This is a genomic window from Nonomuraea sp. NPDC049758 (genome assembly GCF_040674635.1).
GTDB lineage: Bacteria > Actinomycetota > Actinomycetes > Streptosporangiales > Streptosporangiaceae > Nonomuraea.
Window position 1 is genome coordinate 56196 of sequence record NZ_JBFAMZ010000021.1, and the last position, 114200, is coordinate 170395.

General features: G+C 73.1%; 100 protein-coding genes (2 of these 100 cut by a window edge). 57 read left to right on the plus strand and 43 right to left on the minus strand.

Annotated features, from left to right (window positions below):
• The 3 genes in view from AB0J46_RS40485 to tkt are tightly spaced (at most 7 nt apart) and all read right to left on the minus strand, a layout consistent with a single transcriptional unit that may run on beyond the window.
• Window positions 1-1462 carry the 5' portion of a glucose-6-phosphate isomerase gene (locus tag AB0J46_RS40485; protein WP_364340057.1) on the minus strand. 155 nt of this gene lie to the left of the window's left edge, so only the first 1462 of its 1617 coding nucleotides appear in the window; its start codon is at window positions 1460-1462; the stop codon falls past the left edge of the window.
• On the minus strand, window positions 1459-2550 hold the full coding sequence (tal, locus tag AB0J46_RS40490; RefSeq protein WP_352364404.1) for a transaldolase: 1092 nt from the start codon (window positions 2548-2550) through the stop codon (window positions 1459-1461). The genes AB0J46_RS40485 and tal overlap by 4 nt, the downstream gene beginning before the upstream one ends.
• Before the next feature lie 7 nt (window positions 2551-2557).
• Window positions 2558-4666, minus strand: a complete 2109-nt coding sequence (gene tkt / locus AB0J46_RS40495; protein ID WP_364340059.1) for a transketolase — start codon at window positions 4664-4666, stop codon at window positions 2558-2560.
• Between the two features lie 257 nt (window positions 4667-4923).
• On the opposite strand from tkt, the gene AB0J46_RS40500 reads away from it, so the two are divergent.
• Window positions 4924-5868: a heme o synthase gene (locus AB0J46_RS40500; RefSeq protein WP_364340061.1), complete on the plus strand. Its 945-nt coding sequence runs from the start codon at window positions 4924-4926 to the stop codon at window positions 5866-5868.
• A gap of 125 nt (window positions 5869-5993) precedes the next feature.
• A complete protein-coding gene (locus tag AB0J46_RS40505; RefSeq protein ID WP_352364398.1) occupies window positions 5994-7184 on the plus strand; it encodes a PrsW family intramembrane metalloprotease in 1191 nt (396 codons plus the stop codon).
• Here the strand turns inward: AB0J46_RS40505 and AB0J46_RS40510 are convergent.
• Together AB0J46_RS40510 and AB0J46_RS40515 are read right to left on the minus strand one after the other, a co-directional pair.
• Window positions 7160-7867, minus strand: a complete 708-nt coding sequence (locus tag AB0J46_RS40510) for an ElyC/SanA/YdcF family protein (protein ID WP_364340063.1) — start codon at window positions 7865-7867, stop codon at window positions 7160-7162. The genes AB0J46_RS40505 and AB0J46_RS40510 overlap by 25 nt on opposite strands.
• A gap of 22 nt (window positions 7868-7889) precedes the next feature.
• Window positions 7890-8876 (minus strand): COX15/CtaA family protein, encoded by a 987-nt coding sequence (locus AB0J46_RS40515; protein WP_364340065.1) that lies wholly within the window; start codon window positions 8874-8876, stop codon window positions 7890-7892.
• A 116-nt stretch (window positions 8877-8992) separates the two neighbouring features.
• Here AB0J46_RS40515 and AB0J46_RS40520 point away from each other — a divergent pair, with 116 nt between their 5' ends.
• Genes AB0J46_RS40520 through AB0J46_RS40530 form a run of 3 tightly spaced genes read left to right on the plus strand, consistent with a single transcriptional unit; the run spans window position 8993 to window position 11790 of the window.
• Window positions 8993-10063: a proline racemase family protein gene (locus AB0J46_RS40520; protein ID WP_364340067.1), complete on the plus strand. Its 1071-nt coding sequence runs from the start codon at window positions 8993-8995 to the stop codon at window positions 10061-10063.
• Window positions 10060-11109, plus strand: coding sequence for an ornithine cyclodeaminase family protein (locus tag AB0J46_RS40525; protein WP_364340069.1), 1050 nt, complete (start codon window positions 10060-10062; stop codon window positions 11107-11109). Before AB0J46_RS40520 ends, AB0J46_RS40525 begins: the two co-directional genes overlap by 4 nt.
• Window positions 11110-11121: 12 nt before the next feature.
• Entirely contained in the window at window positions 11122-11790 is a 669-nt protein-coding gene (locus AB0J46_RS40530) for a GntR family transcriptional regulator (RefSeq protein ID WP_352364390.1), read from the plus strand.
• A gap of 284 nt (window positions 11791-12074) precedes the next feature.
• Here AB0J46_RS40530 and AB0J46_RS40535 read toward each other — a convergent pair whose 3' ends face one another.
• From AB0J46_RS40535 to AB0J46_RS40545, 3 genes are all read right to left on the minus strand, one after another.
• Window positions 12075-12992: an EamA family transporter gene (locus tag AB0J46_RS40535; protein ID WP_364340071.1), complete on the minus strand. Its 918-nt coding sequence runs from the start codon at window positions 12990-12992 to the stop codon at window positions 12075-12077.
• A 130-nt stretch (window positions 12993-13122) separates the two neighbouring features.
• Entirely contained in the window at window positions 13123-13893 is a 771-nt protein-coding gene (locus tag AB0J46_RS40540; protein ID WP_364340073.1) for an ABC transporter permease, read from the minus strand.
• On the minus strand, window positions 13890-14798 hold the full coding sequence (locus AB0J46_RS40545; protein ID WP_358300138.1) for an ABC transporter ATP-binding protein: 909 nt from the start codon (window positions 14796-14798) through the stop codon (window positions 13890-13892). The genes AB0J46_RS40540 and AB0J46_RS40545 overlap by 4 nt, the downstream gene beginning before the upstream one ends.
• A 156-nt stretch (window positions 14799-14954) precedes the next feature.
• On the opposite strand from AB0J46_RS40545, the gene AB0J46_RS40550 reads away from it, so the two are divergent.
• The 11 genes from AB0J46_RS40550 (at window position 14955) to AB0J46_RS40600 (ending at window position 25675) form a co-directional block, all read left to right on the plus strand.
• Entirely contained in the window at window positions 14955-15731 is a 777-nt protein-coding gene (locus AB0J46_RS40550) for a VOC family protein (RefSeq protein WP_364340075.1), read from the plus strand.
• A gap of 93 nt (window positions 15732-15824) precedes the next feature.
• Window positions 15825-17060, plus strand: coding sequence for a multidrug effflux MFS transporter (locus tag AB0J46_RS40555; RefSeq protein ID WP_364340077.1), 1236 nt, complete (start codon window positions 15825-15827; stop codon window positions 17058-17060).
• Window positions 17061-17151: 91 nt separating this feature from the next.
• A complete protein-coding gene (locus AB0J46_RS40560) occupies window positions 17152-17850 on the plus strand; it encodes a metalloregulator ArsR/SmtB family transcription factor (protein ID WP_364340079.1) in 699 nt (232 codons plus the stop codon).
• Complete coding sequence (sufB, locus tag AB0J46_RS40565; protein ID WP_357983315.1) at window positions 17847-19259, plus strand: Fe-S cluster assembly protein SufB; 1413 nt, start codon at window positions 17847-17849, stop codon at window positions 19257-19259. The genes AB0J46_RS40560 and sufB overlap by 4 nt, the downstream gene beginning before the upstream one ends.
• Entirely contained in the window at window positions 19259-20380 is a 1122-nt protein-coding gene (gene sufD, locus AB0J46_RS40570) for a Fe-S cluster assembly protein SufD (RefSeq protein ID WP_364340081.1), read from the plus strand. Before sufB ends, sufD begins: the two co-directional genes overlap by 1 nt.
• The gene (locus tag AB0J46_RS40575) at window positions 20377-20694 is read left to right on the plus strand and encodes a non-heme iron oxygenase ferredoxin subunit (RefSeq protein WP_352325535.1); all 318 of its coding nucleotides are present in this window, start codon (window positions 20377-20379) and stop codon (window positions 20692-20694) included. The genes sufD and AB0J46_RS40575 overlap by 4 nt, the downstream gene beginning before the upstream one ends.
• A 2-nt stretch (window positions 20695-20696) precedes the next feature.
• Window positions 20697-21443: a Fe-S cluster assembly ATPase SufC gene (gene sufC / locus AB0J46_RS40580; protein WP_352325533.1), complete on the plus strand. Its 747-nt coding sequence runs from the start codon at window positions 20697-20699 to the stop codon at window positions 21441-21443.
• Window positions 21440-22696, plus strand: a complete 1257-nt coding sequence (locus AB0J46_RS40585) for a cysteine desulfurase (protein ID WP_352364375.1) — start codon at window positions 21440-21442, stop codon at window positions 22694-22696. The genes sufC and AB0J46_RS40585 overlap by 4 nt, the downstream gene beginning before the upstream one ends.
• A gap of 2 nt (window positions 22697-22698) precedes the next feature.
• Window positions 22699-23136, plus strand: coding sequence for a Fe-S cluster assembly sulfur transfer protein SufU (gene sufU / locus AB0J46_RS40590; RefSeq protein ID WP_352325531.1), 438 nt, complete (start codon window positions 22699-22701; stop codon window positions 23134-23136).
• The gene (locus AB0J46_RS40595; protein ID WP_352325530.1) at window positions 23133-23492 is read left to right on the plus strand and encodes a metal-sulfur cluster assembly factor; all 360 of its coding nucleotides are present in this window, start codon (window positions 23133-23135) and stop codon (window positions 23490-23492) included. The genes sufU and AB0J46_RS40595 overlap by 4 nt, the downstream gene beginning before the upstream one ends.
• A gap of 308 nt (window positions 23493-23800) precedes the next feature.
• A complete protein-coding gene (locus AB0J46_RS40600) occupies window positions 23801-25675 on the plus strand; it encodes a DEAD/DEAH box helicase (RefSeq protein WP_364340084.1) in 1875 nt (624 codons plus the stop codon).
• Between the two features lie 99 nt (window positions 25676-25774).
• Here the strand turns inward: AB0J46_RS40600 and AB0J46_RS40605 are convergent, their stop codons facing one another.
• Window positions 25775-26797, minus strand: coding sequence for an aminotransferase class V-fold PLP-dependent enzyme (locus AB0J46_RS40605; protein WP_364340086.1), 1023 nt, complete (start codon window positions 26795-26797; stop codon window positions 25775-25777).
• 150 nt (window positions 26798-26947) lie between these two features.
• Here AB0J46_RS40605 and AB0J46_RS40610 point away from each other — a divergent pair, with 150 nt between their 5' ends.
• From AB0J46_RS40610 to AB0J46_RS40635, 6 genes are all read left to right on the plus strand, one after another.
• On the plus strand, window positions 26948-27211 hold the full coding sequence (locus tag AB0J46_RS40610; RefSeq protein ID WP_189652386.1) for a phosphoribosyl-ATP diphosphatase: 264 nt from the start codon (window positions 26948-26950) through the stop codon (window positions 27209-27211).
• 58 nt (window positions 27212-27269) lie between these two features.
• Complete coding sequence (hisG, locus tag AB0J46_RS40615; protein ID WP_352325534.1) at window positions 27270-28115, plus strand: ATP phosphoribosyltransferase; 846 nt, start codon at window positions 27270-27272, stop codon at window positions 28113-28115.
• Between the two features lie 70 nt (window positions 28116-28185).
• Window positions 28186-29070: an ABC transporter ATP-binding protein gene (locus AB0J46_RS40620; protein ID WP_364340087.1), complete on the plus strand. Its 885-nt coding sequence runs from the start codon at window positions 28186-28188 to the stop codon at window positions 29068-29070.
• A complete protein-coding gene (locus AB0J46_RS40625) occupies window positions 29070-29804 on the plus strand; it encodes an ABC transporter permease (protein WP_364340089.1) in 735 nt (244 codons plus the stop codon). Before AB0J46_RS40620 ends, AB0J46_RS40625 begins: the two co-directional genes overlap by 1 nt.
• Window positions 29801-30934 carry a sensor histidine kinase gene (locus AB0J46_RS40630; RefSeq protein ID WP_364340091.1) on the plus strand — a complete coding sequence of 378 codons (1134 nt, stop codon included), beginning with the start codon at window positions 29801-29803 and terminating at the stop codon, window positions 30932-30934. Before AB0J46_RS40625 ends, AB0J46_RS40630 begins: the two co-directional genes overlap by 4 nt.
• Entirely contained in the window at window positions 30931-31536 is a 606-nt protein-coding gene (locus tag AB0J46_RS40635; protein ID WP_358300103.1) for a response regulator transcription factor, read from the plus strand. Before AB0J46_RS40630 ends, AB0J46_RS40635 begins: the two co-directional genes overlap by 4 nt.
• A gap of 7 nt (window positions 31537-31543) precedes the next feature.
• On the opposite strand, the gene AB0J46_RS40640 is transcribed toward AB0J46_RS40635, so the two are convergent.
• Window positions 31544-32569, minus strand: coding sequence for an EAL domain-containing protein (locus AB0J46_RS40640; RefSeq protein ID WP_358300100.1), 1026 nt, complete (start codon window positions 32567-32569; stop codon window positions 31544-31546).
• 119 nt (window positions 32570-32688) lie between these two features.
• Here AB0J46_RS40640 and AB0J46_RS40645 point away from each other — a divergent pair, with 119 nt between their 5' ends.
• The gene (locus tag AB0J46_RS40645; protein ID WP_364340093.1) at window positions 32689-33342 is read left to right on the plus strand and encodes an acVLRF1 family peptidyl-tRNA hydrolase; all 654 of its coding nucleotides are present in this window, start codon (window positions 32689-32691) and stop codon (window positions 33340-33342) included.
• A 23-nt stretch (window positions 33343-33365) separates the two neighbouring features.
• On the opposite strand, the gene AB0J46_RS40650 is transcribed toward AB0J46_RS40645, so the two are convergent.
• A complete protein-coding gene (locus AB0J46_RS40650) occupies window positions 33366-34190 on the minus strand; it encodes an NAD(P)H-binding protein (protein ID WP_364340095.1) in 825 nt (274 codons plus the stop codon).
• Window positions 34191-34276: 86 nt separating this feature from the next.
• Between AB0J46_RS40650 and AB0J46_RS40655 the strand changes: the two genes are divergently transcribed.
• The 5 genes from AB0J46_RS40655 to AB0J46_RS40675 all read left to right on the plus strand — a co-directional run bounded on the left by AB0J46_RS40655 (window position 34277) and on the right by AB0J46_RS40675 (window position 39910).
• Window positions 34277-34855, plus strand: a complete 579-nt coding sequence (locus AB0J46_RS40655; protein WP_364340097.1) for a helix-turn-helix domain-containing protein — start codon at window positions 34277-34279, stop codon at window positions 34853-34855.
• A 157-nt stretch (window positions 34856-35012) separates the two neighbouring features.
• Window positions 35013-36611, plus strand: coding sequence for an ABC-F family ATP-binding cassette domain-containing protein (locus AB0J46_RS40660; protein ID WP_364340099.1), 1599 nt, complete (start codon window positions 35013-35015; stop codon window positions 36609-36611).
• A 113-nt stretch (window positions 36612-36724) separates the two neighbouring features.
• The gene (locus AB0J46_RS40665; RefSeq protein ID WP_352363545.1) at window positions 36725-36940 is read left to right on the plus strand and encodes a helix-turn-helix domain-containing protein; all 216 of its coding nucleotides are present in this window, start codon (window positions 36725-36727) and stop codon (window positions 36938-36940) included.
• 145 nt (window positions 36941-37085) lie between these two features.
• Complete coding sequence (locus tag AB0J46_RS40670) at window positions 37086-37913, plus strand: enoyl-CoA hydratase/isomerase family protein (RefSeq protein ID WP_352363543.1); 828 nt, start codon at window positions 37086-37088, stop codon at window positions 37911-37913.
• Window positions 37914-38020: 107 nt separating this feature from the next.
• Window positions 38021-39910, plus strand: coding sequence for an ABC transporter ATP-binding protein (locus AB0J46_RS40675; RefSeq protein ID WP_364340101.1), 1890 nt, complete (start codon window positions 38021-38023; stop codon window positions 39908-39910).
• On the opposite strand, the gene AB0J46_RS40680 is transcribed toward AB0J46_RS40675, so the two are convergent.
• The gene (locus AB0J46_RS40680; protein ID WP_364340103.1) at window positions 39882-40766 is read right to left on the minus strand and encodes a sulfotransferase; all 885 of its coding nucleotides are present in this window, start codon (window positions 40764-40766) and stop codon (window positions 39882-39884) included. The genes AB0J46_RS40675 and AB0J46_RS40680 overlap by 29 nt on opposite strands.
• Window positions 40767-40867: 101 nt before the next feature.
• Between AB0J46_RS40680 and AB0J46_RS40685 the strand changes: the two genes are divergently transcribed.
• Window positions 40868-41761, plus strand: coding sequence for an LD-carboxypeptidase (locus tag AB0J46_RS40685; protein WP_364340105.1), 894 nt, complete (start codon window positions 40868-40870; stop codon window positions 41759-41761).
• A gap of 41 nt (window positions 41762-41802) precedes the next feature.
• Window positions 41803-42678 carry a hypothetical protein gene (locus AB0J46_RS40690; RefSeq protein ID WP_364340107.1) on the plus strand — a complete coding sequence of 292 codons (876 nt, stop codon included), beginning with the start codon at window positions 41803-41805 and terminating at the stop codon, window positions 42676-42678.
• A gap of 69 nt (window positions 42679-42747) precedes the next feature.
• Here the strand turns inward: AB0J46_RS40690 and AB0J46_RS40695 are convergent, their stop codons facing one another.
• The 4 genes from AB0J46_RS40695 to AB0J46_RS40710 form a co-directional block, all read right to left on the minus strand.
• Window positions 42748-45057 carry an excinuclease ABC subunit UvrA gene (locus AB0J46_RS40695; RefSeq protein WP_364340109.1) on the minus strand — a complete coding sequence of 770 codons (2310 nt, stop codon included), beginning with the start codon at window positions 45055-45057 and terminating at the stop codon, window positions 42748-42750.
• 74 nt (window positions 45058-45131) lie between these two features.
• On the minus strand, window positions 45132-45503 hold the full coding sequence (locus AB0J46_RS40700) for a hypothetical protein (protein WP_364340111.1): 372 nt from the start codon (window positions 45501-45503) through the stop codon (window positions 45132-45134).
• 70 nt (window positions 45504-45573) lie between these two features.
• Window positions 45574-48558, minus strand: coding sequence for a BTAD domain-containing putative transcriptional regulator (locus AB0J46_RS40705; RefSeq protein ID WP_364340113.1), 2985 nt, complete (start codon window positions 48556-48558; stop codon window positions 45574-45576).
• 152 nt (window positions 48559-48710) lie between these two features.
• Complete coding sequence (locus AB0J46_RS40710; protein ID WP_364340115.1) at window positions 48711-54725, minus strand: phospholipase A2; 6015 nt, start codon at window positions 54723-54725, stop codon at window positions 48711-48713.
• 278 nt (window positions 54726-55003) lie between these two features.
• Between AB0J46_RS40710 and AB0J46_RS40715 the strand changes: the two genes are divergently transcribed.
• From AB0J46_RS40715 to AB0J46_RS40735, 5 genes are all read left to right on the plus strand, one after another.
• On the plus strand, window positions 55004-56773 hold the full coding sequence (locus tag AB0J46_RS40715) for an ABC transporter ATP-binding protein (RefSeq protein ID WP_364340117.1): 1770 nt from the start codon (window positions 55004-55006) through the stop codon (window positions 56771-56773).
• The gene (locus AB0J46_RS40720) at window positions 56770-58671 is read left to right on the plus strand and encodes an ABC transporter ATP-binding protein (protein WP_364340119.1); all 1902 of its coding nucleotides are present in this window, start codon (window positions 56770-56772) and stop codon (window positions 58669-58671) included. Before AB0J46_RS40715 ends, AB0J46_RS40720 begins: the two co-directional genes overlap by 4 nt.
• On the plus strand, window positions 58668-59048 hold the full coding sequence (locus AB0J46_RS40725; RefSeq protein WP_364340121.1) for a VOC family protein: 381 nt from the start codon (window positions 58668-58670) through the stop codon (window positions 59046-59048). Before AB0J46_RS40720 ends, AB0J46_RS40725 begins: the two co-directional genes overlap by 4 nt.
• 18 nt (window positions 59049-59066) lie before the next feature.
• Complete coding sequence (locus AB0J46_RS40730) at window positions 59067-59909, plus strand: NAD-dependent protein deacetylase (RefSeq protein ID WP_364340123.1); 843 nt, start codon at window positions 59067-59069, stop codon at window positions 59907-59909.
• Between the two features lie 229 nt (window positions 59910-60138).
• Window positions 60139-60426 (plus strand): YchJ family metal-binding protein, encoded by a 288-nt coding sequence (locus AB0J46_RS40735; RefSeq protein ID WP_352329658.1) that lies wholly within the window; start codon window positions 60139-60141, stop codon window positions 60424-60426.
• Here AB0J46_RS40735 and AB0J46_RS40740 read toward each other — a convergent pair.
• The 5 genes from AB0J46_RS40740 to AB0J46_RS40760 all read right to left on the minus strand — a co-directional run bounded on the left by AB0J46_RS40740 (window position 60396) and on the right by AB0J46_RS40760 (window position 66881).
• Window positions 60396-61460: a DUF917 domain-containing protein gene (locus tag AB0J46_RS40740; protein WP_364340125.1), complete on the minus strand. Its 1065-nt coding sequence runs from the start codon at window positions 61458-61460 to the stop codon at window positions 60396-60398. The genes AB0J46_RS40735 and AB0J46_RS40740 overlap by 31 nt on opposite strands.
• Window positions 61453-62970 (minus strand): hydantoinase/oxoprolinase family protein, encoded by a 1518-nt coding sequence (locus AB0J46_RS40745; RefSeq protein WP_364340128.1) that lies wholly within the window; start codon window positions 62968-62970, stop codon window positions 61453-61455. Before AB0J46_RS40745 ends, AB0J46_RS40740 begins: the two co-directional genes overlap by 8 nt.
• 75 nt (window positions 62971-63045) lie before the next feature.
• Entirely contained in the window at window positions 63046-64365 is a 1320-nt protein-coding gene (locus tag AB0J46_RS40750; protein WP_364340130.1) for a cytosine permease, read from the minus strand.
• Between the two features lie 108 nt (window positions 64366-64473).
• Window positions 64474-65790, minus strand: a complete 1317-nt coding sequence (locus AB0J46_RS40755) for a hydantoinase/oxoprolinase N-terminal domain-containing protein (protein ID WP_364340133.1) — start codon at window positions 65788-65790, stop codon at window positions 64474-64476.
• Window positions 65787-66881, minus strand: a complete 1095-nt coding sequence (locus AB0J46_RS40760; RefSeq protein WP_364340135.1) for a DUF917 domain-containing protein — start codon at window positions 66879-66881, stop codon at window positions 65787-65789. The genes AB0J46_RS40755 and AB0J46_RS40760 overlap by 4 nt, the downstream gene beginning before the upstream one ends.
• 90 nt (window positions 66882-66971) lie before the next feature.
• Here AB0J46_RS40760 and AB0J46_RS40765 point away from each other — a divergent pair, with 90 nt between their 5' ends.
• The 5 genes from AB0J46_RS40765 to AB0J46_RS40785 all read left to right on the plus strand — a co-directional run bounded on the left by AB0J46_RS40765 (window position 66972) and on the right by AB0J46_RS40785 (window position 76747).
• Window positions 66972-68387, plus strand: a complete 1416-nt coding sequence (locus tag AB0J46_RS40765; protein WP_364340137.1) for a helix-turn-helix domain-containing protein — start codon at window positions 66972-66974, stop codon at window positions 68385-68387.
• 87 nt (window positions 68388-68474) lie between these two features.
• Window positions 68475-69404 (plus strand): alpha/beta hydrolase, encoded by a 930-nt coding sequence (locus AB0J46_RS40770; RefSeq protein WP_364340139.1) that lies wholly within the window; start codon window positions 68475-68477, stop codon window positions 69402-69404.
• 69 nt (window positions 69405-69473) lie between these two features.
• Window positions 69474-71513 (plus strand): M14 family zinc carboxypeptidase, encoded by a 2040-nt coding sequence (locus AB0J46_RS40775; RefSeq protein ID WP_364340141.1) that lies wholly within the window; start codon window positions 69474-69476, stop codon window positions 71511-71513.
• 368 nt (window positions 71514-71881) lie between these two features.
• Window positions 71882-72439 (plus strand): hypothetical protein, encoded by a 558-nt coding sequence (locus AB0J46_RS40780; protein WP_364340143.1) that lies wholly within the window; start codon window positions 71882-71884, stop codon window positions 72437-72439.
• Window positions 72440-72577: 138 nt separating this feature from the next.
• A complete protein-coding gene (locus tag AB0J46_RS40785; protein ID WP_364340238.1) occupies window positions 72578-76747 on the plus strand; it encodes a serine protease in 4170 nt (1389 codons plus the stop codon).
• 3 nt (window positions 76748-76750) lie between these two features.
• Here the strand turns inward: AB0J46_RS40785 and AB0J46_RS40790 are convergent, their stop codons facing one another.
• Complete coding sequence (locus tag AB0J46_RS40790) at window positions 76751-77581, minus strand: SAM-dependent methyltransferase (protein WP_364340145.1); 831 nt, start codon at window positions 77579-77581, stop codon at window positions 76751-76753.
• A gap of 132 nt (window positions 77582-77713) precedes the next feature.
• Between AB0J46_RS40790 and AB0J46_RS40795 the strand changes: the two genes are divergently transcribed.
• From AB0J46_RS40795 to AB0J46_RS40810, 4 genes are all read left to right on the plus strand, one after another.
• Complete coding sequence (locus AB0J46_RS40795) at window positions 77714-78364, plus strand: nitroreductase family protein (protein WP_364340147.1); 651 nt, start codon at window positions 77714-77716, stop codon at window positions 78362-78364.
• Window positions 78365-78399: 35 nt separating this feature from the next.
• The gene (locus tag AB0J46_RS40800; protein WP_364340149.1) at window positions 78400-78861 is read left to right on the plus strand and encodes an Rrf2 family transcriptional regulator; all 462 of its coding nucleotides are present in this window, start codon (window positions 78400-78402) and stop codon (window positions 78859-78861) included.
• Between the two features lie 67 nt (window positions 78862-78928).
• The gene (locus AB0J46_RS40805) at window positions 78929-80077 is read left to right on the plus strand and encodes a globin domain-containing protein (RefSeq protein ID WP_364340151.1); all 1149 of its coding nucleotides are present in this window, start codon (window positions 78929-78931) and stop codon (window positions 80075-80077) included.
• A gap of 88 nt (window positions 80078-80165) precedes the next feature.
• Window positions 80166-80915 carry a GNAT family N-acetyltransferase gene (locus tag AB0J46_RS40810; protein ID WP_364340153.1) on the plus strand — a complete coding sequence of 250 codons (750 nt, stop codon included), beginning with the start codon at window positions 80166-80168 and terminating at the stop codon, window positions 80913-80915.
• Window positions 80916-80943: 28 nt separating this feature from the next.
• Here the strand turns inward: AB0J46_RS40810 and AB0J46_RS40815 are convergent, their stop codons facing one another.
• The 6 genes from AB0J46_RS40815 to AB0J46_RS40840 all read right to left on the minus strand — a co-directional run bounded on the left by AB0J46_RS40815 (window position 80944) and on the right by AB0J46_RS40840 (window position 86571).
• Entirely contained in the window at window positions 80944-81978 is a 1035-nt protein-coding gene (locus AB0J46_RS40815) for a DUF5685 family protein (RefSeq protein WP_364340155.1), read from the minus strand.
• 84 nt (window positions 81979-82062) lie between these two features.
• Entirely contained in the window at window positions 82063-82494 is a 432-nt protein-coding gene (locus AB0J46_RS40820) for a hypothetical protein (RefSeq protein WP_364340157.1), read from the minus strand.
• Window positions 82495-82497: 3 nt separating this feature from the next.
• A complete protein-coding gene (locus AB0J46_RS40825) occupies window positions 82498-83028 on the minus strand; it encodes a hypothetical protein (protein ID WP_364340159.1) in 531 nt (176 codons plus the stop codon).
• Between the two features lie 144 nt (window positions 83029-83172).
• The gene (locus tag AB0J46_RS40830) at window positions 83173-84528 is read right to left on the minus strand and encodes an erythromycin esterase family protein (protein ID WP_364340161.1); all 1356 of its coding nucleotides are present in this window, start codon (window positions 84526-84528) and stop codon (window positions 83173-83175) included.
• A 184-nt stretch (window positions 84529-84712) separates the two neighbouring features.
• The gene (locus tag AB0J46_RS40835; protein WP_364340163.1) at window positions 84713-85351 is read right to left on the minus strand and encodes a response regulator transcription factor; all 639 of its coding nucleotides are present in this window, start codon (window positions 85349-85351) and stop codon (window positions 84713-84715) included.
• On the minus strand, window positions 85339-86571 hold the full coding sequence (locus tag AB0J46_RS40840; protein WP_364340165.1) for a sensor domain-containing protein: 1233 nt from the start codon (window positions 86569-86571) through the stop codon (window positions 85339-85341). Before AB0J46_RS40840 ends, AB0J46_RS40835 begins: the two co-directional genes overlap by 13 nt.
• Before the next feature lie 108 nt (window positions 86572-86679).
• Between AB0J46_RS40840 and AB0J46_RS40845 the strand changes: the two genes are divergently transcribed.
• Together AB0J46_RS40845 and AB0J46_RS40850 are read left to right on the plus strand one after the other, a co-directional pair.
• Window positions 86680-86949 carry a hypothetical protein gene (locus AB0J46_RS40845; RefSeq protein ID WP_364340167.1) on the plus strand — a complete coding sequence of 90 codons (270 nt, stop codon included), beginning with the start codon at window positions 86680-86682 and terminating at the stop codon, window positions 86947-86949.
• A gap of 379 nt (window positions 86950-87328) precedes the next feature.
• Entirely contained in the window at window positions 87329-87886 is a 558-nt protein-coding gene (locus AB0J46_RS40850) for a hypothetical protein (protein ID WP_364340169.1), read from the plus strand.
• A 55-nt stretch (window positions 87887-87941) separates the two neighbouring features.
• Here the strand turns inward: AB0J46_RS40850 and AB0J46_RS40855 are convergent, their stop codons facing one another.
• The 3 genes from AB0J46_RS40855 to AB0J46_RS40865 form a co-directional block, all read right to left on the minus strand.
• Complete coding sequence (locus AB0J46_RS40855; RefSeq protein ID WP_364340171.1) at window positions 87942-88253, minus strand: EthD family reductase; 312 nt, start codon at window positions 88251-88253, stop codon at window positions 87942-87944.
• Window positions 88254-88330: 77 nt separating this feature from the next.
• The gene (gene rraA / locus AB0J46_RS40860; protein WP_358302365.1) at window positions 88331-88801 is read right to left on the minus strand and encodes a ribonuclease E activity regulator RraA; all 471 of its coding nucleotides are present in this window, start codon (window positions 88799-88801) and stop codon (window positions 88331-88333) included.
• A gap of 123 nt (window positions 88802-88924) precedes the next feature.
• Entirely contained in the window at window positions 88925-89893 is a 969-nt protein-coding gene (locus AB0J46_RS40865; protein WP_364340173.1) for an NAD(P)-dependent oxidoreductase, read from the minus strand.
• A 215-nt stretch (window positions 89894-90108) separates the two neighbouring features.
• On the opposite strand from AB0J46_RS40865, the gene AB0J46_RS40870 reads away from it, so the two are divergent.
• Entirely contained in the window at window positions 90109-91719 is a 1611-nt protein-coding gene (locus tag AB0J46_RS40870; protein WP_364340175.1) for a serine/threonine-protein kinase, read from the plus strand.
• 60 nt (window positions 91720-91779) lie between these two features.
• Here the strand turns inward: AB0J46_RS40870 and AB0J46_RS40875 are convergent, their stop codons facing one another.
• Complete coding sequence (locus AB0J46_RS40875; RefSeq protein WP_364340177.1) at window positions 91780-92283, minus strand: hypothetical protein; 504 nt, start codon at window positions 92281-92283, stop codon at window positions 91780-91782.
• Between the two features lie 344 nt (window positions 92284-92627).
• On the opposite strand from AB0J46_RS40875, the gene AB0J46_RS40880 reads away from it, so the two are divergent.
• A complete protein-coding gene (locus tag AB0J46_RS40880; RefSeq protein WP_364340179.1) occupies window positions 92628-94217 on the plus strand; it encodes a lectin in 1590 nt (529 codons plus the stop codon).
• A 17-nt stretch (window positions 94218-94234) separates the two neighbouring features.
• Here AB0J46_RS40880 and AB0J46_RS40885 read toward each other — a convergent pair whose 3' ends face one another.
• Window positions 94235-95197 carry an NADP-dependent oxidoreductase gene (locus AB0J46_RS40885; RefSeq protein ID WP_364340181.1) on the minus strand — a complete coding sequence of 321 codons (963 nt, stop codon included), beginning with the start codon at window positions 95195-95197 and terminating at the stop codon, window positions 94235-94237.
• 99 nt (window positions 95198-95296) lie between these two features.
• Here AB0J46_RS40885 and AB0J46_RS40890 point away from each other — a divergent pair, with 99 nt between their 5' ends.
• Complete coding sequence (locus tag AB0J46_RS40890) at window positions 95297-95908, plus strand: helix-turn-helix domain-containing protein (protein ID WP_364340183.1); 612 nt, start codon at window positions 95297-95299, stop codon at window positions 95906-95908.
• On the opposite strand, the gene AB0J46_RS40895 is transcribed toward AB0J46_RS40890, so the two are convergent.
• Genes AB0J46_RS40895 through AB0J46_RS40910 form a run of 4 tightly spaced genes read right to left on the minus strand, consistent with a single transcriptional unit; the run spans window position 95871 to window position 99294 of the window.
• The gene (locus AB0J46_RS40895) at window positions 95871-96584 is read right to left on the minus strand and encodes a hypothetical protein (protein WP_364340185.1); all 714 of its coding nucleotides are present in this window, start codon (window positions 96582-96584) and stop codon (window positions 95871-95873) included. The two genes, AB0J46_RS40890 and AB0J46_RS40895, sit on opposite strands and share 38 nt — an antisense overlap.
• A gap of 30 nt (window positions 96585-96614) precedes the next feature.
• Window positions 96615-97628: an NAD(P)/FAD-dependent oxidoreductase gene (locus AB0J46_RS40900; RefSeq protein WP_358302325.1), complete on the minus strand. Its 1014-nt coding sequence runs from the start codon at window positions 97626-97628 to the stop codon at window positions 96615-96617.
• A 45-nt stretch (window positions 97629-97673) separates the two neighbouring features.
• A complete protein-coding gene (locus AB0J46_RS40905) occupies window positions 97674-98195 on the minus strand; it encodes an isoprenylcysteine carboxylmethyltransferase family protein (protein ID WP_364340187.1) in 522 nt (173 codons plus the stop codon).
• 34 nt (window positions 98196-98229) lie between these two features.
• Window positions 98230-99294, minus strand: coding sequence for a type III polyketide synthase (locus AB0J46_RS40910; protein WP_364340189.1), 1065 nt, complete (start codon window positions 99292-99294; stop codon window positions 98230-98232).
• Between the two features lie 126 nt (window positions 99295-99420).
• On the opposite strand from AB0J46_RS40910, the gene AB0J46_RS40915 reads away from it, so the two are divergent.
• Window positions 99421-100293, plus strand: a complete 873-nt coding sequence (locus AB0J46_RS40915) for a UbiA family prenyltransferase (protein ID WP_364340191.1) — start codon at window positions 99421-99423, stop codon at window positions 100291-100293.
• Window positions 100294-100355: 62 nt separating this feature from the next.
• Here AB0J46_RS40915 and AB0J46_RS40920 read toward each other — a convergent pair whose 3' ends face one another.
• The 3 genes from AB0J46_RS40920 to AB0J46_RS40930 all read right to left on the minus strand — a co-directional run bounded on the left by AB0J46_RS40920 (window position 100356) and on the right by AB0J46_RS40930 (window position 104043).
• Window positions 100356-101513: an NAD(P)/FAD-dependent oxidoreductase gene (locus tag AB0J46_RS40920; protein WP_364340193.1), complete on the minus strand. Its 1158-nt coding sequence runs from the start codon at window positions 101511-101513 to the stop codon at window positions 100356-100358.
• 90 nt (window positions 101514-101603) lie between these two features.
• Window positions 101604-103364, minus strand: coding sequence for a glycoside hydrolase family 15 protein (locus tag AB0J46_RS40925; protein ID WP_364340195.1), 1761 nt, complete (start codon window positions 103362-103364; stop codon window positions 101604-101606).
• A gap of 76 nt (window positions 103365-103440) precedes the next feature.
• Window positions 103441-104043 (minus strand): hypothetical protein, encoded by a 603-nt coding sequence (locus AB0J46_RS40930; protein ID WP_358302308.1) that lies wholly within the window; start codon window positions 104041-104043, stop codon window positions 103441-103443.
• 63 nt (window positions 104044-104106) lie between these two features.
• Between AB0J46_RS40930 and AB0J46_RS40935 the strand changes: the two genes are divergently transcribed.
• Complete coding sequence (locus AB0J46_RS40935; RefSeq protein WP_364340197.1) at window positions 104107-105537, plus strand: PLP-dependent aminotransferase family protein; 1431 nt, start codon at window positions 104107-104109, stop codon at window positions 105535-105537.
• A gap of 4 nt (window positions 105538-105541) precedes the next feature.
• Here AB0J46_RS40935 and AB0J46_RS40940 read toward each other — a convergent pair whose 3' ends face one another.
• Together AB0J46_RS40940 and AB0J46_RS40945 are read right to left on the minus strand one after the other, a co-directional pair.
• The gene (locus AB0J46_RS40940) at window positions 105542-106156 is read right to left on the minus strand and encodes a trimeric intracellular cation channel family protein (protein WP_352363435.1); all 615 of its coding nucleotides are present in this window, start codon (window positions 106154-106156) and stop codon (window positions 105542-105544) included.
• 11 nt (window positions 106157-106167) lie between these two features.
• Window positions 106168-107658, minus strand: coding sequence for an oligopeptide:H+ symporter (locus tag AB0J46_RS40945; protein ID WP_364340199.1), 1491 nt, complete (start codon window positions 107656-107658; stop codon window positions 106168-106170).
• 148 nt (window positions 107659-107806) lie between these two features.
• Between AB0J46_RS40945 and AB0J46_RS40950 the strand changes: the two genes are divergently transcribed.
• The 3 genes from AB0J46_RS40950 (at window position 107807) to AB0J46_RS40960 (ending at window position 111505) form a co-directional block, all read left to right on the plus strand.
• On the plus strand, window positions 107807-109651 hold the full coding sequence (locus AB0J46_RS40950) for a long-chain fatty acid--CoA ligase (protein ID WP_364340200.1): 1845 nt from the start codon (window positions 107807-107809) through the stop codon (window positions 109649-109651).
• 81 nt (window positions 109652-109732) lie between these two features.
• Window positions 109733-110851, plus strand: coding sequence for a hypothetical protein (locus tag AB0J46_RS40955; RefSeq protein WP_364340202.1), 1119 nt, complete (start codon window positions 109733-109735; stop codon window positions 110849-110851).
• A 153-nt stretch (window positions 110852-111004) separates the two neighbouring features.
• The gene (locus AB0J46_RS40960) at window positions 111005-111505 is read left to right on the plus strand and encodes a hypothetical protein (RefSeq protein WP_364340204.1); all 501 of its coding nucleotides are present in this window, start codon (window positions 111005-111007) and stop codon (window positions 111503-111505) included.
• Between the two features lie 130 nt (window positions 111506-111635).
• On the opposite strand, the gene AB0J46_RS40965 is transcribed toward AB0J46_RS40960, so the two are convergent.
• Entirely contained in the window at window positions 111636-112289 is a 654-nt protein-coding gene (locus AB0J46_RS40965) for an NAD(P)H-binding protein (RefSeq protein WP_364340206.1), read from the minus strand.
• A 112-nt stretch (window positions 112290-112401) separates the two neighbouring features.
• On the opposite strand from AB0J46_RS40965, the gene AB0J46_RS40970 reads away from it, so the two are divergent.
• The 3 genes from AB0J46_RS40970 to AB0J46_RS40980 form a co-directional block, all read left to right on the plus strand.
• A complete protein-coding gene (locus tag AB0J46_RS40970) occupies window positions 112402-112767 on the plus strand; it encodes a helix-turn-helix domain-containing protein (RefSeq protein ID WP_364340207.1) in 366 nt (121 codons plus the stop codon).
• A 139-nt stretch (window positions 112768-112906) separates the two neighbouring features.
• Window positions 112907-113896 carry a GTP 3',8-cyclase MoaA gene (gene moaA, locus AB0J46_RS40975; protein ID WP_364340209.1) on the plus strand — a complete coding sequence of 330 codons (990 nt, stop codon included), beginning with the start codon at window positions 112907-112909 and terminating at the stop codon, window positions 113894-113896.
• A 2-nt stretch (window positions 113897-113898) separates the two neighbouring features.
• Window positions 113899-114200: the beginning of an NTP transferase domain-containing protein gene (locus AB0J46_RS40980; RefSeq protein ID WP_364340210.1), read on the plus strand. The gene runs 490 nt beyond the window's last position; the window shows 302 of its 792 coding nt (coding positions 1-302); its start codon is at window positions 113899-113901; its stop codon lies off the right edge, out of view.

A 114200-nucleotide genomic window follows, 5' to 3' on the forward strand; every position in this document is an offset into this window, starting at 1 on the left:
GGACGGCGACGTCGTCGGCCACCGCACCCGTGATCTGCAGGAACACGCCGTTCTGCGGCCCGCCCTTGTGATACTGGCCGGTCGAGTGCAGGAATCGCGGCCCCCACCCGAACGTCACCGGCCGGTTGGTGCGGATGGCGAGCAGAGCGCGCAGCGTGGCCGCGTCGGCCATCATCCACGCGTCGGTCATCTGCTCGAAGTCGGCCCCCTCGGGCACCGGCGCGTCGAAGGCGGCCAGCCGGTCGAGGTAGGCCATCACAGCCAGGTAGCCGTCGTGCGGAATGGCCTTCAGCAGCTCGGCCAGCACGCCGGGCAGGTCGTGGGAGCGGACCGCGCCGTAGACCTCGACGGGCCCGTCGACCAGCGCGGGCGCGCCCAGCGGCAGGTCGGGCAGGGCCAGCAGGGCCGCGGTGTTCTCCTTGGACTCGGCCACGTTCGGCTGGTCGAACGGGTCGATCTCCAGCAGCAGCCCGGCCACGGCGGTCGCGTACTCCCAGACCAGGAACTGGCCGCCGAGCGGCCCGTCGACGCGTACGGCGCCGTTGTCGGACTCGATCGCGACGATCAGCTCGTCGTGGGTGTGGTTGGGGTCGGCGTTGACGATCGGCAGGATGCCCCTGCCCTGCTTGCCGGTGGACTCGGCGACGAGCTGCTCGATCCAGTCGGGCAGTCCGTTGATGCCGGAGAGCTGGTCCTCCAGCACGAGCTTGTCGCGCCCGGCCAGCGCCGCGCCGCCGAGGGCCGCGCCCAGGTCGAGGCCGGGGTTGCCGGTGTCCAGGGACAGCAGCGGCAGCACCTCCTCGGCGTCGTCCAGCAGCCGCTCGACGTCGGCCCCGGCCAGCGCGCTCGGCACCAGCCCGAACGCCGACAGCGCCGAATAGCGGCCGCCCACGTCGGGGACGGCCAGCACCAGGTGGTAGCCGCCGTCGACGGCCCGCTGCTCCAGCGGCGAGCCGTGGTCGGTGACGACCACGATCCGGTCGGCGGGCGAGATGCCCGCCTCGGTGAAGATCTGTTCGTAGATGCGCAGGTGGCAGTCGGTCTCGACGGTCGAGCCGCTCTTGCTGGCCACCACCACGACCGTGGACTCCAGCAGGTCGGTCAGCGCCCGCCGGACCTGCGCGGGGTCGGTCGTGTCGAGCACGGTCAGCGGCACGTCGGCGGTCTGGCAGATCACCTCGGGAGCCAGCGACGAGCCGCCCATCCCGGCCAGCACCACGTTCGTCAGGCCCTCGGCGCGCGCCCGCTCCACGAGCTTGCCCAGCTCGGGAAGGAGCTCGCGGGAGGTGCGCGGCAGCGTCAGCCAGCCGAGCCGGACCGCCGCCACCGCCTCGGCGTCCTCACCCCACAGCGTGGGGTCGCCGCCGGCCAGCCGCGCGGGCACGCCGTCGGCGACGAGGCGCCCCGCGACGGAGGAGGCGGCCGCGGCCACCCCCTCCTCGCGGTAGGACACCTCGATCATGGCACCAGATTCTTGGTGACGCTCTCCAGCAGCTCGTTCCAGGACGCCTCGAACTTCTCGACGCCCTCCTCCTCCAGCACCCGCACGACGTCGTCGTAGTCGATGCCGGCGTCCTTGAGCGCGGCCATGGTGTTCCAGGCCTGCTCGTAGAAGGGACGCACGGTGTCGCCGGTGACCTGGGCGTGGTCGGCGGTGGCGTCGAGCGTCTTCTCCGGCATCGTGTTGACGGTGCCGGGGGCGACGAGCTGGTCGACGTACATGGTGTCGGAGTAGTCGGGGTTCTTCACCCCGGTCGAGGCCCACAACGGGCGCTGCGGACGGGCGCCCGCGGCGCGCAGGCGCTGCCAGCGCTCGGAGCTGACGACCTCCTCGTAGGCGGCGTAGGCCAGGCGCGCGTTGGCGATGCCGGCCTTGCCCTTCAGCTCCGGCTTGCCGAGCTTGTCGAGCCGCTTGTCGATCTCGGTGTCGACGCGGCTGACGAAGAACGAGGCCACCGACTCGATCGTGGCCAGGTCCAGGCCCTTGGCCTGCGCGGCCTCCAGGCCGGCCAGCCAGGCGTCCATGACCGCGCGGTAGCGCTCCAGGGAGAAGATCAGCGTGACGTTGACGCTGATGCCCTCAGACAGCGCCTGCGTGATCGCGGGCAGGCCCTCAAGGGTGGCCGGGATCTTGATGAACAGGTTGGGCCGGTCGACCATCCACCACAGCGCCCTGGCCTCGGCCACGGTCTTCTCGCTCTCGCGGGCCAGCCGCGGGTCGACCTCCAGCGAGACGCGGCCGTCCACGCCGCCGGTGGCGTCGTAGACCGGGCGCAGCACGTCGGCGGCCCAGCGGATGTCGTACGTGGTGATGGCGCGGACGGCCTCCTCCACGGTGACGCCGCGGACGGCCAGGTCGTGGAGCTGGGCGTTGTAGGCGTCGCCCTTGCTGAGCGCGCCAGCGAAGATCGTCGGGTTGGAGGTGACCCCGACGACGTTCTTCTCGCGGATCAGCTGGTCGAGGTTGCCCGTGCGCAGCCGCTCGCGGCTGATGTCGTCGAGCCAGATGGAAACGCCCTGGCCGGACAGCTTGTTGAGGTTCTCGCTCATCTTCTTCTCAGTTTCCCGTCGTCTCGCCCTTGTCCTGACCCAGCTTGGCGAGGCTCGCCTTGGCCGCGGCCGCCACGCGCTCGGCCGTGAGCCCGAACTGCTCGTACAGCGTCTTGTACGGCGCCGAGGCGCCGAAGTGCTCCAGGCTGACCACTTCGCCGCACTCGCCGACGAACTGGTGCCAGCCGAGCGCGACGCCGGCCTCGACCGCGACCCGAGCCCTGATCGAGCTCGGCAGGACGGTCTGCCGGTAAGCGGAGTCCTGCCCGTTGAACCATTCGACACACGGCATCGACACCACTCGTGCCGGGATGCCCTGCGCCTCCAGCAGCTCGCGGCCCTGCACGGCCACCTCGACCTCGCTGCCGGTGGCGATGATGATCACGTGCGGCTGGCCGTCGGACGCCTCGCGCAGCACGTAGCCGCCGCGGGCCACGCCGTCGGCGCTCGTGCCCTCGAAGACCGGCACGTTCTGTCTGGTCAGAGCCAGGGCGGCGGGACGGTCGGTGTGCTCCAGGATCGTCTTCCACGCGTGCGCGGTCTCGTTGGCGTCGGCCGGGCGGACGACGTCGAGGCCGGGGATGGCGCGCAGCGCCCACAGGTGCTCGATCGGCTGGTGGGTGGGGCCGTCCTCGCCCAGGCCGATGGAGTCGTGCGTCCAGACGTAGGTGACCGGCAGCTTCATCAGCGCGGCCAGGCGCACCGAGGGGCGCATGTAGTCGGAGAAGACCAGGAACGTGCCGCCGTAGGGGCGGGTGCCGCCGTGCAGGGCGATGCCGTTGAGAATCGCGCCCATGGCGTGCTCGCGGATGCCGAAGTGCAACGTGCGGCCGTAGCGGTTACCGGGGAAGTCCTTGGTCTGGTACTCCTCGGGGATGAAGGACGGCTCGCCCTTCATCGTGGTCAGGTTCGACTCGGCCAGGTCGGCCGAGCCGCCCCACAGCTCGGGCAGCACCGGCGCCAGCGCGCCCAGCACCTCGCCGCTGGCCTTGCGGGTGGCCATCGAGGAGCCGGTCTCGAACTCGGGCAGGGCCGTGGCCCAGCCGGCGGGCAGCTCGCGGTGGGAGATGCGGTCGAACTCCTTGGCCCGCTCGGGGTTGGCCAGGCGCCATTCGGCATAACCCTTGTCCCACTCGGCGCGCTCGGTACGGCCGCGGGCGACCACCTCGCGGGCGTGCTGCAGCACCTCGGCCGGCACGTCGAAGCTCTTGGCCGGGTCCATGCCCAGGATCTCCTTGGTCGCGGCGATCTCCGCCTCGCCCAGGGCCGCGCCATGGATCTTGCCGGTGTTCTTCTTGTTCGGCGCCGGCCAGCCGATGATCGTGCGCAGCCGGATGAAGGAGGGCCGGTCGGTCTCGGCCTTGGCCGCCTCCAGCGCCTCGTACAGCGCCTGGACGTCCTCCTCGTACTCGCCGCCGGCGGTCCAGTCGACGCTCTCGGTGTGCCAGCCGTAGGCCTCGTAGCGCTTGACGACGTCCTCGGACTTGGCGATGAGGGTGTCGTCCTCGATGGAGATGTGGTTGTCGTCGTACAGGACGACGAGGTTGCCGAGCTTCTGGTGGCCGGCCAGGGCGCTGGCCTCGTGGCTGATGCCCTCCTCGATGTCGCCGTCGCTGACGAAGCACCAGATGTGGTGGTCGAACGGCGAGGAGCCGCGCTCGGCCTCGGGGTCGAACAGGCCGCGCTCACGGCGGGCCGCCATCGCCATGCCGACCGCGTTGCCCAGGCCCTGGCCGAGCGGGCCGGTGGTGGTCTCCACGCCGGCGGTGTGGCCGTGCTCGGGGTGACCCGGGGTCAGGCTGTCCCACTGGCGCAGCCGCCGCAGGTCGTCGAGCGTCAGTCCGTAGCCCGACAGGTAGAGCTGGATGTAGAGCGTCAGGCTGGTGTGGCCGCACGACAACACGAACCGGTCGCGGCCCGCCCAGTTGGGGTCGCTGGGGTCGTGGCGCATCACGCGCTGGAACAGCAGGTATGCGGCGGGGGCCAGGCTCATGGCGGTGCCGGGGTGACCCGAGCCCGCCTTCTCCACTGCGTCCATCGCCAGGGCCCGGACGACGTCGACGGCCTTCTTGTCGAGGTCGGTCCATTCAAGGGCTGGCACGAGTTCGGTGCTCAAGTGCTCGATCTCCGGAATCTAGTTGTCATTTGGCAGTACCTGTTGGCTATCCCGCCCACACGGGACCCTAACCGAGTGGAGCTGGCGATCGATTCCCATTCCACCCTCGCGTGTCCATGAATGGCGCAAGCCCCCCATTGGCCGGACCGTCCGCCCCTGCGACTACAGTTTGTTTGTTCGCAGAGGCGCCACGGCGCCACTCATCGATCCGCTCTAATCAGAGGTTACGCGTTGACTCCGCACAGGCTGGAAGCGCCTTGACGGTGCTGACCAACAGGCAGGCCACGGCCCCCTCGACCGAGCCCGGGGCGCCGCGCACGTTCGGCATGGTCGTGAAGGCCTACGTCGCGCTCACCAAGCCGCGGATCATCGAGCTGCTGCTGATCACGACCCTTCCGGTGATGTTCCTGGCGGCCGGCGGGCTGCCGCCGCTGTGGAAGTCGATCGCCGTCATGGTCTTCGGCACCCTGTCGGCGGGCAGCGCCAACGCGCTCAACTGCTACGTCGACCGCGACATCGACCAGAAGATGCGGCGCACCCGCCGCCGGCCGCTGGCCCGGCACCAGGTGTCGCCGCGCGGCGCGCTGGTCTTCGGGATCGTCCTGGGGATTTTGTCCACTGTTGGCCTGTGGCTCACCACCAATTGGCTGGCCGCGGTGCTGTCCACCGGCGCGATCCTGTTCTACGTCATCGTCTACTCGATGCTGCTCAAGCGCCGCACGGCCCAGAACATCGTCTGGGGCGGCATCGCGGGCTGCATGCCGGTCATGATCGGCTGGGCGGGCATCACCGAGCGGCTCGACTGGGCGCCCCTGGTGCTGTTCGGCGTGGTGTTCTTCTGGACGCCGCCCCACACCTGGACCCTCGCCATGCGCTACAAGGAGGACTACGCGGCGGCCAAGGTGCCGATGCTGCCGGTGGTGGCCACCGAGCGGCGGGTGATCCTGGAGTCCGTGGCCTACACCTGGGCGACCGTGCTGTGCTCGCTGGCCCTGTGGCCGGTGGCCGGCACCACGCTGTTCTACCCGGTCGTCGCGGTCGTGCTCGGCGTGGTCTGCCTGTGGGAGGTCCACCGCCTGCTGGCCCGGCTCAACGCCGGCAAGAGCGGCGTCGACCTGCGCCCGATGCGCTTCTTCCACTGGTCCAACGCCTACCTCGCGCTGCTCTTCCTCGCCGTCGCGATCGACCCGCTGCTGGCCTGACCGCCGTGACCGTCCTGACCGCCGTGCGCGAGGCCCCAGCGGCGCGTGTCCGGACGGTGAGGAGTGGCTGTCCCGCGCGGGCGGTCGGCACGGACCCCGGCCCTTCGATCCGTTAAAGTCACGGTATGGCGACCCGTGATCCACGCTGGGTGTTGAAGGACCGCCCGTCGTTCGCGTTGATCACCGGGCTGGTCCTCACCGGCATCTGCGCCCTGGTCTCGTTCTCCTTCGACGTGATCAACGGTGAGCCGGTGCAGTTCTTCATCGCGCTCGGGCTCGCCCTGGCTCCGGTGCCGCTGCTGCTGGCCGCCGTGCTGGCGCTCGACCGCATGGAGCCGGAGCCGCGCAGCAACCTGATCTTCGCCTTCGCCTGGGGCGCGGGCATCGCCGTGCTGGTCGCCGGCGCGATCAACTCGCTCAACCTCCACTACTTCATCGACACCGCCAAGCTCTCGCCGACCAGCGCCCGCAACCTGGCGGCCACCTTCGGCGCGCCGGTGGTCGAGGAGACGATGAAGGGCCTGGTGCTGCTCGGCCTGCTGAAGTTCCGCCGGGCCGAGCTCGACGGCCCCACCGACGGCATCATCTACGCCAGCATGGTCGGCCTCGGCTTCGCCATGAGCGAGAACGTCAGCTACTACCTGTCGGCGCTCAACGGCAACGGCGTCAGCAGCCTGGCGGTCACCGTGGTGCTGCGCGGCATCCTGTCGCCGTTCGCCCATCCGCTGTTCAGCTCGATGATCGGGGTGGCCGTCGCCTACGCGGCCCAGCGCCAGGGGCCCGAGCGGGTCTTCCTGGTGCTGGCGGGCTGGTCGGGGGCGATGATCCTGCACGGCCTGTGGAACGGCCTGGCCTCCTACGGCGGCTTCCCCGGGCTCGTGGTGGCCTACCTGGCGCTGCTGGTGGTGCTCGTCGTGCTGATCGGCGTGGTGTTCAGGGACCGGCGGCGCATCGTCGCGCTCATCCAGACCTACCTGCCGCCGTACGAGCCGACCAGGCTGGTCGGGCCGGCCGACATCTACATGTTGTCCACGTTCGCCAGGCGCCGCCAGGCCAGGCAGTGGGCCAGGGCCTACGGCGGCAAGCGGGGGGTGCGCGCCATGCGCGACTACCAGCTCGCCGCCACCGAACTGGGCCTGCTGCACGAGCGGGCGGCCCGCCACATCGTCGACGAGCAGGCTTTCCACGAGGAGCAGCGGGCCCTGCTGGAGTGCATGAGCACCGCCCGCGCCGACTTCCCGGTGCCGCCGGTGCACGCCCGCCGGATGGCCAGGGGCACCCCGCCGCCCGGCTACGCGCCCGGCGCGCCCCGCTGAGCCAGGATCCGGGTCAGCGAGACCTCGCGCGGCCCGGGGTAGACCGGGTCGGAGTGCAGCAGCAGCGCGTCCACGACGGCCTTGCCGGTGGCCAGCAGCTCCCGGGTGGCGTAGGCGTACGTGGTGGCCGCCCACTGGCGGGTGGAGTCGTCGCCCACGCCGAACGTCTCCAGCCCGGCCGTCCGGCACAGCGCGACGGCCCTCGGCAGGTGGAAGACCTGGGTGACGACGGTGACCCGCTCGGCGCCGAACACCCGGCGGGCCCGTACGCACGAGTCCCAGGTGTCGAAGCCGGCGTAGTCGAGCACGATCACGTCGGTCGGCACGCCCTTGCGCAGCAGGTAGTCGCGCATGGCGGTGGGCTCGTCGTACTCCTTGCGGCTGTTGTCGCCCGACAGCAGCAGCGCCCGCACCTTGCCCGCCCGGTAGAGCTCGGCGGCCACGTCGAGCCGGCGGGCCAGCATCGGCGTGGGCTGCGTGCGCCACAACCCGGCGCCGAGCACCAGCGCGGCCTGCGCGGGCGGCACCCGGCCCAGCCAGCCGCCGCTGTCGGCCACCACGCGGTGCGGCGAGCTGTCGAGCCAGGCCCAGGTCATGGGCGCCAGCGCGAGCACGCTGACCAGCACCAGCCCCTGGTACGTACGACGCAGCAGCCGGCGCGAGAGCCTAGGGAGTCGCAGCACACCCCATACCATCGCACAACGGTCAGACCGGAGCGGGCGCTTCCGCGTGAGCGGCGGCGGCCGGGGCCTCCAGCGGGCCTCTGGTGCGCAGCGAGGTGACCACCCGCAGCGCGGCGATCCACACCAGCGAGGCGCCGAGCACGTGCAGCAGCACCAGCGCGGCGGGCACGGCCAGGAAGTACTGGGTGTAGCCGATCACGCCCTGGCCCAGCTCCACGACGAACAGCCCGAGCGCGGCCCGCCTGGCCGCCCGGGGCGCGCCGGTCACGCGCAGCGCGAACAGCAGCGCGAACGTCAGGCCGACGACGACGTAGACGATGTCGGCGTGCAGCCGGGCCACGGTCTCGATGTCGAAGCCGAACCGGGAGGCGATGACGTCGCCCGAGTGCGGGCCCGTGCCGCTGACCACCACGCCCGCCACCAGCAGCACCGCCGTGGCGGCGAGCAGCGCGTGGCCGAGCCGCCGGACGTCGCGGTGGGCCACCCCGGCGGCCGGGCCGTCGCCCTCGCCGGCGCGGGCGTAGAGCATCCAGCAGGCGGCGATCAGTGCCATGGAGATCAGGAAGTGCATGCCGACCGTGAACGGGCTGAGCGCGGTCCTGACCACCAGCCCGCCCCACAGGGCCTGGGCCAGCACGCCCGCCGGCTGCAGCAGCGCCAGGCGCACCAGCGCCCGCCTGCGCGGGACCAGGCGCAGCGCCGCGACGACGCACGCCGCGCCCACCGCCAGCACCAGGAACGTCAGCAGCCGGTTGCCGAACTCGATGAGCATCGTGAGCATCGACATCTCGGGATGGGCGACGGGCACGAAGCTGTCGGGCGTGCACCTCGGCCAGGTCGGGCAGCCGAGCCCGGAACCGGTCACCCGCACGCCCGCGCCGGTCACCGCGATGCCCGCGTTGGCCACCACGGACGCCAGCGCCCAGCCGCGCATCGAGCGCGCGGTCGGCGCCCAGAACGAGCGCAGGGCGCGGGCCAGGACGTTGGGGCGGACGGTGGATTCCTTCACGTCAACGATGGTACGGGCCAGGTGGGACGGTCCCGTCAGGGGCTTCTCCGGAACGTGACAATGTGACATGTTACTCCTGGCGACTTTCCCGACCCGGTCCCGGAGGGGTTCGAACTGTGATCACAACTGTCGACTACCACACGGGCGGTGAGCCGTTCCGGATCGTCACCGGAGGCGTCCCCGGCATCCCCGGGGCGGACGTGCTCACCCGGCGGGAGAACGCGCCCGCCCACGCCGACCACGTCAGGCGGCTGCTGTGCCACGAGCCGCGCGGGCACGCCGACATGTACGGCTGCTTCCTCGTCCCGCCCGACGACGCAGGGGCGCATCTGGGTGCGCTGTTCTGGCACAAGGACGGCTTCTCGACCGCGTGTGGGCACGGCACGATCGCCCTGGGGGCATACGCGGTGCAGGAAGGGCTGGTCGAGGCCGAGCCCGACGGGGAGACCGACGTGGTGGTGGACGTGCCGTCGGGGCGGGTCAGGGCGCGGGTGCGGTGCTCGGGCGGGCGGGTGGCGGGGGTGACGTTCGTGAGCGTCCCGTCGTACGTGATCGCGCGGGACGTGGCCGTCGCTGGAACCAAGGTTGATATTTCGTACGGTGGGGCGATTTATGCGTCTATTTCGGCTGGGGAGTTGGGGCTGTCCGTCGAGCCCCGCCACCTGACCGCCCTCGTCGGGCACGCCCGCCGCATCAAGGCCGCCCTGGCCGGCCACCCCGCCACCCACCACCCACACGACGACCGCCTGTCCGGCGTCTACGGCGTCATCTTCTACGACGACCTTCCGGCCGACGACCTTCCGGGCGACGGCGTGCCGGGGGGTGGGTCGGCGGGCGGCGGATTGGCGGGCGGCGAGCTGCCGAATGGCGGGTCGCCCGGCGTGGGGTCGGCGGGGGCTGATGGGAGTGTCCGGCAGCGTAACGTCACCGTCTTCGCCGACGGTGAGGTGGACCGGTCGCCGTGCGGGTCGGGCACCGCCGCCAGGATGGCGCTGCTGCACGACGCCGGCCTGCGCGGCACCCTGGTGCACGAGAGCGTCGTCGGGTCCGTCTTCCGGGCGCGGGTGGCCGGGGTGACGGCCGAGGGGATCGTGCCGGAGATCGAGGGCATGGCCTACCGCACCGGCCGGCACGTCTTCGAGCTCGATCCCGACGACCCGATCGGAACGGGGTTCACGCTGCGATGAGCGCTCTTCCCTACATCGACGGGCCCGTGCTGGAGCGGCTGGTGCCGGTCGGCCGCGCGGTGGCCGTCCTCGAACAGGCCCTGCGCGACGGGCTCGACCCCGAGCTGACGCCCCGGCGGCCGGCCGTGGACCTGCCGGCCGGGCAGCTCCTGCTCATGCCCGCCGCCGCCGGCCGCTACGCCGGGGTCAAGGCCGTCACCGTCACGCCCGCCAACCCCGGTCGCGGGCTGCCCCGCATCCAGGGGACGTACCTGCTGCTGGACGGCCCGACCCTGGCCCCGCTCGCCGCCCTGGACGGCATCGCGCTCACGTCCCTGCGCACGCCCGCCGTCTCCGCCCTGGCCGTCGCCCACCTGGCCGAGCCGGACGCGCGCCGCCTGGTGGTGTTCGGCAGCGGACCGCAGGCGTACGGGCACGTCCTGGCCCTGCGTGAGGTGCGGCCCGTCGAGCACGTCACGGTCGTGGGCCGCGACCCCGCCCGCGCCGCCGCCCTGGCCGCCCGCTGCCGCGCCCTGGGCCTGACCGCCGAATCCCTGACCGCCGAATCCCTGACCGCCGATTCCCCGACCGCCGATTCCCCGACCGCCGATTCCCCGACCGCCCAACCCCTGACGGCCGGACCCCTGACCGCCCGAACCCCCGCCGGTGCGGTGCCCGGCGCGGTGGCCGACGCGATCCGGGCCGCCGACCTCGTCGCCTGCTGCACCACGGCCGCGCAGCCGCTGTTCCCCGGTAAGCTCGCCCGGGACGGCGTCACCGTGGTCGCGGTCGGGTCGCACGAGCCCGGCGTCCGCGAGCTCGACGGCGACCTCGTCGCCCGCGCCACCGTGGTCGTCGAGGCCAGATCGGCCGCCCTGGAGGAAGCCGGCGACGTGATCATCCCGATCCGCCACGGTACGATCACCTCTGGTCATCTCGCCGGGAACCTCGCCGAGCTGATCGCCGGGAGGGTGGTGGCCGGTCCCGGCCCGCGGGTGTTCAAGAGCACGGGCATGGCGTGGCAGGACCTGGTGGTCGCCGCGGCCGCGTACGAGGCGTGGAAGTAGGAGGGAAGGCGGATGGCTGCCGAGGACCGGCTCGACCTGCCGATGGTGGGGGAGCGCCAGAGTCTGCGCGAGCAGGTCGCGCACGCGCTGCGGGCCGCGCTGATCACCGGTGAGATGCGGCCAGGGGTGGTCTACTCTGCGCCCGTGCTCGCCGCGCAGTTCGGCGTCTCGGCCACGCCGGTCCGCGAGGCCATGCTCGACCTGGCCAAGGAGGGCCTGGTCGAGGCCGTGCGCAACAAGGGCTTCCGGGTGACCGAGCTGTCCGACCGCGACCTCGACGAGCTGACCCAGATCCGTGAGCTGATCGAGGTGCCCACCGTCTCGCGGCTGGCCGACAGCGCCCGCGCCGAGGAGTTCGAACGGCTGCGCCCGATCGCCGAGGAGATCGTCTCGGCCGCCGACCGGGCCGACCTGCTCGCCTACATCGACGCCGACCTGCGCTTCCACCTGGAGCTGCTGGCCCTGGCGGGCAACGTCCACCTGGTGGAGGTGGTGCGCGACCTGCGCAACCGGGCCCGGCTCTACGGCCTGTCGCAGCTGGCCGAGCGCGGCTCGCTGACCGACTCCGCCAGGGAGCACCTGGCCATGCTCGACGCGCTCAAGAGCGGCGACGGCAAGGCGGTCGGCCACCTGATGGGCGAGCACATCGGCCACGTCCGGGGGATCTGGGCCGAGCACTGACGCCTGCCGCGTTTCTTTACCGTCCGAATTCAGAAGGTTTGTCCGTTTTGGGGTAATGTGTTGGTGAAAGCTTTCACGAACTGATCTTCCTGAGAGCCTCACAAGCCCGGTCACGCGGACGCCTGCATCCGCTGACCTTCACCGGGCTCGGCGACCCGCCCACCTCGAAGCCGAGCCCTCCGCCGCGCGCCCGAGAGATCCCCATCCCCGCGGGCGCGCGGCGGCACCTTCTCGGGTACTCGTTACCGCCCGGTCATCAGCGCCCGGTCATCAGCGCCCGGTCATCAGCGCCCGGTCATCCGGGTCGAGCCGAGGCTGGCGGCCACGACGCACACGATCGCCGCCCACTGCTGCACGTGCAGGACCTCGCCCAGCACCAGCACGCCCGCCAGCGCCGCCACGGCCGGCTCCAGGCTCATCAGAATGCCGAACACGTGCTTGGGCATGCGCCGCAGCGCGTGGAGCTCCAGCGAGTACGGGATCACCGACGACAGCAGCCCCACGCCCAGCCCGATCAGCAGCAGCGACGGCTGCAGCAGGTCGGTGCCGCCGGTCGTGACGCCCACCGGCGCGATCACCAGGGTCGAGACGATCATCGCGAACGACAGCCCGGTCGTGCCGGGGAAACGCCGCCCGGCCGCCGCCGACAGCAGGATGTAGGCCGCCCAGCACGCGCCCGCCACCAGGGCGAACCCGATGCCGAGCCACCAGGCCGCCGACGCCTGCTGCCCCCAGGGCGCCAGCAGCGCCACGCCGAGACCGGCCAGGCCGATCCAGGCCAGGTCGAGCCTGCGCCGGGAGGCGGCCACGGCCACGCCCAGCGGGCCGAGGAACTCGATCGCCACCGCGACGCCCATCGGCAGCCGCGACAGGGCCTCGTAGTACGACAGGTTCATCAGCGCGAGCGTCAGGCCGAAACCGGCCCCGACCGCCCAGTCGCGCCACCCCAGCCCGCGCAGCTTCGGCCTGGCCACCGCGGCCATGATCAGGCCGCCCGCCGCGATGCGCAGGAACACCACGGCGCTCGGCGGCAGGACGGCGAACAGGTTCTTGGCGAACGCGGCGCCGAGCTGCACCGAGACGATGGACAGCAGGACGAGCGACGAGGGCGGGATCGAGTCCGCGGCCTGGCGCAGCAGGCGGCCAGGCCGGGGCAGCGCCGGGCGGCGATCGAAGGGATCGTCGAGGGCGAAGTCGGTCACGGAACTCCTCGCGCGGAAGGTGGGGCGGTCGTCCAGAGCGTACTGACCTCGGACGACATCTCCGCACGCGGGGTGGCGCGCCCCCTCACTCCCAGCGAAACAGCCGCCTCACTCCCAGCGGAACAGCCCCTCACTCCCAGCGGAACAGCCGCGAGACCAGCGCCAGGGTCAGCGCGGCCCAGCCGGCCAGGACGAGCACCGGCCCCAGCGGCAGCGCCGCCCCCTGGGCGAGCACCGCGCGCAGGCCGCCGGTCAGCGCCGAGATCGGCAGCAGCTCCAGGACCGGCCGCGCGCCCTCGGGGAACTTCGACAGCGGGAAGATCACCCCGCCCGCCCCCAGCAGCACCAGGTAGACCAGGTTGGCCGCGGCCAGCGTCGCCTCGGCCCGCAGCGTGCCCGCCATGAGCAGGCCGAGGCCGCTGAAGGCCGCCGTGCCCAGCACGACCAGCACCGCGGCGGCCAGGAACGACCCGTGGGGCCGCCAGCCCAGCGCCAGCCCCACGGCCACGATCACGGCCGCCTGGATGACCTCCACGGCCACCACCGCGGCCGTCTTGGCCAGCATGAGCCCGGCCCTGGACAGCGGGGTCGCGCCCAGCCGCTTGAGCACGCCGTAGCGGCGCTCGAAGCCGGTGCCGATGGCCTGCCCGGTGAAGGCCGTGGACATGACGGCCAGGGCCAGCACGCCCGGCACGAGGAAGTCGACCCGCCGGCCGCCCCCGACGTCGACCAGCGGCGCCAGCGAGAAGCCGACCAGCAGCAGCACCGGGATGATCAGGGTGAGCAGGAGCTGCTCGCCGTTGCGCAGCATCGTGCGGACCTCCGAGCCGGCCTGCGCGAGCACCATGCGCGGGAACGGCGCGGCGCCCGGCGCGGGCGAGAGGTCGAGCACGGGGGTCATCGCAGCTCCCTGCCGGTCAGTTCGAGGAAGACGTCTTCGAGGGTACGGCGCTCGATGCGCAGGTCGTCGGCCGTGACGCCCTCCGCCGCGCACCAGGCCGTGACGGTGGCCAGCAGCTCGGGCCCCACCTGGCCCTCGATGATGTAGTGGCCGGCCGGCGACTCCTTGGCCGCGCTGCCCACCGGGAGCGCGTTGAGCAGCTCCTCCAGCGTGAGCCCCGGCCGGGCCCTGAACCTGAGCTGCCGCTCGGCCCCGGTCAGCGAGGCCGGGCTGCCCTCGGCCACCACGCGCCCCCTGTCGATGATCACGACGTGGTCGGCCAGCCGCTCGGCCTCCTCCATGTGGTGGGTGGTCAGCACCACCGACACCCCGGCGCCGCGCAGCTCGCCGACCAGGTCCCAGCAGGCGTGCCGGGCCTGCGGGTCGAGCCCGGCGGTCGGCTCGTCGAGGAACACCAGCTCCGGCCTGCCGATCACGGCCGCGGCCAGCGACAGCCGCTGCTGCTGCCCGCCCGACAGCCGCCGGTAGGGGGTGCGCGCGTGCTCGGCCAGCCCGAGCCGGGTCAGCAGCGCGCCGGGATCGTGCGGACGGGCGTAGAAGCGCGCGACCAGGCGCAGCCACTCGGCGCAGCGCATCGCCGGCGGCACCCCGCCGGCCTGGAGCATCACCCCGACGCGCGGGCGCAGCTCGGGCAGCGTGGGCGACAGGCCGAGCACCCGGACCGTGCCGGAGTCGGCCTTGCGGAACCCCTCGCAGATCTCGACCGTGGACGTCTTACCCGCGCCGTTGGGCCCGAGGACGGCGGTGACCGCGCCGCGGCCGGCCCGCAGGGTGAGGCCGTCGAGGGCGGTCCGGCCGCCGTAGCGTTTGACCAGGTCGACGATCTCGACGGCTGGGGAATCCATGGCCACGAGTTTAGGGACTGCGCCGGGCGGTCCGGCCCCCAGGTACGCGCCCGGCGAACGCCCGCCGGGTGGCCCTGTCCGGAAATGGACGGCCCTTGACCGGACCGTTCCCCGGAAAGGCGTGAGAACCGTGGGAAGTGCGGCGATGAGCTCCACATGTCGCGACGCAGTGAATACGACCCAGGAGTTCCGTGCTGGGTGGACCTGGCCAGCACCGACGTCCCCGGCTCGGCCCGGTTCTACGGGGATCTGTTCGGCTGGCGGGCCGACATGGTCGACGACCCGGCGGCCGGCGGCTACGGGATGTTCGTCCACGAGGGCAGCAAGGTCGCCGGGATCGGCCCCGTCCGCGACGGCGGCTCCACCTCGCTCTGGAACACCTACGTCGCCACCGACGACGCCGCCGCGCTGGCCGGCCGGGTCAGGGACGCCGGCGGCACGGTCGTGGCGGAGCCCATGGCGATCTTCGACGAGGGCACCATGGTCGCCCTGCGGGCCCCCGACGGCTCCTACGCCGCCGCCTGGCAGGCGGCCGCCCACGCGGGTGCGGAACTGGTCAACGAGCCCGGCTCGTTCTGCTGGAACGAGCTGTGCACCCGGGACGCGCCGGCCGCCGAGCGCTTCTACTCGGCGGTCTTCGGCTGGACGTCCCGCACGTCCGACCTGGGCGGCATGGCGTACACCGAGTGGGTGGCGGGGGAGGCGGCCGTCGCGGGGATGATCCCGATGCCCGACGAGGCCCCGGCGGAGCTGCCGTCGTTCTGGCTGACCTACTTCGCGGTCGCCGACCTCGACGCGGCCCTGCACGCCGCCGCCGACGCCGGCGCCGACGTGCTCACCGGCGTGACCGAGGCGCCGCCCGGCCGGTTCGCGCAGCTCATCGACCCGCAGGGCGCGGCGTTCGGGGTCATCCAGCTCAACGAATCGTCATGAAATATCTGATAACCGGGAATTAGGAGGACCGAATCCCGGTTTGATCCCTCGGCCCTCGTGGGTCATCGGCCTGCGAGGGGAAGGGGTTCACGCATGTCCGTGGCAGAAGCCGCGTCCGCCGCCATTGGGAGCAAGGGCGAGACCAAGGGCGGGAGGCGGGGGCTGCTGCTGGTCATCCTGGGCGCGCTGTCGGCGATCGGCCCGCTGTCCATCGACATGTACCTGCCCGCCCTGCCCGCCATCACCGAGGAGATGCTCAGCGCTCCCGCGCAGGTCCAGCTCACCCTCACCGCCTGCCTGATCGGCGTCTCCGTCGGTCAGGTCGTCGCCGGCCCGGTCAGCGACGTGCGCGGGCGGCGCGTCCCGCTGATCGTGGGCGTGTCGGGGTTCATGGTGGCCTCGCTGCTGTGCGCGTTCGCGCCGTCGGTGCCCGTGCTGATCGTCCTGCGGCTGCTGCAGGGCGTTCTGGGCGGGGCGGCGCTGGTCATCGTGCGCGCGGTCGTCCGCGACCTGTACGACGGCGCCGCCATCGCCCGCATCTTCGCCACGCTCATGCTGGTCAGCGGCCTGGCGCCGATCCTCGCCCCCATCGCAGGGGCCCAGCTGCTCGCCTTCACCTCCTGGCGCGGCGTGTTCGTGGCGCTCAGCGTCGCCGGGCTCGTGCTGCTGCTGGCCGTGCTGCCGGGGGTGCGCGAGACGCTGCCCGCCGACCGGCGCGAGAGCGGCGGGCTGGCGCACACCGTGCGCACCTTCTGGCAGCTCCTGCGCGACCGCGCGTTCATGGGCTGCGCGCTCACCGCCGGGCTGGCCTTCGCGGCGATGTTCGGCTACATCTCCGGCTCTCCGTTCGTGCTCCAGCAGGTGTACGGCGCCACCCCGCAGCAGTACTCGCTCATCTTCGGGCTCAACGCGCTCGGCCTGACCGCGATGGCCCAGCTCGGCGGCCGCCTGTCGGGCCGCGTGGAGCCCGCCCGCCTGGTCGTCGCCGGGCTGCTCACCGGCCTGGTGGGCGCCGGGCTGCTGCTGGCCGCCGCGCTCACCGGGCTCGGCCTGGCCGGCATCGTGGCGGGCCTGTTCGTCATCATGCTGGGTCAGGGGCTCGTCCTGCCCGGCACGGGCGCGCTCGCGCTGGCCGGGCAGCCCGCCCAGATCGCCGGCAGCGCCTCGGCGCTGCTCGGCGTGCTGCAGTTCGCGCTGGGCGCGCTGGCCGCTCCGCTGGTCGGCCTGGCGGGCGAGGGCACGGCCGTGCCGATGGCCTGCGTGATGCTCGGCCTCATCATCTGCTCCACGCTCGCGTTCGCGATTCTGGGACGCCGAAAGGTTAGGTAAGCCTTACCTGCGTGAGCAATTCCATTGGTGGCCTGCTCCGATTCGTTTGTGCAGCGGGAAGGAATTACGGCACACTGATGTTGTGAAAAACATGCCCACGATCGAGCCCGGTAGCGAGCGCAGCACCCGCGCGCGCGTCGCCAGGCTGATCCTTGAGCATGGTCCCGTGACGGCCGCCTCGCTCGGCGAGCGGCTGGGGCTGACGCCCGCCGCGGTGCGCAGGCACCTCGACGCGTTGCTGGCCGAGGGAATGATAGAGCCTCGCACGGTCAGGCCGCGCGGTCAGCGCGGGCGCGGACGGCCCGCCAAGCTGTTCGCCATCACCGACGCGGGGCGCAGTGCTTTCGAGCACGCCTATGACGACCTCGCCGGGAGCGCACTCCGCTTCCTGGCCGAGCGCATGGGACGAGAAGCCGTGACCGACTTCGCCCGCTCGCAGGTGTCGAGCCTGCTGACGCGGCTGGAGCCGGTCATGCGGACGGTGCCGGCGGACCAGCGCGTACAGGTGCTGGCGCAGGCGCTGTCGGCAGAGGGGTACGCCGCCTCGGCCAGCAAGGCCAAGTCGGGCGGCGACCAGCTCTGCCAGCACCACTGCCCGGTGGCTCACGCGGCCGCGGAGTTCCCGCAGCTCTGCGAGGCCGAGACGGAGGCGTTCGCGCAACTGCTCGGCACCCCGGTGCAGCGCCTGGCCACGATCGCGCACGGCGACGGGGTCTGCACGACCCACGTGAGCCCCAAGTCGCTGGCTGAATCCGTACACAGAGACAAGAGCAAGGAGACCGGAAGGTGACTGTCACCGACCGCCCGGAGCTGGAAGGCCTCGGGAATTACAAGTTCGGCTGGGCCGACCCGGATGCCGCGGGCGCGGTTGCCAAGCGTGGCCTGTCCGAGGAGGTCGTCCGCAACATCTCCGCGCTCAAGAACGAGCCGGAGTGGATGCTCGACCTTCGCCTGAAGGGCCTCCGCCTGTTCGCCAAGAAGCCGCTGCCCACCTGGGGCTCCGACCTCACCGGCATCGACTTCGACAACATCAAGTACTTCGTGCGCTCGACCGAGAAGCAGGCCGCTTCCTGGGACGAGCTGCCCGCCGACATCAAGAACACCTACGACAAGCTCGGCATCCCCGAGGCGGAGAAGCAGCGCCTCATCGCCGGCGTCGCGGCCCAGTACGAGTCGGAGGTCGTCTACCACAAGATCCGTGAGGACCTTGAGGAGAAGGGCGTCATCTTCGTCGACACCGACACGGGCCTGAAGGAGCACGAGGAGCTCTTCAAGGAGTACTTCGGCTCGGTGATCCCGGTCGGCGACAACAAGTTCGCCGCGCTCAACACCGCCGTGTGGTCCGGTGGCTCGTTCATCTACGTGCCGCCGAACGTCGAGGTCGAGATCCCGCTGCAGGCCTACTTCCGGATCAACACCGAGAACATGGGCCAGTTCGAGCGGACCCTGATCGTCGTGGACGAGAACTCCTACGTCCACTACGTCGAGGGCTGCACCGCGCCGATCTACTCCTCCGACTCGCTGCACAGCGCGGTCGTCGAGATCATCGTGAAGAAGAACGCCCGCTGCCGTTACACGACCATCCAGAACTGGTCGAACAACGTCTACAACCTGGTCACCAAGCGCGCCGTCGCCTACGAGGGCGCGACCATGGAGTGGATCGACGGCAACATCGGCTCCAAGGTCACGATGAAGTACCCGGCCGTCTACCTGATGGGCGAGCACGCCAAGGGCGAGACGCTGAGCGTCGCCTTCGCCGGCGAGGGCCAGCACCAGGACGCCGGCTCCAAGATGGTGCACCTGGCGCCCAACACCAGCTCCAGCGTCATCTCCAAGTCGGTGGCGCGCGGCGGCGGCCGCACCTCCTACCGCGGTCTCGTGCAGATCGAGGAGGGCGCCCACGGCAGCGCCAGCACCGTCAAGTGCGACGCGCTCCTGGTCGACCAGATCAGCCGCTCCGACACCTACCCGTACGTCGACGTGCGCGAGGACGACGTCTCGATGGGCCACGAGGCCACGGTCTCCAAGGTCAGCGAGGACCAGCTCTTCTACCTCATGAGCCGCGGGCTCGGCGAGGACGAGGCCATGGCGATGATCGTGCGCGGCTTCGTCGAGCCGATCGCCCGCGAGCTGCCCATGGAATACGCGCTCGAGCTCAACCGGCTGATCGAGCTGCAGATGGAAGGAGCCGTCGGCTGATGGGCCTGAACGAGAAGCCCCTGTCGACCCTGCACGAGAAGGCGTCCTACGAGCTGGGCGACTTCGAGGTCCCGACCGGGCGCGAGGAGTCGTGGCGCTTCACGCCGCTGTCCCGCCTGAAGGGCCTGCACAACGGCAAGGCCGACCCCGTGGGCCACGTGCGCCTCGACGTCGAGGCCGCGCCCGAGGTCGTCGTCGAGACGGTCGGGCGCGACGACGCCCGCGTCGGCAAGGCGTTCACGCCCACCGACCGGGTCAGCGCGCAGGCGTGGAACAGCTTCGAGAAGGCGACCGTGATCACGGTGCCGCGCGAGGCCGTCGCGTCGAAGCCGACCGTGCTCACCCTGACCGGTGAGGGCGACGGCGCCGCCTACGGCCACATCGTGGTCAAGGTGGAGCCGATGGCCGAGGCCGTGGTCGTGCTCGACCACAAGGGCAGCGCCGTCTACGCCGACAACATCGAGTTCGTCGTCGGCGACGGCGCCAACCTCAAGGTCGTCAGCCTCCAGGACTGGGACGACGACGCCGTGCACGTCTCCCACCACCACGCCCAGCTCGCCAAGGACGCGACCTTCCGCAGCTTCGTGGTGACCCTCGGCGGCGACCTGGTCCGGCTCTCGCCCAGCGTGGCCTACACCGCGCCCGGCGGCGACGCCGACATGTCCGGCGTCTACTTCGTCGACGCCGGCCAGCACCTGGAGCACCGCCTCCTGGTCGACCACTCCCAGCCCAACTGCAAGAGCAACGTCGACTACCGCGGCGCGCTGCAGGGGCAGGACGCGCACGCCGTCTGGATCGGCGACGTGATCATCAGGGTCGAGGCCGAGGGCACCGACACCTACGAGCTCAACCGCAACCTCATCCTCACCGACGGCGCCCGCGCCGACTCGGTCCCCAACCTGGAGATCCTCACCGGCGAGGTCGCCGGAGCCGGGCACGCCTCGGCCTCGGGCCGCCTCGACGACGAGCACATCTTCTACCTCCAGGCCCGCGGCATCCCCTACGACGAGGCCCGCCGCCTGGTCATCAGGGGCTTCCTCGGCCAGCTCATCGAGAAGATCCAGATCGAGGAGATCCGCGACCGCGTGCTGGCCGCGGTGGAGGCGGAGCTCGCGCGATGAGTTTCGAGAAGGTCTGCCAGGTCGCCGACATCCCCGACGGCGGCGTCATCGGCGTCGAGGTCGGGGAGACCCCGGTGGCGCTGGTGCGCAAGGGCGCCGACGTCTTCGCCCTGCACGACGTCTGCTCGCACGCCGAGGTGAAGCTCAGCGAGGGCGAGGTCTACGACGGCACGCTGGAGTGCTGGCTGCACGGCTCGTGCTTCGACGTGCGCTCCGGCAAGCCCACCGGCCCGCCCGCCACCAAGCCCGTGAACGTCTACACAGTCAAGATCGACGGCGACGACGTCCTCGTCTCGCTCTCGAAGGAGTCATAAACGTGTCCACCCTAGAGATCCGTGACCTCAAGGTCGCCGTCGAGGACAAGGAAATCCTGCGCGGCGTCAACCTGACGGTGAAGTCCGGCGAGACGCACGCCATCATGGGCCCCAACGGCTCGGGCAAGTCCACCCTCGCCTACGCGATCGCCGGTCACCCCAAGTACACGATCACCGGCGGCCAGGTGCTGCTCGACGGCGTCGACCTGCTGGAGCTGTCGGTCGACGAGCGCGCCCGCGCCGGCCTGTTCCTCGCCATGCAGTACCCGGTCGAGGTCCCCGGCGTGTCGGTGTCGAACTTCCTGCGCTCGGCCGTCACCTCGGTCCGCGGCGAGGCGCCCAAGCTGCGCGAGTTCGCCAAGGACCTCAAGGCCGGCATGGACGCGCTGTCCATCGACGCCGCCTTCGCCCAGCGCAACCTCAACGAGGGCTTCTCCGGCGGCGAGAAGAAGCGCCACGAGATCCTCCAGCTGGAGCTGCTCAAGCCGAAGATCGCCGTGCTCGACGAGACCGACTCCGGCCTCGACGTCGACGCGCTGCGGGTGGTCTCCGAGGGCATCAACCGCTTCCGCTCCACGGGTGAGACCGGCGTGCTGCTGATCACCCACTACACCCGCATCCTGCGCTACGTGAAGCCCGACTTCGTGCACGTCTTCGCCGGCGGCCGGATCGTCGAGGAGGGCGGGCCGGAGCTGGCCGACAAGCTCGAGGCCGAGGGCTACGAGCAGTACACGAAGGCATCTGCATGACTTCCACCAGCTTGGACGTGGAGAAGATCAGGAAGGACTTCCCGGTCTTCTCCCGCGAGCTGCCCGACGGGCGCCCGCTCGTCTACCTCGACTCGGGCAACTCCTCGCAGAAGCCCAATCAGGTCATCGACACCATGCGCGACCACCTGGCGCTGCACTACAGCAACGTCGGGCGGGCCATGCACGTGCTCGGCGCGGAGTCGACCGAGGCGTACGAGAGCGCGCGCGACAAAGTGGCGGCGTTCGTCGGGGCGGGCTCGCGCGACGAGGTGATCTTCACCAAGAACGCCTCCGAGGCCCTCAACCTCGTGGCCTACTCCTTCGGCAACCCCGCGGGCACCGACCCCCGCTTCACCCTCGGACCCGGCGACGAGATCGTCATCTCCGAGATGGAGCACCACTCCAACATCGTGCCGTGGCAGATGCTCGCGCAGCGCACCGGCGCCACGCTGAAGTGGTTCGGCGTCACCGACGACGGGCGGCTCGACTTCGACCCGGCCGTCGTCACCGAGCGCACGAAGATCGTCTCGATCGCCCACCAGTCGAACGTGCTCGGCACGGTCAACCCGGTCACCGCGGTGGCCGCGCGGGCGCACGAGGTCGGCGCGCTGATCATGCTCGACGCCTCGCAGTCCGTGCCGCACCACCCGGTGGACATGGCCGCGCTGGGCGCCGACTTCGTGGCCTTCACCGGTCACAAGATGGTCGGCCCTTCGGGCATCGGCGTGCTGTGGGGCCGTACCGAGCTGCTGGAGGCCATGCCGCCGTTCCTGGGCGGCGGCGAGATGATCGAGGCGGTCTGGATGGACCGCTCGACGTACGCGCCGATCCCGCACAAGTTCGAGGCCGGCACGCCGCCCATCGTCGAGGCCATCGGCCTCGGCGCGGCGGTCGACTACCTCACCGCGGTCGGCATGGACGCCATCGAGGCGCACGAGCGCTCGCTGACGGCCTACGCCCTCGACGCCCTGCGCGAGGTACCGTCGCTGCGGCTGATCGGGCCCGACTCCCTCGACCAGCGCGGCAGCACGCTGTCGTTCACGCTGGAAGGCATACACCCCCACGATGTGGGGCAGATCCTGGACGACCAGTTCGGGGTCGCCGTCCGCGTCGGGCACCACTGCGCGCGCCCGCTGCACCTGCGGTTCGGAATACCGGCGACCACGCGGGCGTCGTTCTACCTGTACAACACCACGGGCGAGATCGACGCCCTGGTGCGCGGCCTCCATCACGTTCAGAAGGTGTTCGCATAGCCATGATCGGCGAGTCGATGTACCAGGAGCTGATCCTGGAACACTACAAGCACCCGCAGGGGCGGGGGCTGCGCGAGCCGTACGACGCCGAGGTTCACCACGTGAACCCGACGTGCGGCGACGAGATCACGCTGCGGGTCAGGGTGGGCGACGCCGGTAAGATCGAAGACGTCTCCTACGACGGCCAGGGCTGCTCGATCAGCCAGGCGGCCGCCTCCGTGCTGCACGAGCTGGCCACCGGCTCGACGGTCGAGGAGTCGCTGTCGGTGGTCGACGAGTTCACCCGGCTCATGCAGGGCCGGGGGCAGGTCGAGGCCGACGAGGAGGTGCTCGGGGACGCGGTGGCGTTCGCGGGCGTGGCCAAGTTCCCGGCGCGCGTCAAGTGCGCGCTGCTGTCGTGGATGGCCTACAAGGACGCTGTGGTGAGGAGTGCCCAATGAGCAAGCCTGTGGAGACTCCGACCGGCTTCGACGGTGACACCACCGTCGAGGAGGTCATGGAGGCGCTCAAAGACGTCGTCGACCCCGAGCTCGGCATCAACGTCGTCGACCTGGGGCTGATCTACGGGCTCAACCTCGACCCGTCCGACGCCGGTCAGCCCGTGGCCACCATCGACATGACGCTGACCAGCGCGGCCTGCCCGCTGACCGACGTCATCGAGGACCAGGCCCACTCCGCCCTGGAGGGCATGGTCTCCGACGTGAAGATCAACTGGGTCTGGCTGCCGCCGTGGGGCCCGGACAAAATCACTGACGAGGGGCGTGAGCAGCTCCGTATGCTAGGCTTCAACGTCTGATCTTTCTAGCTGTAACGGCTGGCGTTGGGCGTCAGCCGTTTCAGTGTGCCAAGGAGGGGTTTCGGAAGGTCCGTACCCAGCCAGGGAATATCCGATAACATCCCCGGCGTTGGCACCAGGTATACACCAGACGCCTCATCTCGCGTCATCGCGCCGCCTGCGGCCGGTGCCCCGGTGTATCCCCCCTGTGAAGTCCCGCCACGATGGCGGGCGTACTGCAACGTGTACGGCATCAGGCCGTATGTCCCGGCTCGTCCTTTCGCAGAAGTGACGCGCCACTTCGACTGAAAGGCACGAATTTCGTGACCATGCTTGACTCTGTCATGCCCGCGTTCGACGAGACCGCCCCCGAGACGGGCCCGTCGGAGTTCGAACTGCTCGGCCTTCCCAAGCCGCTCATCAGCGGTCTGGCCAAGCAGGGCATCGACAGCCCGTTCCCCATCCAGAGTGCGACGATCCCCGACGTGCTCGCCGGCCATGACGTCCTGGGCCGTGGCCAGACCGGCTCGGGCAAGACCCTGGCCTTCGGTTTGCCGACCATGGCTCGCATCGCGGGGGTGCGGCCCGCCGCCGGCCACCCGCGCGCGATGATCCTTGTGCCCACCCGTGAGCTGGCCCTTCAGGTGCATGACGCGCTCGAACCGCTCGGGCGCGGCCTCGGGCTGCGGATGAAGGTCGTCGTGGGCGGCATGTCCATGGGCAAGCAGATCGAGGCACTGCGCCGCGGCGTCGACATCGTGATCGCCACCCCGGGCCGCCTGGGCGACCTGATCCGGCAGGGCGAGTGCTCGCTGGCGCAGGTCGAGGTCTCCGTCCTCGACGAGGCCGACCACATGTGCGACCTCGGCTTCTTCCCCGTCGTCACCGAGCTGCTGGCCCAGACCCCGACCGACGGGCAGCGCCTGCTGTTCTCGGCCACCCTCGACGGCGACGTCGACAAGCTGGTGCGCCGCTTCCTCAAGGACCCGATCACCCACTCCGTGGCGCCGGCGACCTCGCCGGTCGACACCATGGAGCACCACGTGATGCAGGTCACGCGGGACGACAAGTTCGACGTCACGGCCGAGATCGCCAACCGCGAGGGCCGTACGATCATCTTCGTCCGCACCCAGCACGGCGTCGACCGGCTGTGCAAGCAGCTCGCCCGGGTCGGCATCAAGGCCGGCGGCCTGCACGGCGGCAAGCGCCAGAACCAGCGCACCCGCATCCTGGCCGAGTTCCGCGAGGGCTCGATCAACGTGCTGGTCTGCACCGACGTCGCGGCCCGCGGCATCCACGTCGACAACATCAGCCTGGTGCTGCACGTCGACCCGCCGCAGGACCACAAGAGCTACCTGCACCGCGGCGGCCGTACCGCCCGCGCGGGCGAGAAGGGCACCGTCGTCACCCTGGTGCTGCCCAACGAGCGCCGCTCGACCGACGCCCTGACCAGGCGCGCCGGCATCCACCCGTTCCGGCTCAAGGCCACCCCGGGGCACCCCCGGCTGGCCGAGGTGGCCGGGGCCCGGACGCCGAGCGGCGAGGCCATCCCCGTGTGGGAGCCCGACGTCCGCAAGCCGCTGCGCCCGCGCCGTGAGGGCGGTCACGGCGGCGCCGAGCGCCGGGGCGGGCGTCGTCCGCGCCGCGAGTTCGACGGCGAGCGCCGTCCGCGCCGGCACGAGGACGGCACCTTCGCCGGCGGCGACGACCGTCGTCCGCGCCGTCACGAGGAGTCCGGTGAGGACCGTCGTCCGCGCCGGCACGCCGAGGGCGAGCGGCCGTTCGGCGGCGGGCAGCGTCCGGCCGAGGCGCGCACGTTCGGCGACGACCGCAGGCGTGGCGACCGGCCGCGCGGCGGTTTCCGCTCCGACGACCGTCCTGCCCGTCAGGACGACCGCGGCGGTTTCCGTTCCGACGACCGCCCGGCGTTCCGGCAGGACGACCGCGGCTACCGGTCCGAGGCGCCCCGTGGCGGCGGGTACCGTGACGGCCAGCGCGGCGGCGGCAGCGGTTTCCGCTCCGACGACCGTGGCCGCTTCGGCGCCGACCGTGGCCGCCCGTTCTCGGGCGACCGTGACCGGCCCGCCCGCTCCGACGAGCGCGCCCCCCGCGACGGCTTCCGCCCCGGCGGCGGCTTCCGTTCCGAGGAGCGCGGCAACGGCGGGTTCCGCCGCAACAACGGCGGCCGCCGCTTCGAGCGCTGACGCCGACTGAACGACCGACTGCCCGTCGCACCTCCCGCAGGGGAGGGGCGGCGGGCTTCGTCGTCTCCGGGCGTGCCGCGAGGTCAGTCTCCGGGCGTGCTACGAGGTCAGGACGTCAAGAGCGCGGTCGACGTCGTCGACGGTGTTGTAGACGTGGAAGCCCGCGCGGACCCGGCCGGCGCGCACCGCGGCGCGGATGCCGGCCGCCGCCAGCCGCTCGCCCGGCGCCTCCACCGACACGATCGCCGAGTCGGACGGTTCCAGTCCCAGCCCGGCCCTGAACCGGTTGGCCAGCCCGACGTCGTGCTCGTGGACGCGCTGGGCGCCGATCTCGTTGAGCAGTTCGAGCGCGGGCGCCGCGCCGACGTAGCAGAACCAGGCCGGCGACAGGTCGAAGGCGCGGGCGTCGGAGGCCAGCCGCAGCGGCGGCCCGTAGTAGGAGCCGCCCGGATCGTCGCCGGCGTACCAGTTGGCCGCCAGTGGCCGCATCAGGGAGCGCACGCGTGGCGACAGGTAACCGAACGCGGCCCCGCGCGGCGCCATGAGCCACTTGTAGGCCGCGCACGCCAGCACGTCGATGCCGTCGGCCACCGACACCGGCAGCCACCCGCACGCCTGGGAGCCGTCGGCGATGACCAGCGCGTCGTGGGCGCGGGCGGCGGCGACGACGTCGTGCAGCGGCGTCACGTAGCCGGTGGCCGACTGCACGAGGCTGAAGGCGACGGCGTCGATCCGGCCCGTGACGGCGTCGGCCAGGCGCTCGGCGGGCACGGTCTCGACCTCGGCCGCCACCGCCCACGGGAACAGGTTGCTGGTGAACTCGATCTCCGGCACCAGCACCCGCGCCCCCGGCGGCAGCGCGGTCGCCACCGTGGACATGATCTGCGACACCGTCGAGCCGACCGTCACGTCGGCCGGCTCGGCGCCGACCAGGTGGGCGAAGGCCGTGCGGGCCCGGCCGACGGAGGCGTCCCAGGGCGCCCAGTCGCCGCTGCCGTGCCGCCACTCGGTGAGCACGGCCTGCAACTCCTCGAAGGCCGGGCGGGGCGGAAGGCCGTACGAAGGGGTGTTGAGCCAGCCGGGATCGGCGTCCCAGAGCTTGCCCACGGTCGCGATGTCCATGACCACCAGCCTAGAACGGCCCTCGGGAGACCAAGCGGCGCCCGGACGACGGGCAGGAAGCGGCCGTCTCGCGTGGCGGACTCCGGGCGGCGTCACCGTCGCGCGCAGACTAGGCTTGTCAGGCACGCCAACCGACCGACGAGAGAGACCATGAAGACCTTCGAAGAGCTGTTCGCCGAGCTGTCAGACAAGGCGCGTACCAGGCCCGCGGGCTCGGGCACCGTGGCCGCGCTCGACGCCGGCGTGCATGCCATCGGCAAGAAGGTCGTCGAGGAGGCCGCCGAGAGCTGGATGGCCGCCGAGCACGAGTCGAACGACAGGGCGGCGGAGGAGATCTCCCAGCTCCTCTACCACGTGCAGGTGCTCATGATCGCCAAGGGCATCGGGCTCGACGAGGTGTACAAGCATCTCTAGGGCGCCTCGCGCCCGCCCCGGCGTCCCATCGATCATGAGTGAGGAAGAAGACCCGAACATGCTGCGTCTGGCCGTACCGAACAAGGGCGCGCTCAGCGAAGCCGCCCAGAACATGCTCAAGGAGGCCGGCTACCGGTCCCGCAGGGACAGCAAGGAGCTCGTCGTCGTCGACGAGGACAACGGCTGCGAGCTGTTCTTCCTGCGTCCCCGCGACATCGCCGTCTACGTCGGGGAGGGCACCCTCGACCTCGGCATCACCGGCCGCGACATGCTGATCGACTCCGGCGCGCCGGTCGAGGAGATCATGCCGCTCGGCTTCGGCGGCTCCACCTTCCGCCTGGCCGCCAAGGCGGGCACGATGTCGTCGGTCAAAGACCTCGACGGTCAGCGCATCGCCACCTCCTACGCGGGGCTGCTCGACAAGTACCTGTCCGACCAGGGAGTCGACGCCCGCGTGATCAAGCTCGACGGCGCCGTCGAGACCGCGATCCGGCTCGGCGTGGCCGACGCGGTCGCCGACGTCGTGGAGACCGGCACCACGCTGCGCAACGTCGGCCTGGAGGTGTTCGGCGAGCCGATCATGCGCTCGGAGGGCGTGCTGATCAAGCGGCAGAGCGCGCCGGAGACGCCGGGCATGGGCCAGCTCGTCCGCCGCCTGCAGGGCGTCGTGCACGCCCGCGACTTCGTGATGATGGACTACGACATCCGCGCCGAGCGCATCGAGGAGGCCATCGCCCTCACGCCCGGCATGGAGGGGCCCACGGTCTCGCCGCTCCACCGCGAGGGCTGGGTCGCCGTCCGGGCCATGGTCCGGCGCAAGGGCCACCAGCAGGTGATGGACCAGCTCTGGGACATCGGCGCGCGGGCCATCCTGGTCACCGACATCTACGCCTGCCGCCTCTGACAAATGTCACCGTCAACCCCGGAAGGATCACACTAACGGGGGAAAAGCCGCGCCCGTAGCGTTTGCTGACATGAACGCCATCGTGTTCGACCAGGTCAGCAAGCGCTACGGGGACGTGCTTGCCGTCGACGACCTCTCGCTCGCCATCGAGCCTGGCAAGACCGTGGCCCTGCTCGGCCCCAACGGCGCGGGCAAGTCCACCTCGATCAACATGCTGCTCGGCCTGCTCCGTCCCACCAGCGGCACGATCAGCATCCACGGCCGCACGCCCGACCACGCGGTGCGCTCCGGCGAGCTGGGCGCGATGCTCCAGAACGGCGCCCTCATCCCCGAGCTGTCGGTCAAGGAGCTCATCGAGGTCGTCCGCCGGCTGTACCCCGACCCGCTGCCGCTGGCCGAGATCCTCAAGCTGGCCGACCTGTCGGACCTGGTCAAGCGGCGCGCGAACAAGCTGTCCGGCGGCCAGACGCAGCGCGTCAGGTTCGCCCTGGCCATCGCGGGCGCGCCGAAGATCCTGCTGCTCGACGAGCCGACCGCGGCCATGGACGTGGAGTCCAGGCTGCGGTTCTGGGCCAGCATGCACGACTACGCCGCCGGCGGCAGGACCGTGCTGTTCGCCACCCACTACCTGGAGGAGGCCGACGAGCACTCCGACCGGGTGATCGTCATCGCCCGCGGGCGGCTGGCCGCCGACGGCACCGCCGCCGAGATCAAGGCGGGCGTGGGCGGGCAGGTCGTCCGCTTCACGCTGGGCGATCAGCCCGCGGCCGGGCTCGACCGGCTGCCCGGCGTCACCGCCGTCGAGGTCGCCGCCGGCACCGCCACGCTGCACACCTCCGACCCCGACGCGACCGTGGCCGCCCTGTTCCGGGGCACCGAGCTCGACGTCAGGGGCCTCCAGCTCACCGGCGCCGACCTCGAAGACGCCTTCCTCGCGCTCACCAGGGAGTCCTGATGCTGTTCTACGCCAAGACCGAGGCGATGCGCATGCTGCGCAACCGGCGCTACATCATCTTCGTGGTCATCTTCCCGGTCGTGCTGTACCTGATCAACGCCAACATCTACGGCAAGCAGACCGACGGCGCCGGCGTGAGCTACAGCGTCGTGCTGATGGTCTCCATGGCCGCCTACGGGGCGCTGGCCTCGTCGATGATGAGCTCGGCGGTGCCGTGGGCGACCGAACGGCAGTCCGGCTGGCTGCGCCAGCTCCAGATCACCCCGCTGCCGAACTGGATGATCATCGCCACCAAGCTCGGCACCGCCATGCTGCTCGTGCTGCCCTCGCTGCTGCTGGTGGCCGTCGTCGGGGTCGTCCAGCAGGGCGTGTCGATGCCGGTCGGCCGGTGGGTGCCGCTGCTGCTGGCCATGTGGCTGGGGACGATCCCGTTCATCGCGCTCGGCCTGGCGATCGGGTCGCTGCTGACGGCCGACGCCGCGCAGCCGGCCGCGATGATCTGCATGTTCGTCCTGGCCATCGCGGGCGGCCTGTGGTTCCCGCCCGAGGTGTTCGGCGACACCATGCGGACCGTGGCCGACATCATGCCCTCCTACCACTACGCGAGCCTCGGCTGGAGCATCGTCGCCGGGCACGGCGTCGCGCTGACCGACGTGCTGGTGGTCGGCGGATGGGCGGTCGTCCTGGGCGGGGCTGCCGCCTACCTCTACCGCCGGGCTACTGTTCGGGCATGAGTTTCGCCGACAAGCTGCACTTCGGTGACGGGCGGCCGTCGCCCAGGCGGCGGCTGCTCGGGATGTCCGTCGGCATGGTCTACCTCGTCTTCCCGATCGCCGAGATCGTCGCGGGCGGCGTCACGGGCGCCCGGGCGATCTGGGGGGCCGTGGCGCTGGTCGCGTTCATCGGCTGCTTCGCCGGCACGGTGATCAGCGCCAAGAGCTTCCACGAGCGCTCGCGCGCCACCTTCCCGCTGCTCGGGGTGACCGCGGTGATCGCGGTGGTCAGCGCGTTCGCCTTCGGCGGCGCCTGGCTCACGCTGCCGGTCTACACGGTCGTGCTCTACGGGTTCACCCTCCCGCCCGCCTGGGCGCTGGCCGGGGTGGGCGTGAACCTGGCGGTGGTGGTGGCGGCCGGGGTGCTGACCGGCGACGAGTTCGCCGGCGTCGTCGTCCTGGGGCTGCAGGTCGTCACGCTGGGCGTGTTGTTCATCAGCATCCGCAACAGCCGGGTGCTGACGTTGAGGCTGCACGAGGCGCAGGGCGAGGTGGCCAGGCTGGCGGCCACGGAGGAGCGCCTGCGCATCGCCCGCGACCTGCACGACCTGCTGGGCCACAGCCTGTCGCTGATCGTGCTCAAGAGCGAGCTGGCCGGGCGGCTGGCCGAGGAGTCGCCGCAGGTGCGGCAGGAGATCGCCGACATCGAGTCCGTGGCCAGGCAGGCGCTGGTGGAGGTGCGCGAGGCGGTCACCGGCTACCGGCAGCGCAGCCTGTCGGAGGAGATCGACGGCGCCCGCTCGGTGCTGCGCGCGGCGGGCGTGCGGGCCGAGGTGCGGGTGTCCGGCACGCCGCTGCCCGACCTGCTCGACGGGCTGTTCGGCTGGGCGGTGCGCGAGGGCGTCACCAACGTCGTACGGCACGCGCGGGCCGCCCGTTGCGAGATCCAGGTGACGTACGACGGCGAACACGCCACCCTTGAGATCATGGACGACGGACGCGGCGGCGAGCCGCAGGGCACCGGCAGCGGGCTCAGCGGCCTGCGCGAACGGGTGACGGGCGCGGGCGGCACCATGGAGGCCGGCGGCGCGCCCAAGGGCGGGTTCCGGCTGCGGGTGCTGGTGCCGATCAGAGTGGGGACGGCCGCGTGATCCGGGTGATGCTGGCCGAGGACCAGGGCATGATCCGCGGCGCGCTGGCCTCGCTGCTCGGTCTGGAGCCCGACATCGAGGTGGTCGGCGAGGCGGCCGACGGGAACGAGGCCGTCGCCGTCGCGGTCGCCGCGACCCCCGACATCGCGCTGCTCGACATCGAGATGCCCGGCAAGGACGGCCTCACCGCCGCCGCCGAGATCGCCGCCCGGGTGCCGGGCTGCCGGGTGATGATCCTGACCACGTTCGGGCGGCCCGGCTACCTGCGCACCGCGATGGAGGCCGGGGCGGTGGCGTTCCTGGTCAAGGACAGCCCGGCCAAGGACCTCGCGGCGGCCATCCGCCGGGTGCAGGCGGGGGAGCGGGTCATCGACCCGGGGCTGGCCGCGGCGGCGCTGAGCGCCGGGCCGAACCCGCTGTCGGCGCGTGAGCGCGACGTGCTGGCCGCCGCCGCCGACGGCTCCACCATCGGGGACATCGCCCGCCGCCTGCACCTGTCGGAGGGCACGGTGCGCAACTACCTGTCCTCGGCCATCCAGAAGACGCACGCGCGCAACCGCATCGAGGCCGTGCGGCGGGCCAAGGCGCAGGGCTGGGTCTAGCCGGATCTCAGGTCCGCATGGCGGCGATCTGGCGGATCAGGTCCGACACCCGGACGATGCCCAGGCAGCGGTTGAGCTCGTCGGTGACCACCAGGTCGTCGTAGATGCGGGCCGCGTCCCGGCCGGCGGCCTGCATGGCGGCGATGGCGGGGGTCGTCCTCGGGACCGTGCGCGGCGGGTCGGCCAGGCGCTGGGCGGGCTTGGCGCCGTGCAGGGCGTGCCCGTACCGGGCGGCGAAGGACAGCAGGAACCGGCTGCGGTCGAGGCTGCCCTTGGGGCGCTGGTACTCGTCCACCAGGATCACGCTGGTGATCGTGGGCTCGTGCCCGAACGCGGCCACGACCTCCTCCGCCTTGGCCCCGGCCGGCAGCGTCACCGCCGGGACCAGCAGCTCCTGCACGCGCGGGCCGAGCATCAGCGTGTCCGGCGACTCGTCGGCCACCGGGAGCGGCACCCGGATCTTGCCGTCGGGGCCGGGCGCCAGCAGCGGGCCGTGGGCCAGGCGCACGCCCAGGCCGCGGGCCACCGCCACCTGCCCCTCGCGCTCGACGCCCGGGGCCAGCACGTGCGCGCCGATCCCGCGGGCCAGCGTCACCACCGCGCGCGCCACCGCCGCCGCCCGGTGGTCGCCGGGCAACCTGGTCACCAGCTCCTCGTCCAGTGCCAGCAGGTACGGCGCGGAGTCGGTGACGACGTCCAGCGCCGGGCCGCCCGCGCCCACGTCGGCGAAGCCCAGCAGGTAGCCGATCGTGCGCAGCCCGTCGAGGCTGACCTTCAGCAGGCGGCGGTCCTGCTCCTGGCACGTTCCGGTGAGCATCAGGATCGCCTCACGAGGATGCCTGCCCGCCCGCCGCAGGGCCTCGTGGAGCGGCGCCAGCGCCCCGGCGCCCGAGAGCACCACGTGCAGCGGCAGTGGCAGCACCATGGGCAGCGGAGCCGCCCGGAGAACGCCCGCCGGGTCGACGACGGCGGGCTGCGCGATGACGGCCCCGTTGTCGAGATCCACTACAGGGCTGGTGAGCAGGGAGGACACGTTCAGATGATCCGACCGGCACGGTTTCGGCAGAAGCCCCCCGAAACGAAGTTCACCGACATTTCCGCTATAGTTCCCCCCTTCTCGTGAAGGGAATGTCGTTCGGTTACCCTTCCCGCATGAGCGCGCGTCCAGCCAGAGGCGGCGGCCGCTGGGTCACGGTGCCGCCCGAGCGCGTGCACCCCTGGATCGACGGGTTCGCCGGCCGCCACGGCCCCTTCGAGGCCGCCGGCGACGACCGGGTGGTCCGCCTGACCGCCGCCGACGGCGCGCTGGCCGAGCTGCACGTGCCGTTCCCGCCGATGACCCCCGGCCCGCCGCACGTGACCAGGCTGGTCGCGCACGCGCAGGCCGCGCGGCGGGTGGGCGTGCTGCTGGTCCGGCTCGGCGGGTACGCGGCCGGGGTGTTCCACGGCGCCGAGCTGCTGGACTCCAAGGTCGGCTCCCGGCTGGTGCAGGGGCGTACGGCGGCCGGCGGGTGGTCGCAACAGCGCTTCGCCAGGAGGCGGCAGAAGCAGGCGGCCCAGGCGTTCGACAGCGCGGCGGAGACGGCGGTGCGGGTGCTCGTGCCGCGGCTCGGCGAGCTGGAGGCGGTGGTGCTCGGCGGCGACCGGCGGGCGGTCGACGCGCTGCGCGGCGACCGGCGGCTCGCGCCGGTGTTCGCGCTGGAGAGCGAGCCGTTCCTGGTGGTGCCCGACCCGAGGCTCGCGGTCCTGCGCGACGCGCCCGCCCGGTTCCGGGCCGTCCGGATCCGGGTGGTCGACCCGTCCTGAGCCCTGAGGGGTCGTTCAGGCGGTCAGGACGCCGGGAGGAAGGCGTCGGCGTGGTCGGCGACGAAGGCGGCCAGGGTGCGGGGCGGGCGGCCGGTGACGTCCTCGACGGTGGTGGTGATCTCCGCCCAGCCGGTCCGGCTCAGCGTCGCCTGCGTGGTGGCCAGCTCGGTGGCGAACGGCTCAGGGATCCCCTGCCCGGCCAGCCGCGCGGCCATCTCGGGCACCGGCAGGTCCACGTAGGACACGGGACGCCCCAGCACGCGGGTCATCGTCGCCGCGATCTCCTCGTGGGTGGGCGACTCGGGCCCGGTCAGCAGGTACGAGCCCGACGCGCCCACCGGCCGGGTCAGCAGGGCGGCGGCCACCGCGGCGATGTCCCTGGCGTCGATGTAGTTCATCCCGCCGGCGCCCCAGGAGCCGTGGAAGCGGTCGCCGCGCACCTCGCCGAGCAGGTTCTGCATGAACCCGGTCGGCTGCAGCACGGCGTGCGGCACGCCGGAGGCCCGCAGGTGCTCGTCGACCTCGCCGTGGGGCCCGGCGCTGAGCGCGGCGCCGGGGGCGGCGTCGCGTACCGAGACCTCGACGATCTGCGCCACACCCGCCTCGGCGGCCAGATCGACGACCTCGTTGAGCCGCTCGGCGAACCCGGGGAACGGCGAGCTGTTGAGGAACAGCCGGTCGCCGGGGGACAGCAGCCGGCCGATCGTCTCCGGCCGGGTGAAGTCGCCGACGGCGTGCCGTACGCCCAGGTCGGCGGGCGTACGCGACACCGCGAGCACGTCCCGGCCGGCGAGCTGGGCGACCAGGGCCCGGCCGATGGAGCCGGTCGCGCCGGTGATCACGATCATGATGGCCTCCTAAGTGGAATCTCTTCGTCCGCTTGCCCGGACGGTACACTAAGCGGAAACTGTTCGTCCACTTAGGAGGTCGGGACGTGCGCGCGGACGCCAGAAGGAACCTGGTCAAGATCCTCGACGCGGCCGCCCGGGTGATGGCCGAGCGCGGCGTCAACGCGCCCATGGAGCTCATCGCGCGGCAGGCCGGCGTCGGCGTCGGCACCCTCTACCGCCGCTTCCCCGACCGCGACGCGCTCATCGCCGCGATGGGCGAGCATTACGTCCAGTCGCTGGCCGAGGCCCTGGAGCACGCCGTCGCCGGCGAGCGGGACGCCTGGAGCGCGCTGCGCGGCTTCGTGCTGTGGGCCGCCGCCCCCGGCCGCATCGCCCTGGCCGCCGCGCTGGCCCACCTGCCGCAGGAGGCCATCGCGGGCGCGGCGGAGTTCGCCGAGAGCAAGGAACGCTGGCTGGGGCTGCTCCAGGGGCTCGTCCGCCGGGCCCAGGCCGAGGGCGGCATGCGTCCCGACGTGACCTGGGAGGACGTCGTCAGCCTGCTCAACGTCTTCACCTGCCACCCCGACGGGCTGCCCGCCCCCGTGGCCGCCCGTCCGGAGAAGTACCTGCACCTCATGCTCGACGGGATGGCCGCCGGCGCCGCGACCGCGCTGCCGACCTGACGGCTCCTGTCCCAGGCGTACCGGAGGGCACCTGGAGCCCCTATAAGCAGAGGTAGCGCCTGGCACGGGGGCCCTACACTGATCTGTATGCATACTCCCGATTGACCGGCGGTCGCACGCCCAATCCTCGTTTCCTAGCTCGGGAGTGTCCGCCAATATGATCATCGCCAGTGACATCGAGCTGCGCGCGGGCGCGCGCCTGCTCATCGAGAACGCCTCCTTCCGGGTCAACCCCGGCGACAAGATAGGTCTGGTCGGCCGCAACGGCGCGGGCAAGACCACCCTGACCAAGGTGCTCGCGGGGGAGGCGCTGCCCGCCGCGGGCTCGGTCACCTCCTCCGGCAGCATCGGCTACCTGCCCCAGGACCCCCGTACGGGCGACCTGCAGGTGCTGGCCCGCGACCGCATCCTGTCCGCGCGCGGCCTCGACGAGGTCCTGCGCAAGCTGCGCGAGGCCGAGATCGGCATGTCCTCCGCCGACGAGCGCACCCGCGAGAAGGCCGTCAAGAAGTACGGCAGGCTCGAAGACCAGATGCACGTGCTCGGCGGCTACGCGGCCGAGTCCGAGGCCGCCTCCATCGCCTCCAGCCTCGGCCTGCCCGACCGGGTCCTCGGCCAGACGTTGCAAACGCTTTCCGGCGGTCAGCGGCGCCGCGTGGAATTGGCGCGAATTCTTTTCAGCGGAGCGGAAACTCTCCTTCTTGACGAGCCGACAAACCACCTAGATGCGGACTCAATCGGGTGGCTTCGTGATTTTTTGCGCTCTCATCAAGGTGGCTTGGTGATCATCAGTCACGACGTCGGCCTTCTTGAAGCCACGGTCAACAAGGTCCTCCACCTCGACGCCAACCGTTCGGTGATCGACCACTACAACGTCGGCTGGACGGCCTACCTGGCCCAGCGCGAGACCGACGAGAAGCGCAGGAAGCGCGAGCGCGCCAACGCCGAGAAGCAGGCGGGCGCGCTGCTGGCCCAGGCCGACAAGATGCGCGCCAAGGCCACCAAGGCCAAGGCGGCCCAGGACATGATGCGCCGCGCCCACCGCCTGCTGGCCGGCACCGAGGAGGAGCGCCAGAGCGACAAGGTCGCCCGTCTGCGCTTCCCCGAGCCGCTGCCGTGCGGCCGCACGCCGCTCATGGCCGAGGGCCTGTCGAAGTCCTACGGCTCCCTGGAGGTCTTCACCGACGTCAACGTGGCCATCGACCGAGGTCACAGGGTCGTCATCCTCGGCCTCAACGGCGCCGGCAAGACCACGCTGCTGCGCATACTCGGCGGCATCGAGTCCCCCGACACCGGCGAGCTGCGGCCCGGTCACGGCCTGAAGGTCGGCTACTACGCCCAGGAGCACGAGACCCTCGACCCCTCCCGCACGCTCCTGGAGAACATGCGCTCGGCGGGCGGCGAGTTCACCGACACCGAGCTGCGCAAGGTCCTCGGCTCGTTCCTGTTCTCCGGCGACGACGTCGACAAGCCCGCCGGCGTCCTGTCCGGCGGCGAGAAGACCCGGCTCGCGCTGGCGATCCTGGTGCTGTCGAGCGCCAACGTCCTGCTGCTCGACGAGCCCACGAACAACCTCGATCCGGTCAGTCGCGAGCAGGTTCTCAACGCTCTGAGGTCGTATTCAGGAGCAATCGTCCTCGTCACCCATGACGAGGGTGCCGTTGACGCCTTGTCACCGGATAGGGTGATCTTGCTGCCTGACGGAACTGAAGACGCGTGGAGCGACGAATTTTCCGATCTTGTGGCACTTGCCTGATCTTAATTTGAGTGGGTACGGATCTTTTCCCGTGGAGTAGGTAGCCGATCCCGCTGAAATGACTGATCATGGCGGAGTAACGCTGCGGAAGTCCGGCACTACAGGAGGTACTCGTGGCCGAGACACTGAAGAAGGGCACCCGGGTCACCGGGGCCGACCGGGAAAAACTGGCCGGCGATCTCAAGAAGCGCTACGCACAGGGCGAGAGCATCCGCGCCCTGGCCGCTTCGACCGGTCGGTCTTACGGGTTCATCCACCGCATCCTTAGCGAGTCCGGTGTGACTCTGCGCGGGCGCGGCGGGGCGACTCGAGGCAAGACCAAGCGCTGACGGCTGTCTCGGAACGTGCGACCGCAGCCGCCCGTCCCTAGTCAGCCGCTGTCGCGCCCGAGCCAGAATCATATTCTGTAAGCTCGGGCGCGACGGTCAGCCTTGGTGGCGCACCCCGTGCGCGACCGGACACAGGGAGCAGGCGATGGCGGAAGCACAGGCACCACAGCGCGGGGGGAACGCGGAGGACGTCTCTGCCGAAAGGCTGGCGGAGATCGGGCTTCGCTATGAGGTGGACGGTGAGATAGCGACGATCACGCTGGACCGGCCGGAAAAGCGCAACGCCCAGACGTTCGCGACATGGTCGGCGTTGGCTCGCATCGGGGAGAGCCTTCCCGAACAGGTGCGCGTCGTCGTCGTGAAAGGTGAGGGACCGTCCTTCTCGGCAGGAATCGACCTGCGGATGTTCACACCGGAGGGAGTGCCCGGACAGGGCTCGTTCAGCTCGGCCGCCGCAACCGACGGCGAGACCTTCGAGCAGCGCATACGTCAGGCACAGGACGGTTTCCTGTGGCTGCGCCGCCCGGAGATCGTCTCCATCGCCGCCGTGCAGGGCCACGCGATCGGCGCGGGGTTCCAGCTCGCGCTCGCCTGTGACCTGCGCATCGTGGCCGACGACGTCACCTTCTGCATGAAAGAGCCCGCACTGGGCCTGGTCCCGGATCTGACGGGGACCAAACCGCTGGTCGAGCTGGTCGGACTGGCCAAGGCGATCGACATCTGCCTGACCGCCAGGAACGTGTACGCCGAGGAGGCCATGCGCATCGGCCTCGCGGAGCAGGTGGTCGCCGGGGGCGACCTGGACAAGACCGTACAGAACAAGATCGCGGAGCTGCTGTCGACGAACCGGGACGCGGCGGTGGCGACGAAGCGCCTCCTCCAGGGGGCGCGGGCGCGCACCCTGGAGGAGCAGAGCGCGGCCGAGGGCAGGGAGCAGGCCAAGCGCATCAAAGCCCTGTTCGGCCCGCGGTAGGACGGCCGGCCGGCCGGAGGCGGGGCTCCGGTTCGCCGTGAGCGGATCGCGGAATCGCCGGAGGGCCTCGCGACGCTGAATCCGGGGGAGGAGGAGGGATCCCCCGTATGGCGATGATGGGAGGGGGCTTCGGCCCTCAGGTCTGGATGTCACTGCGCCGCGACGGCTCGGTGACCAAGCAGCGCATCGCGCCGGGCACGGTCCGGCGCATCGGCAGGCACGCGCGCCCGCACCTCAGGAAGATCGCGGCGTTCCTGCTGCTGGTGGTGGCCGGGGCGGTGATCGTGGTGGCCAACCCGCTGCTGATGAAGGCGATCATCGACGACGGCATCCTGACCGGCCGCACCGACGTGGTGATCGGCCTGGCCGTGGCCATCGCCGCGCTCGCCGTCCTCGACGCCGCGCTGACGCTGGCGCAACGCTGGTTCTCCGCGCGCATCGGCGAGGGGCTCATCTACGACCTGCGCACCGAGGTCTTCGACCACGTGCAGCGCATGCCGGTGGCCTTCTTCATGCGGGCGCAGACCGGCGCGCTGGTCAGCCGGCTCAACAGCGACGTGATCGGCGCCCAGCGGGCGCTGACCAGCACGCTGTCGTCCGTGGTGTCCAACGTGGTCAGCCTGGTCCTGGTGCTGGGCGCGATGCTGGCGCTGTCGTGGCAGGTCACGCTGGTCGCGCTGGTGCTGCTGCCGATCTTCATCGTGCCCGCCAAGTACGTCGGCCGGCGCATGTCCGCGCTGACCCGCGAGCAGATGCAGCTCGACGCCGAGATGAGCTCGGTCACCACCGAGCGCTTCAACGTGGCCGGCGCGATGGTCGCCAAGCTCTACGGCCGGCCCGAGGACGACGCGGCCACCTACGCCGCCCGGGCCGGGCGCGTCCGCGACGTCGGCGTGACCGTCGGCATGTACGGCACGGTGTTCCGGGTGGCGCTCGGCCTGGTCGCGGCCCTGGCCACCGCGCTGGTCTACGGCATCGGCGGCGTGCTCGCCGTCGGCGGCGCCTTCGAGCTGGGCACGCTGGTGGCCCTGACCGCCCTGCTGATGCGCCTGTACGGCCCGCTGACGTCCCTGTCCAACGTGCACGTCGACGTGATGACGGCGCTGGTCAGCTTCGACCGCGTCTTCGAGATCCTCGACCTCAAGCCGATGGTCGCCGAGCGGCCCGGCGCGCGTCCGGTGCCGAAGGGCCCGGTCACCATCGAGTTCGACGACGTGCGCTTCCGCTACCCGGCGGCCGAGGAGGTCTCGCTGGCCTCCCTGGAGTCGGTGGCCCGCCAGGACTCCGGGGGCCCGTCGCAGGAGGTGCTGAAGGGCGTCTCCTTCACCGCCCGGCCCGGCGAGATGATCGCGCTGGTCGGCCACTCCGGCGCGGGCAAGACCACCATCACCTCCCTGGTCTCCCGGCTCTACGACGTCAACGAGGGGGCCGTCCGGATCAACGGGCTCGACGTGCGCGAGGCCACGCTCGACTCGCTGCGCGACACCGTCGGCGTCGTCATGCAGGACGCCCACCTGTTCCACGACACGATCGGGGCCAACCTCCGCTACGCCAGGCCCGGCGCGAGCGAGGAGGAGATCCGCGACGCGCTGCGGGCCGCGCAGATCGGCGACCTGGTCGAGGGGCTGCCCGACGGGCTCGACACCGTCGTCGGCGACCGCGGCTACCGGCTGTCCGGCGGCGAGAAGCAGCGGCTGGCGCTGGCCAGGCTGCTGCTGAAGGCGCCGCGCGTGGTCGTGCTCGACGAGGCGACCGCGCACCTCGACTCCGAGTCCGAGGCGGCCGTGCAGCTCGCGCTCAAGACGGCCCTGCACGGCCGTACGTCGCTGGTCATCGCCCACCGGCTGTCCACGATCAGGGAGGCCGACGAGATCCTCGTCGTGCACGACGGGCGCGTGGCCGAGCGCGGCCGGCACGATGAGCTGCTGGCGCGCGGCGGCCACTACGCCGAGCTCTACCGCACCCAGTTCAGCTCGGGAGATAGCCCAGCCGGGTGAGCTCCTGCCGGGCGACCTTCTCCACCAGCTCCAGGTCGGCCGGCCGCAGCCGGGCCCGCCAGGCGCCGACCTCGGGGACGCGCGAGCCGTACAGCGCGATCTTGGACACCCGCGTTTCCAGGAACTCGGTGAGCGCGGCCAGCGTGTCGGCGGGCTTGAGCGCCAGGTCCTCGTAGCGGACGGTGAGCAGCTGCCGCTCGGGCAGCTCCCGGCGCAGCTCGGCGCTCAGCCGCACGGCGCTGCGCCAGCGCAGCGCCGCCTTGCCCGCCGCGGGCATGCCCTTCCACCGGTCGAGGTGCTCGTCCTTGTTGACGCCGAGGAAGGCGTTGGGGAACTCGGTGCTGTCGGAGAGCATCGCGGGCTTGAACCAGGCCAGGCACGCCGGGTCGGCGAGCATGCCGGCGACGGCGTCCCTGCCGTCCCTGATGAGCTGGACGAAGCGGGCGTCGGGGAACGCCTGGAGCAGCACGGGCGCGCTGTAGAGCAGGTCGGGGCTGCCGTCGCCGAACCGCGTCACCTCGCCGGGCTCCACGCACGGCCCGCTGCCGGTCACGCCGCCCGCCTCCCGGCACGGCTCGGCGCACTGCCCGCACGAGCGCGGGGAGACCTGCCAGGACTCGGCCAGCGCGTCGCGCAGCACGCGGACCGCGCCCGACGTGCGGCCGATGGACGGTTTGCGGGCGAAGGCGTACACGACGTGCGCCACGCTCGCGCGGCCCGTCGTGACGTGGAAGCCGGGGGAGCGTTTGAGGGCGCGGGCCAGCAGGTCCGCGCCGGAGTGCGGGGCGCCGAGCAGGAAGACGGGCCTGCGGACCTTGATGCCGTTGACCACGAGGATGTGGGGCGGAAGTCGCATACTGGACCACAAGTGTGACACCGTTTGGCAGGTGAACGAGCCAATCAGCGTTTCGGTGCTTACCCGGGCCCAGGCGCTCCCAGGCGTGCAGGAGTTGACCGATGCAGCAAGGTGACACCGTCGCGATCGTCATGCCGTCGGGGCCGCCCTCACCCGTGCTGTTCCAGCGCAGCGTCGAGCGGTTGGAGGCCCTCGGGCTGAAGGTGGTGGCGGGGGCGCACGCGCTCGACCGCCAGGATCTCGACTACCTGGCCGGCCAGGACGCCGCCCGCGCCGCCGACCTCCAGGCCGCCTGGTGCGACCCGGCCGTGTCGGTGGTGTTCTGCGGCCGGGGCGGCTACGGCGCGGCCCGGCTGCTCGGCCTGCTCGACTGGGACGCCATGCGCGCGGCCGGGCCCAAGGTGCTGGTCGGGTCGAGCGACATCACGGCCCTGCACAACGCCTTCGCGATCGAGCTGGGCGTGCCCACGCTGCACGGGCCGATGACGGCCTGCGACACGATCGCCGCCGAGCAGGGCCCCGAGCCGCGTTCGTGGGAGAGCCTGTGGGCGGCGCTGGCCGGGGAGAGCGCGACCGTGCGGGGCGAGCGGGTGCTGGTGCCCGGACGGGCCGAGGGCGTGCTCACCGGGGGCAACCTGTCGCTGCTGGCCTCGATGTGCGGCACCCGGTACCAGCCCTCGTTCGACGGCAAGCTGGTGCTGCTGGAGGACATCGGGGAGGAGCCGTACCGGATCGACCGGATGCTGACGCAACTGCTGCAGGCCGGGGCGTTCGACGGCGTGCGGGGGATCGCGCTCGGGTCGTGGGTGGACTGCGGCGATCCGTACCCGGTGCTGGCGGACCGGCTGGCGCCGCTCGGGGTGCCGGTGGTGGCGGGGCTTCCGGTGGGGCACGGGTCACCACAGATGAGCGTGTGGCTGGGGGAGCTTGGGGTTATCGATACCGAATCGTGCTCCCTGGCTGGTCCGTTCCGCGATGGCGAGCAGGCAAGGTAGGAAGACACCTAAAGGGACGAATCCGACAGAGGGGACGGTGTGTGAGCTTCTTCAGGCGTGACCGGGAGCCCCCCCGCCGGCCGATCGAGGACGTCGACCTCGACTCCCTGCTCGGCCTCGTCGCGGACTCCCTGGGGTTCGTGTGCGAGTTCGCCCGCGACGGCGCGTCGCTGACTTTGCGCGGCGACGGCGTCGCGGAGCTGGTGGTGAGGCTGACCGGGCTGCGCCGCGAGGCCGGGCGCCGGGCCAGGGAGGACTGGCCGGTGCTGGTCTCCGAGCACCTGGCGCACGCCCTGGCCACCGCCGACGAGCGTTACGACGCCTGCGACCTCGACCAGGCCGCGCCCCTGCTGCGCACCCGGGTCGAGGCGGTGGACGAGGTCCCCGACCTGACCCGGGTGGTGGGGCGGCACCTCAACGCCGACCTGGTGGAGCTGCTGACCGTCGGCTCCCGCCTGGTGCGGCCCGAGGAGGCCGGCTGCTGGCCCGTCCCGACGGCTCAGGCGCTCGACCTGGCCGTGGCGAACGTCCGGCGGGCCGAGCGGCTGCAGGTCGAGCGCATCGAGCTGGGCGGCACGCCGGTGACCCGGCTGACCGGCACCCACCCGTCGGCCGCCACGCACCTGCGCTGGCTCGGCGACCACCTCACGGTGCCCGCCGACGGGGTGCTGGTGGTGCTGCCGGACCCGTACACGGTGCTGGTGCGCCCGGTGGACGGCATCGGGGTGGTGCGAGCCATCGAACGCCTGCGGGTGCACGCGGCCCGCACCGGCGGGCTGAGCGCGCAGGTCTACTGGTGGCACCAGGGACGGCTGACCCTGATCAAGGCCGACATCGTGTTGCAGCAGGGGCAGACGAGGCTGGTGGTGGCGCCGCCGCCGGAGTTCGCCCGCATCCTCGCCCGCCTGGCCGTCTGAGGCCCGCGGGGCGTCACCCGGTTCGGGCCGGGCGGGCCCCCTGAGCCCGGTGGCCCAGGGGGCGTCGTATCACGCCTGTCCCACGTAGTCGCGCAGGTGCACGGCGGTGAGCGAGTCGCCCTTCGCCACCAGCTCGGCCGGGGTGCCGGTGAACACCACCTGGCCGCCGTCGTGGCCGGCGCCGGGACCCAGGTCGATGATCCAGTCGGCGTGGGCCATCACCGCCTGGTGGTGCTCGATGACGATGACCGTGTTGCCGTCGTCCACCAGCCGGTCCAGCAGGGCCAGGAGCTGGTCCACGTCGGCCAGGTGCAGGCCGGTGGTGGGCTCGTCCAGCACGTACGTGGTGCCGTTCCTGGCCATGTGGATGGCCAGCTTGAGCCGCTGGCGCTCGCCGCCCGACAGCGTGGTGAGCGGCTGGCCGAGCCCGAGGTAGCCCAGGCCGACCGAGTCGAGGCGGTCGAGGATCGTCCTGGCCTGGCCGCTCGGGAAGAACGCGCGCGCCTCGGCCACCGGCATCTCCAGCACCTCGCTGATGTTCTTGCCGCGCAGCCGGTACGTCAGCACCTCCGGCGTGAACCGGCGCCCCTCGCACGCCTCGCACACCGAGGCCACGTCGGCCATCATCGCCAGCTCGGTGTAGATCAGGCCGATGCCCTTGCAGGCCGGGCAGGCGCCCTCGGAGTTCGCGCTGAACAGGGCCGGCTTGACGCCGTTGGCCTTGGCGAACGCCGTGCGGATGGGGTCGAGCACGCCCGTGTACGTGGCCGGGTTGCTGCGCCGCGACCCGCGGATCGGCGACTGGTCGGCGACCACCACGCCCTCGCGGCCGGACACGTACCCGTGGATGAGGGAGCTCTTGCCCGAGCCCGCCACACCCGTGACGACGGTGAGCACCCCGAGCGGGATGTCCACGTCGACGCCGCGCAGGTTGTGCAGCGTGGCGCCGCGCACCTCCAGCTGCCCCTTCGCCGGGCGGACGGAGGCGCGCAGCGCGGCCCGGTGGCCGAGGTAGCGGCCGGTCAGGGTGCCCGAGCCGGGCAGCCCGTCGAGGTCGCCGGCGTAGCAGATGCGCCCGCCGCCGGTGCCCGCGCCGGGACCGAGGTCCACGATGTGGTCGGCGATCTCGATCACCTCGGGCTTGTGCTCGACCACGAGCACGGTGTTGCCCTTGTCGCGCAGCTGGAGCAGCAGGTTGTTCATCCGCTGGATGTCGTGCGGGTGCAGCCCGGCCGTCGGCTCGTCGAAGACGTAGGTGACGTCGGTCAGGCTGGAGGTGAGGTGCCGCACCATCTTGACCCGCTGGGCCTCGCCGCCCGACAGCGTGCCGGACTCGCGGTCGAGGCTGAGGTAGCCGAGGCCGATCTCGACCAGCGAGTCCAGCGTGTCGCGCAGCCCCTGGAGCACCGGGCCGACGCTCGGGTCGCCGATGCCCTTGACGAACTCGGCCAGGTCGTTGATCTGCATGGCCGAGCAGTCGGCGATGTTGCGGCCGTCGATGCGGGAGGACCGGGCGGCCTCGTTCAGGCGCGAGCCGCCGCAGGCGGTGCAGCCGGTCAGCTTGAGCGCCCGGTCGGCGAAGGCGCGCGCCTGCGGCTGCATCGACTCGCGGTCCTTGGCCAGGTACTGGCGCTTGACCTTGGTGACCAGCCCTTCGTAGGTGAAGTTGCTGGTGCCGTACTTGATCTTCGTGGCGGGCTTGTCGAGCAGGTCCGCCCACTGCTCGGGGGTGAAGTCGCGCAGCTTGGTGTCGGGGTCGTACAGGCCCGAGCCGACCATGATCTGCCAGTACCAGGTGTCCACCGCGTACCCGGGGATCTTGATGGCGCCCTCGTTCAGCGACTTGTCCCGGTCCACCAGCTCGTCGACGTCGACGCCGGCGACCTTGCCGAGCCCCTCGCAGTCGGGGCACATGCCCTCGGCGCGGTTGAAGCTGAACGCGAACGGCGGCCCCACCTGGGGGGAGCCCAGCCGGCTGAACAGGATCCGGAGCATCGTGTAGGTGTCGGTGGCGGTGCCCACGGTCGAGCGGGCGTTGGCGCCCATCCGCTCCTGGTCCACGATGATCGCCGCGCTGAGGTTCCGCAGCGAGTCCACGTCGGGACGGGCCAGGCTCGGCATGAAGTTCTGGACGAACGTGGTGTACGTCTCGTCGATCAGCCGCCGGGACTCCGCGGCGATCGTGTCGAAGACGAGCGAGGACTTCCCCGAGCCGGACACGCCGGTGAACACGGTGAGGCGGCGCTTGGGCAGGTCGAGGTCGACGCCGGTGAGGTTGTTCTCGCGGGCGCCGCGGACCTGGATGACGTCGTGGCTGTCGGCGGCGGTGTGATCGGCGGATCGGGTGCGTACGGCGTCGGACTTGGCGCTGGTGGCCACAGAATCCCTTCTTGTCACATCAAATGGGGAGCGGGTAGGCGATCGTACCGTACGCAGTACGGTCGCCGTGGGGCTCAGCGGGATCTGGCGATCAGCGACGTGACGAGCGAGGCGGCCAGGGGCAGCAACGTCAGGCCGATCAGGAACATCAGCCCGACCGGCCACAACCCCTGCCCGCCCCCGCGCAGCTCGCTCACCACCCCGGCGGCGAAGTGCACGAAGAACGGCGCGGCGGCGACGACCCCCCACAACGGATGCGGGACGGCCCACGCGGCCAGCCCGGCCAGGACCGCCAGCGCGGCGAAGGCCGGCAGAAGCGCCGGGGAGTCCAGGACGTCCTTCGGCGCGCCGGGCGCGACCGCGGGCGCGGTGAGCACGCACACGGCCACGGCGGCGACGCCTCCGGCGATCAGGATCACGGCCCACAGCAGGGCGGAACGCGGCATCTCTCTCCTCACACTGGTCCTGACGGCCAGCATGCCCGCGACGGGGACGGGGACACGAGCGCTCGGATACTCAACCCGTCTGAGGAGAACCGGCAAGCGAGCGAGCCTCCAGCCGGGCCGCGGCCGCGGCCGCCGGGTCGCCCGCCGCCGCGTACGCCTCGGCCAGGCTGTCCAGCGCCCCCGCCAGGAACTCCTGCCAGCCCCGCGCGCGCCACAGCCGCACCGACTCCTCCAGGTGCGCGACGGCCTCCTTCACCCGGCCCTCGGCCAGGTCCACCCCGCCCAGCACCCACAGCGCGTCGGCCCGGTGGTGGGCCAGCCGGTGGGAGCGGCTCAGCAGCTCGGCCGCCTCGGCGACCGCCCTGGCCCGCGGGTCGTGGTGGCCGGCGTACAGCTTGGCCAGGGCGACCAGGCCCATCGTCTCCAGCAGCGGGTCGCGGATCTGCCGGTAGATGGCCAGCGCCCGCACCATGTACTCCAGCCCGGCCTCGAACTCCTTGGCGTGGGCGTGGGCCAGGCCGAGGAACTGCAGGGTCGTGGCCTCGAAGCGGGGGTTGCCGAGCTTGGTGGCCAGGTCCAGGCCGCGCAGCAGGTGGACGATGGCCATCCTGATGTCCCTGGTGCCGTAGGCGACGGCCATGCACACGTGCGCCCTGGCCTCGCCGCCCTGGTGGCCGCTGCGCTCGGCCAGCTCCAGCGCGATGCGGCCCGAGCGCAGGCCCTGCGCCATGTCACCTCTGGCCGCCTCGCCCCAGGCACGAAGCACGTACGCGTCGGACAGGCCGCGCTGCTCGTCCAGTTCGGTGAACATGGCGATCAGGCGTTCGGCGCCGTCGTACTGGGCGGCCATGGCGCCGCCGGTCTCGGTCCAGGTGGTGGCGTGCATGAGGCCGCGCCGGATCACCGCCTCGCCCAGCCGGTCGCCGGCGGCCAGGCAGGCGGCCAGCACCCGCTCGTGCAGCGCCCGCCAGTCGTCGAACAGGCCGCTCACGTCGAAGTAGCGCTCGGCGCAGCAGGCGGTGTCCCAGGCGACCTCGGCCAGGCCGAGCGCGCACGCCTGCCGGATCGCCGCGACCAGCGCGGTGCGCTCGGTGTCGAACCAGGCCATCGGGTCCTGCCGGATCTCCAGCGGCGTGCCGTCGGGCGAGCTCCAGCGCGGGGCCGAGCCGTGGATGATGGCCGAGGAGCTGCCCTGGACGCGTTCGGTCGCCTGCTCGGCCAGCGCCAGCCAGCCGCCGAAGGCCCGGCCGAGCGCCGCCGCGACCGCCTCGGGCCGGTCCTCCAGCTCGGCACGTTCGCGGGCGTACAGGCGGACCAGGTCGTGGAAGCGGTAGCGCGGCTGCCCGGCCGGATCGACGCCGCTGATCAGCACGAGCTGGGTGTCCACCAGCGACTCCACCAGCTCCTCGCCCACCGGCACGGGCAGGTCCAGCAGCGCGCCCGCCACCCATCCGGCGAAGTCGGGCGCCTCCAGCGTGCCCAGCAGCCGGAAGGCCCGCCGCGCGGCCGGTTCCAGCCCCACGTAGCTGAGCGCCAGGCTGGCCCGGACCGCCAGGTCGCCGGTCGCGAACTGGTCGAGCCGCCGCCGCTCGTCCTTGAGCTGCCCGGCCAGCCGGGTCAGCGGCCAGTGCGGCCGGGCCACCAGCCGGGCCCCGGCCACCCGCACGGCCAGCGGGATCCCGTCGGAGAGCCGGACGATCTCCGCCGCCGCCTCCGGCTCGGCCGCCACCCGCCCGGCGCCGGCGATCCTGGCCAGCAGGCGCACGCCCTGCCGCAGGTGCAGCACCGACAGCTCGATCAGGGCCGCGCCGGACAGGCCGCTCAGCCTGGCCCTGCTGGTGATGACGACGGCGCAGCCGGACGTGCCCGGCAGCAGCGGGCGCACCTGCTGCTCGGAGGCGGCGTTGTCGAGCACGATCAGCATGCGCCGCTCGGCCAGGCTGCTGCGGAACAGCGCGGCCCGCTCGTCCACGCTCTCGGGCAGCGTGGAGCGCGGCACGCCGAGCGCGGTGAGGAAGGCGGCCAGCACCTGTCCGGGGTCGGCGGGGCTGGCCTCGGCGCCGTGCAGGTTCGTGTGCAGCTGGCCGTCGGGGTAGTGGCGGGCGATGCGGTGCGCGGCGTGCACGGCCAGCGTGGTCTTGCCGACGCCGCCCATGCCCGCGATCACGCACACCCGCACCTGGCCGGGGCCCTGCGGCGGTTCGTCGCCGAGCAGGGCGGTGAGCTGGGCGAGCTGCTCGCCGCGTCCGGTGAAGTCGGAGATGTCGGTCGGGAGCTGGGCGGGGGAGCGCGCCGCGGGCCCGGCGGCGCCGCCGGGGGCCGGGTCGAGGGTGCCGGTGAGGATGGCCTGGTGCAGGCGGTTGAGCTCGGCGCCGGGGTCGAGGCCCAGCTCGGCGGCGAACACCCGGCGGGCCTCGCGGTAGCTGGCCAGCGCCTCGGCCTGCCGTCCCGACCGGGCCAGGGCGAGCATGAGCTGGCGGCGCGGGCGTTCGCGCAGCGGGTGCTCGGCGACCAGCTCGGTCAGCTCCGCGACGAGCACGGCGTGCAGGCCGCGGGCCAGGTCGGCCTCGATCCGGTGCTCCAGGGCCGCCAGGCGCTCCTCCTCCAGGCGGCGGGCGTGGTCGCGCAGCCCGGCGGTGAGGTTCAGCCCCGCGTAGGCGGGCCCGCGCCACAACTCCAGCGCCTGCCGCAGCAGCGTGGCGGCCTGTTCGTGGTCGCCGCCGGACAGCGCGTCGCCGCCCCGGCCGGCCAGGGTCTCGAAGCGTTCGGCGTCCAGCTCGCCGGGGTGCACGGCCAGGACGAAACCGGCGTCGGTGCGGGTGATGCGGTCCTGGCCGAGCGTCCGGCGGAGCTGGTGCACGTACAGGCGGAGGTTGTCGGCGGCGGTGCGCGGCGGGCGCTGCTCCCACAGGGCCTCGACGAGCGTGGCGGGGGAGACCGGGCGGCCGGCCCGGCACAGGAGCTCGGCCAGCAGGGTGCGCTGCTTGCCGACGCCGAGCGGCAGCGGCCCTTGGTCATCCGAGACGTGAAGCGGCCCAAGTACGGCGAACTCCATCGCGCTCCCCGCAAGGACGTTGGTGCACAAGGAAGATCAAAGCTGCTTCAATGTGCATCAACGTCCGACTCCCGTCAACCCTGCGCCGACCGGGAGAAAAAGGCACCGGCGGGAGCCTTTCGAGGTAGCTCCCGCCGGTGGCTCATCCTAGGTCACGGGTGGCCGAAGGCGACCACCGAAAGGAAGTACGCGTACGCGATGCGGCGACATGTCCCCTTGAAGAAGTAGTGGGAGCAGACGCCCCAGTACAGGACGTAATAGAAGATGTAGTCCACCTGGTACTTGCTATGGATATACCCCATATTGCGCAGGGCGTACCCGTAGTCGTGCATCATGCACGCCTGGCGGAAGTCATAGCCGAGCGGCTTGTCGGGCGACTTGGTGCAGTAGTCGTAGTACACGCCGCGCACCCACCAGCCGGCCGGCGTCTTCTTCCACTGCACGTAACGCCAGCTGCCGTGGTAGTAGGCGTAGCTGACGCCGCAGTGGTTGAAGGCGAAGTGCCAGAAGTTGGTGCACCAGTACCACTTCTTGCCGTCCAGGTCGGCGTTGGAGGTCGGCGACTGGTTGGCGTAGTCGTAGGCGTTGGCGCTGCCGCCCTCCACCGGGTCGGTCTGCAGGAACCGTCCCAGTTTGGGCTGGTAGAGCCGCACGCCCATGAGGATCGTGCCGTCGGGGGTGTCGGCGGCCCGCTCGGCCGCGCCGTGCCAGCCGTAGCGCATCGCGGGCTGACCGGCGCGCGGGTTGCCGAACTCGTCGAAGTCCAGCGCCAGCGGCACGCCGTCGGCGTAGACCACGTTGATGTCGTCGTGCAGGTTCGTCAGCTGCAGCCGCACGTCGCCGGTCGCCGAGGTGACCGCGGCCAGGCCGCCGGAGATGGAGTGCACGTTCCTGGTGACCGCGCCGCCCTCCACGACCCAGGCGGGCGTGTCGTCGTCGGCGTCGAAGTGCTCGACCCGCTTGCCGGCCGCGCTCCACGTGCCGCCGGACAGCTGCTCCAGCGTGGTGGTGTTGCGGCGCAGCTCCGGATCCAGCGTGTACGACTGCCGCACCGCCCCCGACGTCATCTGCCGGACCAGGTCGGTGGTGTAGTACTCCGCCTTCAGCCCGGCCGGCGTGGCCGTGGTGCGGCCGTAGGCGTCGTACTCGTAGCCGGCGTCGGCCAGCCGGTCGCCGCCGTCGTAGGCGTGGTTCTCGGTGACCGCCCCCGAGCCGTCGCAGGCGCTCGTGGTCAGCCCCGTCCTGTTGGAGTTGGCGTCGTAGCCGTAGGCGCGGCGCGAGCACAGGCCGCTCACGGTGTCGTCCACCGAGGCGATCCTGCCCAGCTTGTCGTAGCCGATCTTCTGGGCGGACAGCCCGTTGTGGCTCACCTGCTGGCCGTGGATCGACCAGGTCACCGAGTCGTCCAGCAGCCGCGCCCCCGCCGCCGTCCGGTAGACCCGCGAGACCGGCGCGCCGGACGGGTCCCGGGCGAGGTCGTAGGACAGGCCGCCCGGCAGGCTCTCGTGACTGATCGAGCCGTCCACGGTGTACGTGGCGGTGAACGTCCCGGCCACCGAGTCGGTCATGGTGGCCAGCGCGCCGCGCACGTCGTCGTAGGCGTAGGTGACCGTCGAGGGCGCGCCGTCGGTCTTCCTGGTGATGCGGTCGAGGGCGTCGTACTCGACCCTGGTCACGCCGCCGTCGGCGTCGGTGTAGGACGTCTGGCGGCCCAGCGCGTCGTACTCGCGGGTGATCGAGGTGCCGTTGGAGGCCGTGGTCCTGACCCCGCGCCCGGCCGCGTCGTAGGTGGTGCTCACCTCGGGCACCGCCGTCCCGGCCCCGCCGGACACGACGGTCTTCACGATGTCGCCCGCCGGGTTGTACGTGGTCGTCGTGGTCCTGGTCACCCCGTTGGCCGTCTCGGTCACCGACGACACGCGGCCGCCGGGCTCGTAGGCGTACACCTTGGTGACCAGCTCGGCCGGGCGGGTGCCGCTGTCGCCGACGCCCGTCTTGGACTTCGTCCGGCACAGCTGCCCGGCCCACTCGGCCCTGCCGCCGCACGCGCCGGTGCCGTCGGCCGTGTAGTACTCGCTGGTCGTGGTGCCCGCGTCGTCGCCCGACGACTTCGGCATCGTGGTGGCGACCACCCGGCCGTCGGAGTCGTACGTGGTGGTCTTGGTGATCGCCAGGCCGCCGGGGTCCTCCACCGTCCTGACGCTCTTGCCGGTGTTCCAGTCGTAGTACGTCCGGCTCGTGCGCACGTCGGCGTCCGAGGTCGCGCCGGGCACGTACGCGCCCACCGCCACCGTCGTGGCCAGGTTCGACACCTTGGCGTCGGCCGGCCGGCCCTCGTCGAAGGTGTTGACCGTGTGCTTCCTCGCCGCGACCTGCGTGCCGTTCAGCGTGACCAGGTGCAGCGGGCCGAGCTCGGAGACCATCCGCTGCCCGTCGGAGCTGTAGGCGGACTCCTCGGCCAGCAGCCGCGCCCGGTCGGCGGGCGAGGCGTTGAGCAGCCCGAGCCGGGTCAGCTCGGCGCCCGCGTCCGGCGTCTGGGCCAGGGCGAGCGCCCTGTTGCCGGCCGACAGCGACAACACCGTGTTGCCCTGCGCGTCGTACTGGCTGGTGGAGACCGCGCCGCCGGGCTCCACCCGGTTGACCGTCTGCCCGGAGGCGTTCAGGTAGGTGATCGTGGCCCGGCCGTAGTCGGAGGCGGCCAGGCCGCCGCGCCCGGTGTGGTTGGCCGGCACCTGGTCGGCCGGGAAGATGGCGGTCGCGTCCACCGGGGAGTCGCTCTGCCCCCAGGCGGCCGTGGCCGTCTCGCTCATCCCGTACGGCGCCCCCGTCCCGCTGATCGGCACGTCGTAGACCACCGACGTGACCGCGGTGCCGTTCGTCTCGCTCGGGGTGCCGGGCCGCAGCGTCGGGCGGGAGACCGCGAGCAGCATGCCGTCCGCGGCGGTGTCGGCGTTGCCCGCCTTGCCGTAGCCGAACGTCCACGGCAGCTCGCCGGGCGGGGTGTAGCGGTTCACCCGGCCGCCGAGGTCGTAGTCGTAGCGCGTCCTGATGTCGGGGGTGGCCGGGTTCCACTGCTCGCGCAGGCGGCCCAGGTCGTCGTAGCGGTACTCCGACAGGCCCAGCGGCGCGCTCGCGCCGCCCTCCCACAGGCTGATCGCCTTGACCTGCCCGGCCACGTCGCCGAGCTGCGCGCCCGCGGTCGTGGTGGTGGCGTAGTCCAGCTTGATCAGGCGGCAGCCCTGCGGCAGGCTCGCCAGCGTGTCCACGTCGCAGTCGGCCTGCGTGTACGACGGCGCGATGATCTTGACCGGCCGGGCCAGCGCCTTGCCGTCCGAGCCGGTCACCGACTGCCACACGAACGCCGTGCTGCCCTTGCCGCTGGCCGGGTAGACCGCCCGCACCAGGTAGATCGGCGCGGCGGCGTCCACCTTGGCGAACACCGTGCGCTCGGCCGAGTTCGTGTCCGACAGGGTGTAGCGGTCGGCCGCGGCGTCGAAGGTCAGCTTCAGGCTCGCCGCGTCCTGCTGCGGCTCGTACGAGCCGTCGGCGTTCTTGGTGAAGGCCACCGCCGAGCCCTCGCCGCTCAGCTCGACCGAGGTGGCGGAGGTGGCCCGGAGCTGGGCGAACGTGCCCTGACCCGACTGGGCGAGCCCGGTCGGCGTCCACTCGGTGCCGAAGATCGCCGCCACGCCCGGCAGCGCCGAGCCCTTGCGCGGGTCACGCGAGGAGAACGAGCGCATCAGGCCGATGCCGTACACGTTGGCGTCGGTGGCGGCCATCCTGAAGTCGCCGGTCAGCGTGTTGACCGAGCCGGGGCCGACCGGCTGGGTGGAGGCGCCCTCGCCGTCCCGGTCCACGACCAGGTCCACCGGCTGGGAGGCGGCCGTGCCCGAGGAGGTGACGAACTCGGCCCTGATCTCGATCGAGCCGTCCTCGGCCAGCGTGTGCGTGGTGTCCCAGACCAGCTCGGGCGAGGCGCCCGCGCTCATCGCCACCGGCCAGGCGACCGCCGACCCGTCGGACTTCCTGCGCACGTCGGCCGCCGGCACCTGGTGCCAGGAGTCGGCCTCGCCGCGCCGGTAGGAGAAGGCGACCGCGCTCAGCCCCGCGCTGCCGGTGGCCGACAGGACCGTCCGGCGGGCGGTGGACTGCCCGTCCTTGGGCGAGGTGACCGCCGAGCCGCCCGCGTTGAACGCGTACGTCGTCGCCGGCGACAGGTTGCCCGCCTTGTCCTTGACCCATGCCTTGAGCGTGTGCGGGCCGTCGGCGGGCGGCGTCCAGCTCACCGTGTGCGGTGCGCCGGAGCTGGCGGCGGACTGCTGGGCGCCGCCGTCGAACGACCACGACACCGAGGACGCGTCGGCCGAGCCCGGCGTGATGGTGAACTGGCCGGCCTGACCGGCCCCCTTGGCCCACGCGTCCTCCGGGTAGTCGCCGGAGGACACCTCGGGGGCGGGCGGCGGGGCGGCGTCCACCGTGAAGGCGAACCACGCCGACCAGGGGCCGTAGTCGGTGCCGTCGTACGAGCGCACCCGCCAGGCGTACGACGTGCTCGCCAGAGCCGTGCCGGCCTTCCAGGAGGCGGTGGCGCCGTTCGCCACGTTCGCGGCCGAGCCGCCGGTCACCTTGGTCGCGTGGTCGGCCGTCCAGATCTCGAAGTCGGCCCGCTGCGCCTGCCCGTCGGCGTCGCTCACCTTGGCCGACAGCGTCGGCTGCGCCGCGCCCACCACGGCCGGGCTGGCGCACACCGAGCAGGGCGCGACGGCCAGGGCCGACGGCGTGCCCGGCAGCGAGTTGTAGGTGATCGCGATGTTGGGGTTGTTGGCGAAGCGCTTCCAGTAGTAGTTGTCGGTCTCGCTGCCGGCCTTGACCATGAAGGTGACCGACGTGCCGTTCGCGCTCGCCACGCTCTGCACCGCGCTGGTGACGTCCCAGCCGACCCAGGCCGCCGGGCAGCTCGACGCGCCGCCCTGACCGGCCGACGACCAGCCGTAGGCGACGTTCTTGGCGCCGATGTTGAGGTTCGAGGCGGGCTGGTTGTTCCACGTCGTGCCCGAGCCGACGGCCGCGGTCCTGTGCAGCTCGACGTTCCGCGCCGAGCAGGACCAGGCCCACGTCTCCTTGATGTTGAACGTGGCCGCCGTGATGTGCTTGCCGGCCAGGCCCGACAGGCCCATGTTGAAGAACGAGCGCCGCTTGTAGCCGCCGCCGTTGCTGGTGCCGGCCGTCGCGTCGTTCGCCGAGTTCCAGTACGCGCTGGTGGGATAGGCCGAGTCCACGTACGTCCAGCCGGACTTGGCCGAGGTGAAGCTCGGGTCGATCGTCACCGGGTAGACCGTGGCGGGGTCGGCCAGCAGCGCGGCGTCGGGGGTGACGCGCAGCTCGCGGCCCGACAGCCGCACGCCCATCCTGGCCCGCCGGCCCGGCTGGGCGGCCAGCGCCGGGGTGGCCGGGTTGCGGGTCATGGCCGACTCGGTGGCGGCGTCCCACATCTCCGGCGCCGCCGAGCCGAACACCGGCTCACCCTTGGCGTCGAGGATCGAGACGTTGCCGTGCTTGTCGGTCCTGACCTCGCCCTTCTTCACCGACGTGGCGAACGTCAGCTCCTTCAGCGCCGGGTTCGCCGCGGCCTGCCGGGTCTTGACGACGAGCTTCTCGGCGAAGCCGTCCACGTCCGCGGTCAGCACCAGGTCCACGCCCGGCAGCACGTCGGGGTAGGTGGCGGTGGCGCCGTCCAGCACCGGCTCGGGAAGGGCGCCGAGCGGCGTGCCGAGCGTGAGGCGGGTGCCCCGCTCGGTGGCGGTGACCAGCGGGCCGTCGCCGCCGCCGGAGAAGCTGTAGGAGACCGCGGCGGCCTTCGGCGCGACCGTGCCGTCCTGGCTCGCCGCGAGCGTCGGGTCGGCGGGCGCCCACGCCTCGCCCCGCTTGACCCGGACCGGGCGGTAGCGGTGCTCCTGGGTGACCGTGCCGGCCGGGTTGACGAAGAACTCGTCGGTCTCGGTGGTCAGCGAGACCGCCCTGATCCGCTTGCCGCAGACCGCGGCGGCCAGCCGGGCGGAGATCTCGGTGGGCATCTCGTCCGGGCAGGCGACCGCCGCCCGCGCCTTGGCGGGCGCGGGCGGGGCGGCCCGCGCGGGAAGCGGCACGAGGGCCGTGGATGTCAGCAACAGGACGACGAGCGGCGGTAAGGGAGTCAGCCGCCTGGGTTTCTTCAACACCGTCCAACCTCCGCGGGGGGTGTAAGGCCGTTCGGTGCTCAGCGTGAGCAGCGGCTGTATAGGCGGCGTATAGATCCCGTAGGCGGCCAAAACCGGTTGCGGCGCGGCGCGGGCGGCTGTTCTACTTCCCGGCGGCACCGATCGCGGACGAAGGAGCGGATCGATGAGGACAGCGTTCATGACCTCCCAGCACAGGACACCCACCTATTCAGAGGGCATGACGCTTCTTGAGATCCCCGCTCACCAGGACCCGTCCGCAGGTAGCTAGACCCGCCCGGCAGGCCCTGCGCCACCTGCGGCCCGCCCCGCGCGCCGCGCTCGCGCTGGGCGCCGCCACCGCCGCGGCCACCGCGCTGCCGCTGGCCGCGCCGCACGTCACCCGCCGCTTCGTCGACGACGCCGCCGGCGGCGCCGGGCTGCGCCACCTGATCGTGATCGCGCTCGGCTACCTCGCCCTGGCCGCCGCCGGTCAGGCCGCCCGCATGGCCGCCGCCTGGCTCGCCGGCCGCCTGGCCTGGGACGGCACCAACCGCCTGCGCGAACACCTGGCCGGGCACGTGCTCGGCCTCGACCTGGCCTTCCACGCCCGCCACTCGCCCGGCGAGCTGATCGAACGCGTCGACGGCGACGTGGCGGCCGTGGCCGATTTCGTCGTCGCCTTCGTCCTCGACGTCGTGGCCGGGCTGCTGCTGCTGGCCGGCGTGCTCGCCGTCGTGTTCACCGTCGACTGGCGGCTGGGCGCGGCGCTGCTGGCCTACTGCCTGCTGACCGGGCTCGCCATGACGGGTGCGCAGCGGCTCGCCGTGCCGTCGGCGACCCGGTCGCGGGAGGCGAGCGCCGCGCTCTACGGCCACCTCGAAGAGCGGCTGGCCGGGGCCGAGGACCTGCGGGCCAACGGCGCGGGCGGGCACGCGCTCGGCCGCTTCCACCAGGTCGCCGGGGCCTGGTTCCGCGCCGAGTGGCACGGCTCGCGCATCGCGGGCGGCCTGCTCGCGGCCACGAACGTGGCGTTCGCGGCCGGGACCGCGCTGATGCTCGCCCTGGCCGCCTGGCTGCTGGACGCCGGGGCGCTCACGGTCGGCACCGCCGTGCTGCTCTTCCAGTACACCTTGATGATCCGCACGCCGTTCGAGCGGCTGATCGACCAGCTCAGGCAGTTCCAGGGGGCGCTGGCCGGGTTCGCCCGCATCGGCTCCCTGCTGGCCGAGCGGCCCGCGCTGCCCGTCCGCGCCGCGCCCCGGCCGCTGCCCGCCTCGGGCGCGCTCGGCCTGCGGCTGGACGACGTGAGCTTCGCCTACCCCGACGACGGCGAGACCGCGCTGTCGGGCATCACCCTCACCCTGGCCCCCGGCGAACGCCTGGGCCTGGTGGGACGCACCGGCAGCGGCAAGACCACCCTCGCCAAGCTGCTGCTGCGCCTGTACGACCCGACCGGCGGCACGGTCGAGATCGGCGGCCTCGACCTGCGCGAGTGCGACCCGGAGTCGCTGCGCCGCCGGGTCGGCGTGGTCACCCAGGACGTACGGCTGTTCGACGGCAGCGTCCGCGACAACCTCACCCTGTTCGGCGCCCTGACCGACCCCCGACACGACGACGCCCGCCTGCTGGAGGTGCTGGCCGGGGTGGGGCTGGGCGGCTGGCCGGCCGTGCTGCCCGGCGGGCTCGACGGCGAGCCGGGCGGACTGTCGGCGGGGGAGGCCCAGCTGCTCGCCTTCGCGCGGGCCTTCCTGACCGACCCCGGGCTGGTGATCCTGGACGAGGCGTCCAGCAGGCTCGACCCGGCCACCGAACGGCACGTCGAGGACGGCGTACGGCGGCTGCTGGACGGGCGGACCGGCGTGCTCATCGCGCACCGGCTCTCCTCGCTGGCGCACGTGGACAAGATCGCCGTGCTGGAACGCGGCAAGCTCGTCGAGTACGGCCGCCGCGCCGACCTGGCCGCCGACCCGGGCAGCAGGTTCGGCCGGCTGCTGGACGCCGCGGGGGTGAGCCGGTGAGCGCGCGCCGGGCCCTGGCGGTGGCGGGCCGCCTGATCGGCTTCGACGTGCGCCTGTACGTGCTGCAGATCCTGCTGTGGCTGCCGGTCCACGTGCTGCCGCTCGGCGGCGGACTCGTGCTGCGGCAGCTCTTCGACCAGATCAGCGGGCACAGCCCGGCGACGTTGCGGCAGTCGTTGTGGTTGTGCGCGGCGTTCGCGGGCGCCGAGCTGGTCCGCGGGATCGTCCTGGTGTTCGCCTGGTCCTACGGCTCCTACTGGTGGGACGCGGCGGCCACGCTGCTGCGCGCCAACGTCCTGGGCTCGGTGCTGACCGCGCGCGGCCCGGTCGCCGCCCGGCTGCCGCGCTCCCCGGGCGAGTCGCTGGCCCGGCTGCGCGACGACGTGGCCGAGCTGGTCGAGCTCGCCGACGAGTCCGTCCCGCTGGCCGGAGGCGTGCTGTTCGGCGGGGTGGCGCTGGCGGTCATGGTCTCGATCGACCCCGTCGTCACCGTGACGCTGGTCGTGCCGATGCTCGCGATCGGCGTGCTGAGCAGGCTCATGGGACGGGTGATCAGACGGCGGCACCAGCGGGCCAGGGAACTGGGCGCGGGCGTGACGGCCTTCGTCGGCGAACTGTTCGGCGGCGTGCTCGCGCTGAAGACGGCGGGGGCCGAGCGGGCGGCGCTGGACCGCCTGCGCACGCTCAACGCCCGTCGCCGGGACGCCGCCGTACGCAGCCGCCTGGCCACCGACCTGCTGGAGGCCGCCACGGGCACCACGGTCGAGCTGGGCGTCGGCGTCGTGCTGCTGCTGGCCGCCGGGGCGATGCGGCGCGGCGAGTTCACCGTGGGCGACCTCGCGCTGTTCACCAGCTACGTCGGCTGGCTGACCGCGCTGCCCCGTACCATCGGCTCCATCCTGTACCGCCTGCCCAGAGCGGACGTCTCCGCCGAACGCCTGACCGCCCTGCTCGCCCCCCACCAGGACACCCCCGACCTGACCCGCGACCACCCCCTCCACCTCCGTCCCACCCCACCCCCCGAAGCACCGCCCCCGAGCCCGCACCTCCGTCCCACCTCGGCCCCACCTTCGGGAAGGTCGCCCCTGAGGCGCGCCCCCCGCCTCCCCGCACCGCCGGTAGAGCCGCCCCCGGGCGGCGAGGGGCCGACCGCGCCGACGACGCTGGAGGTGCTGGAGGTGCGCGGGTTGAGCGTCGTGCACCCCGGCGGGCGCGGGGTGCGCGACGTGGATCTGACGCTCCGGCGCGGCACGTTCACCGTCGTCACCGGGGCCGTCGGCGCGGGCAAGACCACGCTCGTGCGCGCCGTACTCGGCCTGCTGCCCCTCGACACCGGGACGATCACCTGGAACGGCCGCCCGGTGCCCGACCCGGGCGCGTTCCTGGTGCCGGGACGGGCGGCGTACGCGAGCCAGATCCCGCGCCTGTTCTCGGAGACATTGCGCGAGAACCTGCTCCTCGGCCTGCCCGCGGGCGACGACGACCTGGCCCGCGCCCTGGAACTGGCCGCCTTCGAGGACGACCTGGCCGCCATGCCGGACGGCCTGGAGACCGTCGTCGGCCCCCGGGGCGTGCGTCTGTCCGGCGGCCAGGTGCAGCGCGCCACCGCCGCCCGCGCCCTGGTCCGCGCCCCGGACCTGCTCGTCGTGGACGACGTCTCGTCCGCCCTGGACGTCGGGACCGAGAACCTGCTGTGGGAGCGCGTCGCCCGGCACGGCCCCGCCACGCTGCTGGTGGTCTCCTCCCGCCGGGCCGCGCTCGAACGCGCCGACCAGGTGGTCGTCCTCGACCGGGGCCGCGTCGCGGGCCGCGGGCCGCTGGGGGAGTTGCTGCGCATGTGTCCCGAGATGCGGAGACTATGGGACGGAGAACCGATCGAGGAGCGAGGGAACACATGAGGATCGACCGCCTGGACCACCTGGTGCTGACCGTTGCCGACGTCGAGGCCGCGGTGCGCTTCTACACCACGGTGCTGGGGATGGAGGCGGTGACGTTCGGCGAGGGGCGGCGGGCGCTGGCGTTCGGGCAGAGCAAGATCAACCTGCACGAGGCGGGACGCGAGTTCGAGCCGAAGGCGGCCCGGCCCGTGCCCGGCAGCGCCGACCTGTGCCTGATCACCGCCGACCCCGTCGAGACGGTCATGGACGAGCTGGCCCGGCACGGCGTCGGGATCGAGGAGGGCCCGGTGGAGCGGACCGGAGCGCTCGGCCCGATCAGGAGCGTCTACCTGCGCGACCCCGACGGGAACCTGATCGAGCTCAGCAACTATCTCTGACCGGGCATCATGGAGGGTGTGCAAGAGACTGCGACAGCACCCGTGACGGCGCCGGCGATCGCGTCGCTGGCCGAGCTGGTGGCCGGTGGCGGCGTCGTGGTGCTCAGCGGGGCCGGGCTGTCCACCGAGTCCGGCATTCCCGACTACCGGGGCCCCACCGGGCGGTCCCGGCGCGCCGAGCCGATGACGTACCAGCGCTTCACCGGCAGCGCCGAGGCGCGCCGGCGCTACTGGGCGCGCAGCCACGTCGGCTGGCGGCAGATCGGCCGGGCCGCCCCCAACGCCGGCCACCGCGCGGTGGCCGAGCTGGAGCGGCGCGGCCTGCTGGCCGGCATCGTCACCCAGAACGTCGACGGCCTCCACCAGGCCGCCGGGGCGCGCCGGGTGATCGAGCTGCACGGCGGCCTCGACCGCGTCGTGTGCCTGTCGTGCCGCGACCGCACCCCGCGCGCCGAGCTGGAGCGCCGCCTCAGCGCGGCCAACCCGCGCTGGGCCGCCGAGGGCCGCGTCAACCCCGACGGCGACGCGGCCCTCACCGACGCCCAGGTCGCCGGGTTCCAGGTGGTCGACTGCGTCTCCTGCGGCGGCCTGCTCAAGCCCGACGTGATCTTCTTCGGCGAGAACGTGCCGAGGGATCGGGTGGCTGAGTGCTTCGCGCTCGTGGGCGGGGCGCGCTCGCTGCTCGTGCTGGGGTCGTCGCTGGCGATCAGGTCGGGGCTGCGCTTCGTCACCAGGGCGGCCGAGCTCGGGCTGCCCGTCGCCATCGTCAACCAGGGCCCGACCGGCGCCGACGCCGACGCCGCGCTGCTGCTCGACGCCCCGCTCGGCGCCACCCTGACCGAGCTGGCCGCCCGCCTCTGACCCGCACGCCCGTACCGGGCGGAGCGCAAGGCTGACCCGCACGCCGGTACCGGGCGGAGCGCAAGGCTGACCCCACGCGCGCACCGGGCGGAGCGCAAGGCGGCGCGGGGGCGGCACAATGGGGGGCATGCCTCCTCGTCCATGCCCCTGTGGTCTGCCCGCGTCCTACGCGGACTGCTGCGGGAGATACCACCGCGGTGAGGGGTCGGCCCCCACCGCGGAGTCGCTCATGCGGTCCAGGTTCAGCGCGTTCGCCGTGGGCGACGAGGCCTATCTCATGGCCACCTGGCATCCCGCCGACCGCCCGGCCCGCCTCGACCTCGACAGGAAGGTCGCGTGGACGGAGCTGGAGGTGCTGGAGAGCACCGGCGGCAGCCCCGTCCACACCGAGGGCACCGTGCGGTTCCGCGCCCACTTCGTCAACCGGCGGGTGCCGGGCGTGCTCGACGAGCACAGCAGGTTCGTCCGGCTGGACGGCCGCTGGGTCTACGCCGGGGTCGTGGCCAGCGGCCGGTAGTCGCAGTCGTAGCCGAAGTACCGCGGCCCGGCCAGTTCCAGGCCCCCCGGTGAGGTCCAGCGCGGGTCGCACGGCACGGCGATGACCGTGACGCGCAGGCCGTAGCGCATGGCCTCGGTGGTGACCGGCTCGCCCGAGTCGGTGTCCAGCACGCAGATCAGGTCGGGCGTGGTGGCCACGATCTCGCCGTCCCGGCGGGCCAGCAGGTGCTCGTTCTGGAAGCTGAGCTCCAGCGTGCCGGTGCCCTCCAGGCGGGCCTGGCCGCGGGCGAAGCCGCCGGTGGTGCGGCGCTCGACGTCCACGACCTTGCCGGTGAACAGCTTCAGGCCGCCCAGCACGTCCAGGGCCGCCGCCACCGGGTCGGCGTGCCCGGCGCGGGCCAGCCGCACGGCCCGGCCCAGGTCCTCGGCCAGCGTCAGCGTGGCCGGCACCAGACCGTCGCGCAGCTGGTCGCCGCGCATGACGGTGTCGGCGCAGGAGACCTGGCAGCCCATCTGCACGCACGCCGCCCTGGCCAGGCGCTCGGCCCACACGTTGGACACCGTCTCCAGCACCAGCGTGTTGCCCTTGTCGTCGGCCAGCGCCATCGGCGTGTTCGGCACGCCGATCAGCGTCGGCAGCACCATCTGCGCCTCGGGGAAGGCGCGGCCCATCGCGTCGCCGTCCACGATCGGCAGGCCCGCCTGCGCGGCGGCGGCGATCGGGATCATCGAGTTCACGCCGCCGACCTCGATCGGCACGATGTGCGTGGCCGGACGGCCGAGCACCGCCTCCAGGGCGCGCAGCGCGGTCAGCTCCTCGGTGCCCGCCGGCAGCTTCTCCAGCAGCACGGTCGGCGCCCCCATGCCCGAGACCGCCACGACGGTCGCGTCCGCGGGCACGTCGTCGATGGCCACCAGCGGCACGGGACCGTGCCTGCGGATGGCCTCGCGGGCCAGCAGCTTGCCCACGTACGGGTCGCCGCCGCCGCCGGTGCCGAGGATCCCGGCGCCGCGCGCCATGTCGTCCAGCCGGTCGATTCCGATCTCACGCATCGATCTTCTCCAGGTCCAGGTCGCCGACGGCCTTCACCCTGATCCGGGTGGCGTCGCCGGGCAGGTAGGCGAGCGGCAGCTCCTCCACGTCCACGATCCGCACGCTGCCCGCGCGGGCGCCGCCGCGCTCGGCGCGGATGATCGCCTCGCTCTTGGCCTCCTCCAGGATGCGCTCGCGCGGGCCGGAGAAGACCCGGTCCACCTCGCCGCCGACCTGGGCGATGGCCGCGCCGACGGCGTTGGCCACCTCGAAGTGCGCCGGGCGGCGCACGTCGTCGAAGCCGGGCAGCTCCTGGATGAGCACGCTGCCGCCGCCGACCAGCACGACAGGCAGCGGCGCGGACGAGGTGCGCATGCGGTCGACCGCCTCCGAGACGCGCTCGGCGATGAGCTTGAGCGGGCGCTGCGGGTCGACGTGCGTGACCCTGTCACGGTCGCCGATGTCGGCCAGCCCGGCGGCCACGGCCAGGTCGGTGGCGGTCAGCGTGCCGCCGCCGAACACCAGCGCCTCCTCGGTCAGCCGGTAGCCGACGCTGCGCGGGCCGGTGGTGCCGTCCTCGGCGACCAGCGAGCCGCCGCCGATGCCGATCGACAGCACGTCGGGGATGCGGAAGTTGGTGCGCACCTCGGCGACCAGCGCCTCGCCGGCCGCCTCGCGCGGGAACCCGCCGACCAGGATGCCCACGTCGGACGTGGTGCCGCCGATGTCCACCACCGCGCAGTCGGTCAGCCCCGACAGGTACGCCGCGCCGCGCATCGAGTTCGTCGGCCCCGACGCGAACGTGGCCACCGGGTAGCGGCGGGCCTGGTCCACGTCCATGAGGGTGCCGTCGTTCTGGGACAGGAACAGCGGCGCGTCGATCCCGGCCACCCGCAGCGCCTCGCCGAAGGCGGCCACGGTCCGGCCGGCCAGCGGGCGCAGGGCGGCGTTCACGATCGTGGCGTTCTCCCTGGCCAGCAGGCCGACCCGGCCGATCTCGCAGGACAGCGACAGGTGCACCTCGGGGCCCAGCTCGGCGGCCAGGATCTGCGCGGCCTCGCGCTCGTGGGCGTCGCTGACCGGGGAGAACACCGAGGAGATCGCGACCGTGCGCAGGCCGCGCCGCCTGATGTCGGCGGCGACGCCGCGCAGCTCGTCCGGGTCGAGGGGGGAGATGGGGGCGCCGTCGTACTCGCAGCCGCCGTGGCACAGGTAGACCGCGCCCTCGACCGCCTGGCGCAGGCGGTCGGGCCAGTCCACCAGCGGCGGCAGCGCGGCGGTGGCGGGCAGGCCGAGCCGGACGGCCGCGACCGGCTCCAGCCGGGCGGCCTCCACCAGGGCGTTGACGAAGTGGGTGGTGCCGATCATCACCGCGGACACCCGGGTGGCGCCCAGACCGGCCAGGGCCGCGGCGACGCCGCCCGTGACGTCCGCGGTGGTGGGGGACTTGACGGTGGCCAGCACCTGGCCGTCGTCGCCGATGAGGGCGGCGTCGGTGTTGGTGCCGCCCACGTCGATGCCGATACGCATGAAGGAGGACTCTCTTCTCGGACGGTGAGCACGGACCGCGCGACTCCGGGACGGTGAGCGCGGGCCGCGCGACTCTCAGACGGTGAGCGCGGGCCGCTCGACGGGGACCTCGCGGGTGCCGCGGACCAGGCCGAGTCGGCCCGCGACGACGTAGCCCAGGCCCGCGAGGATCAGGGAGTTCAGGGCGGGGATGCCGATCCACTGGTAGTGGTCGCTGAGCCAGCCGACCAGCGCGGCGGCGGCCCAGATGACCAGCGTGGCGGGCACCCACGTCGGCTCGGTCTCGGGGAGCGTGCCGGTGGCGCGCGAGGCGTCCAGCACCGGGCGCCAGCGGCGCACCACGAAGTACTCGGCGACCATGATCCCGGCGACGGGGGGCGTGATGACGCCGAGGATCAGCAGGAAGTCGGTGAAACGCTCCAGGATCCCGGCGGCGGCCAGCACGCTGCCCAGGACGCCGATGCCGACGGTGACGGCGACCCGGTTCAGCCGCACCCCGACCGTGGACTCCACGGCGTTGAGCAGGCCCAGCGCTGCGGAGTAGAGGTTCCAGTTGTTGATCTTCACGGTGGCCGAGATGAGGACGATGACGCCGATCACGCCGGAGGAGGCCGTGATGATCGCGATCACGTCCGAGGACTTGACCGCGTAGGCCAGCAGCACGCCGGCCAGGCCGAGCACGTACTCGCCGAGGGAGATGCCGACGAGGGTCTGCTTGACGACGTCGCCGGTGTTGCGGTTGAACCTGGTCATGTCGGGCGTGGTCACCGCGCCGATGATGTAGGAGCCGGCCACGATGGTGGCGCCGGTCGCGATGCTGATCGGCTCGCCGAACGGCGGCGAGGCCACCAGCGACCCCAGGTCATGTCGTGAAATTTCCACCCACATCGCCCAGCCGGCCAGGCCCAGGAACGCCGGCACGGTGATGAACGCCGTCATCCCCATCGCCTTGAACCCCCGGATGACCAGCAGCGTCACGCCGATGCCGGCGATCATGGCCCACGCCCAGAGCGGCATCCAGGACATGATCGAGTGCAGGCCCGAGGCGAACACCGCGGTCTGCACGCCGAACCAGCCGAACAGGCTCAGGGCGATGATCACGCCGATGATCGTGGAGCCGTACCGGCCGAAGCCGGTCCAGCGGGCCAGCATGGAGGTGGACAGGCCCTCGCGCATCCCGGCGATGCCGACGAAGATGCACACCACCTCCAGGATCACCGAGCCGAGCGTGAACGCCCAGAACGCCCCCCAGAACGACAGCCCGGCGCCGAGCGTGGCGCCCAGCAGGAACTGCGTCAGGTCGGAGAGCTGGCCGAACCGCTGCACGGCCACGTTGAACCAGGAGTAGCGGGCGGCCTGCGGCACCCGCTCCAGGGGGTAGTCGGAGTCGGTCATGGTGGTCTTCCTTCGCGTCGGGGGGCGTGGCGGGGGCTCACGAGCGGGGGCTCACGAGCATGCGGTCACTGGGCTGGTCTCAGAGCATCGGCGCTGGTCACGGGGCTGTCACAGGAGCGAGGGCGGCCCGGCGGCGCGGGCGCGCAGCCGGACGAACGGGCCGGGCAGGTAGGCGAGCGGGATCTCCTCCACCCCGATGACCCGCACCCGCCGCGGATCGGCCCCGGCGCGGACGGCCGCCGCCCTGGCCTCCTCCGCGACCGGTTCGAGCGCCGCCGCCAGCGCCGAGCGGTCGGGCAGGCGGACGATGCGCTCGTACTGGCCGCCGACCGGGCTGACCGCCGCGCCGATGGCGCCGGCCGCTGGCCCGTGCTCGGGATGCAGCCCCTCCGGCACGGCGTGCTCACCGCCGCCCACGACCACGAGCGGCAGCAGCCCGGCGCCCGGCTGCAGCCGGTCCACGGCCTCGGCCAGCTCGGTCGGGTCGACCGGCCGCGGCACCCTGATCAGCCCGGGGATGCGCAGCCCGACGGGCACGCCGCCGATGTCCGCGCCGCCCACGGCCTCCTCCGGATAGCCGCCGGCCAGCACGCCGACCCGGACGCGGGTGGCGCCCACGTCGGCGACCACCGCGTCACCGAGCCCGGTCAGCGCGCCGGCGCCGCGCAGCACGCTCGCCGGGCCGCTGCCCAGGCTGAGCCCGGGATGCCGGGCCAGGTGCTCCAGGCTCATCAGCGTGCCGTCGCCGCGGGTCACGAACACCGCCGCCCCCGGGCACAGGCCCGCCAGCGCGGTGGCCAGCCCGCCGGAGACCGCGCCCGCGAACCCCGACAGGGCGGCGTCCAGCACGGTCGCGTTCTCGCGTTCCAGCAGGCCGAGCGAGCCCAGGTCGGCCGACAGCGCGATCGGCACGCCCTCGCCCAGCTCCGCCCGGACGATCTCGGCGGCCTCGCGCTCCTGCTCGCCGTCCAGGGGCGAGAACAGGCCCGCGACGGCGACGGCCTGCGCGGTGCCGGCCACGCCCGCGGCGAAGCGGGCCACGGCGTCGCGGTCGAGGGGCGTGCGGTCCTCGCGGTCGAGGCCGCCGCCGCCGTCCACGACGGCGGTGCCGGCGTTCACCGCGGCGCGCAGGTCGGGCGGCCAGCCGGACAGCGGGCGCACCGCGGTCGCCGACACGCCCGCGATGCGCAGCACGGCCACCTTGCGCAGCCCGGCCCGCCTGGTCACGGCGGTGGCGGCGCCACGCAGGCCGACGGCGACCTGGGCCGGCTCGCCGTCCATCGGCAGGCGGGCCAGCGCGGCGCGCACCCCGGCCACCGGGTCGCCGGGGATCGACGCGATCTTGACGGTGGCCAGCACCTGGCCGTCGTCGGCGACGACGGCCGCGTCGGTGTTGGTCGGCCCGACGTCCACCCCGGCCCTCACGCCCCCGCCTCCCGCCCGGCGCGCCCGGAAGGCCCGGTGGACTCGGTGGGGGAGGGGCTGAAGGCCGTGCCCGCCGGGGTTTCCGGCTTCGCGGGGACGGGGGGCGCCTGCGGTGGGGGAGGGGCGGGAAGTCCGGTGAGACCGAACGCGGCGGGCCCGGCCAGCCGCAGCCCCTCGGGGGTGTGCCAGACCGGGTCGCAGGGGACGCGCACCATGCTGACCCGCAGCCCGTACCGGACCTGCTCGGCCTGCACGACCTCGCCCGTACGCGTGTCCAGCATCGCGATCACGTCGGGCACCACGGCCAGCGGCACGCCGTCCTCGACGACGGCCAGGAACTCGCTGCCCGCCTGGACGCGGACCAGCCGCCCCTGGTCGTACCCGAGCCCTTCGACCAGGATCGACCCGGCCGTCTCGGCGACCTTGCCGGTGACCAGCGGGTCGGGCAGCCGCGTCCCGAGGCGCACGGCGCGGGTGACGGATCCGAGCGCGGTGGCGCCGGCCACCTGGTCGCCGCGCATGATGTACTCGCTGGTCGCGACCTGGCCGCCGAACGCCTCCAGCGACGCCCGTACCAGCCGTTCCAGCCAGCTGCCGGTCACCCGGTCGACGACGACGGTCCGGCCGCGCTCGTCGCACAGCACGGCCGGGGTGGGCGCGATGCCGCGCAGCTGCATCACCGTCTGGTCCATGCGGGGGAAGGCGCGGCTCATCCCGTCGGCGTCCACCAGCGGCAGGCCGACGCGGGCCGCCCAGGCCACCGCCAGGCAGCCGTTCGCGCCGCCGATCTCGCTGGCCAGCACCGCGCCGACGGGCGCGCCGTACAGCTCCTCGATCTTGTCGCGCAGGTAGACGGGCTCGTCGGTTCCCCCGACGCGCTCGGACATGACGGCCGAGGAGCCCGCGGTGCCCACGGGCATGACCAGCAGCTCGGGGTCCAGCTCGGCGGGCTGCACGACGCGTACCGGCCCGTGGTCCTCCAGCGCCTGCAGCGCCGCGGCGCGGGCGATGGTCACGGGACCGCCACCGCCCGAGCCCAGCACGGCGCAACCGCGGGCGAAGGCGGGCAGCAGCCCGGTGTCGATGTCCATGCTGTCGAGGTTACGAAGCCGCAGGTCGGGGGCGGATGTTCCAGCCGCACCTTTTTGCCGGCCTTCGTGTGCCGATGGCACACTGATGGCATGTTCCTGCTGGAAGAGCTGCGTCCGCTGGCCGGGCCGGAGGCGCCGGCGGCGGCCTCGGGCGTGCGCCTGGTGGAGGACCTGGGCGGGATCGCGGGCCAGCCGCCGGGGTCGGTGCTGGTCCTGACGGGCGCGGCGTCGCGGCAGGCGGCCGGCTACCGGCTCGACGTCGCGCTGCGCGACGCCGCCGCGGCCGGCGCCGTGGCGCTCGTGCTCACCGCGGAGGCCGGGCAGGCCCTGGAGGCCCTGGAGGCCGCGGTCGACCGGAGCGCCGCAGCGCTGGCCGAGCGGGGCGGGGTCGCGCTGCTGGCGGCCGCCGGCGGCGACCTGGCGGAGCTGGTGGTGGCCATTGACCGGGCCATCGCGGGCGACGCCGCCGAGGCGCTGGTCCGTACGGCGCGCGCCGCGGAGGCCGTGGCGGGGGCGGGCGGCGTCCCCGAGCGCATCGCCGAGGCGGCCGGCGCGGCTCTCGGCCGTCCCGTCCGGGCCGACGGCGGCGCGTTCACCGCCCAGGCCGGCGGGCCCGCCGGGACGCACTTCGACCGGGCCGCCGGGATCGTGCTCAGGCTGGCCGCCCTGGCCGCCGCCGCGGGCCCGTCCGACGAGCTGCCCGGACGGTCCCGCGCCCAGCTCCTCACCGAGCTGCTGGTCGCCCCCGAGAACCAGGCGCAGGAGCTGGCCCCCCGCGCCAGGGCCCTCGGCCTGCCGATCGACGACTGGCACGTCGTCCTGCGCCTGGAACCCGCGAAGACCGCCGACGCCGCCGGCGACGGCCCGGCCGACGGCGGCCAGGAACGCTACGCCCTGCTGGAGACCGCCGCCTCGCGGGCCGTGCGCGCGGCCCGCGAGCTGGGCGGCGCCGCCTGGAACGCCGCGCTCGCCGGCGACGCGCTGATCGTGGTCCGCAGCCAGCGGCGCGACCAGGGCAGGGCGGGCCTGCGCGAGGCGGTGCGCGACGCCGCCCGCCTGCTGGAACGGGTCCGCCCGGCGGGCGCCGAGCTGCGCTGCGGGGTCAGCACCGCCCACCAGGGCCTCGTCGGCCTGCGCACCTCCGCCTCCGAGGCCCGTACGGCCCTGCGCCGCAGCACCCTGCCGCTGGCCACCTACGACCTGGCCGGCCTCGACCGGATGCTGGAGGAGTGGTACGCCTCAGACGCCGCCCAGCACGCCGTCAGGGAGCTGCTGCAACCGATCCTCGACCTCGGCGGCGAGCGGGCCGCCCACCTCCTGGCCATCCTGCGCGCCTACCTCGACCACAACGGCTCGCCCGCCCGCGCCGCCGAGGAGCTGCACCTGCACCGCAACGCCGTCAGCAGGAACGTGCGCCGCATCGAGACCCTGCTCCAGGCCGACCTCGCCGACCCGCGGCAACGCCTGGCCCTCCAGCTGGCCTGCCGCGCGGCCTCCTCCCGCTGAAGGACGGCCCTCCGGGACCCCGCTCCCAGCCCGCGTTCGCCCGCCAGGACGAGGAAACCCGGCGGCCGGCTCCCTAGATTCGGTGGCATGAGAAGAGCGCGGCGGCTGGCCGCCTGGTGCGCGGGGCTGCTGCTGGTGGCCGCCTGCGCGGGGTTCGGCTACGAGACCGCCGCCCGGCGCGGCGACGCCACGCGCCACCCGCCACCGGGCCGCCTGGTGAGCGTCGGCGGCCACCGCCTGCACCTGCGCTGCACGGGGTCCGGCGGCCCGGTGGTGGTGCTGGAGGCGGGCCTGGTCGAGTCGAGCGCGAGCTGGGAGGTGGTCCAGCGGCGGCTGTCGGCCGGGCTGCGCGTGTGCTCCTACGACCGGGCCGGCTACGCCTGGAGCGAGGAGGGGCCAGGGCCGCGAACGGCGGGCCGCGCGGCGGGGGAGCTGCGCGCGCTGCTCGCCGCCGCGGGCGAGCCCGGCCCGTACGTCCTGGCCGGGCACTCCTACGGCGGACAGATCGTCCGCCTGTTCGCCGCCCGGTACCCGGAGGTGACGGCGGGCCTGGTGCTGATCGACGCCACCGACGAGGAGGCGGTGGCGGCCATGCGGGTGTCCCGGCCGCTGCTGGCCGCCCAGCTCACCGCCAACCAGGCGCTGGCCAGGATCGGCCTGCTCCGGCTGGCCGGGGATCTCCTGGTGCCCGGCGACGCCACCCCGGCGGCGCGCGCCGCCGCCCCCGTCGTCTACGGGCCGGGCAGCATGGCCGCGGCCAGGGCCGAGGCGTGGGCCTCGCTGGACAGCGCGCGGGAGGTCGCCGGGACGGCGCAGGGGCCGGGCGGGCCGCCGGTCGTGGTCGTCATCCCGTCCGGCGGGCCGCGCAGCGCCCTCGACCAGGCCCGGCGGGTGGCCGCCAGGTCCACGCGCGGACGGGTGGTGGTGGCCGGCACCTCCGAGCACTACGTCCAGTATCGGCAGCCCGATCTGGTCGTCACGGCGATTCGGGACGTCGCCGCCTCCACAGAAAGGTGAAACTGGGTCTTGCCGGTCGGGTCAAGTCGGCTTTCAATGATCGGGATACCGGTGATCCTGGAGGAGCCGATGCGTGGCTTGAGGGCGTCCGCAGTCATCCTGATGATCGTCGTCTCGACGTTCCTCGCCTCCGGGCCGTCGTCGCTGCCGGCGGTGGCGGGGCCGGGCGATCCCGAGCCGGCGTCGCTGGTCACGCTCTCCGTGCCCGACAGGGCCGCGATGGAGCGGCTGGTCGCCTCCGGCGCCGACCTGACCGAGCGGGTCCGTCCGCAGGCCGACGGCAGCGTCCAGGTGGACGCCGTGCTCACGGCCGGCAAGCTCGCCGAGCTGAGGGCGATCGGCGTGGGCCTGGCGTCCGGCACGCCGCCCGCCGCCCGGCAGGCGCCGTCCGCCACCGCCGCGCAGGACCAGATCGTCATCGAACGGGCCGTCTGGTACAAGTCTCGCGACGGGTACTTCCTGTCGGTCGAGGCCGCCAGCAGCGCGGGCGAGACGGCCGCACTCACCGCCACCTGGACGGGCCGCGGCGGCGCCACCGGCCAGGTCGCGATGGTCCCGTACGTCGACGCCGGCGCCTACCTGGGCCACCAGTTCAGCACCCCCGCCCCGGTGCCGGCCGAGCCGCAGCGCGTCACGGTCACCTCGGCGACCGGCGGCACGGCCGAGGCCCGCGTGCGGGAATGGCCCGACGGGGACCGCCCCGACCACCGGGCGCCGGGCTACCAGAAGGACTTCGTCACCCAGTACATGCCGCCCGCCCAGCTCAACGAGCGCATCCAGGCGCTGCACCGGCGGTACCCGTCGCTCACCGACGTCATCCCGCTGCCCAACCTCACCAACGGCTACCGCCGCCACGCCCAGGCGCTGATCGGCACGCCGCCCGGCGCCGCGATCGTGGTCACCTCCGACGCCTACGGCTCCGAGGGCGGCAACGACCTGTCCGTCGAGCTGGCCGCCCCGGGTGCGCCGGACCGGCCGCTCCAGGTGAGCGTGGCCCGCAAGCAGGTCACGGTGAGCCTGGCCACCGACGGCTCCGGCACGCCGGTCAGCACCGCCGCCCAGGTCGTCGCCGCGATCAACGCCGCGCCGGGCACCGGGCTGAAGGCCGCCGCCTACCGCACCGACCCGGGCGCCGGTGTCATGGCCGCCGCCCCCGCCACCCGGCTCACCGACTCGCTCAAGGCGCCCGCCGACGTCTCCCGCAAGCCCATGCGGGTGCTGGCGCTGCGCGTCGGCGTCCATCGTGACGGCTCGCGCACCGGCGTGCTGGCCTACGCCCAGGAGCACGCCAGGGAATGGGTGGCGCCGCTGGTCACCGTCGAGGCCGCCGAGCGGCTGCTGCGCAACTACGCCCGCGACGCCGCCACCCGCAGGCTGCTGCAGCGCACCGACATCTTCATCGTCCCCACCGTCAACCCCGACGGCGCGAACTACAGCTTCTACGACTTCAACGGCCAGCGGAAGAACATGACCAACCACTGCCCGGCCGCGCAGTCCGACCCGGCGCAGCGCAACACCTGGGGCGTGGACGTCAACCGCAACTACGCCGTCGGCTCCCTGTCGGACGGCTACTTCGGCGCCTCGGCCAACTGCCAGAGCGGCACGTACGCCGGTCCGGCCGAGCACTCGGAGCCGGAGAGCCGCAACGTGATGTGGCTGGCTGAGACGTACCGAAACATCCGGTTCGCCATGAACGTGCACAGCTACGGCGGGTACTTCATGTGGCCGCCCGGGGCGTACAAGCTCGACGGCCGCGTGGCGCTGCCCAGGCCGAGCGCCCAGGAGGAGGCGTACTTCATGCGCTCGGCCCGCACGATCGAGCAGGCCATCGCCGCCGAGCGCGGCACGGTCATCTGGCCCCAGCAGACCGGGCCGGTGACCGACGTGCTCTACTCGGCGGCCGGCAACTCCGCCGACGAGCTCTGGTACGACCACGGCGTCTACGGCTGGGACTTCGAGGTCGGCGCCGACCTGTGGAACCCGGCCGCGCGGACGTGGGAGGGCGTGGGCTTCCAGCCGCCGTTCGAGGAGGGGCACGCCGAGGCGATGGAGTTCGCCGCGGGCCTGATCTCGCTGGTGGGGGTGGCGGCCGACTACCGGAGCCCGTGACCGCCGCCGCGCGGCTCATGCCCAGGTCATGGCGTTCGCGGGGGCCGGGAATGCCCGCGCGTTGCCCGGGGTTTACATACGGACACCCCGCGACAGTGACCTGGGCTTTTGCCCACGTTGGGGTCGCTTGCCCGGGGTTTACGGTTCAGGGGTAGATCTTTGCCCGTTTTGGGGTGTTTGGTTTGCGTTTGTCCGTTTCTTGGGTTAGCGTTGTACCTGTTGGCGGGTGAGTGACCCATTCGGGTCCGCCCCCATTGCGCTCCACGTAGCGACCGATGGCGTTTGTGCCCGGCTACGGCCTTCATGTCTTGTCTGAGTCAAGCGAGCGCATGCCGCCCTGATGATCGATGTCACCAAGGAGACTGCTGATGACTGCTCGCCTGCGTTCTTTCGCCATGCTTTCGGCCGCTGCTGTGTCGGCGCTGACGATCGGTGCCGCCGCCCATCCCGCGAGCGCTGATGCGGATGTGAACGGTCAGGGTGTGCTGGCCGGTTCGACGACGGCGTCCTACTTCTGGGACGACTCCTCGGGTCGCGCCGGTGACACGGGTCTGCCTGCGGCCGGCAAGCCGATGCAGAAGGGTCTGGCGGCTTCGCCGTCGTGGCCGCTGATGACCGAGGGTTACGTGGTCTACCAGGGTAAGAAGCTGCCGTTCTTCGTGGGGGACCGTGGTCCTGGTGACCCCTCCAGTCGTGGGGTGATGCTGGACCTGGACGCCAAGACGTTCGCGGAGCTGACCGGTGGCCGGTTCAACCCGGACACGCTGGGTGTGGACGGTGTGAAGGGCGAGGGTCACATCAAGATCCAGTACGTGGTCACCAAGTGGGGTGACGGTGTGGGCAGGAAGGCCGCTCCGGTGGCGTTCGACACGGGCGCCTGGCGTCAGCAGGACACCGGCACGACCCCGCTGTCGGTCAAGAAGTAACACGCGCGCACGACGAGAAGGGCGTTCCCCGCTAGGGGACGCCCTTCTCGCATGTCAAGGAACGGCAAACACCGCCCACGTCCAGCGGCCATACTGGCTCACCTGACGACCTGGAGTGACGGGTGGTGACCGTAAGTGATGGAGGCAGGGCCCGACGAGGCGCTGAACCTCGCCGTCCTGCGCGTGCGCGGCCCCGAGGGGGACGTGGCGGGCGCGGGCTTCCTCATCGCGCCCGACCGCGCCCTCACCTGCGCGCACGTCGTCTCCGGCGCCCTGGGCCACGCCGGCGGCCCGCTCCCGCCGGACGCCTGGGTCACCGTCGAGCTGCCCTTCGCCGGCGACGCCGCGCCGGTGCGCGCCCACGTCGAGCACTGGGTCCACACCGCGCCCGACGGCTCGGGCGACATCGCCGTCCTGCGCCTGGACGCCGCGCCCCCGGGCGGACGCCCGCTGCGCATGGCCGAGCCGCGCAGCCTGTGGGGTCACCGGGTCGTCGTGGCCGGGTTCCCGCCAGGCCTGCGCGGCGGCGGCTGGCACACCGGGCGGCTGCTCGGCGGCACCCAGCAGGGCTGGCTCCAGTGCGCCCCCGACGACCCGCGCGGCGTGCCGATCGAGAGCGGCTTCAGCGGCAGCCCCGTCTGGGACGTCGAGCTCGGCGACGTCGTCGGCATGGTGGTCGCGGCCCAGCCAGGCGGGCCCCGTCAAGCGTTCGTGATCCCCACCCGGTCGCTCACCCGCGCCGTCCCCGCCCTGGCCGCGACCGTACGGCCGGCCTCGCCGTTCCGCGGGCTGTCGGCCTTCCGTGAGGGCGACGCCGCCGTCTTCTTCGGCCGCGACGTGGAGACCGCCCGGATCGCCCGCCTCCTCCAGACCCATCCCGAGGTCACGCTCACCGGCCCGTCCGGCTGCGGCAAGTCGTCGCTGGCGCTGGCCGGGGTCGTGCCCGCCATGCGCCGCCAGGGCTGCCAGGTCGTCGTCCTGCGGCCGTCGGCCGTGCGGTCCTGGCCCGATGCGCTCGCCGCCGAACTTGCCGCCCTGTCGCACCCGGGCCTGACCGGGGCCGACGCGCTGGCCAGGGCCGACGCGCTGCGCGAGCCGCTGCGGAAGGGCCGGCTGCCCGACGTCGTCGCCCAGGTCCTGCGCGACACCGGCGCGACCGGGCTGCTGCTCGTCGTCGACCAGGCCGAGGAACTGCTGGTCGGCGACCCCGAGCAGGCCGACGACGCGGCCGTGGTGCTGGCCGCGGCCCGCGCCTGTCCGGCCGTGCGGGTGCTGTTCACGCTGCGCGCCGACTTCCTGCCCGCCGCCCTGTCCCACCCCGCGCTCGGCGGCGCGCTCGGCCGCGAGACCTACGGGCTCACCCCCATGACCCGCGACCAGCTCCGGCAGGCCGTCGAGGCGCCGCTGGACGCCGTCCCCGCCGTGACGTACGACCCCGGCCTGGTCGACCGCATCCTGGGCGACGCCGGGGGCGCGCCCGGCGCCCTGCCGCTGATCGGCTTCCTGCTGGACCGCCTCTGGCACGAGCAGGAGGGCGGCCGCATCACCCACACCTCCTACGAGGCGTGCCGCGGCGTGCGCGGGGCCCTGGGCGCGCAGGCCGAGCAGGTCTGGGCGGCGTGCGTGCCCGAGGAGGACGCCGCGGCCGGGGAGGAACTGCTGTCCCGGCTCGTCCGGGTCGCCGCCGGGGCGCACGCGCCGCTGCGCCGCCGGGTCACCCGCGAGGAGGCGGGGGAGCAGCGCTGGCGGACGGCCGGCCGGCTGGCCGCCGGGCGGCTGCTCGTCATGGACACCGGCGAGGACGGCCGCCAGACCGTCGAACTGGCCCACGAGGCGCTGATCACCGAATGGCCCCGGCTGGCCGGGATCGTCGCCGCCGACCTGAAGTTCCTCGAATGGCGCGACCTGCTCCACCAGGACATGGGCCGCTGGCGGCAGGCCGGGCGCGCCCCCGACCGGCTCCCCGGCCCGCCCGAGCTGGCCGCCGCCGCCCGCTGGCTCGCCGAACGGCCCGCCGACCTGACCGAGGACGAGCACGACTACCTGCGCCAGGGCCGCCGCCGTCAGCAACGCCGCACGCTGCGCCGCCGGAGCGCGATCACCGGCGCGGGGGTGGCGCTGCTGACGGTCCTCTCGCTGGTCGCCTGGACGCGCTACCAGGGCCGGATCGGCGAGCAGCGGGCCGCCGAGTCCCGCTCCCGCGCCCTGGCGGGCGCCTCGGCCGACCTGGCAGAACGCGACCCCGAGCTGTCGTCGCTGCTCGCCGTCGGCGCCTACCGCGCGGCCCCCACCCAGGAGGCCAGGGCCCAGCTCCTGCAGCGCTACGTCGAACACCGGTACACCAAGGGCGTGGCCACGGGCGCGCTCGGCTCGATCACCGCCGCCGACGCCAGCGACGACGCCCGCGTCCTGCTGGCCACCACCACCTCCGCCGCCGGCCGCGCCACGCTGTTCACCCGCGGCCCCGACGGCCGCTACCGGCCCACCCACCTGCCCGACCGGGGCGGCACCAGCCGGCCCGCCGTCTCCGCCGACGGCGGCCTGATCGCCTACGCCCTCGACGACGGCGGCATGGTCTGGCACCGCGTCGACCCACGCGACGGCGAGCTGCTGGACCAGGGCCACGTCCTGGCCCGCCAGGACCGGCCGGCCCCGGCCGGCGACCTCACCGCCGGCGAGCCCGTCGCCGACGTCAGGGCGGACGGCGACGACGGCTGGATCGTCACCGCGGGCCCGAAGAAGCTCGTGCTCCAGTCGCTCGGCGCCACCGGCACCGCCCGCACCTGGGTGTACGACCTGCCCGCCGACCTGGTCCGGTTCGGCCCCGACGCCACCACCCTGGTCGTCCGGGAGAAGGGCGTGGCCAAGGTGTACAGCAGCAAGGGCAGCCCGGTGTGGCGGCAGCTGACCATCCGCGAGCTCGGCCCGGCCGACGGCCTGGCCGTCTCCGGCGACGGCGCCACCGCCGTGACCTGCCGGACCAGCGACGACGGCCGCGCCGCCACGTACACGGGCTTCGCGGTGCGCGACGGCGAGCGGCTGGGCGGCTTCCAGGCCGGACGCCCGTGCGGCGCGTTCGTCGTCGACCGCGAGGGAAGGCGCGTGGCCGAGCAGGGCGCCGCCGGCTGGGAGCTGGTCGACCTGGCCGCCGGCCGCACCCTGTCGCGCGCCTGGATCGACGCCCAGACCAGTGCCGCCCCGGTCGCGCTGGTGGGCGCGCCCGGCGCGCAGGAACTGCTCACCAGGTCGCCCGACACCCTGGTGCTGACCGCGCTGCGCGACGGCGAGCAGCTCATCGGCAACCCGGCGCTGCTCCAGGGCGGCACCCGGATGGTCGCCCAGGCCGACGGCGGCGCCCGGCTGCGCCTCATGGAGACCGGCGATCCGCAGCGCACCCTGGCCGACGTCTCCCGCGCCAAGAGCCCGAAGGGCCTCGACGCCGACGGCGACCCCGTCGTGGACGAGTCGGGACGCCTGCTCGCCGACGCCGTCGCCCCGACCAGGGTCGCCGTCCGCGCGCTGCCCTCGCTGTCCCCCCTCGCCGAGGTCACCACCGCCCGGCCGCCCGAGGGCACGCACCTGACCTGCTTCTTCAAGGACGGCGACCTGTTCACCGTCGCCGGCCGCCGCCTGGAGCGCTGGGAGCCGGCCACCGGCCGCCGCAAGAGCGCCTTCGACGTCGCCGGCCCCGGCGCGGTCGTCACGGAGGTGCAGGTCAGCCCGTGGAGCGCCGGCCACCTGATGGTCGCCGTGCAGGGCGCCGACCATCTGCGCACGATCGACCTGCGTACCGGCGAGGAGGTCAAGGACCGGCGGCTGACCGTGGGCGCCGACGTCGTCAGCGGGTTCGTCTTCGACCGCACGGGCACCCACCTGCTGCTGTTCCGCAGCGGCATGCTGCCCGAGGTGTGGCTCACCCACCCGCTCAGGAAGGTGCTCGGCCCGCTGCGCTCGTCGGGCGAGAACATCCGCGGCGGCGAGCGCATGACCTCGATCATGCCGGAGAACGCGGGCCGGCTGTTCCTGTTCCGCGAGCGGGAGATCAGCGTCTTCGGGCTCGGCGGGACCGGGGTGTCCTACGAGGAGGGCTACACCTTCCGCCAGGCCCAGGACTTCCTCGACATCTCGCCCGACGGCTCGCTGCTGCTGCGCCTCAAGGGCGGCGACGGCGCCACGGGCTACTCCACCGACCTGCTCCGGCTCGACCCCGGCAGCTGGCGGGCGCGGCTGTGCGAGGTGTTCGGCCGCCGCCTCACGCCCGGCGACCGGCAGCAGGTGCCGATCGCGCTGCCGGACGCGGTCTGCTGACCGTCACGGCGTGCGCCCGACCCCGCCCAGGAAGGTGTGGTACGTGATGCCCAGGGCCGGCCGGTAACCCGGCTCCGGCCGCCACTCGGCCAGCGGCACCAGGCCCGGCTCCAGCAGCTCCAGGCCGTCGAAGAAGCCGAGGATCTCCTCCCGGGTGCGCCACCGCCCGGTGCCCATGGTGTCGTTGAACAGCCGCTCGGCCTCGAACGCCTGCCGCGACACCTCCGGGCGCTCCTCCATCGGGTTGTGGAAGTGCGAGACGGCGACGTGGCTGCCGGGCGCGAGCCGTCCGACCAGGCGCGCGGCGATGCCGGCCGGGTCCTCCTCGTCCGACAGGTGGTGCAGGATCCCGAACAGCAGCAGGCCCACCGGCTCGTCGAGGTTGAGGAGCTGCCTGGTCTCGGGGTGGTCGAGGACGTCGTCGGGGCGGCGGATGTCGGCCTCGATGACGGTGGTGCCGTCGTCGACGGCCAGCAGGGCCCGGCCGTGGACCAGCACGATCGGATCGTGGTCGACGTAGACCACCCGGCAGCCGGGGGCGGCCGCCTGGGCGATCTCGTGCACGTTGCCCTGCGTGGGCAGCCCCGACCCGATGTCCAGGAACTGCCGGATACCGGCCTCCACGACCAGGTCGCGGACGACGCGCGCCAGGAAGTCCCGGTTCGACCGGGCCGCCTGCGGGGCGTCCGGGGCGATCCGGAGCGCCATCTGGGCCACCTCGCGGTCGATCTCGAAGTTGTCCTTGCCGCCGAGCATGTAGTCGTAGACCCGGGCGACGCTGGGCTTGGTGGTGTCCACGTCGAGGGCGGGCGCGTCCTGCTCGTCGTCGGCCACGGTCGGCTCCTTCGGTTGCGTCGGGCGAGTCCGGCTGGCGTGATCATACGTCCAGGGGCGTGGAAAAATCAGGCCCGGGCCGGGCCGTACGGGCTACGGGATTCCAGCGGCCCGCGTTGACATGATGAGCCCATGACGATCGAACCACTGGCCCCGGACACCCTGCTCACCACCACCCGCAGCGTGCGCAGGCGCCTCGACCTGTCCCGCCCGGTCCCGGCGGAGCTGGTCCGCCAGAGCCTGGAGGTCGCGCTCCAGGCGCCCAGCGGCGGCAACCGGCAGGGATGGCACTGGATCGTGGTCACCGACCCCGAGCGGCGCAAGGTGATCGGCGACTACTACCGGCGGTCGTGGAACAGCTACTACACCTCGGACGGCTCGGCCCGCTCGATGTTCCGGGACGACCAGGCGCGCGCGGCCGTCCAGGAGCGCGTCAGCGGCAGCGCCGCCTACCTGGCCGAGCACATGGGCGACGTCCCGGTGCTGGTGATCGGCGCGATCGAGCTGCCCGGCGGCCGCCTGCCCGAGGGCAACCAGGCGGGGCTGTGGGGCTCGCTGCTGCCCGCCGCGTGGAGCTACATGCTCGCCGCCCGCGCCCGCGGCCTGGGCAGCGCGTGGACCACCCTGCACCTGGAGTACGAGAGCGAGATCGCCGAGCTGCTCGGCATCCCGGCCGAGGTGCGCCAGGGCGTGCTGCTGCCCACCGCGTACTTCACGGGGGAGAGCTTCCGGCCCGCCGCGCGGCAGCCGCTCGACGAAGTGCTGCATCTCGACCGCTGGTGACCCGGCGACCCTCCGGGGACGCCTAACGTGAAGACATGCGCCTGACCGCCTTCACCGACATCTCCCTGCGCATCGTCATGCGCCTGGCCGTCGCGCGGGAGCGGGAGCAGCTGACCACCCGCGCGGTCTCCGGCATGCTCGCGGTCCCGTACACGCACGCGGCCAAGGCCGTGGCCCGGCTGAGCGAGCTGGGCGTGGTGGAGGCCAGGCGCGGGCGGGGCGGCGGGCTGGCGCTGACCGCGCAGGGGCGGTCGGCGTCGGTGGGGGCGCTCGTCCGCGCCCTTGAGGGGGCCGGCGACGTGGTGGGTTGCGAGGACGACCCGCCGTGCCCCCTGCGCGCCGCCTGCCGCCTGCGGACGGCGCTGCGCCAGGCGCAGGAGGCCTTCTACGTCTCGCTCGACACGGTGACCGTCGCGTCCCTGGTCGACGCCCCCACGGGGCCCGCGCTGCTGTCGCTGTCCACCCCCGGGGAGAGGGGCACCGTCACCGCTCCGTAATATGTATCTCAGATACCAATTTTCTGAGCGGCGGTTTCGTGCTGCCTTCCCCCTCTGGAGGTCCCCCATGTTGTCCGATGAGTCGGCCGCGGTCGTCCGCGCCACCCTGCCCGTCGTCGGAGCGGCCCTCGACGACATCACGGCCCGGTTCTACGACACCATGTTCGCCGACCGTCCCGAGCTGCTCGACGGCCTGTTCAACCGGGGCAACCAGCGCAACGGCGAGCAGCGCAGGGCCCTGGCCGGCTCGATCGCCGCCTTCGCAGGCGCGCTGCTCGACCACCCCGGCGAGCGCCCCGACGCACTCCTGGCCCGCGTCGCCCACAAGCACGCCGCCGTCGGCGTCACCGACGACCAGTACGTCATCGTGCACAAGTACCTGTTCGGCGCCATCGCCGAGGTGCTCGGCGACGCGGTCACCCCGCAGGTCGCCGCCGCCTGGGACGAGGTCTACTGGCTGATGGCCGGGGCGCTGATCGCCATGGAGGCCCGCATCTACGCCGAGGCCGGCGCGCGCGAGGGCGCCACCTGGCGGCAGTGGCGGGTCGCCGAGCGCCGGGAGGAGACCGCCGACGCGTTCTCGCTGGTCCTGGCCCCGCTGGGCGACGACCCCGCGCCGCCCGCGCTGCCCGGCCAGTACGTCAGCGTCCGCGTCCGCATGCCCGACGGCGTCCACCAGCTCCGCCAGTACACGCTGTCCGGCTCCGGCGCCGACGGCGTGCGCCGCATCACCGTCAAGCGGGACGGCGAGGTGTCGGCGCTGCTGCACGACACCGTCCGGCCGGGCGACGAGCTGACCCTGTCGGCGCCCTTCGGCGAGGTCACCCTGGCCGGGGGCCGGGCGCCGCTGGTGTTCGTCTCGGCCGGCATCGGCTGCACGCCGATCGTCGCGATGCTGGAGCACCTGGCCGCGGCCGGCGACGACCGGGCCGTCCTCGTCCTGCACGCCGACCGGTCGAAGGACGGTCACGCCCTGCGCGCCGACATGGAACGCCTGGCCGGCCCCGGAAGCGCCTTCTGGTACGAGGAGGGCGAGGGCCGCCGCACCGGCCGCATGGACCTGACCGGCGTGGAGATCCCCGAAGGCGCGGTCGTCTACATGTGCGGCCCGCTGGCCTTCATGCGCGACGCCCGCGCCCAGCTGATCGAGGCCGGGGTCGCGCCCCGCGACATCCACTACGAGGTGTTCGGCCCCGACCTCTGGCCGGCCGCCTGACCCGCGGCGCTCGCAGGTGGAAAACCGCTTGTCCGGCGGTGGGCGCGGCCCTACCTTGTGACGGTCACGTCAACCGAGAGGACTTCACTTGCTGGGCGCACGCGTGCACGCATACCTTCGAGCGGCGGCCGGAACCCGGGCACACCGGGCCGGGCCGTTCCTGATCCGCTTCGACGAGCACGACGACGCGCCGCCGTTCAACTACGCCATCCCCGACGACGACCTCGCCCCCACCGGCGAGCAGGTGGCCGCGCTGGCCGCCGCCTTCCGCGAGCGCGGCAGGACACCCCGGCTGGAGTACGTGCCGCAGGTCGCGCCCAAGGTGGAGGAGGCCCTGCTGGCCGCCGGGTTCGCCGTCGAGGGGCGCTTCCCGCTGCTGGTGTGCCCGGCCGGGTCGCTTGCCGAGCCGCCCGCCGACGCCGCCGTGCGCCTCGCGCTGGTGACCGACGACCCGGGCCTGTGGCAGGTCGCGCGGGTGATGAACGCGGCCTTCGACGCCCCCGAGGCCACCGAGCACGACGTCGCGCGGCTGCGCGGCGTGCTCGACCGCGGCGGCCTGGTGGCCGCGGCCACCGACGTCGCCACCGGCGAGGTCGTCGGCGCCGGGCAGCTCGGCGGCCCCCAGGAGGGCGTGGCCGAGGTCGCCGGCATCGCCGTGCGCGACACGCACCGGCGGCGCGGCATCGGCGGAGCCGTCACCGCGCTGCTGACCCGGGCGGGCGCCGACGCCGGCATCACCATGCCGTTCCTCACCCCGGCCGACGACGCCGCGGGCCGCGTCTACGCCCGCGTCGGCTACCACAAGGCGGGCGAGGTCCTGCACATCTCGGCTCCCTGACCCTCTCGTCGACGCCCCGGCCGCCGGCTCAGCCGCAGTCGCAGCAGCCGCCGCAGTCGGGGCAGTCACAGCCGCTGCAGTTGTCCAGGTAGCAGCGTTCGCAGCAGGGCCGTCCCGCCTTCTTGCTCCACCTCGGCCGCCAGAGCCCACAGGTCAGGAACGTCGCCACTCCCGCCGCCGACCTGCGGATCCAGCCGGGACGCCGGTAGGAGGCCGCGCCGAACGCGCGCTCGACCGCCCGGCGCACCTCGGCGCCGAGCAGCCGCTCCACCAGGTGCCGCTCGTCCAGCTCCAGGTCGGCCACGGCGAGGGCGAGCCCGTGGGCGGCGTCGTCGCAGAGTTGCCGCGCCCGCTCGCGGCCGGTGCCGGTGGCGGTCAGCGGGTTGAACGCGCCCCGCTCGTCGTCGGCCGCCTGGTCCTCGACGGCGTCCAGAAGATGTGCGATGCGGCCGAAGAACCGGCCGGCCTCGGCCAGCGCCGCCGCGTTGCCCGGCCGTCCGGCCAGCACCGCGGTGTGGGCGAAGGCCGCCGCCACCGCCTCCTCGGCGGGCGCCGTGAGGTCGAGCACGTCCATGGGGATGGCCAGGGCCCGGCGCTCGCGTTCGAGCTGCCGGTCGACCGTCGCCGACAACACGGCGGTGTCGAAGCCGACGCCGGACGCCAGCCTGGCGCCGCCCGCCTGCCAGCGGGCCGCGAGCAGGCGGCGGGCCGGAGCCGCGGCCGGGGCGGCGTCCCCGTCGGCCACCTGGTCGCGCAGCCTGCCCGCGGCCAGGACCAGCGACACCCCCGCCGCCAGCCGGGCGCCGCGACCGCGGGCGTCCACCACGTCGGCGGAGCGGAACCCGCGCAACGCGCACGGACCGGCCGTCCGGTGCGGCACGGCGGCCGGGAGCTGGGCCTCGGTCAGCACCGAGAGGATCAGGGTGTCGTAGTTGGTGGTCAGCCGGGCGGCGTGCCCCTGCCCGTCCCGCAGTGTCAGGCAGAGCCCGCACAGGTGCGCCCGCCACGCCGCGCGTACCGCCGCGCACCCGTGCTCACCGCACGGACGGATGATCCCGAACACACGAACCTCACAAGATCCGGAAAACGCTGGAGGAATCGTACGGGCGATCGCCCGTACACGGCACCGCGGGACCCAGGCGCGGGTTCAGGCGCGGGGGCGGCGCGCCGCCCGTCTGGCCGCCACCGTCAGCACGGCCGCCCCGGCCAGCGTGAGCAGCGCGGTGAACAGCCACTCGTCCGAGCCCTCCGGCCCGTAGACGCGGGTCAGGCGGCCGGTGTCCACGGCCGCGGTGGCCTGTCCCGCCGCCAGGGTGCCGCGGTCGCTGCCGTACAGCTCGACGTCGCGCCGCCGGATCCGTCCGTCGCCGGAGGTGAAGTCCCCGGCCCAGACGCAGGACTCGTGCCCGGGATGCCGCACGCACCGCAGCTCCCGGGCGGTGAACGCGCCGCTCACCCCGTCGGCGCGGGCGGCCCGTACGACAGGGCCGAACTCCGGCACGGACACCAACAGCAGCAACAGCCCCACGACGGCCAGCACCACCGTGAACCCGCTCGGACGTCGTCTGGTGACCGCCATGAGCTAGTGCGCCACCGCGCAGGTGCAGGCGGCCCCGCCGTGCTCGGCGGCCCGGCGGTGGAGCAGCATCGCCACCACCATCGGCGCGAAGACGACCGCGTTGTAGAACAGGTGCAGCTCCATCCGGGGCAGGAAGATCTGCAGGACGCTGGTCGGGACCGGCCGTCCGAGCAGGTACAGCCCGGTGATCTTCTGCACGAGCAGCAGCAGGTGCTCCATGTGGTGCCAGACCTGGATGCCCAGGGAGATGTTCCACCACGTGCGCGAACGGCCCGCGAACCCCCTGCGGAGCATGACCAGGCCCACGAGCATGAGCAGCGCGTACCCGTAGTGCATCCACTCCGAGGTCACCAGCCACGGGAACGGCAGGCCGAGCACCCCGCGGGCCTCGCTCAGCGGCCACCCCCAGACGTAGACCTGCACCGCCTGCACCAGGTGCTCGGCCCAGTGGGCCACCACGATGAGCAGGAAAACCGTGAGTGCCGCCTTGTGGTGCCGTCCGTTGAGCGTGGACGCGCTGATCGTCGTCGCCATTCCTCACCTCGTGTCTGTCGCGCTGACGCTGGCGCGATGATCTCGGACGGCACTGGGAACGGGCTTGCATCCTCTTTGCAGTTGGCTGGGAGCGGCGGGGGCGCCGGCGGGCGGGCCCGCCGGCTCGGCCTCCGAAGGACGCGGTCAGGGCAGCGGGGTGGCTTCCTTGACGCGGTTGAGGTGCACGATCACGTCGAAGGCCGCTCCCAGGGCCAGCGGCCGGTTGAGCTGCTCGGGCACGTACGTGGCCGGGATGGTGAAGGTCGGACGGGCGGTGTCCAGCCACGCTCGGGTGGACGGAGTACGGCCGGCGCGGCGCAGGTCCACGTAGTAGTCGCGGTAGCGAACCCGGTCCAGGACGGCCTCGCTGCTGTCCGGGACGGGGGCGCCGGTGTCGAAGACGGCGACCTTGCCGGTCTTGGGATCGGTGGCGCGGAAGCGGCCGCTGTGGATGGTGGTGCCGATCGCCACATAGGAGGTGCCGGCCAGGGAGCGCAGGACGGCCCCCTGGGTGACCGGGTACAGATCGGGCCAGGCCGAGACGTAGCCGATGTGCCCGTTGTGCGCGGCCGCGACGGTCTTGCTGCCGGTGTGGCGCTGCCACCACACGGTGTTCTCGGCCATGGACCGGTCACGGTGACGGTGCAGGGCGGACCCGTCCAGTGCGTACATGGTGGTCATCTGGACGATGACGCGGGCCTCCTGCAGGACCTTCGGGCTCACCTTGCCGCTGCCGTGCAGCAGGCGGTAGGCGGCCTGAGCGTCGCCGGCCAGGGCGGCGCGCCGCTCGGCCGGCAGCGCGCCCAGGGTGTTCATCCGTTCCTCCACACCGGCGGGCAGGGCGAGCAGGCCCGCGTAGCGGCGACGCAGTTCGGGCTCCAGCGACGGCCGGTGCTTCTCGGCCCAGGCGAGGATGCGCCGGTACTGCTCGGGATGGACGTCGCCGATGTCGAATCCCATCACCCGCAGCTTGCGTGCGGCGGTGCGGTTGTAGTCGCGCATCCACTCGTACAGGTCCATCCACTCCTGGGTCCTCCATGAGCCGTAGGACTGCTGGAACTCCTCGGCCATGATCGTGCGCAGGTCGCCCCTGCCGGTGCGCACGTACGCGTCCAGGCGGACGCCGGCCGACCAGGTCGCCTCCAGCGCCAGGGTGGTGAAGCCCTGGGTCTGCACGAGGTGCCGGAACACCCGGTGCCGCAGCGTGAACAGCTCCTTCGAGCCGTGCGTGACCTCGCCGATCCCCACGATGGTGGCGCCCTTGGTCATCGCCGACAACGCGCGCAGGTCACGAGACGGGCCGCCTGGGACGGTGCTGCTCAGTTCCTGAGCGTGGCGCTCCAGGTCCGCCACCACCCGCTCCTGGCCGGCGTCGGCGGCAACCGCGGAGACGCGGGCGGCGGGGGCGGAGGTGGCGAACGCCGGAGCGCTCAGGCTCGTCAGACAGGCCGCCAGCGCCAGGGTGACCGGCACGGTACGACGCAGAGTGTTGCTCGACAAGACAGATCCTTACGTTGGGTGTCGGATGAAGTCATCACCAACGTAGGGAGCGGCGTGGGCGGGTTCGATCCCGCCCGCTGGCCGGTCGATGGTGGTGCTGGCTACCGCACGCCGCCGTCTCGGCCCAGCTCAGATGGCCGTTTTCCAGAGGCCAGGCGTGAGAGGCCGGGTGTCAGAGGCCCCTTCAGGCGCCGAGGTAGCGCAGCACGGCGGCGACCCTGCGGTCCAGGCGGTCGCTGGGAGCCAGGCCGAGCTTGGCGAAGATGTTGCGGATGTGCTTGTGCACCGCTCCCTCGGTGATCACCAGCTTGTCGGCGATGGCCAGGTTGCCCAATCCTTCGGCCATCAGCGCGAGCACCTCGCGTTCGCGTGGGGTGAACTCCTCCAGGGGGTCGCGGCGGCGGGTGAACAGCTGGGCCACCACGTCCGGGTCGATGGCGGTGCCGCCGTCGGCGACCCGGTTCAGTGCCTCCAGGAACTGCTCGACCTTGCCGACCCGCTCCTTGAGCAGATAGCCGACCCCGTGCGTGCCGACGGCCAGCAGGTCGGTCGCGAACGCCTGCTCGACATGCGCCGACAACACCAGCACGCCCAGGTCCGGCTGCAGGCGCTTGGCCGCCACGGCCGCCCGGATGCCCTCGTCGGTGTGGGTGGGCGGCATGCGCACATCCACCACCGCCACATCGGGCCGGTGCTCTTCGACCGCGGCCAGAAACCCCCCGGGGTCGCTCGCGGCCGCGGCCACCTCGATGCCCTCCCCGCTCAGCAGCAGCACCAGGCCCTCGCGCAGCAGCGCGTCATCCTCGGCGATCACGACTCGCACGGCAGTTCCACCTCGATCACAGTCGGCCCCCCATCGGGGCTGGTCAGGGTCATCGTTCCGTCATGGGCCTCGACGCGGCGGCGGACCCCGGCCAGCCCCGTGCCCGCGCCGTCGCGGGCGCCGCCCTTGCCGTCGTCACGCACCTGGACGCGCAGCAACGGGCCCACACGTTCGACGACGACCTCCGCGTGCCGGGCGCCGCTGTGCCTGCCCACGTTGGTCAGCGCTTCGGCCACGGTGAAGTAGGCGGCGCTCTCCACCGACAACGGCACCACGGCGAGCTCACCCACCCGCACCCGGCAGGGCACCGAACACCCGGCCGCCAGCGCGTCCAGCGCGCCGGCCAGCCCCTTGTCCTCCAGGATCGGCGGCAAGATCGCGCGCACCACGCCGCGCAGTTCCGCCAGCGCCTGCTCGGCCGCGTTCCTGGCACGTTCCAGCGCGTGCGCGGCCCGGGCGGGATCGCGCTGCAGCGCACGCTCGGCCGCGGCCACCGTGACCACGACCGCGTTCAGCCGGTTCTGCGCGCCGTCGTGCAGGGCCCGCTCGATCCGGCGCAGCTCGACGGCATGCGCGCGCAGCGCCCCCGCGCGGGTCGCGGTCAGCTGCGCGATGCGCTGCGACAAGTCGATCGAGGCGTGCGGGGCCAGCAGTTTTCTGGCGGGCAGCGCCTGCAGGCGCGCCAGCGCGGGGAAGAGGCGGACCAGGGCGACCACGACGGCCATGCCGATCACCGAGGTGGCGATCGCGCCCGGCCAGGTGGTGACCGGGACGGCGAAGTTGGTGAGCTGATCCTCGCGCGCCAGAAACTGCCAGTAGAGCGGGTAGGTGACTTCCCGCAACGCCGCCACCGGCATGACCAGCCCGAGCAGGCCGCAGGCCGGGCCCAGCACGGCGTAGAGGGCCAGCCAGCCCAGGTCGCGCCAGGTCGCCGGGTCGGCACGGGCCGCCCGCATCCTGGCCGCCCAGCCTCGGGGCAACTGCTCGGCGGACATCTGGTACGGGCTGACGATCTCGACACCCGCGCCGGCCAGGCGCCTGCGTTCCCACTCGGCCGCGCTCCTGGTCATCGCGATCATCGCCGGCACCAGCGCCAGCCCGACCCCCACCAGGCTCAACGCGGCCACCACCAGCCAGCACAGCGCGACGACGACGGCCATGAACGCGGTGCCCAGCCCGCCGGCCAGCCGTTCCAGACCTTCAAGGATTCCCCGCAACACTGCCGCCATAGTAGGTGAAAGGGGACACATCTTGTTCCAGCCCGCTGTACCACGGCCAGGCAGCGTGCGGGATTTCCGCAGATCGGGCCCGTTTCTAGGGTTCTGGCCATGACCGATCCCTATCGCATCTCCAGCCCTGACTCAGACCCCGCCGGCCCGCGGGCCGCCTCCCGGCACGCGGCGCGCAAGCACCCGCTGAGCAAAGGCGCTCTCGCGCTGCGCGCCCTGCTCTGGCTCGTCCTGATGGCCAGCTCGGTCGTCAACCTGATCGCCAACAGCATCGGCCGCGCCTGGCCGCTCGGCCTGGCCTCGGGAGGCGTCGCCATCGTGTGCGTCGCCGCCCTCATCGTGCACCACGTGAGCAGGCGCAGGACCTGAACCACGTCGTCCCCGCCACACGATCGGCCTCGGAAGAACGCGCAGGTCATGGGGGGAATGCCGGGAGCTTGCCAGTGGTTTGCATACGCATACCCCGAGGGCTTTGGCAGTGATTGAGGCTGTTTGCCCAGGGTTTACGGTTCAGAGGTAGATCATTGCCCGTTTTGGGGTGTTTGGTTTGCGTTTGTCCGTTTCTTGGGATAGTGTTGTATCTATCCAGCCGGTGGAACCGCACGTGACTTCATCACGTCCGTCGGACCACCAAGTGCGCTCCACGTAGCGACCGATGGCGTTTGTGCCCGGCTACGACCTTCATGTCTTGTCTGAGTCAAGCGAGCGCATGCCCCCCTGATGATCGATGTCACCAAGGAGACTGCTGATGACTGCTCGCCTGCGTTCTTTCGCCATGCTTTCGGCCGCTGCTGTGTCGGCGCTGACGATCGGTGCCGCCGCCCATCCCGCGAGCGCTGATGCGGATGTGAACGGTCAGGGTGTGCTGGCCGGTTCGACGACGGCGTCCTACTTCTGGGACGACTCCTCGGGTCGTGCGGGTGACACGGGTCTGCCTGCGGCCGGCAAGCCGATGCAGAAGGGTCTGGCGGCTTCGCCGTCGTGGCCGCTGATGACCGAGGGTTACGTGGTCTACCAGGGTAAGAAGCTGCCGTTCTTCGTGGGGGACCGTGGTCCTGGTGACCCCTCCAGTCGTGGGGTGATGCTGGACCTGGACGCCAAGACGTTCGCGGAGCTGACCGGTGGCCGGTTCAATCCGGACACGCTGGGTGTGGACGGTGTGAAGGGCGAGGGTCACATCAAGATCCAGTACGTGGTCACCAAGTGGGGTGACGGTGTGGGCAGGAAGGCCGCTCCGGTGGCGTTCGACACGGGTGCCTGGCGTCAGCAGGACACCGGCACGGCCCCGCTGTCGGTGAAGAAGTAACACGCGCGCACGACGAGAAGGGCGTTCCCCGCGAGGGGACGCCCTTCTCGCATGTTCAGAGCGCCGACCCCGACGGCCCGGTCGTCATCGTGACCCCCGACCCGGCGAACTCGCCCACGTCGGCGACCGCCGCCTGACCCTCCTCGCTGCTCATCGCCGTGATGAACGCCTGCTCGTCGTCCCAGGTCAGCACCGCGACCAGGTGGTAGGCGGGCCGCTGACCGCCGCCGGCCACCGGCCGCTGCACGGTGTAGCCCCGCAGGCCCGGAAGCTTGGCCGCCAGGGGCGCGTGGATCTCGTCGTAGTGCCGGTCGAAGGCCGCGACGTCCTCGGGGTGGTGGTAGAGAACGATGAGCTGGAATGCCATGGTCCGCCTCCGGATCGTGATGTCCTGTCACGAAACCACACCCCGGCGGCCCCGTGGAAGCCCGCGCGGCGGCGGGGTCAGCCCGGTACGCGGGTGACCAGAATGCCGTCGTCGTCGCTGAACAGCTCGGCCCCCGGCGAGAACGTGACACCGCCGAACGTCACCGGCACGTCCCGCTCGCCCGTGCCCGTCTTGCCGCTCTTGCGCGGGTTGGAACCCAGGGCCTTCACGCCGAGGTCGAGCTCGCGCAGCGCGGTCACGTCCCGGACGGCGCCGTGGATCACCACGCCCGCCCAGCCGGCCGCCACCGCCCCGCCCGCGATCATGTCGCCCATCAGCGCGGCGTGCAGCGAGCCGCCGCCGTCCACCACCAGGACCCGGCCCTCGCCGGGCTCCGACAGGACCGCCTTGAGCAGGGCGTTGTCCTGGTGGCAGCGCACGGTGACGATCGTGCCGTGGAAGGCGCGGCGGCCGCCGTACTGGCGCAGCTGCAGGTCGCAGGAGTCGAGCTCGTCGCCGCGCTCGTCGTACAGGTCCGCGGTGTTCATGGGAGCCCTTCCCGGCGGGGGTGTCAGCGGTCGCGTTCATGCTGCCACGCCGGGCCCGCCGGAGGCTCGGCCGGGCGGGAAGCGTTTCCCACGTTTTCCCGACCGGCGGCCGCGGCCGCCCGGTCAGCGGGCGTTTCCCGCGCGCAGCCAGGAGACGTAGTCGGCGATCCCGGAGCCGGTGTCGTAGGCGGGCTCGAAGCCGGTGTCCTCGCGCAGCCGGGTGATGTCGAGGCACAGGTCGCGGCCGGGGCCGGCGGGGTCGCGGCCGTCCCGCAGCTCGACGTCCGCGCCGGGGACGGCGGCCCGGATCGCCGCGGCGACCTCGCCGTTGGTGGTCATCCGGCCGGTGGCGACGTTGTACGTGCGGTGGCGCAGCCGCTCGGCCGTCTGCAGCAGGGCGATGGCCCGGCCGCAGTCCTTGACGTAGCACAGGTCGCCGCCGTCCCCGGTGTACGCGCCCCACGCGGGGCTCGTCAGGTCCGGCGCGGCGCCCTGCACGGCGGCGTGCACGAGCTGCGGCAGGAGGAAGAACGGCGAACGCGCGTGGCCGAGCGGCCCCCAGATCGCGCCGATGCGGAGGTTGACCACCTCCAGCCCGGCGGTCTCGGCCAGATGGCCGGCCATCAGCTCGCCGATCTTCTTGAACGTCGGGATCGGGTGGCCGGCCGACATCGTCAGCGGCAGGTCCTCGGCCAGCGGGCTCGGGGCCTCGACGCCGCCGTAGACGCCGATGGTGCTGGCCAGGCCGAGCCGGGACACCTGCCACTCGGTGGCGGCGTGGAAGACGTTGAGCAGGCTCGCGACGGACCTCTCGACCCCCTCGACCGGCTCGTGCGCACCGACCGGCCAGGGCATCGAGCCCGCCAGGTGCACGATTCCGGTGATCTTGTGCCGGTCGCCCAGGGCGAGCAGCGCCGCCCGGTCGGTGAGGTCGGCCCGCTCGACGACGAGCCGCCCCTCCGCCTCCCCGGCCAGCGGCGCGGGCACCTCGGGGGCCCTGCGCTGGACGAGCACGACGGATTCGCCGAGGTCGAGCAGCGCTCGCGCGGTGTGCGTGCCGATGAAACCGAGCCCGCCCGTGATGAGGATCATTACCCAACTCCTTGTCATCAGCACTACTGATCGTCAGTGGCGCTGATGATTACCGTAGTGCGAGGAGCCGACTGCTGTCCAGCGGGCGCAGGACGGGTCCCGCATCGAACGGCGAGGTGAAGAAACGGCGAGGTGAACCCGAGGGCGGCGGATCCTGATTCATCCCGCTAAAGTTCATGATTCGGTACCGCTGCTGTCCCAGGAGTCACCGCCTCATGCCGAACGCCGAGCCCTTACGTCCTGGAGATCCCACGTCCTTGGGGGCCCACCGGATCACCGGATGGCTGGCCTCCGGCGGGCAGGGGGTCGTCTACCTCGGCCAGGGGCCGGACGGGCGGCCTGTGGCCGTCAAGGTCCTGCACGGGATCGTGGCCGGTGAGCGGTTCGCCGCCCTGACGGAGGCGGCCCGCCGGGTGGACTCGCCGGGCGTCGCGCGGGTGCTCGACGCGGCCTGGGGGCGGCTGTCGTACATCGTGAGCGAGTACGTGGAGGGGCCGTCGCTGGCCGAGGTGGGCCGGCTCGGCGGCGCTAATCTGCGGCACCTGGCGGTCGGCACGGCCACGGGGCTGGCCGCGGTGCACCGGGCGGGGCTCACGCACGGCGACCTCAAGCCGTCCAGCGTGCTGCTCGGCCGGGACGGCGCGCGCCTGGTCGGCTTCGGCACCGCGGGAACCGGCCCGGGCTCCGGCCGCGCCGGCGCGGGCACCGGGCCCGGGCACGGCTCCGACGGCGGCGCGGTGGCGTACATGGCGCCCGAGCAACTGGACGGGCGCACGGCGGCCGCAACGTCGGCGACGGCGGGCGCAACGTCGGGAGCGACGGCTGGTGCAACGGCGGGGGCAGCGGCGGGAGCGGCGGCGGACGTCTTCGCCTGGGCGTCGGTGATGGTGTTCGCGGCCACGGGCCGGCCGCCGTTCGGCGACGACGCCCCGGCCGCGGTCGCCGGACGCGTCCTGCGCGGCGAGCCCCAGCTCGGCGACCTGCCGGACCCGCTGCGCGGCATCGTCCGCGCCTGCCTGGCCAAGGATCCGCAGGCCCGCCCGCCCATGACGGCCGTCCTGCCGCTCGTCCTGGGCGAGCCCCACCCCGCCACCCCGGAGCCTCCCGAGGAACCTCGGGGCGCTCTCGCGGGCACGGCCGCGGAGCCTCCTGACGATCATCGGCACGCTCCCGCGGGGACGGCCGACGGTCCGATCGCCTCGCCGGCGGGCCGGTCCAGGTGGGCGGTGGGACGGCGGTCGCCGGTGCTGGCGCTGGCGGCCGGGGCGGTGGCCGTGTCGGTGGCGGCCGGCGTCGTGGTGTGGAACTCCGGCAAGCGCCAGGCGGACGCCGAGGTGCGGTCCGCCCGTGAGCCCGTGCGCACGTCCGCCTCGGCGGGACCGTCCCGGCACGGCACGGCGGCGTCGAGGCCCACGAGGACGCCGCAGCGCCGCGCGACCCGCCCCACCCCCTCCGCCACGGGCCCGTCGGAACGCTCCACGACGCCGCCCGCCACCACCCGGCGGGCCTCCTTCGCCCTGGCGTACGTGCGCGTCCAGGGCTCCTCGACGATCAACTCGGCCGGGGTCGCCTGCTACACCGGCGCGGTGAACTTCGCCGCCGGGGTGAACGCCAGCCGCCCCGGCGCCGCCTACTCCTACCAGTGGCTCTACGACGGCAGGGTCATCGAGCGCGGCTCGTCCCGCTTCCCCGCGAACAGCCGCAGCGGCTACGTCAGCTCCAGGAGGCTCATCACCCCCGCGAGGGGCAGGCACACCGTCACCTACCGGATCCTGACCCCCTCGCCCAGGACGAAGTCGGTCAGGTTCACCATGTGCGGGCCGTAGGCGGGCACGAGAAGGGCGGGCCCGCGTGGTGCGGACCCGCCCTGGTGGCGGCCACGGGGATCACAGCCCGTAGCTGACCACCCAGTATCCGTTGTACCGTCCGCCGTAGCAGGACAGCCTGGTCGGGCTGTGCCAGCTACGCACGACGACGCCACCGCCCATGCGGCAGCGCAGCGAGGTCACGTACCGGTAGTTGTAGCCCCAGTCGCGGTCGCCGTCCCGGTAGCGGTCGTCGTCGTCGTCGCGCTCCTCGTCCCGGTACCGGTCGTCGTCCTTGTACCGGTCGTCGTCCTGGTACCAGGCGTGTTCCTTGCCGTGCTCGTCGTCCTTGCACTGGTCGTCGTCGTCGTCCTTGTACCGGTCGTCGTCCTGGTACCAGGCGTGTCCCTTGCCGTGCTCGTCGTCCTTGCAGCGGTCGTCGTCCTTGTGCCGGTCGTCCTGGTCGCGGTCGCCGTCCCAGGAACGGTCGCCGTCCCAGTGGTGGTCGCCGTGGTGCCTGTGGTGGTGCCACCACGGGTCGTCGGCGAGGATGTACGGACCCCTGACGTCGTAGTCCGGGGCCACGTACGCGATCGGCTCCGGACGCGGGTCGGCGGCAGCCGGACCGGCGGTGACGAGCGGAAGAGCGCCAGCGGTGGCGCAAGAGACAAGTGTTGCGATGAGTCGTCGCATCACACCGATCCAATCACTGTCGATGATCTAACCGCTACAGATAGTAACCACAGGTCAGTGACTTGAAACGGGGCCGGGAGGGCTCCGGGTCCCCCCGTCGGAAGCCCTTTGCGCGCCGAACGGGAGGCAACAGAATCCATCAAGACCCCTTGACTGCGCACGCAAACCGACGGACGATCCTGTTTGATTCAGTCGGATCATGTTGGGTCCTCACCCCTCGGTGTTGAAGGAGTCCCATGCGTGCGATCCTTCGGTCAACCCTCGCCCTGGCCCTCACCGCGACCTGCCTGACCGCCGTCGCCGGCCTCGCGCCTCCCGCCGCCGCCCTGGACAACGGCCTGGCCAGAACGCCGCAGATGGGGTGGAACGACTGGAACAGCTTCGGCTGCTCGGTCAGCGACACCCTCGTCAGGCAGACGGCCGACGCCATGGTCGCCTCCGGCATGGCCGCGGCCGGCTACACCTACGTCAACATCGACGACTGCTGGTCCACCAGGACCCGCGACGCGGCCGGCGACCTCGTCCCCGACCCCCAGAAGTTCCCCGGCGGCGTCAAGGCCGTCGCCGACTACGTGCATGCCAAGGGGCTCAAGCTCGGCATCTACTCCTCGGCCGGCACCACGACCTGCGCCGGCTACCCGGCCAGCCTCGGCAACGAGCGCAGGGACGCGGCCCTGTGGGCGTCCTGGGGCGTGGACTACCTCAAGTACGACAACTGCGGCGACCACCTCGGGCAGAGCGCGCAGCAGCGCTACACCGCCATGCGCGACGCGCTGGCCGCCACCGGCCGGCCCATCCTCTACAGCCTGTGCAACTGGGGCCAGGACGACGTCTGGACCTGGGGCATGCCGGTCGGCAACTCCTGGCGCACCACGGGCGACATCCAGGCGAACTGGGGCTCGGTCATGGGCATCCTGGACAGCCAGGCGGGGCTCGCGGCGTACTCGGGGCCGGGCGGCTGGAACGACCCCGACATGCTGGAGGTCGGCAACGCGGGGCTCACCGCCACCGAGTCGCGGGCCCACTTCAGCCTCTGGGCGCTGCTCAACGCGCCGCTCGTCGCGGGCAACGACCTGCGCTCGATGAGCGCCGAGACCCGGACGATCCTCACCAACGGCGAGGTCATCGCCGTCGACCAGGACTGGGGCGGCCGGCAGGGGCACAAGATCGCCGACAGCGGCGACCTGGAGGTCTGGCGCAAGCCGATGGCCGCGACCGGCACGGGCACGGGCTCGGCCGCCGTCGTGCTGCTCAACCGGAGCGGCGCCGCGGCCACCGTCTCCACCACCGCCTCCGCGCTCGGCCTCGGCGCCGCAGCCACCTACTCCGTACGCGACCTGTGGGCCCACACGACCGGCTCCTCGGCGGGCACGATCAGCGCCTCCGTCCCGGCCCACGGAGCCGCCATGTACGTCGTCACCGGCGGCGGCACGCCCCCCGCGGCCACCGCGCTCAAGGGCGCCGGCTCCGGCAGGTGCCTGGACGTGCCCGGCGCGTCCCAGACCAGCGGCACCCAGGTCCAGATCTGGGACTGCAACGGCGGCGCCAACCAGCAGTGGACCCCCACCGCCGCGGGCGAGCTGCGCGTCTACGGCGGCAAGTGCCTCGACGTGTACGACCGCGGCACCGCCGACGGCACCCGTGTGATCATCTGGGACTGCAACGGCCAGAGCAACCAGCAGTGGCGGCTCGGCGCCGACGGGACGGTCACGGCCGTCGGCGCGAACAAGTGCCTCGACGTGCCGGGCAACGCCACCGCCAACGGGACCGGGCTCGTCATCTGGACCTGCAACGGCGGCGCCAACCAGCGGTGGACCCGAGCCTGACCCCGCTCGGGCCGCGCTCAGGCCACGCGCAGGACGATCTTCCCCTGGATGTGGCCCCGCTCGGCGCGCTCGTGCGCCTTCGGGGCCTCCTCCAGCGGGAAGACGCTGTCGACGCCGACGCGCAGCCGCCCGGCGTCGATCAGCTCGGCCAGCGCGGCCATCTGGGTCCCGTCGGAGTGCACCTGGCCGCCGCGGCGCACGATGCCGCGCCGGGCGAGCTCCTCGTCGTGGTAATCGCCGAAGAAGACCGGGCTGAGCGTGCCGCCGTCCTTGAGCGCGGGCAGCAGCGTGTGGCCGCCGGGGCCGCCCACGGTGTCGATCAGGCAGTCCACGTCGCGCACCGCGTCCTGCGGCCGGACCCGGGTGTAGTCGACGAACTCGGCCACGCCCAGATCCTTCAGGAACGTCTCGTGCCGGCCGGAGGCGACGCCGATGACGTACGCGCCGAGGTCCGCGGCCAGCTGGACGACGAAGTGGCCGACGCCGCCGGCCGCGCCGTTGACCAGGACCCGGCTGCCGGGCCGCAGCCCGATGACGTCGTGGACGTACTGGTAGGCGGTGAGCCCGGCCATCGGCACCGCGGCGGCGGTGACGTGGTCCACCGAGGCGGGCTTGCGGGCCAGGTGGCCGGCCGGGGCGGTGGTGTACTCGGCGTACCCCCTGCCGCCCTCGTCGCCGACGCGCGGGAAGCGGACGAGGCCGTACACCTCGTCGCCCGCCCGCCACTCGGTGACGCCGGCGCCGACGGCCGTCACGACGCCCGACACGTCCGAGCCGGGGGTGAAGGGCAGCGGGAGCTCCGGCCGTATCGACGGCGGGATGTCGGCGAACCCCCGGCGGGCGTACCAGTCGGGCGGGTTGAGCGCGGCGGCGCGCACCCGCACCAGGACCTCGCCCGGCCCCGGCACGGGCCGGGGCACCTCCTCCAGGCGCAGGACCTCGGGGCCGCCGGTCTCGTGCACGCGGATGGCCTTCATCATCGATTCTCCTCGGGGAGACGGGCGCCGCTATGATGCGGAGCAGTGTTCCGGATCATAATCGGAGCACTGCTCCGATTGTCAATCGCCGGAAGGTATCGGATGACCTCCACACCCCGGAACCAGCGCGCGGACGCCCAGCGCAACCGGGAGCGCATCCTGGCCGTGGCCGCGGCCGTCATCGAGGAGCAGGGCACGGAGGCGTCACTGCGCGACGTCGCGCGCCGCGCCGAGGTCGGCCTGGGCACCCTCTACCGGCACTTCCCGACCAGGGAGGCGCTGCTGGAGGCGCTGCTGCGGCAGCGTTTCGACCTGCTCGCCGAGCGCGCCAGGACGCTGGCCGGCGCCGCCGCGCCGCACGAGGCGCTGGTGGAGTGGCTGCGCTCGTTCGTCGCGGGCGCGGGCGCCTACCGGGGGCTGGCCGCCTCGATGATGGCCACGATCAACGACGAGGGCTCGCCGCTGCACGCCTCCTGCCACGCCATGCGCCAGGCGGGCGGACGGCTGCTGGAACGCGCCCAGGCCGCCGGCGAGGTGCGCGCCGACGTGACCGGGCTCGACCTGTTCGCGCTGGCCAGCGCGGTGAGCTGGATCGCCGACCAGGCCCCCTCGCTGGCCGCCCGCGGCGACCATCTCTTCGGCCTGATCATGGACGGCCTGCGCCCCCCGGAGCCGCTCATCCGCCCGGCGCCCACCCCAGCGGCACCAGCCTGAGGTCGAACTCGACCTCCTCGTACGGCCCGTCCATCTCCCAGCCGCCGGTACGCGGGACCGGCTGCCGCACCAGCTCCTCCTTGACCGCGAACGCGGCGTCGGAGCCCAGGTAGGGGTCGCCGGCCAGGAACACGTGCGTGGTCAGCGGCCGGTGGCCGGGCGCGGTGACCTGGTAGTGCAGGTGGGCCGGTCGCATCGGGTGCCGTCCGATCGCGCGCAGCAGCCGACCGGCGGTGCCGTCGATGGGCACCGGGTAGCTGCTCGGGCGGATCGTGCGGAACCAGTAGCGGCCCTCCGCGTCGGCGGTGAACAGGCCGCGCAGGTTGCCGGGCCGCTGGGCGTCGTCCTGGCTGTCGTACCGGCCGTCGTCGGCCGCCTGCCACAGGTCCACGGTCGCGCCGGGCAGCGGCGTGCCGTCGCAGGACAGCACCCGTCCGTGCACGACCATCGGCGTCCCGCGACCGCGTTCGGGGCCCTCGCTGATCCACGCGCCGGGCTCGCGCCCGGGGGCGGGGGAGTGGAAGGGGCCCTCGACCGAGGAGGGCGATCGCCCACCTGCACGCGCGCGGAGACGATCTCCCCGACCCGCGGGTCGGGGGCGTCCACCTGGTCGAGCACCTGCCGCACGAGCTTGTCTGTCATGGCGACCGTCCTTGACGGGGACCGTGGGGTTCATTATCGGCGTCCGGCCGGGACCGGGGAAGGCTCAGGCCAGCACGCGGACCACGCCGGCGAACAGGCGGGGCAGCCGGCGCGCCGCCGGGACCACCAGGCGGGCCGTGCCGGGACGGCGGGCGGCCTGCACCAGCGCCGCCGTCAGCAGCCGGTGCGTGCGCGACAGGCGCAGCCACGCGCCGTCGTAGTCCTGCGGACGGTCCGCCGCCAGGCACCCGACCAGCAGCTCCGCCGAGCGCACGGCCAGCGAGACGCCCTCGCCGGTGAGCGCGTCCACGTAACCGGCGGCGTCGCCGACCAGCAGCACGCGGCCGGCCCGGCGGGAGCGCACCGCCTGGCGCAGCGGGCCCGCCCCGCGCACCGGGGTGACGGCCGGGCCGCTCAGGCGGCGGGCCAGCCCGGGGAAGCCGCGCAGGTGCTCCTCGAAGCCGCGCCGCGCCGAGCTGAGCACCGCGACGCCCACCAGGTCGTCGCCGACCGGCGTGACGTACGCCTCGCCCGTCCCCGACCAGTGGACCTCGACGAAGTCGCTCCACGGCTCGATCCGGTAGTGCCTGCGCAGGCCGTACCGGCGGGGGCCGCGTACCGGCAGGTCGAGGCCGAGCGAGCGGCGCAGCGGCGAGTGCAGGCCGTCGGCGGCCACCAGCCAGCGGGCCCGCAGCCCGATCGCGCTCACGCCGTCGCGGTCCTGGTCGGCGCGGGTGATCCGGCCGGTGACCGTCTTGACGCCCAGCTCGGCGGCCCGCTGCCAGAGCGCGGCGTGCAGGCTCGTGCGCCGGACGCCGAGCCCCGGCCCGGCGGCGAACGCGGCCCGCGCCTCCCGCCGCCCGTCGAGGTAGTGGATGCCGCGGAAGCCCCGGCCCTCGACCGGCGCGCCCATCGCCGCCAGCGCGGCCACCCCGCCCGGCATGACGCCCTCGCCGCACGCCTTGTCCACCGGCGCGGCCCGCGGCTCGACGACCACCGCCTCCATCCCGGCCAGCGCCGCGTGGATCGCCGTGGCCAGCCCCGCCGGCCCCCCACCCGCGACCAACACGTCGATCACCGGCTCACCTTCCGGTCGCCCGCCACGAGCACGTCGATCACCGGCTCACCCCCTGGTCGCGAGGGCGAGCGCGGCGTTCTCGCAGCGGATGCGGACCACCATCAGCGCGGCGTTGAGCAGCGTGAACGCCAGCGCCGTCAGCCACGCCGTGTGCACCAGCGGCAGCGCCAGCCCCTCGGCCGCCACCGCCACGTAGTTGGGGTGCCGCAACCACCCCAGCCGGTACGGCCCCCGCCGCACCAGCGGCAGCCCCGGCACCACGATCACCTGCGTGTTCCACCGCGGCCCGAGCGCGGTGATGCACCACCACCGCAGCGCCTGGGCCGCCACGACCACCGCGAGCATCGGCCAGCCGAGCGCGGGCACGAACGGCCGCCCGGCCAGGGCCACCTCCAGCGGCGCGCACACCAGCAGCCCCGTGTGCAGGGCCACCATCCACGGATAGTGCCCCCGCCCGGTCACCACGCCGCCGCGCGCCATGCTCCACGCGGCGTTCCGCCTGGCGACGACCAGCTCGGCCAGACGTTCCAGGCCGACGAGCACGATGAGCACCAGATACCAGGTCACAGGTCAACCACCAGCGGATCGCAGGGACGGGGGACTACCAGCGCAGCAGCACGAGCTCGGAGCAGAAACCGGGACCCATCGCGATGATCAGCCCCCAGCTCCCCGGCGCGGGCGGCTCCCCGGCCAGGGTGTCGCCGAGCACGTGCAGGACCGAGGACGACGACAGGTTGCCGTTGGCCGCCAGCGAGCGCCACGTCACGTCGAGCGCGCCCACCGGCAGCTCCAGCACCTCCGACACCGCCTCCAGCACCTTCGGCCCGCCCGGATGGCACACCCACGCCGTCACCTCGCCGGGCGTGATCCCGTGCTCGGCCAGGAACCCGTGCACGTCGTCGGCCAGGTAGCGGCGCACCACGGCGGGGACGCTGGCGTCCAGCATGACCCGGAACCCGGTGTCGCCCACCTGCCAGCCCATGACGTGCTCGGAGCCGGGATACAGGTGGCTGCGGGTGGCGACGACCGCAGGCCCGGCCGCGGGCCCCACCGCGCCCCGCCCCCCGCCGCTGGCGACCACGGCCGCCGCGCCGTCGCCGAACAGCGCGCTGGCGACCAGGTTCGCGGGCGAGGAGTCGCCGCGCTGCAGGGTCAGCGAGCACAGCTCCACCGACAGCAGCACGGCCACGTGGTCCGGCCAGCCGCGCAGGTAGTCGTGCAGCCTGGCGATGCCCGCCGCGCCCGCCACGCAGCCCAGGCCGAACACCGGCACCCGCTTGACGTCGGGACGCAGCCCGAGCGCGGCGGCCAGCCGGGCGTCCACGGACGGTGCGGCGATGCCGGTCACGGACGTGAACATGATCAGGTCGACGTCGGTCGGCTCCAGCTCGGCGGCGTCCAGGGCGGCCTTCACGCTCTCCAGCCCCAGCTCGACCGCGACGGAGACGAAGGCGTCGTTGGCCGCGCCGAAGCCGGTCAGCTTCTCGTAGCGGTCGATGGGCAGGGCGAGGTTGCGGTGCTCCACGCGGGCGCTGCGGTGCAGGCGGTCGAGCAGGCGGCGGTCGGCGCCGTCGGGCAGGCACAGGCGGGCGGCCATGTCGGTGAGCTCGGACTGCGGGTAGCGGTGGGGAGGGAACGCACAACGGACTGCGGAGATTCGGGTCATGCAGTGCTCCCTCGACAGGTCGCCCACAACATCCACTCCCCGCACGCTTCCCGCAAGGATGGTCATTTAAGCCATACGCGGCGCGTGGGAATTCTCGTTCCGGATCTCCCGGTCTACGATCACCGTGTGACCGACCCGGATCCGGCGGCCGCCGCCGTCGTGCGCGGCGGGCCGGTCCGCACGGCCGTCGCGCTGGCGCTGGCCTGCCATCCGGGCCCGACCGTGGCCGTGACCGCCCTGGTCACCGCGCTGGCCGTGGCGGCGGGCCGGGACCCGGCCGGGTGCGTCCTGGTGGCCGCCGCCGTGCTGGCCGGGCAGTTGTCGATCGGCTGGTGCAACGACGCGCTCGACGCCGGACGCGACGCCGCCGCGGGGCGCACGGGCAAACCGGCCGCCGACGGCACGGTGAGCGTGACCGCCGTGCGGGTGGCCGCGCTGACGGCCCTCGCCCTGTGCGTGCCGCTCTCGCTGGCCTCGGGCCGGACGGCGGGGCTGGCGCACCTGGTGGGCGTGCTGGGGGCCTGGGGGTACGACTTCGGCCTGAAGGCCACCGTCCTGTCGTGGGCGCCGTACGCCGTCGGGTTCGGGGTGCTGCCGGCGTTCGTGACGCTGGGGCTGCCCGGGGAGCCGTGGCCCGCCTGGTGGGCGGTCGCGGCGGCGGCGCTGCTGGGCGTGGGCGCGCACCTGGCCAACGTGCTGCCCGACATCGAGGGCGACCTGGCGACCGGCGTGCGCGGGTGGCCGCAGCGGCTGGGGGCGGCGCGCGTGCGGCTGCTGGTGCCGGTGCCGCTGCTGGCCGCCACCTGCCTGCTCGTCCTCGGGCCCGCGGGCGCGCCCGGCGTGGCGGGGTGGGCGGCCATGGCGGCCGCGGTGCTGCTCGCGGCCGGGGGAGCGCTGCTGGCCGGACGGTCCGCGCGGGCGCCGTTCGTCACCGCCGTCGCCGTGGCGGCCGTGGACGTGCTCCTGCTGCTCGCCAACGGCGCCGCCCTGACGGCCTGAGCCGACGGTGCCGTCCTGACGGCCTGAGCCGACGGTGCCGTCCTGAGGGTCTTGAGCCTCGGTCAACCGCGGTGGGGCAGGCGTGCCGCGCCGCGCAGCCAGCGCAGGCCCACTGCCAGGGCCAGCGGCGCGGGCACCGTCCCGGCCCCGAGCCCGACCTCCACCAGCAGGTCGAACACCTCCTTGCGGCGCGCGGCGGTCGCGATGGCCGCGTCGATGAACCCCGGCGACTGCGCCAGCCGGGCCAGCACGTCGGTCGTGCGCAGGTGCCGCCCCAGCGCGCCGCGCAGCTTGGCCCGGTACCGCGCCAAGGGGTCGCCCGCCGACTCGACGACCGCCTCGGCCGCCAGCCGTCCCGACAGCAGCGCGTAGTAGATGCCCTCGCCGGTCAGCGGGTTGATCAGCCCCGCCGCGTCCCCGGCGAGCAGCACCCGCCCGGCGCCCGGCGCGGGCCGCCCGGTCGACAGCGGCAGGTGATGGGCGCGCAGGTCGCGCGCGGGCCGGTCGGGCAGCAGTTCGGCCAGCCTGCCGTGCAGCACCTGGCGGCCCGGCGCCCCCGCCGCCCGCAGCCGGGGCAGCAGCATGCCGAAGCCGACGTTCGCGGTGCCGTCGCCGATCGGGAACGACCACGCGTAGGCCGGCCAGCCCGCCCGCTGCATCGCGATGAGCTGGACGTCGTCTGCCTCGGGCACGTCGGCGTAGCCGCGCACGGCCAGGGCGGTGTGCCGCTCGCCCGCCGCGGGCAGCCCGATCAGCCGGCGCACCGCCGAGTAGGCCCCGTCGGCCGCCACCACCGCGCGGGCCCGCAGCCGCCCGTCCAGGACGACCCAGGCCCCGTCGTGGGCCAGCGCCCTGACGCGGTGGCGGCGCACCTCGACGCCCCTGGCCCCGGCCGCCGCCACCAGCCGAGCGTCGAACACCCGGCGCGGCACCACGTGGTTGGGCCGGGCCGCCTCGGCCGAGACGCGCAGCCCGCCGGGCGAGACCACGGTCAGCCGGGGCGTGGGCCGGTAGTCGTCGATGAGGTCCGGCAGGCCCAGCAGGGCCAGCTCGTCGCGGCCGTGCGCGGCGATGCCGTCGCCGCACGGCTTGTCGCGGGGGAAGCCGGCCCGGTCGAGCAGGACCACGCGCAGGTCCGGCCGCAGCTGGACGGCCCGCAGCGCCGCCGCCGAGCCCGCCGGTCCCGCGCCCACGACCGCCAGGTCCCATTCCTCACCCATGCGAGGTCTTGTCCCACCCGGCGCCGTGGAGGAAACCCGTTCCCGCCGGTGTCCCACCCGGCGCGGCGGGGGAAGCCCGTTCCCGCCGGGTCAGGCCCGCGACAGCGCGCGGGCGGCGTGGATCAGGGGCACGTGGCTGAACGCCTGCGGGAAGTTGCCCACCAGGCGCCCGTAGCGCGGGTCGTACTCCTCGGCCAGCAGCCCGACGTCGTTGCGCAGCGCCAGCAGGCGTTCGAACAGCTCCCGCGCCTCCTCCTTGCGGCCCTGCATCGCCATCACCTCCACCAGCCAGAAGCTGCACGCCAGGAACGCGCCCTCACCGCCCGGCAGGCCGTCGACGTCGTTGTCGGCGGCCAGCGGATAACGCAGGACGAACCCGTCGGACATGAGCTCCTTCTCGATCGCCGCCACCGTGCCGGTCACGCGGGGGTCGTCGGGCGGCAGGAAGCCCACCACCGGGATCATCAGCAGCGCCGCGTCCAGCTCCGACGACCCGTACGACTGGGTGAAGGTGTTGCGGTGGGGGTCGAAGCCCTTGTCGCAGATCTCGGCGTGGATCGTGTCGCGCAGCTCGCGCCATTTGTCGACCGGGCCGGTGCGGCCGAAGCTCTCGACGTACTTGACGGCCCGGTCGAGGGCGACCCAGCACATCACCTTGGAGTGCACGAAGTGCCGGCGCGGGCCGCGCACCTCCCACAGGCCCTCGTCGGGCTCGTCCCAGTGCTCCTCCACGTAGTCCAGGAGCTGGCGCTGGATCGACCAGGCGCGCTCGTCGGGGGCCAGGCCGCGGGCGCGGGAGACGTACAGGCAGTTCATCACCTCGCCGTAGACGTCGAGCTGGAGCTGCTGGACCGCCTCGTTGCCGATGCGGACCGGGCGGGAGCCCTCGTAGCCGTCCAGCCAGTCGAGGCGCAGCTCGGGCAGGCGGCGCTCGCCGGCCACGCCGTACATGATCTGCAGGTCCTGGGGACGCCCGGCGATGGTGCGCAGCAGCCAGGACCGCCAGTCGGCGGCCTCGTCGAGGTAGCCCGAGCTGATCAGCGCGTCGAGCGTCATGGTGGCGTCGCGCAGCCAGCAGAACCGGTAGTCCCAGTTGCGCACGCCGCCGATGTCCTCGGGCAGTGACGTGGTGGGCGCGGCCACGATGCCGCCGGTCGGCGCGTACGTCAGCCCCTTCAGCGTGATCAGCGACCGGGTCACCGCCTCCCGGTAGGGGCCCTGGTAGGCGCACTTGCCGACCCACTCGGTCCACATGGTCTCGGTCTCGGCGAGCTGCTCCTCGGCGTCGATGCGCGGCGGCATCGGCTCGTGGGAGGGGTGCCAGGTGAACACGAACGGCAGCCGGTCGCCCGCGTTGACGGTGAACGTGGCCCGGTGGGCGTAGTCGCCGCCCTTGAGCGGGACGGGGGAGTGCAGCCACACCGAGTCGGGGCCGCCGACGGCCTGCAGGTGGCCGTTCGTCCGGCGCACCCACGGCACGATGCGCCCGTAGTCGAAGCGCACGCGCAGCTGGGTGGAGACCTCGACGCTGCCCGAGACCCCCTCGACGATGCGCACGACGTCGGGGTTCCGGTCGCGCGGGGGCATGAAGTCGATCACCCGGACCGTGCCGGTCGGGGTGTCCCACTCGCTCTCCAGGATGAGCGTGTCGGGCCGGTAGCGGCGCCGGGTGGCCGGCCGCCGGGCCGTCGGCCCCAGCCACCAGTGGCCGTTGCGCTCGCTGCCGAGCAGGGCCGCGAAGCACGAGGGGGAGTCGAACCTGGGCAGGCAGAGCCAGTCGATGGAACCGTCCCTCGCCACCAGTGCGGCCGACTGCATGTCTCCGATCAGCGCGTAGTCCTCAATCCGCATGCCGAAGACGCTACTCGCGCGCGGGCGATCCCGCGCCGGGCCGGCCCTGTCGCGTCAGGACGGGCCCGGCGCGGGATCACGACAAGGGGAACCAGCGGGTGAACAGCTGGGTCAGCGGGCCGATGGCGAGGGCGAAGACCAGCGTCCCGACGCCGACGCTGCCGCCGAGCAGCCAGCCCACGGCCAGCACGGTGAGCTCGATGAGGAAGCGGGCCAGCCGGACGGACAGGCCGAGCCGCATCAGGCCGGTCATGACGCCGTCGCGCGGCCCCGGGCCCATGCCCGCCCCGATGTAGAGCACGGTGGCCAGCGCGATCGCGACCACGCCGAGCGCCACGTACAGCGCCTGGACGGCCAGGTGGGACGGCGTGGGCAGCAGCAGGATCGCCGCGTCGGCGAACAGGCCGAGGAACACCACGTTGCTGATCGTGCCGAGGCCGGGCCGCTGGCGCAGCGGGATCCACAGCAGCATCACCAGGGCGCCGACGCCGATGATGACGGTGCCGATGGACACGTCCAGCCGCAGGGCCAGGCCCTGGTGGAAGACGTCCCAGGGGTCGTTGCCGAGGCCCGACTCCACCTGCAGCCCGATGCCGGCGCCGTACAGGGCCAGGCCGCCGTAGAGGCGCAGGAGGCGGGAGGGGAGGGAACTCAGGCGGGGGACGGTTGCTTCGCTCATGATGGCCCCATGGTGGCAGGCCAACTGGTTGCCAAAACAGGGCCAATCATGGAAAGTGGCCTTATGAGGCATTTGTCGGCTGCGCAGGTGGCCCGGCTGGTCGACGTCGATCCGGCCGCGCGGCCGTACTACCGCGCCCTGGCCGACGGCGTGCGCGCGCTCATCATGGACGGCCAGATCCCCGTACGCGTGCGCATGCCCGCGGAACGCCACCTGGCCGAGACCCTGGGCGTCAGCCGCACCACCGTCACCTCCGCCTACGACCTGCTGCGCGAGCGCGGCTACCTGGACAGCAGGCAGGGCTCGGGAAGCTGGACGACCCTGCCCGACCCGGCCACCACCCGCGAGAACCCCTGGCTGTCCACCGGCGACGACGGCCTGATCCAGCTCCACTGCGCCGCCCCGCCCGCGCCGTCCGCGCTGCGCGAGGCCATGGCCGAGGCCCTGGACGACCTGCCCAGGTACGGCATGGGCAACGGCTACGACCCCATGGGGCTGCCGGTCCTGCGCGAGCGCGTCGCCGCCCGCTACACCGAGCGCGGCCTGGCCACCCGGCCGGACCAGATCGTCGTCACCACCGGCTCCCAGCACGCCATCCAGCTCGTGGCCGGGCTGCTGATCGGCCCCGGCGACCCCGTCATGGTCGAGTCGCCGACCTACCCGCACGCCATCGACGTGGCCCGCCAGCACGGCGCCCGGATCGTGCCCTTCGGCATCTCGCACGAGGGCTGGCAGCCCGACCTGATGGCCGCCACGATGCGGCAGTCGGCCGCCCGCCTGGCCTACCTGATGCCCGACTTCCACAACCCCACCGGCGCCCTCATGGACGACGCCACCCGCGCCGCCGTCGCCGGCGCGGCCCGCCGCAACGACGTCATCCTGCTGGTCGACGAGACCTGGAGCGAGCTGGCCCTGGACGACGTGCCGCGCACCGCGCCGATGGCCGCCTTCGACACCGACAGCCGCGTGATCAGCATCGGGTCGGCGTCCAAGCTGTGGTGGGGCGGCCTGCGCATCGGCTGGATCCGCACCACGGCCGCCCTGGCCCGCCGGCTGGCCCGGCACCGCGCGGTCGTCGACATCTCCAGCCCGGTCATCGAGCAGCTGGTCACCGCCCGCCTGTTCGAGCGGATGGCGCAGACCCGCGCCGAACGCCTGCGCGGCCTGCGCGCCTCGCGGGACGCGCTGACCGCCGCGCTGGCCCGGCACCTGCCGGAGTGGACGTACACGCTGCCGCGTGGCGGCGGCACGCTGTGGGTGCGGCTCAACGGCGACACCTCCAGCACGCTCGCCGACGCCGCCGTCTCCCACGGCGTGCGCCTGGCTCCCGGGCCCTGGTTCGGCCTGGAAGGCACGCTGGAGGGCTACCTGCGGCTGCCGTTCACCCTGCCGCCCGAGACCGTGGCCGACGCCGTCGCCCGCATCGCCCGCGCCCGCGTCCAGGGCCCCACCGGCGCCCGCCGCCACCCCGACTCGCTCGTGCCGATGGTGTGAAGAGTCAGGAGTGCTCCTCGGCGCCCTTGGCCAGGGGCGCCCGCCAGTTGCGGCGCATCGCGGTGATGCGCAGCCCGAAGGCCAGCAGCGCGGCGGCCAGCGTGGCCGGCCAGCCGTGCAGCCCGGCCGTGGACAGGCCCGCCATCACGGCCGAGCCCAGCAGGGCGGGCACCGCGTAGAGCTGGCGGTCGTACAGCAGCGTGGGGATCTCGCCGGCCAGCACGTCGCGGATCACGCCGCCGCCGACGGCCGTCGTGACGCCGAGGATGGTGGCGTGCAGCGGGCTGAGGCCGTACTCCAGGGCCTTCTCGGTGCCGACGGCCGCGAACAGGCCGAGGCCGGCCGCGTCGAGCACGAGGATGACCGGCATCACGCGGGCCACGTGCGGATGCCAGAAGAAGACGATCACCGTGGCGGCCACCGGCACCAGCACGTAACCCAGGCTCTGGAAGGCGGCCGGCCGCACGTTGAGAATGAGATCGCGGACCAGGCCGCCGCCGAGCGCGGTCATCTCGGCCAGGACGCCCATCCCGACCACGTCGAGCCGCTTGCGCACACCCATGAGCGCACCGGTCAGTGCGAAGACAAAAATACCGACAAGGTCGAGAATTTCAGACACGTTGGAAGTTTTTACCGGATCGGCGGCATGGCCGCCGCATGGTAGTGCTCGGCCATGAGCACCCGCAGTTTCCGCGTGAACAGGAACATCGCCATCCCGGCCGCGATCGCCATTATCGCCAGGACCAGGTAGTACATCGGGTCGGACAGGTAGCGGGTGAGCCGCCCCGTCTGGCCACCCACCGCGTCGCCCACCGACACCGCGATGAACCAGATCCCCAGCATCTGCCCCTTGAACGCCTCCGGCGCCAGCTTCGTCGTGACCGACAGCCCGACCGGGCTCAGCGACAGCTCGCCGAACACCTGGATCAGGTAGACCAGCACCAGCCACCACACCGACACCCGCCCGCCGGTCGCCAGCCCGGCGGCGATCGCCATCACCACGAAGCTCAGCCCCACCATGACCAGCGCGAACCCGAACTTCTGCGGCGTGCTCACCCGCACCCCGAGCTTCACCCACAACGCCGCGAACACCGGCACGAAGATCATGATGAACAGCGGGTTGAACGACTGCGTCGTCGCCGCCTGGATGGGCACTCCGAACAGCTCCAGCCGGGTGTGGTCGGCGGCGAAGAACAGCAGCTTGCTCGGCGCCAGGTCGTAGATCATCCAGAAGATCGCCGCCGCGACGAACAGCCAGATGTAGGCCTTCATCCGGCTGCGCTCCTCGTCGGTGAGGCTGTGGCTGCCCAGCAGGATGTAGGCGAAGTAGACCACCGGCACGATCAGGATGACGATCGTGATCGCCAGCGCCAGGCGGTCGATGGTCAGCGTGCCCGTGGCCGCCCACGCGCCGAGCGCGAGCGCGGTCACCGCCACGGCCGCCCCGGCCACCCGGCCGAACCGGCGGCGCTCGGGCGGCGTCAGCCGGACGCCGGGACGCTCCCCGACGCCGCGCAGGTTCCGGCCGCCCCAGACGTACTGCAGCAGGCCGAGTGCCATGCCGACGGCGGCGGCGCTGAAGCCCAGGTGCCAGCGGTCGCCGTCGGCCAGCCAGCCGACGACGAGGGGCGCGAAGAAGGCGCCCAGGTTGATGCCCAGGTAGAACAGGGAGAAGCCGGCGTCGCGCCGGCCGTCCTCGTCCTCGCCGTACAGGCGGCCGACCATGACCGAGATGTTCGGCTTGAGCAGGCCCGTGCCGCTGATGATGAGCAGCAGCCCCAGCCAGACGAAGAACGACGTGGTCACCGGGATCGCCATGCTGATGTGGCCCAGCATGATGACGAACCCGCCCCAGAACACCGACCGGCGCGCCCCCAGCACGCGGTCGGCGATCCAGCCGCCGGGCAGCGCCACCAGGTAGATCAGCGCCCCGTAGACGCCGACCACCGCCTGCGCGGTCTCCTGTGACATGCCGAGGCCCTTGTGGGCGGGCGAGGCCGCCATGAACGTGGCCAGGATCGCCCGCAGGCCGTACCAGCTGAAGCGCTCCCACATCTCCGTGGAGAACAGGGTCGCCAGCCCCCACGGATGCCCGAAGAAGGTCCTTCCGCCCTTGCTCATGCCCGCCCTCCCGAGACACGTACGGCACCTGGACGATCACTCTACGTGACCGCCCCGACTGTTTCCCGCCTGGGTCTTGCCGCTGCTTGGAGGGTGTGGTGCGATGCATGCCACCTGTGCAAGTGATTACTGACTGGAGGCGGGTGCCATGGCCGAAGTCCTCGACGTACGGGCCGACATCGAGCGGGAGATCGCCGGTCGCACGGTCTGCGAACAGCTCAGGCAGGTGGCCGCCCGGCACCCCGACGCACCCGCGTACTCCGACCCCGAAGGCCCCGGCGGCTGGACGACGTTGACCTACGGGCAGGCGCGGCGGCGCATCCTGGAGATCGCGGCCGCCTTCGCCGCCCTCGGCCTGCGACGCGGCGAGTCAGTCGCGATCATGATGGTCAACCGCAGCGAGCACGTGCTGGCCGACCTCGGCGCCGTGCACGCCGGCGGCGTGGGCTGCACGGTCTACTCCACCTTCGCGCCCGACCAGATCGCGTTCGTGGCCGGCGACGTGGGCGCCCGCTTCGCCGTGCTGGGCGGCCCCGCCGAGCTGGCCCGCTGGCAGCCGGTGCTCGACCGGCTCGACGGCCTGCGCCGGATCATCATGCTCGACGGCGCCCCCGACGACGAGCGCTTCCTGTCCTGGGCCGACTTCCTCGACCTGGGCCGCGCCCGCCTGGCCGAGGACGAGGCCGCCGTCGAGGCCCGCGCCCGCGAGGTGGCCGCCGGCGACGTCGTCACCGTGCTCTACACCTCGGGCACCACCGGCATGCCCAAGGGCGTGCCGCTCACCCACACCAACGTCTTCTACGAGGCCGCCGCCACCGACCGCATCACCTCGCTGCCGACGCACGGCACCCAGATCTCCTACCTCACCTACGCCCACATCGCCGAGCGCATCCTCAGTCTCTACCTCCCGCTGGTCAAGATGTCGCACGTGCACTTCTGCACCGACCTGGCCAACCTCGGCGCCACGCTCGGCCAGGTCAGGCCGATGATGTTCTTCGGCGTGCCGCGCGTGTGGGAGAAGATGATGGCCCGGCTGCTGGCCTTGCTCGCCACGCAGCCGCCCGAGCAGCAGGCCGCCGTACGCGAGGCCATGGCGGCCGGCGCCGCCTACGTCGAGGCCGGCCAGTACGGCGGCACGATCACCCCCGAGATCCAGGCCGCCTACGACAAGGCCGACGCGGCCCTGCTGTCGGTCGTCCGCGGCATGATCGGCTTCGACCGCGCCGAGTGGACCGCGACCGGCGCCGCCCCCCTGCCCGCCGAGGTCCAGCACTTCTACGCCGGCCTCGGCCTCAAGGTCATCGACGTCTACGGCATGACCGAGACCACCGGCGCCTTCACCGGCAACAGCCCCTCCTGCTACCGCCTGGGCACCGTCGGCAGGGCCGAGCCCGGCGTCGAGGTCCGCATCGCCGAGGACGGCGAGATCCTCACCCGCAGCCCGCTCAACACCGGCGGCTACCTCAACCGCCCGGAGGCCACCGCCGAGCTGCTCGACGCCGACGGCTGGCTGCACACCGGCGACATCGGCACGGTCGACGACGACGGCTTCTACCGCGTCGTCGACCGCAAGAAGGAGCTCATCATCACCGCCGGCGGCGAGAACGTCTCGCCCGCCGAGATCGAGAACCACCTCAAGGAGCACCTGCTCATCGGCCAGGCCCTCGCCTACGGCGACAACCGCCCGCACCCGGTGGCCGTCCTGACCCTCGACGGCGAGACCGCGCCGGGCTGGGCGCAGGCCCGCGGCATCGGCTTCACCTCCCTGGCCGAGCTGGCCGAGCATCCCGACGTCCTCAAGGAGGTCGCGGCCGCCGTCGCGGCCGCCAACGCCAGGCTGGCCAGGGTGCAGCAGGTCAAGCGGTGGGCGCTGCTCGGCACCGAGTGGACCACCGAGACCGAGGAGCTCACCCCGAGCCTGAAGCTGAAGCGGCGCGTCATCCACGCCAAGTACGCCGACATCATCGAGTCCCTCTACGGCGAGGCGCGCTGATCTGCGGCCCCCGTCGGCTTTGCCATAAGGGGTGCGTGTCGCGGTCCTGGTCATGACCGGGCGGTTCCTAGCGTCTCGCTCATGACCAGAAGCCTCCTTCTCGTCTCGCTCGCGGCGGGGTCGCTCACGGCGCCCGTGCCTGCGTATCCCGCCGCGACCGAGCTCGCCATCCGCGCCATCACCGTACGGCCCGCGAACCCGGTCGTGGGGGCTCACGACTCGGTGAGCCTGGTGATCGACGTGATCGCGCGGGGCGCGCGCGGCAAGAACGGCGTCACCGTCAAGGTGGAGCCCGGCGCCCCGCCCGGCCCGCTGCTGTCGGCCAAGCCCCCGGTCGAGGACGCCCCCGACCTCCCGCCCGCGGCCGAACCCGGCCTCCAGCCTCCGGCCCTTCCCGGGCCGCCGTCGTCCTCCTCGTGGGAGCCCGGGACGTCGTCGGCGCCCGCCGAGTCCTCTGGGCCCGCCGGGTCCGCCGAATCCGCGGGGCCGTCCGGATCTTCGGCGGCGCCGGTCGGCCCGGCCGGTGCCGCGCCGGGGAGCGCGTACGCGAATCCGGCCTCCGGCGGCCCGGTCGAGGGGCTGCGGGCCCTGATGCCGCTGCCCCTGACGGTCGCCGCCGATCCAGGTGCCGTCGAGCCAGGTGCCGCCGAGCCAAGGGTCGACCTGCAGAAGGCCCCGTCCACCGGCACGCTGCCGTCCCGGCTGGTGTGGCGCCAGGGGGCGACTCCGCCGGCCCGGATGGCGGCCGACTGGCAGACCTGGCGTTTCCTGCCCGACAAGAAGCTGAACCGCTTCTACCCGACCGGCACCTGGACGATCAGCGCCACCGCCAGGGACGCCGACGGCGCCACGGTCACCGAATACGCCTCCTTCGAGCTCAGGAGGGCGACCAGGTTGTCGTCCGTCCGGGTGGAGAGGTCGCCGAAGTCCGCCGGCGGCGTGCGCCTGCGCGGCTCGCTGACCAGGATCGACCCGCGCGGCTTCACCGACTTCGGGCCGTACGCCAAGCAGCGGCTGCGGCTCCAGTGGCGCGGGGAGGGCTCCCCGGCCTGGGAGGACGTGGCCGAGACGACGACCGACGCCGCCGGGGCCTTCGTGCAGACGGTGCCGCCCAGGAGAGGCGGCCTGTGGCGCGTGCACTTCCCGGGAAACCCCCACTACGCGCCATACACCACTAAACCCCGACAAATCGCCAGTTAGCGTAATAAAACACGCACAAAAATCCGCCAGGGTATTTGTCGTTATCTAATCGTGATCGGCCGTATCGCAACTTTTCTTTACCCTTACGCGTCATTAGGCGTTGACGTGTCCCGTCCCTGGGGCGCGTCCGAGACGGGGAAGGATTTGTTTTTGATGATGCGACGTCTAGCCGCCGGACTGGCCGCGGCCGCTCTGGGCGCCACGATGGTGGCCACCGCCGCCGCCGCGCCCGCCCTGGCGGACACGGACCCCGATCCCGACTTCGCGGGTGGGAGCACGAGCCTCCAGCTCGACGTCAACCCCGAGCCTGCGCGGCGCGGCAGGGCCCTCGACATCCAGGGCAAGCTGTCGGTGTCCTGCGACGAGGACTACATCAGCGGGTTCGTCGCGGTGCACCACGCCGACTACTGCAAGGACAGCGAGCGCTGGCACCGTCTGGCGTGGAAGCGGGTCGTGATCCTCTTCCAGGCCGACGGCAGCGACAAGTGGGACTACGTCGAGTCGGTGCGCACGAACCGGGACGGCTCCTTCCACACCAGCGAGCGGGCCTACACCTCGGGCACCTGGCGCGCCGTCTTCGAGGGCTCCCGGTACCTGGCCCCCTCCGAGGGCAAGGACTGGGTGAAGGTCTACGGCGGCGGCCGCCACCACTAGCAACACCCGGCGGAAGCCCGGCCTCGCGGCCGGGCTTCCGGCATGTCCGGCCCCGTTCCGGGCCTCTCCCGAGCCGTTCCCAGGCCTGTTCCGAGCGTCTTCCGGACTGTTGCCGGGCCGGTCGTCGCCGTCAGTAGCCCACGGCGACCTGCACCCGCTGGTGCCGCGGGTCCTCGATCTCGGCCACCACCGCCGCCGCCAGATCGGCGTAGGAGAACACCGGCCCGCCCTCCTCGGCGGCCATGACCTGCTCCCCGCCGAACCGGTGCCGCCCGCTGCGCTCCGCCCGGTCGTCGAGCACCACCGGCGGCGGCGCGATCACCACCCAGTCCAGCGCCCCGCCCTCCTCGCGAAACACCTCCAGCTCGGCGGCGTGCCCGAGGGAGAACGTCCGGGCGTCCTCGGGGAAGCCGGGGGTGTCCACCAGCCGCGTCCCCGGCGCGACCTCCAGCAGGGTGCCGATGCCCAGCGCCACCAGCCGGGGCACGCCCGCTGCCGCCAGCCCGCCGGTCAGCGCCCGCGCCGCCGCCGTGTAGAACTCCGCGGACGGCACGTCCAGCCGGACGCTCGCCTGCACCGCCACGTCGTGCCCCGCCGCGACCGCCGCCACGCTCTCCCGGTCGGTCACGTCACCGGCGACCACGCGCACGCCGTCACCGGACGGCCCCGCGTACCGCGCCGGGTCGCGCACCACGGCCGTCACCTCGTGCCCCCGCTCCAGGGCCTGCCCGACCACCCGCGCGCCGGCCCGTCCGCCCGCGCCGAAAACCACGATCCTGCTCATCGTCAACACTCCGTCCGGCGGCCGGCACACCCGGCCGCGCCCGGCAGACGGTAGACGCCCGATGGTCACTTCCCGCAACGATAGTGAGCTCCCGCCGCCTAGCATGGACGTCATGGCCGAACCCCTTGACCCCGACATGTTCGCCGCCTGTGTCCACGTCGCCCCCGTCCGCGTCGGCGACAAGTGGACCGCCAAGATCATCCGCTGTCTGGAGCAGGGCCCCAGACGCTTCACCGAGCTGCAGGTCCCGCTGCGCGGCATCACCCCGAAGGTCCTCACCGAGTCCCTGCGCGCCATGGAACGCGACGGCATGCTCACCCGCACGGCCTACGCCGAGATCCCGCCCCGCGTCGAGTACGCGCTGACCCCCCTCGGCCGCAGCCTGCTCGCGCCGATGGCGGCCGGCTGCGAGTGGTCCAGGCGGCACCTGTCGGAGCTCATCGACGCCCGCGAGTCCTGGCACGCCGCCCACCCCTGACGGTCCCGTCCCGGCGGCCCCGCGGAATCGATCACCGGCGCGGCGCGTTGCCTGCCAGGGAGAGGCAGGCGGTTTTGAGCGCCGCGCGACACCCGTCGTAGTCTGGCTCTCTGGCGAAACGGACAGGAGGTGACGCCCCATGTTGCGAGACTCGTTCGGACGGGTGGCGACGGATCTGCGGGTGTCCCTCACGGACAAGTGCAATCTGCGCTGCACGTACTGCATGCCGCCCGAAGGGCTCGACTGGCTGCCCAAGGCCCAGTTGCTGACGGCCGACGAGATCGTCCGGCTGGTGCGCATAGGCGTCGAGCGGCTGGGCGTCACCGAGGTGCGCTACACCGGCGGCGAGCCGCTGCTACGGCGCGAGCTGGTCGACATCGTCGCCCGCACCACCGCCCTCGACCCGCGTCCCCAGGTGCTGCTGACCACCAACGGCATCGGCCTGGCGCGGCTGGCCGAGCCGCTGGCGCAGGCCGGCCTCGACCGGGTCAACGTCTCACTCGACACGCTCGACCCGGCCACGTTCAAGCAGCTCGCCCACCGTGACCGGCACGCCGACGTCATCGCGGGGCTGGCCGCCGCCGACGCGGCGGGCCTGCGTCCGGTCAAGGTCAACGCGGTGCTCATGCGCGGCGTCAACGACCACGAGGCCGTGCCGCTGCTGCGCTTCTGCCTGGAGCGCGGCTACGAGCTGCGCTTCATCGAGCAGATGCCGCTCGACGCCCAGCACGGCTGGACCCGCGAAGGCATGATCACCGCCGACGAGATCCTCGAACGCCTCTCGGCCGCCTTCGACCTGACGCCCGACGACCTGGAGCAGCGCGGCAGCGCCCCGGCCGAGCGATTCCTGGTCGGCGGCGGCCCGGCCCGGGTCGGCGTGATCGGCTCGGTGACGCGCCCGTTCTGCGGCGCCTGCGACCGGGTCCGGCTCACCGCCGACGGTCAGGTGCGCAACTGCCTGTTCGCCACCGAGGAGTCCGACCTCAAGACCGCCATGCGCGCGGGCGCCTCCGACGACGACCTGGCCGCCCGCTGGGTCGCCGCGGTCGCCCGCAAGCGCGCCGGGCACGGCATCGACGACCCGTCCTTCCTCCAGCCGTCCAGGCCGATGTCGGCCATCGGCGGCTGACGATGCTCTTCGACGCGGTCGTCCTGGCGGGGGGAGCGGCCCGCCGTCTGGGCGGCGCCGACAAGCCCGGCCTGGCCGTCGGCGGCCGTCCGCTGGTCGAGCGGGTGGTCGCGGCGGCGTCCGGCGCGCGCCGCACGGTCGTCGTCGGGCCGCCCCGGGAGCTGCCCGGGGTCGTCTTCACGCGGGAGGACCCGCCGGGCGGCGGGCCCGTCCCCGCGCTGGCCGCCGGGTTGCGCGAGGTCGAGGCGCCGTGGCTGGTGCTGCTTGCCGGCGACCTGCCGTTCCTGACGGCCGCGCACGTGCG

What these genes read in the sequence shown, in the direction of transcription:
- tal (WP_352364404.1), bottom strand. Translation starts at nt 2,550, where the DNA reads ATGAGCGAGAACCTCAACAAGCTGTCCGGCCAGGGCGTTTCCATCTGG.
- AB0J46_RS40505 (WP_352364398.1), top strand. Translation starts at nt 5,994, where the DNA reads ATGGCGACCCGTGATCCACGCTGGGTGTTGAAGGACCGCCCGTCGTTC.
- AB0J46_RS40525 (WP_364340069.1), top strand. Translation starts at nt 10,060, where the DNA reads ATGAGCGCTCTTCCCTACATCGACGGGCCCGTGCTGGAGCGGCTGGTG.
- AB0J46_RS40530 (WP_352364390.1), top strand. Translation starts at nt 11,122, where the DNA reads ATGGCTGCCGAGGACCGGCTCGACCTGCCGATGGTGGGGGAGCGCCAG.
- AB0J46_RS40540 (WP_364340073.1), bottom strand. Translation starts at nt 13,893, where the DNA reads ATGACCCCCGTGCTCGACCTCTCGCCCGCGCCGGGCGCCGCGCCGTTC.
- AB0J46_RS40545 (WP_358300138.1), bottom strand. Translation starts at nt 14,798, where the DNA reads ATGGATTCCCCAGCCGTCGAGATCGTCGACCTGGTCAAACGCTACGGC.
- AB0J46_RS40550 (WP_364340075.1), top strand. Translation starts at nt 14,955, where the DNA reads ATGTCGCGACGCAGTGAATACGACCCAGGAGTTCCGTGCTGGGTGGAC.
- AB0J46_RS40555 (WP_364340077.1), top strand. Translation starts at nt 15,825, where the DNA reads ATGTCCGTGGCAGAAGCCGCGTCCGCCGCCATTGGGAGCAAGGGCGAG.
- AB0J46_RS40560 (WP_364340079.1), top strand. Translation starts at nt 17,152, where the DNA reads ATGCCCACGATCGAGCCCGGTAGCGAGCGCAGCACCCGCGCGCGCGTC.
- sufD (WP_364340081.1), top strand. Translation starts at nt 19,259, where the DNA reads ATGGGCCTGAACGAGAAGCCCCTGTCGACCCTGCACGAGAAGGCGTCC.
- AB0J46_RS40575 (WP_352325535.1), top strand. Translation starts at nt 20,377, where the DNA reads ATGAGTTTCGAGAAGGTCTGCCAGGTCGCCGACATCCCCGACGGCGGC.
- AB0J46_RS40585 (WP_352364375.1), top strand. Translation starts at nt 21,440, where the DNA reads ATGACTTCCACCAGCTTGGACGTGGAGAAGATCAGGAAGGACTTCCCG.
- sufU (WP_352325531.1), top strand. Translation starts at nt 22,699, where the DNA reads ATGATCGGCGAGTCGATGTACCAGGAGCTGATCCTGGAACACTACAAG.
- AB0J46_RS40595 (WP_352325530.1), top strand. Translation starts at nt 23,133, where the DNA reads ATGAGCAAGCCTGTGGAGACTCCGACCGGCTTCGACGGTGACACCACC.
- AB0J46_RS40600 (WP_364340084.1), top strand. Translation starts at nt 23,801, where the DNA reads ATGCTTGACTCTGTCATGCCCGCGTTCGACGAGACCGCCCCCGAGACG.
- AB0J46_RS40605 (WP_364340086.1), bottom strand. Translation starts at nt 26,797, where the DNA reads ATGGACATCGCGACCGTGGGCAAGCTCTGGGACGCCGATCCCGGCTGG.
- AB0J46_RS40610 (WP_189652386.1), top strand. Translation starts at nt 26,948, where the DNA reads ATGAAGACCTTCGAAGAGCTGTTCGCCGAGCTGTCAGACAAGGCGCGT.
- hisG (WP_352325534.1), top strand. Translation starts at nt 27,270, where the DNA reads ATGCTGCGTCTGGCCGTACCGAACAAGGGCGCGCTCAGCGAAGCCGCC.
- AB0J46_RS40620 (WP_364340087.1), top strand. Translation starts at nt 28,186, where the DNA reads ATGAACGCCATCGTGTTCGACCAGGTCAGCAAGCGCTACGGGGACGTG.
- AB0J46_RS40625 (WP_364340089.1), top strand. Translation starts at nt 29,070, where the DNA reads ATGCTGTTCTACGCCAAGACCGAGGCGATGCGCATGCTGCGCAACCGG.
- AB0J46_RS40630 (WP_364340091.1), top strand. Translation starts at nt 29,801, where the DNA reads ATGAGTTTCGCCGACAAGCTGCACTTCGGTGACGGGCGGCCGTCGCCC.
- AB0J46_RS40645 (WP_364340093.1), top strand. Translation starts at nt 32,689, where the DNA reads ATGAGCGCGCGTCCAGCCAGAGGCGGCGGCCGCTGGGTCACGGTGCCG.
- AB0J46_RS40650 (WP_364340095.1), bottom strand. Translation starts at nt 34,190, where the DNA reads ATGATCGTGATCACCGGCGCGACCGGCTCCATCGGCCGGGCCCTGGTC.
- AB0J46_RS40660 (WP_364340099.1), top strand. Translation starts at nt 35,013, where the DNA reads ATGATCATCGCCAGTGACATCGAGCTGCGCGCGGGCGCGCGCCTGCTC.
- AB0J46_RS40670 (WP_352363543.1), top strand. Translation starts at nt 37,086, where the DNA reads ATGGCGGAAGCACAGGCACCACAGCGCGGGGGGAACGCGGAGGACGTC.
- AB0J46_RS40675 (WP_364340101.1), top strand. Translation starts at nt 38,021, where the DNA reads ATGGCGATGATGGGAGGGGGCTTCGGCCCTCAGGTCTGGATGTCACTG.
- AB0J46_RS40680 (WP_364340103.1), bottom strand. Translation starts at nt 40,766, where the DNA reads ATGCGACTTCCGCCCCACATCCTCGTGGTCAACGGCATCAAGGTCCGC.
- AB0J46_RS40685 (WP_364340105.1), top strand. Translation starts at nt 40,868, where the DNA reads ATGCAGCAAGGTGACACCGTCGCGATCGTCATGCCGTCGGGGCCGCCC.
- AB0J46_RS40700 (WP_364340111.1), bottom strand. Translation starts at nt 45,503, where the DNA reads ATGCCGCGTTCCGCCCTGCTGTGGGCCGTGATCCTGATCGCCGGAGGC.
- AB0J46_RS40705 (WP_364340113.1), bottom strand. Translation starts at nt 48,558, where the DNA reads ATGGAGTTCGCCGTACTTGGGCCGCTTCACGTCTCGGATGACCAAGGG.
- AB0J46_RS40725 (WP_364340121.1), top strand. Translation starts at nt 58,668, where the DNA reads ATGAGGATCGACCGCCTGGACCACCTGGTGCTGACCGTTGCCGACGTC.
- AB0J46_RS40735 (WP_352329658.1), top strand. Translation starts at nt 60,139, where the DNA reads ATGCGGTCCAGGTTCAGCGCGTTCGCCGTGGGCGACGAGGCCTATCTC.
- AB0J46_RS40740 (WP_364340125.1), bottom strand. Translation starts at nt 61,460, where the DNA reads ATGCGTGAGATCGGAATCGACCGGCTGGACGACATGGCGCGCGGCGCC.
- AB0J46_RS40745 (WP_364340128.1), bottom strand. Translation starts at nt 62,970, where the DNA reads ATGCGTATCGGCATCGACGTGGGCGGCACCAACACCGACGCCGCCCTC.
- AB0J46_RS40750 (WP_364340130.1), bottom strand. Translation starts at nt 64,365, where the DNA reads ATGACCGACTCCGACTACCCCCTGGAGCGGGTGCCGCAGGCCGCCCGC.
- AB0J46_RS40760 (WP_364340135.1), bottom strand. Translation starts at nt 66,881, where the DNA reads ATGGACATCGACACCGGGCTGCTGCCCGCCTTCGCCCGCGGTTGCGCC.
- AB0J46_RS40765 (WP_364340137.1), top strand. Translation starts at nt 66,972, where the DNA reads ATGTTCCTGCTGGAAGAGCTGCGTCCGCTGGCCGGGCCGGAGGCGCCG.
- AB0J46_RS40770 (WP_364340139.1), top strand. Translation starts at nt 68,475, where the DNA reads ATGAGAAGAGCGCGGCGGCTGGCCGCCTGGTGCGCGGGGCTGCTGCTG.
- AB0J46_RS40775 (WP_364340141.1), top strand. Translation starts at nt 69,474, where the DNA reads ATGCGTGGCTTGAGGGCGTCCGCAGTCATCCTGATGATCGTCGTCTCG.
- AB0J46_RS40780 (WP_364340143.1), top strand. Translation starts at nt 71,882, where the DNA reads ATGACTGCTCGCCTGCGTTCTTTCGCCATGCTTTCGGCCGCTGCTGTG.
- AB0J46_RS40785 (WP_364340238.1), top strand. Translation starts at nt 72,578, where the DNA reads ATGGAGGCAGGGCCCGACGAGGCGCTGAACCTCGCCGTCCTGCGCGTG.
- AB0J46_RS40795 (WP_364340147.1), top strand. Translation starts at nt 77,714, where the DNA reads ATGACGATCGAACCACTGGCCCCGGACACCCTGCTCACCACCACCCGC.
- AB0J46_RS40800 (WP_364340149.1), top strand. Translation starts at nt 78,400, where the DNA reads ATGCGCCTGACCGCCTTCACCGACATCTCCCTGCGCATCGTCATGCGC.
- AB0J46_RS40805 (WP_364340151.1), top strand. Translation starts at nt 78,929, where the DNA reads ATGTTGTCCGATGAGTCGGCCGCGGTCGTCCGCGCCACCCTGCCCGTC.
- AB0J46_RS40820 (WP_364340157.1), bottom strand. Translation starts at nt 82,494, where the DNA reads ATGGCGGTCACCAGACGACGTCCGAGCGGGTTCACGGTGGTGCTGGCC.
- AB0J46_RS40825 (WP_364340159.1), bottom strand. Translation starts at nt 83,028, where the DNA reads ATGGCGACGACGATCAGCGCGTCCACGCTCAACGGACGGCACCACAAG.
- AB0J46_RS40845 (WP_364340167.1), top strand. Translation starts at nt 86,680, where the DNA reads ATGACCGATCCCTATCGCATCTCCAGCCCTGACTCAGACCCCGCCGGC.
- AB0J46_RS40850 (WP_364340169.1), top strand. Translation starts at nt 87,329, where the DNA reads ATGACTGCTCGCCTGCGTTCTTTCGCCATGCTTTCGGCCGCTGCTGTG.
- AB0J46_RS40855 (WP_364340171.1), bottom strand. Translation starts at nt 88,253, where the DNA reads ATGGCATTCCAGCTCATCGTTCTCTACCACCACCCCGAGGACGTCGCG.
- rraA (WP_358302365.1), bottom strand. Translation starts at nt 88,801, where the DNA reads ATGAACACCGCGGACCTGTACGACGAGCGCGGCGACGAGCTCGACTCC.
- AB0J46_RS40865 (WP_364340173.1), bottom strand. Translation starts at nt 89,893, where the DNA reads ATGATCCTCATCACGGGCGGGCTCGGTTTCATCGGCACGCACACCGCG.
- AB0J46_RS40870 (WP_364340175.1), top strand. Translation starts at nt 90,109, where the DNA reads ATGCCGAACGCCGAGCCCTTACGTCCTGGAGATCCCACGTCCTTGGGG.
- AB0J46_RS40880 (WP_364340179.1), top strand. Translation starts at nt 92,628, where the DNA reads ATGCGTGCGATCCTTCGGTCAACCCTCGCCCTGGCCCTCACCGCGACC.
- AB0J46_RS40885 (WP_364340181.1), bottom strand. Translation starts at nt 95,197, where the DNA reads ATGATGAAGGCCATCCGCGTGCACGAGACCGGCGGCCCCGAGGTCCTG.
- AB0J46_RS40890 (WP_364340183.1), top strand. Translation starts at nt 95,297, where the DNA reads ATGACCTCCACACCCCGGAACCAGCGCGCGGACGCCCAGCGCAACCGG.
- AB0J46_RS40895 (WP_364340185.1), bottom strand. Translation starts at nt 96,584, where the DNA reads ATGAACCCCACGGTCCCCGTCAAGGACGGTCGCCATGACAGACAAGCT.
- AB0J46_RS40910 (WP_364340189.1), bottom strand. Translation starts at nt 99,294, where the DNA reads ATGACCCGAATCTCCGCAGTCCGTTGTGCGTTCCCTCCCCACCGCTAC.
- AB0J46_RS40920 (WP_364340193.1), bottom strand. Translation starts at nt 101,513, where the DNA reads ATGGGTGAGGAATGGGACCTGGCGGTCGTGGGCGCGGGACCGGCGGGC.
- AB0J46_RS40925 (WP_364340195.1), bottom strand. Translation starts at nt 103,364, where the DNA reads ATGCGGATTGAGGACTACGCGCTGATCGGAGACATGCAGTCGGCCGCA.
- AB0J46_RS40930 (WP_358302308.1), bottom strand. Translation starts at nt 104,043, where the DNA reads ATGAGCGAAGCAACCGTCCCCCGCCTGAGTTCCCTCCCCTCCCGCCTC.
- AB0J46_RS40935 (WP_364340197.1), top strand. Translation starts at nt 104,107, where the DNA reads ATGAGGCATTTGTCGGCTGCGCAGGTGGCCCGGCTGGTCGACGTCGAT.
- AB0J46_RS40945 (WP_364340199.1), bottom strand. Translation starts at nt 107,658, where the DNA reads ATGAGCAAGGGCGGAAGGACCTTCTTCGGGCATCCGTGGGGGCTGGCG.
- AB0J46_RS40950 (WP_364340200.1), top strand. Translation starts at nt 107,807, where the DNA reads ATGGCCGAAGTCCTCGACGTACGGGCCGACATCGAGCGGGAGATCGCC.
- AB0J46_RS40955 (WP_364340202.1), top strand. Translation starts at nt 109,733, where the DNA reads ATGACCAGAAGCCTCCTTCTCGTCTCGCTCGCGGCGGGGTCGCTCACG.
- AB0J46_RS40960 (WP_364340204.1), top strand. Translation starts at nt 111,005, where the DNA reads ATGATGCGACGTCTAGCCGCCGGACTGGCCGCGGCCGCTCTGGGCGCC.
- AB0J46_RS40965 (WP_364340206.1), bottom strand. Translation starts at nt 112,289, where the DNA reads ATGAGCAGGATCGTGGTTTTCGGCGCGGGCGGACGGGCCGGCGCGCGG.
- AB0J46_RS40970 (WP_364340207.1), top strand. Translation starts at nt 112,402, where the DNA reads ATGGCCGAACCCCTTGACCCCGACATGTTCGCCGCCTGTGTCCACGTC.
- moaA (WP_364340209.1), top strand. Translation starts at nt 112,907, where the DNA reads ATGTTGCGAGACTCGTTCGGACGGGTGGCGACGGATCTGCGGGTGTCC.